Here is a 115,343-nt window from a genome sequence, read left to right as displayed (position 1 = left end):
AGGTCAGCAATAGGATCACCCTTGGCCTGGATATAGGCAGCGGTCCAGGGGTTACCCGTAGCGTCAACATAGAACAGGGCCCTGTCGTGGTCGGCATAGTGCCCGCCCAATCCGGCGGCTTTCAATTCTTCAACGCTGGCATCTTTAGTCAGCTTATAAACTATGGTTCCGACAATCTCCAGATGGGCAAGTTCTTCAGTACCAATGTCGTTAAGTAAAGCCCGGGTTTGCTCTGTAGGCATGGAATAGCGCTGGTTCAAATAACGCAGGGAAGCACCCAATTCCCCATCCGGCCCCCCATATTGGGTAATAATCCATTTGGCCAGGCGGGGGTTTTTGCCCGATACTTTGACAGGATACTGTAATTTCTTTTCATAAATCCACATACTGCTTCCTCCCTTCTACATTTCCCAGGGCCAGGGGGTTTCTACCCAGAGCCAGGTGTTTCCCCTGTTGCGGGAATGGCCATAGCTAAGGATGGGTCCACATAATTCATCGTATCTTTCTTTTAGTTCCTTCAGTTCTTTCGCTGCACGATTATAATCTTCCAAGGCCCTGGTATCATCAGGATGGGTATCCAGGTAAAGATTCAGCTCCAGTGCCACAAACTCCATCTCCTGGATTCTTCTTAAGAGGTCCATACACTCCTTCATCATATCAACTGCCATAGGAAGCACCTCCCCGCGGGAATACTAAAGAGCAGGGTTGAGGTCCTTCGCACGGACCGTACTCCCCTTGGGGCTGATACAGGTCAGGAAACAGGGTGCCCCTACTGAGGGCCTCGGCAGGACTATAGACTACATTGTAGTACTGCCAGGGTACATAGGCATGGGCCAACCTAAAGGGCGGCTGGGGATAAGGGGGTGGATAAGCATGGGGAGGATAGCTGGGATAGGTAGGTGGATAGGGCAAAGACATCTCAGGCGGAGAGGGTAAAACGGAGGAAGGATATTGGGGATATTGGGGATATTGGGGATATGGGGAATAAGTAGGCGGACAGGGTAAAGGTGTCTCCGGTGGTGCTGGTAAAACCGGCTCAGGTGGTGTGGGACAAGGCTTTTGAGGAGGACAGGGCATCGGTGCCTGGGGTGGGGGTGGATAAGGTTTGTAAGGAGCAGGGCACCCCTCTGTATTTTCTACCTTGCCACCATTCTTCTTGGATGGTTCAGGCGGCACAGGTATGACTTTAAAGGTAAAGTTTCGCAAAAAAATCCCTCCTTTGCGCATTTATATTGTATTCTATGCCCCGGTTATCTCAGGTGTACCTGCTATACAAGCCGTACATTTGTAAAAAAAGAGAAGCCCCGCAAGGAGCTTCCATGGATAATATTTAATATACTGTTTACAGTCCCCATAAAGACTAAGGCACCTGCCCCTGATGGAAAGGCGCCTCGCTTTTTGTTTTTATTACAATTATTTTTTTACCAATTTTAAACCAACAGGTATAAACTTATGAACCGTTTCTCCCTTTAATACTTTGGCAGCAGTTTCCACACCAAGGGAGCCGATTTGCGAAGGCTGCTGAGCGACAGTTGCAGCCAACTTCCCTTCATTGACAGCTTTGACCGCATCATCCGTAGCGTCAAAGCCTACAACAATAATACCGGTACGTTTGGCGCTTTCAATGGCTTTTAACGCTCCTAACGCCATTTCATCATTATGCGCAAAGACGGCGTTTATCTCCTTTTGCGCTTGTAAAATATTTTCCATTACAGCCAAACCCTTTTGACGGTCAAAATCAGCGACCTGTTTCGCCACTACTTTAATTTCAGGCTTGGAGCCAATGGCATCATTAAAGCCTTTTCCCCTGTCCCTGGCAGCGGAGGTTCCGGGGATACCTTCAAGTTCCACTACTTTTCCTTTACCACCCAGTTTTTCGATAATAAATTCTCCTGCCATCTTTCCTCCGGCCACGTTGTCAGAAGCAATATGAGCCTTTACCTCGCCGCCGTCTGCACCTCTGTCGAGGGTTATAACAGGAATCTTTTTATCATTGGCCACCTTAATGGCATTGGCCACCGCTTTACTATCAGTAGGATTGATTAAAATAAGTTTTACCCCTTTGGTCACCAAATCTTCCACGTTGGCCAGTTCCTTGGTAGAGTCGTTCTGGGAATCCAATACAATCAGTTCAACTCCAAGTTCCTTGGCTTTGGCTTCCGCCCCTTCCTTCAGGGTTACAAAAAAGGGATTGTTAAGGGTGGAGATAACCAAACCCATTTTTGTTTTTTCATCTTTTTTAGCAGGTTCAGGCTTGGTACTGCCGCAGCCTGCTACGATCCCCAGGACAAAAACTAAGAGCAACAGAACAGTTAATTTTTTCCTCATTACAACCTACCTCCTGTTTTTTGACATTTCTTACTATTTGTTAGAGTGTAAGCAGGATTCTCACCTCCCTGCATATAAATAAGGTTATTTTTTATGCTGTCTTACTTTTTCTGTCCAGTAAAACGGCTAAAAGAATGACAAGCCCTTTTGCTACCAGCTGATAGTTTGAAGAAACATTCAGCAAATTCAAACCGTTATTTAAAACACCAATAATTAATGCGCCAACAAAGGTTCCTGTCACACCACCTACACCGCCCGATAAACTTGTACCCCCCAAAACAGCTGCAGCAATAGCATCCATTTCCGCTTGCATCCCGGCATTGGGCGGGGCTGAATCAAGCCTGGAGGTGGAGATGATGGCGCTTAGTGCGGCAAGAAAACCACAAAGCATATAAGCGAATACTTTTGTCTTACCTACATCAATCCCTGAAAGCCTCGCTGCTTCCTCATTACTACCAACGGCATACAAATAACGGCCCAATTTATTGTGTTTCAACAGATAATAACCGGCTAAAAAAGTCAATACGGTTAATAATACGGGAACAGGCAATGGTCCAATAGTCCCCCAACCCAGCCAGCGGAAGCCGTCTCCCAGTCCGGTGATAGGACGGCTGTCGGTGTATATGTAAGTAGCCCCCCTTAACATCGTCATCATCGCCAGGGTTGCGATGAAAGGAGCAATCTTGCCCCGTGTTATCAAAAGACCATTGACCAGACCCGCAGCCACACCGGTTAATAATCCGGCCATAACGGCAAGCCCTACAGGCATCCCCTTAGTTAAAAGGCCCGCAGTAAACGCCCCGGCAAAAGCCAGAATGGAGCCAACGGAAAGATCGATCCCGCCTGTTATCGCTACTACTGTCATTCCTACGGCAATAATGGCATTGATGGAAGTTTGCCGCAAAACATTGGTTAAATTAGCTAGCGTTAAAAAACGATCCGTTAGAAGGGTTAAAATAATGGCAAGAAGTATAAGGCCCAACAGGGACCGTAACTTATAAAAATTTTGTTTGTTCAGCCAGTTTTTCATTTTCACCCTCCTAAAGCCTTGACCATTATTTTTTCCTGGGAGGCTTCTTTGCTGTCGAAGAAACCTGAGACTCTTCCTTGAGACATAACCATAATCCGGTCAGACACACCCAAAACTTCAGGCAGTTCGGAGGAGATAACCATAATGGCTACACCCCATTGTTTTAACTGGTTGATTAATTGATATATTTCTACTTTTGCGCCTACATCAATTCCCCGGGTCGGTTCATCAAGAATCAAAACTTTTGGCTTCGTCAGCATCCATTTGGCTAAAACCACCTTTTGCTGGTTTCCTCCGCTCAAATTCTTAATCGGCTGTTCCCGGTGGGGTGTTTTGATATTAAAACGGGAGATATAATCATCTACCTTGTTAACCTCCTCTTTCTTCTTAATACTTCCCCAAAAATACGATAGGGCATTTAAAGAGGCCAGGGTGATATTTTCCCGCACAGAAAGGCCGAGGATGAGGCCCTCCTCCTTGCGATTTTCCGGAACATAGGCTATTCCCTTGCCGATAGCAGTCCTGGGATTATTTATTTGCACTTCCTTACCTTCCAGCAAAATTTTGCCTTGTGTGATGGGTAGAAAACCGAAAATTGCTTTGGCCAACTCTGTTCTACCAGAACCGACAAGTCCTGCCACACCCAGAACTTCCCCTGCCCGTAAGGAAAAATTTATATCATAGAGTTTTTTTTCTATGGAAAGACCTTTGACTGCCAGGGTTTCACCCTGGGGCACCCCTTGGATCTTCGGATACTTCTCTTCTAAATTTCTTCCTACCATCATTTGGATAACTTCTTCGATATCGGTTTTGTCAACATCCCTGCTATCAATATACCTCCCATCCCTAAGGACCATTAAACGATCGCAAAACATAAAGACTTCTTCCAAGCGATGGGATATGTAGATTATTGATTTCCCTTCTGAGCGTAACCGCTTAATTGCCTTAAACAATCTGTTCGTTTCTTTTTCTGTTAGGGTGGCTGTGGGTTCATCCATAATAATGATTCGTGCCTTAAGAGATAGAGCTTTGGCTATTTCCACCATTTGCTGTTCAGCAATACCCAGGTCTCCTACCAGGGCCTGGGCCGAAATATTCAAATCCAGTTCAGCTAATATTTTGCCGGCTTCCTCTGCCATTTTCCGCCAATCGATCGTACCAAACTTATTCGTGAATTCCCTGCCTAAAAAAATGTTTTCAGCCACAGATAATTGGGGAATCAAATTTAACTCTTGGTGAATCGTAGCAATCCCCAAGTACTGAGCGTCTTTAGGTGAAGTGATCTTAACCTCTTGGTCCGAAATTTTTATCATCCCTTGATCGGCCTGGTAGACCCCGCTAAGGATTTTCATTAAGGATGATTTTCCGGCGCCATTCTCCCCGAGTAGAGCTAGCACTTCACCTTCCTGCAGTTCCAGCTCTACATCATCCAAGGCCTTCACCCCGGGAAACGATTTTGCTATTCCCTTCATTTGTAGTAGAGGTCTTGGCATATTTAAACCTCCCTAAAATTAACCCCCGACTTCAAGATGATGTTGGCGTATGATGTACACTCGCCTGTTCTGATAACGGCAATAGCCTTCTTGGTCAATTGTTTAAATTCTTCATGAGCTATCCTCGTAATCGGTTGACTTATTCTTTGGCGGACTTTATCTTCCAGTTCTGGACTTACCGCTGACATTTCCTGAGCAAGGACAACCTCTTCCACAACCAGTTCATCCAGGACGGCATCTAAAACAGTAAGGAAATCGGGCACACCTCTTATCAAGGCGATATCAATGCGTTCCACTTCTGCCGGTATGGGTAAACCGGCATCCGCAACAACAAGTAAATCCCCGTGCCCCATCCGGGCAATTGTATCCATAATCCGGTGATTTAAGATCCCCCTTCTTTTCACGCTGAACCCTCCTTGAACGGATATTTTTCTACTTCATCTAAAAGGGGTAAAGATGGTTGAGCCCCTTTTTTAGTTACAGTAAGGGCCCCAACTTTATTTGCGAATTTAACAGCTTTCGGCAGGGGTTTTCCTTGAGCCACAGCCACGGCCAAAGCCGCTGTAAAGGAATCTCCGGCCGCTGTTGTATCGATGGCCTTCACGGAATACCCTGGAATTAAGACATTTATATTGGGACTGCACAAAAAGGCCCCTTTATCTCCTAACGTTGTAACGACACATTTTGTCCCTTTCTCCAGAAGAATTCGGCTGGCTGTGTACACTTCCACCATATTTTGCACAGGCACCCCGCTTAAAATTGATAACTCCGTCTCATTAGGGGTCAGGACATCAACCTGATTTAAGAGACTTTCGGGTAACGCCTGGGCCGGAGCAGGATTTAAAATAACCAGCACCCCTGCTTCTTTGGCCAGTTCCACAGCCCGTTTAACGGCAGCTAATGGGGTTTCCAATTGCAGGAGTAGTACCTGTGCTGACCTGATGGTATTTTCATGCTCCTGCACAAAATCGGCGTTTACTAAAGAATTGGCTCCCGGTGAGACAACAATTTGATTTTCTCCCGACGGTGTTACTGTGATTAAGGCTACACCCGAAGACACGTTTTCACGCTTTACCGCACTTACGTCTACACCGTTTTTTAACAGGTTATCCAGTAATACCTGCCCAAAAGCGTCCGTTCCCACCTTGCCGATCAGGGCCACATCTCCTTTCAGCCTCGCCGCGGCTACAGCCTGATTGGCGCCTTTACCGCCCGGGATGTAATCCAGGTTTCCTCCCAATACTGTTTGCCCCGGGAGAGGGAAACTATCAATCTGAATGACCATGTCCATATTAAGACTGCCAATAACTGTAATTCTAGGTTTCATCTAACTCCCCCTAACTGCTCTCCCTGATAATCAATTGTGGAGAGAATACTTTCTGTTTTTCATCCAACTCTCTCCCCTGTAAACAGGTTAATAACATTTGGGCTGCCTGGGCTCCCATTTGATATGTCGGCTGGCTGATGGTTGTAAGCCTGGGAGCTACAACTGTAGACAAATAGATATTATCGAAGCCGACAACGGCCACCTGTTCAGGTATGGCTATGCCTTTTTCCCTTAACATTTCCATTACCCCGACGGCCATCAAGTCATTACTGGCGAAGACAGCAGTAAATTCAACTCCTTCCCTGAGGAGTTTTTCCATCGCCCGGTACCCGCCGGAACGTTTGTAGTCTCCCTCTCTGATCAGCTTATCTTTATACCTGATACCTGCTTCCTGTAAGGCTTTCTTAAATCCCTCCAGCCTTTGCCGGGCATTATAGGACTGCAGGGGTCCTGATATTAAAGCAATCTCCCGGTGCCCCTTCTCAATCAGATGTTTGGCGGCTAGATATCCTCCTTTGAGGTTATCCAGAAATACTCCCGGTGCGTCAGGGAGATTGTCAGGTTTGCGGTCTACCAGAATAAACGGCATTTTCCCCACATGTTCAGTTATATCCTCAGAATTCTTTAAGGCGCTTGCCGTAAAAATTATCCCGTCCACCTGCCTCTCCCTAAGAGCTTTGACATATCCCCTTTCCTTCTTACTGTCGTCATCGGTATTACATAAAAAAACGTTATAGCCTGCTTCTTTAGCTACATCTTCTACGCCCCGGGCAATCTCCGGAAAAAAGGGGTTGGATATATCGGGTAAGACCAGACCGATGGTATGAGTTTTTTTCGTAATAAGTCCTCGGGCAATAGCATTAGGACGGTAATTTAACTCTTTAACTGCCTTCCGTATTTTTGCCTTGGTCTCTTCGGTAATACCATCGGCCTTGTTATTTAATACCCTGGAAACAGTGGCTATTGAGACATCAGCAGCACGTGCGATATCTTTAATCGTTACGGTCATACTTCCCTACTCCTTTGTTAGTTAAACGTTTTACTAAAACGTTTAACTTAATTTTACCCTGAAGATTTACCAAAATCAAGAATTAAAGTAAGTAAATTCAGATTTTATTTAATCTTTTTATTCAAAAAAATAACCACGGTAAAACCCTGGTTAGATTGTGGCTTACCCCCACATTAACCGGGGGTAAAACGAGCAATCCCTCGACTTGTTCGGCTACTTTTTCTGCCAGCATGGAAGAAACCAGTTTAATGGAAAAGGTAAGGGAACTAAGATTAATATTGGGGTTAGTACCATGATTGTAGGTAAATTCTACGATTTTGAAACTGTCTAATTATTTACTTTTGTTCAATTAATCTGTAACTGTTACTTACCTCCTTGTGGATTCCGGTATATGCGTACGATTTCCAGTAATGTATTTTTGAGGGTATTTGCAAATTATTGTATAGCACCAAAAAAAGAGGCCCTTGCCTCTATAGTTTATAACCATATTTGGCAAGAGCCTCCTGAACCTCGGGTTTGTTAAGAAGCCCCTCCAGATTTTGTTTTAGAAGCTCCTTATCCTTAGAAGATAACTGGTCATATATTTGTTTGGCTTTTTCCACATCAGCAGGAGCCAGGGAGGCTTTATTCTTTAGTGAGGATATAAAATCTTTAGCTTGAGGCGAGTTTAGATTTTTTTCTACCGTTTTTAGCGATTGAGTAACTTCCTGTAAGAGAACCGTCTCCTTCGTCACCATTTTAGTGACTTTAGCGGTAGATAGGGCAAAAGCTGCTTGCAAAGTATGATTATCCAACTTTAAATAGGCCAAATCAAAGGGGAGCCCTTTGAGATTGAGGGTCATGGTATCTTTGTGAATTACCAGGATCTGGCCGGGATTTATTTTGTTCACAAAGTATAAAACCAAACGGGGAGGTAAGGGCATGGGCCCAATTTTAAACTGATCCAGCCGCAAGACAAAATTCTGTGTCCCCTCCTGGTAATAAGGCTTGAGGACAGCGGAAAGGCCGATTTTATAGGTATAAAGTTCTATGTTGGTTTTTACATCCAGTAAACCATTGGTTATTTTCAATCCTACACCTTTAATCATGTACTGAAATTTAGTATCATTTTTTATCAGGTTTTTAAAGATCCCCTCACATTCATTATCAGTCAGGGTGATATTCACCGGTTCTAAGGGATTGGCCTTAAACTTTGCCTGTAAATCATTTATTCTTTTCTGAATATTAGAAAACTTAAACTGGGTCTCCATGTTCAGTTCAGGATACCAGGATGAGGCGGCAACGGCAATCCCCAGGTAAGCTATGGAAAGGGTAACAAATACCAGGAGTATGATAATAGCACCTTTCATTAACCGCATGGGAAGCACCCCCTTATTATATGATATGTAGATAAGGTCGCTTTTGCCAGGGTAAAAGCTCTCCACGATTGGTTTATACCTTATTTAGTATTCTATCCTCGCCCCCTTTTTCCTTTTCTTATAAAGAAAAAAAACAAAACGCCGCAGCTTGCAGCGTTTCACAAACTTTTAGAGTATCTTACTTAAAAAAGCTCTGGTCCTTTCATTTTGGGGGTTACTAAAGATCCCCTCCGGCTTCCCTTCTTCGATAATACGTCCCTCATCCATAAAGAGAACCCGGTCTGCCACTTCACGGGCAAAACCCATTTCATGGGTGACCACCACCATGGTCATACCTTCTTTGGCCAAGTCCTTCATAACGGCAAGGACTTCTCCTACCAGTTCCGGGTCCAGGGCCGAAGTAGGTTCATCAAAAAGCATGATCAGGGGTTCCATGGCTAAAGCCCGGGCGATAGCTACCCGCTGCTGCTGGCCGCCGGAAAGCTGGGAGGGGCGGGAAGTAAGTTTATCCCCCAGTCCCACCTTTTCTAAAAGGGTTTTCCCTTTGGCCAGAGCCTCTTCTTTGGGAACTTTTTTCACGGTTACAGGTCCTTCAATAACATTTTCCAGGGCAGTCATGTGGGGAAAAAGACTAAACCTTTGAAACACCATGCCAATTTGACTCCGCATGCGTATGACATCACGGGGATTTTGGCCTAAACGCTCGCCGTTGATAATGATTTCTCCCGCTTCCGGTTTCTCCAGGTAATTGAGGGAGCGCAGCAAAGTACTCTTACCCGAACCGCTGGGGCCTATGATTACGACAACTTCACCAGGGGCCACCTCTAAACTGACATCCCTTAGAACTTGTAAGCTGCCAAAGCGTTTACTGAGATTTCTTACACTAATCATCCAAAAACCTCCCCAAGATGCCTTATTCCGATAAGGCCAACTTGTTCTCCACCTTATTGAACACTATGGTAAAGATAGTTGTTAAGGCGAGATAAAGGAGGGCAGCCGCAGCATAATTTTCCAGGGGCCTGAAATCGGCAGCTGCCCGTATCTGGGCATGACGCAAGATTTCAGTCATGGCAATCGCAGAAACCAGAGCTGTGTCTTTCGTAAGGGTAATAAACTCGTTTCCCATGGGCGGAATCAAGCGGCGATAAGTCTGGGGAATAATAATTCTGCGCATAGCCTGGGCATAAGTCATCCCTAGGGAAAGAGCAGCTTCCATTTGACCCTTATCAATGGAGAGAATGGCAGCACGTATGATTTCAGCGATGTAGGCACCGCCGCAGAGACTAAGCCCTATTACCGCCGATTCAAATTCTGTGAATTCAATTCCTACTGACGGTAAAGCATAATATATAAAAATGAGCTGTACCAAAAGGGGGATACCCCTAAAAATCCATGTATAAAAGCGGCCCGCCATATTTAAGAGGGGGTTTTTGGATATTTTGGCCAAAGCTATGGCCAGCCCGATAAATGTCCCAAAGAAAATGGCCAGGGCGGAAAGCTCTACAGTTGTAACAACTCCCTTTAAGAGGAGCGGCAGAATGTTAAAAATATAGTTTATTGAATCCACAACTCATCCCCCAACACAGAAAGACTGGCTTCCGCCTGAAAACCACGGCGGAAGCCTCATATTTGCAATATTAATTATTAACGGTATAAACCACGTGTTTATTATACTTAAATATCTTTGGTAATGTCAAATCCTAACCACTTTTCGGAAATCTTAGTCAGGGTGCCGTCTTTCTTCATATCAGCAATGGCTTTATTCAGAGCATCGAGAAGTTCCTTGTCTTCTTTCCGAACAGCAATACCGATCTTTTCATCACCCATGATGTCCCCAACCTGCTTGAAAGTACCGGGTTTTTTATCCAGGTAAGTCTTAACGGCAAAGGCATCAATGATGATAGCATCTATCCGTCCAATAGCCAAGTCATTAAAAGCCAGGGGGAATTCCTTGTAGAGTCTCATCTGGTCGTCTTTAAAGCCGTTATTCTTGGCATATTCGTAACCGGTGCTGCCGGACTGGGTACCTAACTTACCAGGTTTTACATCTCTAATGGTTTTGATGGTATTGTTACTTGCCTTCACAACCAGGGCCTGACCGGCCTTTCCGTAAGGACCGGCAAAATTCACTTCCGCCAGTCTCTTTTCTGTGATGTTCATTCCGGAAATAATCACGTCAAACTTTTTGGCTTTTAAGGAAGCAACCACCGTATCCCAGACAGTGGGCTGCCAAACAATCTCCACACCGATACGCTTGCTGATTTCTTTAGCCATGTCTATATCAAAACCAACCAGTTCGCCTTTTTCGTTTCTGAAACCCATAGGAGGATAAGCATCGTCTAAACCTGCCACAATCTTCCCTGCCTTTTTAACCCTTTCCAGGCTGTTTTCAGCAGCAGGTTGGGGTGCCGGAGCAGGCGCCGGCTGGGGTTGAGGCTTGGGCTCTTCTTTCTTCCCACAGCCCGTAAAAATAAGACTAAACCCGAGTAAAAGAATCAGTGTTACCAGAAGGGATTTCCTTAACATTTAGTTTATCTCCTCTCAAACTATTGTATTTTTCATGTCGCTATTTTAGCATGTTAAAGTATTAAATTCAATTCCTATTTATTAATAAATTAATAATTTAGCCGCAAATATTTTGACCCCTGGTGAGCATGCAAATTAACAATTCGTAAAACAATAAATAACAGGAGGTGGTGTCAATGCTCTATAAACGCGACCGTGCCTGGCGAACGAAGAGCAGTTTACGGGAGAAACTAGCTCTCTTAGCTATGGGGCGTCCAGTGGATGATGTCTTTGACCCTTTTGCCTCCGAGATAAAACAGATAAAAGAAGACTAGTTCCCTCTTTTTACCTAAGGCTCCAGCCTTAGGTTTTTTTGTAGTTGTATGGTGAAAAAATCACTGGTAGAAAATTACTATATCTTGCAATCGACAACCTATTAATGCTATAATGGGTTGTAGGTTTTAGATAAAGGAGGTATCGCCTATGGCAATGAACATACAGGAAGTGCTGACCCAATCATTGTCTATAGAAAGCAAATCCCGGTGGAACGACTGGCGCTGGCATATTAAAAACCGTATTACCAATGCTGAGGAACTGCAAAACTACATAGACCTGACACCGGAAGAAGTAAAGGGAATCTCCGCCTGCCTGACACAGTTCCGCATGGCCATCACCCCTTATTATGCCTCCTTAATGAACCCGGCAAATCCTAATTGTCCCATCAGAAAGCAGGCTATTCCTTCCGTGCAGGAGTTAGTTTCTTATAAATGTGACATGGATGACCCCCTTAATGAGGAAAGCGATTCACCTGTCCCCGGTTTAACCCATCGTTATCCGGACCGGGCCTTGCTCTTAGTCACAGACCAGTGCTCCATGTACTGCCGTCACTGCACACGCCGCCGTATGGCAGGACAAAAAGACAGGGCTCTTCCCCGTAAACAGGTAGAGATAGCCCTGGAATATATTAGGAAGACCCCGGTCATCCGGGACGTGATCATCTCCGGTGGTGATCCCCTTACACTGCCCGACTCGGAAATCGAATTCCTCTTAAAAGAACTCCGCGCTATTCCCCACGTGGAAATCATTCGCATCGGGACACGTACTCCCGTGGTCCTGCCCCAGCGCATCACCAGAGAGCTTTGCCAGATGATCCAAAAATACCACCCGGTGTGGATCAATACCCATTTCAATCATCCCAAAGAAATAACCCCGGAGTCCAAGGCTGCCTGTGAACGGATGGCTAACCACGGTATACCTGTGGGGAACCAGAGCGTTCTTTTAAAAGGGGTAAACGATTGTCCTCACATCATGAAAGAGTTAATGAGAAAACTTTTAACCATCCGTGTGCGCCCCTACTACATCTACCAGTGCGACCTGTCCCGCGGCATAGGACACTTTAGAACCTCGGTAGGTAAAGGGATTCAGATTATGGAGAGTTTACGGGGTCATACCTCCGGCCTGGCTGTTCCCCATTATGTCATCGATGCTCCGGGCGGAGGCGGCAAAATACCCGTCAATCCCCAGTACCTCATCTCCCAGTCGGACCGCCAGGTCATCCTTAGGAACTATGAAGGGAAGCTCTTTGTTTATGCAGAGCCTGATGAGAACAAAAGCAGTTGTTCCTGCCCTTCCTGTGCCGGAGAAAGGGTGGAGACTTATGGAGTAGCAGGTATGCTGGACTTCGAGTATGAAGTAATCCAGGAAAAACAATAGCCCTCCTATATAAAAAGGGAGAACCACGGTAATCACAGTGGTACTCCCTTTCTTTTTCACGGCAGCAAATTGGCTGTTTTCTATTGTATACTTTTGCTACGTTTATGCCGTTTTCACGATTCACGGTTCACGTATTCGATGGCTTGCACGGCCAGTCTATCACAGCGGTTATTATAGGGGTTATCCCCATGGCCTTTGACCTTCACCCACTCTATGTCATGGATTTTCGCAAGCTCCAGTAATTCCTGCCACAGGTCCTGGTTCTCCACGGCCTGCCGCTGGGAAGTTTTCCACCCGTTGGCCTGCCATTTGGCTAACCAGCCGTTTTTAAAAGCATTTACCAGATAAGCGCTGTCACTGTATAAACGAACCTTGCAGGGATATTTCAAAGCTTTGAGGGCCTGAATGGCCGCCATAAGTTCCATGCGGTTATTGGTCGTATGGGGATCTTTGCCTTGTAGCTCTTTCTCTTTACCCTCATAAATGAGTATGGCCCCCCATCCTCCCGGACCCGGATTACCCGAGCAGGCTCCATCGGTATAAATTTCTACGAAAGGTTTTTTCAGCACTTTTCATCCTTCCTTTTCACTTCCTCCTGACTTTACCATGTTTAGCCCCTGCAGGAAAAAGTGTATAATGGTCTTATCAAATAGGAGGTGAGACTTTGTTCTGGAGAACCCTATCAGCCATAACTATTTCCACTGTCCTCCTAACGACCCTGGCCTTCACAGGAACACCATCTAAAGAGGAGCCTCCTGATCTGGTGAGCATCCCTCCTGTGGGCGCTCTGGAAAAAGAGCCGGCCAAGCAGCCACCGCCGGAAGAAAATAAGAAGATTACCACCATTCCTATCCTCATGTATCATGTAATTGAAGATTATTCCGGCCCTTATGAACAGCTTTATACCGAACCTGCAGTTTTACGCCGGCAAATAGCCTATCTTAAAGAACAGGGGTATACGGCTGTTACAGTAGCTGAAGCCCTTAATCACTGGCAGAAGGGAACTCCTTTACCGGCCAAGCCAGTCATATTCACCTTTGATGACGGCTACCGCAGCATCTATACCGAAGCCTTCCCTATCCTCAAGGATTATAATTTCCGGGCCACCCTCTACTTACATACAGCCAAGATTAATACACCGGGTGGTTTGACCACAGAGATGATTAAAGAAATGTCCGGGTATGGACTGGAAATAGGTTCCCACAGCCTGACCCACCCGGATTTAACTAAAATAAGCCCCGCCAGGTTAAAGAAGGAAATCCAGCTTTCCAAAAAAGAGCTGGAAAAGATAACAGGTAAAAAGGTAACAACCTTCTGCTATCCCGCTGGGCGCCATAATGCCCGGGTAAGGGAAGAAGTGAGAAAAGCCGGTTACCTGGGAGCGGTAACCACCAGGTACGGGGCGGCCACCTTCCAAGAAAATCTTTATAATCTTAGCCGGATACGGATTAATAAGAGTGATGCGCTACAGGGCTTTATCAATAAAATGAATCGCTATTGACAATCTACGAGGTAAGCTTCCCCCAACCCGGTAGAACCTGTACCCAGGTTTTACCGGGTTTGAATTTTACGGGCTGCCCTTTCTCGTCTAAGAAGCGAATGTTTCTTTCCGGAGAAGGCTTCTCCCAAGACCCCTTCATCATTTTTCCGTCGATAAAATAACGGGCTTCTCCTTTGCCAATCAATTTTATTTCCGATTCTAACTCTTCTTTGACTACTTCCCTGGTTGGAGCCACCATGGCGATAAGGTTATCGGCAACAATGGTAGCCCCATCCTCCATCAGGTGGGGTTTGCCGTTTATTTTCCTCGTATAACGCTGGTTCTCATAGACCCAGGACGCCTGGTAGGTATATTTTCCCGAAGAATAATCGAAGGTAATTTCCGGTTTATGGGCAATGCCCTCCCAGGTACTGCCCACCGGCAGGGAAGGAGGAATGAGCTTATAGCCTTTGGCCTGGGCCCCGGCCAGCAGTTTTTCAGTACTGGAATACAGGTTATGGGGCATCTGCCGATTGTTATCACGCCAGAAGTATCCCCCGGCATTATATATTTCATCCAAATCTTTGACCCCAATCTTGGGAATGAGCGCCAAGGCATCAGCATTGCCCCCGGCGTGGGCAAAGGGGGCGTCGTAGCCCCGGGCCAGCTGGACAAAGTAGTAACGGGCACTGCGAATTGGCCCGATCTTCTCGGCAGGTTCCTGATAGAAGAGAGCCAGATACCTGGTGATGCCGCCTTCCGCCAAAATCTCATAGACAAGCTCGGCCTTGTCCAATCCACTCTGGGGACGGGCTTTATAATAATTATCCACCATGACACACAAAGTTCCGGGTAGCCGGGGCTTTTGTTGTGCCTGGGGCAGTGGCTGGGGTTCCTTCACTCCCACGGTAGGTGGTGGGGATTGAGGCAGTGGTGGCGCTTCATTCGTTTTACTGCAGCTGGTTAGTACGGCTGTGGCGATCAATAAGGTGGCCATCAACTTTTTCATCCGGTTACCCCCTAAAACAATTTACCTTTCTATATTAGCCGTGATAACCTTTTTATCCTCCTCCAGTGCACCCTTTTTCTGTCTTTTTCGTAGTATGAAACAAAGACATGAAAAGGAGGCGCTCTATGGACATCCAAGAATTAAACTGGCTGAGGTCAAACTCCCACAAATTAGACAAGGAATTACGCGGGGAAGTAGTGAATCTCTATCGCTCAGTATCTAAAATACCCTGTTTCTTGCAAAAAATTTACCAGTGGTATCAGAACAAATTCCGTAAAGTTCACGTTATCGTGAAATCGGCCCCCCTGCGCGGGGAAGAATCCCGAACACAGCTGGAATCCCTTCTTGCCAGACACAGTAAACGAATAGAGACACTGGAACTGATTGACGGCTATTCCGCCAGACTCTCTGTAAAAGCGATTAAAGAACTGGCCGGTAGTTCCCTGGTGTCTAAGATTTACCTGGACCGGGAAGTGCGGGCCCTCTTAGATGTGGCTGTCCCCACAGTAAAATCTAATCAACTGTGGAATCAAGGGTACACGGGAAAAGGGGTAACCATCGCCGTACTGGATACCGGAATATATCCACATCCTGATTTTCTCGAACCGGTAAACCGGATTATCGACTTTGTAGACCTGATAAATAATAAAAATACCAAACCTTATGACGATAATGGCCACGGTACCCACTGCGCAGGGGCCGCCGCCGGTAATGGATATGCCTCCTCGGGGAAGTACCGGGGCCCGGCCTTCCAGGCTAACCTTATCGGAATTAAAATTCTCAACAAGATAGGTTCGGGAAAGGCTTCCCAGGTGATTAAAGGCTTAGAATGGTGCCTTAACAACAAAGAAAAATATAATATTAAAATCGTTTCCCTCTCCCTGGGCTACAAAGCCACAGAATCGTACCGGGAAGACCCTGTGTGCCAGGCTGTGGGTAAACTGTGGCAGAGCGGTATCGTCGTTTGTGCCGCCGCCGGAAATGACGGCCCGGAAACAAAAACCATCAATTCCCCGGGAATCCACCAGGACATCATCACGGTAGGGGCCAGTGACGACCTCAATACTCCTCAATTATTTGATGATAAGGTAGCCGATTTCTCCAGCAGGGGTCCCACCATCGACGGGCTAACCAAACCGGATGTACTGGCTCCCGGAACAAACATTATCTCCGCAAAGGCCAAAGGATCCTTCCTGGATAAGACAAATAAAGATAAAAATGTAATAGATGACTGGTATATTAGCCTTTCAGGCACCTCTATGGCTACACCGGTTTGTGCCGGCATCATCGCCCAGCTTTTAGAAGCCCAGCCTTACTTAACACCAGAAGAGGTAAAACTAAGATTGAAAAGCAGCTGTTCTAGAGTCACTTCGGTTGATGCCAACACCCAGGGCGAGGGATTAGTCAATGCCGTTAAAGCCCTGGAACCGGAATCTGTCACAAAGGATCTGACGAGCTAAATAATGGGAAGAGAAAAACGCAGCTTGCGCTGCGTTTTTTTATGCTTAAACTAAGCTCAGCTATTCGTTTGGTTTTCTACGGGGCTGTCCCTTCTTCAGTTTGCCCGGTAGAAGTATTGTCCGTTGTCGTTCCTGCTTCACCGGTTGTAGTAGTGTTGTTCCCGTCGCCGGTAGTGTTTGTGCTGTCAGTAGGTGTGGTAGTACCTTCCGCTGGAGTGCCGTTATCAGTTTGGTTGTTCATACCGGTTGGGGTTGTCTCCTCTGTTTCTGTGTTTGTCCCCTCAGCAGGAGTGGTTGTTCCGTCACCGATACTGATATCACCTGTATTCTCGTCATAGTTTACTGGTTCACCTAAGGTCTGGGCAATGAATCTAAGGGGAACAAAGGTCCTGTTGTTCAGGGTCTGGGCGGGGACATCAAGGCTGATAATCTGACCGTTAACCGTTGTTTCACCGGTACCCAGATTCAAGACGATAACCTTGTCGCCACGGATGATGATAACTGTTTTGGCTTCCCCGTTCCATTCGACTTTGGCGCCCAGCCCGTTCATAATAGCTCTCACAGGGATAAGGGTACGCCCTTCCTTAATGACCGGAGGAACATCAAACTTCAGGTTCATGCCTCTCACTTTAATGCGCTCTTCCAATTTCTTAGCCTTTCCTTTGTTTTTGGTCTCATTCCTTGTAGGTTCGGTAGGAACGGCAGGAGTGCCGGTGCTATCCTCCTCACTAGATGATGTAGTCATAGTAGTGGTTGCAGTAGTAGTTGTAGTGACAGCAGCCTTGCTCTTTTCCTTCGGTCCCGCCCATTCCGGCTTACCTTTAGCCAGGGCGCTGGTGGTCATGAGCCCTAAAGACAATACAGCAATCATTAGACTTGTTGACAATTTTTTCATCTTTTCCCCTCGAAAGGGAGACACCTCCTTGACTATTTTTTCTTACGTAAGAATATTTCGCCAGGCAGTGTCTCTTTCTGGGGGTTAGTCCTGAATTTTTATTTAAATTTTTATACTTTCTCCGCAAACCTTTAAATTAAGGGGTATTTCTAACTGCTACCAGCATATGCATAGGGGCGTAGTAATCTTTTGAGACTAATTCTCTCTTCTTCTCCTGGTTAAAAGTCAAAAGGCGGTACGTCTCTACCAGGTAACCGTGCTGTCCCTTCTCAATGACTTTGCGCTGTTGCCCCTGTTGTAGATCTCCATCCACGAGAACTTCCTTAAAAGGAAGGGTTTTGATTACTTTTGTTTCCATCTCTACACTGGTGAAAGGCTTCTTTGCACCATAAAGACTGATGGTCAACTCCAGGCCCACCAGGCGGGTACGGATCAGCAAGAAACTTTCGGTATTGTTAATAAATTTTAAGTCTTTTAAACCATACACCACGGTAGCATCACGTCCCAGGGGAACGTAGGCTATCCTCACAGAGTGGTTATGCCGCTCTTTAATCTCTAAACCGGCTAAAAGAAGGGTGTTATAGAGGGTGCTGGAAACCTGGCATACACCCCCGCCGAGGCCGGGTTCAAACCTGCCACCCACAATAACTTTGGCCTCGCGGTAACCCCTTTCTTTAATGCGGGGCCCTACGACTTTGTTAAAAGAAACTTCCTGCCCCGGAGGAATTACCAGTGCGTCCAGCTGTTTGCTAGCCACTCTTACATTTTCGGTGCGGTCGGGGTTATTCACCAGGGTAGTGGTAAACTGGGACCAGAGGTTTACAGGCAGTCTTTCCTCAATATATTGGGACGTCACCTTGGGCACGATTTTTTTAAAGGGTAACTCATACACCTCCTGATAAAGTCCGGGATTGGCCAATTTTGTAATCAGCAAGGATAAATCAAGTTCCCTGCCTTCCTGTTCAGGCTTTACCTGAAACCAACCTTGCTCATCCAAGTAAAGTTTAGCATCCTGGGTCGGGATATTCACTTTCTCCGCCAGTTTGTGAAGCTGGTAGCTTAGATAAGCCGGGTCCATACAGCGTACAGTATCCTCAGGGGCTGTTTCCTCAACTTCCCTATCCCTCATGAGGGCTAATTCGGCCAAGGTGTAGTGATATTTAGTAAGCCCATCACTGAATACAATCTTTTTGGCAAAATTACTTCCTTCCCTTTCGGTGGCCAGGGCAATACTCCCCCCTGCCCCAATATTTTTTAGGATTGCCAACACATAAAGCATCACTAAAATGACAGCCACGATATTGTTTTTGGGCAAGCTCAGCAACTTTTTCAAAGGAATCAACAACCTTTCGCGCATGTCATATAGCAAAGACACCACTATACATACTATGGCAGAAGGTTATTTATGCCACTAATTCTTTACAGCAAAAAATAACCTACCGGTCTGGTAGGTTCATGGGAAGGTTCTAAATGTTTTTATCTCTCTAAACTTTTTAATATCTCTGCAGCTAACCCCTCAATATGGGATTTCACCAGGACGGCAGCCTTCTCAGGGTTCCTCTCTTCCAAAGCCTCTAAGATGCCCTGGTGCTGCGCCGCCATCTCAGGCAAACTTTTTCGGGAAAAGCGGGTAGAAACAAAAACAAGATTACCCATCCTGACGATGGACCAAAGTTTTTCCAGCATAGAATTATCTGCCGCCTTTACCAGGGCCAGGTGAAAAGCGGTATCGTGCTCTACATAGGCCGCATGTTCCCCTTCCTGGGCCAGGACAACCATTTTTTCCACCAGTTCCCGGAGTTCCCTGATTTGTTCTTCAGTCATGAGCCGCGCAGCTTCCTTTGCTGCATAGCTTTCTAATAACTCACGGCAGGCATAAGCATCTCTAAGCTCTTTCACCGATGTAGCCTTAACAAAAGCTCCCTGGAAGGGCTTGGTCTCTATTAAACCTATTTGTTCCAATTCTCTGATGGCTTCCCGCACGGGGGCCTGGCTCACCTGCAATTCTTTAGCCACTCTGGTTTCCACGATTCTCTCGCCAGGTTTCAACTGGCCAGTGACAATAGCGTCCAATAAAAACCTTTTAATATCCTGACGCAGAACCTTTCGTTCAATAGGATTTATATTGCCCTTTGAGAATATCTGCATAACTACACCTCAAATAAATCAATATAGTAATATAAAAATTATACCTCTTAACAAGGAAGTTAAGAAACAGGTTATTTATGCGAAAATGTACATATCCCTTTTCCAAATTGCAGGAATTTAAGGAAATGTCTATAATATAGATAATCGATTATATATAAAATATTACGGGAAAGGGGGTGTCTGCGTCAATTAGTTTCTTACCACTTTTGCTTCCTCCATAAACTAAATAAAAGAAAGGTGGCCGCCAAATGAACTGGACTCAAGTTTATGACCCTCTCAATAATATTTTTCTTTCCACTCTGGTAGCTCTTCTTCCCATTATTTATTTCTTTTGGGCCCTAGCTGTAAAGAAAATGAAGGGTTATATCGCCGGTTTGACAACAGTGGTTATGGCAGTACTGATCTCCATTTTCGCCTATGGAATGCCCGCCACCATGGCTGTAAATTCCACCATTTACGGCGCCCTGGTCGGGCTCTGGCCCATCGGCTGGATTGTCATCAATGCCGTTTTTTTATACAAACTCACGGTAAAAACTGGCCAATTTGCAATAATCAGCCAGTCCATCACCTCCTTAACTGATGACCGCCGCTTACAGGCACTCTTGATCGGTTTTTCTTTTAGCGGATTTATTGAAGGCGCAGCGGGTTTTGGCACCCCGGTGGCCATTTCTGCCGCCCTGCTGGTAGGCCTGGGCTTTAACCCCCTCTATGCCGCAGGTCTGTGTATGATTGCCAATACAGCCCCTGTTGCTTTTGGCGCTATCGGTATTCCCGTCATTACTGCAGCCAAGACTGCGGGTTTATAGCCGTTAGCCATCAGCCAGGCAGCGGGATTCCAATTAGGACTTCTGGCTTTAATCGTACCCTTCTGGGTTGTTCTGGCCATGTCAGGCCTGAAAGGTGTAAAAGAAACCCTTCCCGCCATTTTAGTTTCCGGAGGATCCTTTGGCCTCACCATGTGGGCTACAGCAAGCTTTATCGGCCCCGAACTGCCCGCCATTGCCGCTTCCCTGGTCTCCCTCTTGGCTCTGGCCCTCTTCCTCAAAGTATGGCACCCCTCCCATACTTTCCGTTTTGCCGATGAAGCGGCCGCCACCAGCGCAGGTACCTCTCCCAGATATACCAGCGGCCAGATCATCAAAGCCTGGTCTCCTTTCATCGTCCTCACTGGTTTCATTACCCTGTGGGGTATTCCTTCATTCAAAGCAATCTTAAAAACTACTAATATCGCCTTCGAGTGGCCCGGTTTGCACAATCTGGTCCTGAAGGCTGCTCCCATCGTTACCAAGCCCAGCCCCTACGGAGCTGTATATACCTTTGACTGGCTGGCCGCAGCAGGCAGCGGTATTCTTCTGGCTGCTCTCGTTACCATGTTCCTGGTGGGCATGAGTTTCAAAACCTGGATTGCCACCTATATCGAAAATCTCAAAGAATTGAAATTCCCCCTGATCACCATCGCCTGTGTATTGGGCTTTGCCTATATCGCCAATTACTCCGGCATGAGTGCCACACTGGGCTTAGGCGCAGCCAAATCCGGCAAGCTATTCCCCTTCTTTGCCCCCATTCTGGGCTGGCTGGGCGTATTCTTGACAGGGAGCGATACTTCTTCCTGTGCCCTCTTTGGTAACCTGCAAAAAATTTCGGCCACCCAGATTGGCGTAAACCCCGTTCTCACAGTGGCCGCCAATGCCACAGGTGGTGTGGCCGGCAAGATGATTTCTCCCCAATCCCTGGCTGTCGCCGCCGCTTCCACCGGTCTCGTCGGAAAAGAAGCCGACATTTTCCGCTATACGCTAAAACACAGTATCGGAATGGTGCTTCTCATCTCCCTTTTAACTTATCTCATGGCTTTTGTGATGTGAAGGTGAATAAAGGGGCTCCCCGAGTGAGGGGAGCCTTTTATAGTTTCTCCAAAACTGCTTTGACCTTACCTTCCATAGAAAGCTCCTTGTCCCTTCTCTCATCCAGGCGCAGAGAAGTGGAAACCCGCAGAGCCCCATTTTTAAAGGGAACCTCATGCATTTCCTGGACAAGACGTAAGATGTCGCTAACCTCTCCTTCTACGATGGTGCCCATAGGGGTTAACTGGTACTTGATCCTTTCGTTTTTTGCCAGGATTTCCAGGCATTGTGCCACATATTCACTGATGCTGGGGCTCCCCGTACCCAGAGGAACCACTACAATTTCCGCCACAGCCATTTTTCTTTCACTACCTCCTTGCTTTAACTTAACCTTTCCCGTATCCCCTATCTTTCCCCCAGAACGTACTGGGCAATATTCACGGAATGGTCCCCGATCCGCTCTAAGTTACTAAGAATATCCAGATAGATAGCCCCGGCGTTACCGTTACATACGCCTTCATTTAAACGGGTAATATGGGCCCGGCGAAACTCTTTTTCCATCTCGTCAATATAATCATCATTTTTTACTACTTTTTTCGCCAGCTCGAAATCATTTTTCTCCAGGCTCTCCAAAGCCCAAACGTAGGTCTCCTGGGTTTTGTCAATCATTTTCCGCATGTCAGCAATCGCCTCGATAGAAAACCTTATCCCATGGTCAATGCCGGCCTTGGTTAACTCTACGATGTTTTCTGTGTGGTCGCCCACCCGTTCAATATCATTAACAGCTTGAATATAAATATAGGCCTGATTTGACTCTTCCGTTGACATCTTTTTCTCAGAAATCTTCACAATGTATTCCGTAATTTTATTCTCCAGGTCGTCAATAATCTCCTCCAGCTGCAGGGACTGCTTGGCTTCATTTTCCAATCCTGTGAAGAAATAAGCTACAGCGTGGGAAAAGGATTCCTTAGCGAGCATACCCATGCGCAGTACCTCTCTCCCCGCCTGGGAAAGGGCAACAGAAGGGTTGCCCAGGAGACGTGGTTCCAGATATTTGGGACCGAACTCCAGGGTTTTATCTTCACCCGGGATTAACTTCGTCACAAAAGCCGCTAATAGGGAAACGAAAGGCAAGTGAATAATGGTGTTGCTTACATTAAAGACACCATGGGTTTGGGCAATCTGCATCTTAATGTTTAAGGTTTCCCAGGTTCCCTCAAAGCCCGGTATCAAGATATAAATATAGTCTGTAAACAAACGTACGATTTCCGGGAAAATTCCTACTAAAAAGAGAGGCAGGAAGATAATAGTACCAATAAGATTGAACATAAAATGGGTTAAAGCGGCACGCCGGGCAGTTACGGAAGTACCAATGGAGGCAAGGAGGGCGGTAATAGTCGTCCCTATATTATCCCCGAAAAGTATTGGCACAGCCTGGTGGTAAGTAACAGCTCCCTGATAGGCAAGCTCCTGAAGTATACCAATAGTAGCGCTGCTGCTCTGCACAATACCCGTAAAAACGGTACCCACCAAAACACCCAGTACAGGCATATTTTCAATATTCGTCATGGCGTTAATAAAAAAGGGTATATTTTTTAGAGGCTTTAAACCTTTACCCATAACTTCCATGCCATAAAAAAGGAGGGCAAAACCGAATAAGACTTGTCCAATTGTATTTAATCTTTTATTTTTGGAAAAAAACAAGAGAATAGTTCCCACTACCGCAATGGGTAAAGCATAGTCACCTAATTTAAAACCAATGAGATAAGCGGTGACAGTTGTCCCAATATTGGCCCCCATAATAATACCAATAGCCTGGCGTAAAGAGAGAAGCCCCGCGTTAACAAGACCCACTGTTAACACTGTCGTTCCCGAACTGCTCTGGATAAGGGCCGTTACCAGCGTACCGGTAAGTACACCCCGCAATGGTGTTTTTGTCCCCTTTTCCAAAAAGGCGCGCATCTTGTCCCCAGCTACCGACTGTAAGCCGTCGGACATGTATTTGATACCGAAAAGGAAGAAGGCCAGTCCACCTAAAGAAAGAAAGAGAATTTCCTGATAATTGAACTTCATGCTGTCAACTCCCCCAATTTTTTACATTATCTATATTATCCCCAAATATTTTACTTGATTTTGCCTTTCTTTAATATGTTTTTAATGATGTCTTAAACGAGTTTTAACACTATTTTAACAAACCGTATACATGATACATTCGATATTTTGTTTTTAAAAAAGGGAGCCCACCTCTAAGGGTGGGCTGCTCCGTTCTTTAGAACCTCCGGTTCCTGTTAACAGGAAGCTCAGCCAAAACCAGTACTGGGGAGTGGTGAACTGCCGGCTTGGGAATTGCTGTTCATTACGCCTAATGGTTTATAGATACGCTGTACTTCCCCAGTCCCGCATTTTGGGCACTTCACATTTTTCCGTTCACTGATGGAACAGGACACGCTGAATTGTTCCTGACACGCTTTACAAAAAAAATCGTAAACAGCCATGCTGATCACCTCCTTGCCTATACCCCCTATGGGTATAATCCCATAAATCATCTATTTCGTCAAGACATAGTTAAAATAAGGCATTCGACATGGCCTCTCACCTCTTGACCGCTTACGCATAACATAAAATATCTCAAATTTTATTCAGAAGAGGTGAAAATATGATGAGAGGCGGTATGTCCATAACCATTAATCTGACCCAACGGCGCTTGTATCTCTATCAGGGAGAAAGACTATATAACTCCTATCCCATAGCCATCGGCAAACCAAGCAATCCTTCCCCTGTGGGAAAATGGACTATTGTCAATAAAGTTATCCTGGACGGCAAACAGGTCTACGGTACACGCTGGCTGGGTCTTAGCAAGCCTAATTACGGTATTCACGGGACCAATAATCCTTCTTCTATAGGCAAAGCGGTATCCCTTGGCTGCATTCGTATGTATAATCACGATATCGAAGCCATCTTTCCGGTTGTCACTATTGGGACAGAAGTAGAAATTATTTCCGGAGCCCATGGCAGTGGTTATCCCTTACCTCCTTACAACCCCACAACTACGCCTGCATCCAACACTAACCAAGGAGGAGGCAGAACTTACACCGTTCAAAAAGGCAATACCCTGTGGGCAATCGCCAAAAAGCTGGGTATTTCCTTACAGGACCTGATAAAGGCAAATCCCGGTATTAATCCTGACATACTGTACCCCGGACAGGTAATCAATTTACCTTAGCCAATCTCTTATGGGAACGTATCCCGCTCCCCGTGACCTGTGACCCGTAGGAAGATATTTATTGCTATTTGTTTTTCCAGTGAAAAGAGGGCCGCCCTTAGCCCTCTTAAATAATCTTGTCTATTTTTACCACTACTCGGGAAAGAAAGAATTATTTCGGAAATCGGGAAGCGGGTATCGGAAAGCAAAGCAGGAAAACCGTATTTACGGCACTACAATTATTTTCGGCTCTCCTGCCAGGACTCTGCCGATGACACGGGCTTCAGTAACACCTGATTCATGAAGCGCCTTTAAAAGTTCCTCTGCCCGATCTGCAGCTACAGACAGCAAAAGTCCCCCTGAAGTGATGGGATCAGCCAGGATATTTTTTTCAATAGCTTCTATTTCTGGGAAAAACTCAACCTTATCCTCCATGTATTTAAGATTGGCCCAGTTGCCACCTGCAATATACCCTTTAAGGCCCAACTCCTTAGCACCCGGTAGGACCGGTACCGCATGAAGGTCAATCTCAATTTGTACCAGGCTTGCTTTAGCCATTTCCCAGGCATGCCCTAAAAGTCCAAAACCGGTAATATCTGTGCAAGCATTAATGCCCACCTTTTGACCGGTCAAGGCAGCTTTGTCATTGAGTTTAGTCATAACATCAATGGCCGCTTCCTCTACTTCCGGGGGCACAGGGGATTGCAAAATTAAATTTCCTTCCCGGTCTTTTTTCTTACGCAAAGCAGAAGTAATCAAACCAACACCTAAAGGCTTGGTGAGAATCAGAATATCGCCAGGCCGCGCACCGGCATTGGTCCAAATTTTAGTGGGATGGGCAACCCCCGTCACAGACAAACCATATTTAGGTTCTGCATCCTGGATGCTGTGACCTCCCAAAAGTACGGCACCTGCTTCTTTGATTTTTTCCGCCCCTCCCCGTAAAATTTCGGCTAAAACAGAAGCCGGTAAGGTATTCATGGGGAAAGCGATAATATTTAATGCTGTAATCGGAGTTCCCCCCATGGCATATATGTCACTTAAGGCATTAGCCGCCGCTATCTGTCCAAAGATATAAGGGTCATCCACCACAGGTGTAAAAAAGTCTACCGTCTGGATTAAGGCTGTCTCTTCGTTTATCTGGTAAACCCCCGCATCATCGGCTGTCTCCAGCCCTACCAGAAGGCGGGGGTCTTTTATTTCAGTTTGTGGCAAATGGCACAGGACCTGTGCCAGGTCACCAGGACCGATTTTTGCTGCTCAGCCGCCTTTGGTAGACAGCGCGGTAAGATAAACATTTTTAACCTCTTTTTCCATGTCAAACACCTCCTTAAGATACAATTTCATAAATACTCCTGATCACCACTTCGTCATCACCCGGTAAGAGGGTACGCATATCCAGGATATAGGTATCCCTCTCAATGTAACCAATGACAGGGACAGGCAGTTGACGAAGGGCTTTTTCTGCCTCTTCCAAGGTAATGGTTTTGAATTTTATCCCTATTCCCCAGGAAGGAATCGTTTGGCCGGGCAAACTGCCTCCACCCATTTGTGACTGGGTTGTTAAGGCCTGTACCTCTATTTTATCCTGGATAAATGTTAAGGATCGCATAATCTTTTCGACTTTTTCCCTTAATTCTTCCAAAGGTGCTGCCAGCATCCGGTAGGTAGGAATATTTCTTACGGCTTCTTCCGGTCTTAAATATTCCCTGAGGGTGGCCTCCAGGGCAGCCAGGGTAAATTTGTCAACCCGGAGGGCCCTGGTTAGTTGATTAGCCTTCATAGCATCGATATATTCTTTCTTGCCCACAATAATTCCGGCCTGGGGTCCTCCCAGGAGCTTGTCGCCACTAAAGGTCACAATGTCCACACCCTCGGCTACCACCTGCGGCACCGGAGGTTCACCGGTGAATCCCCATGCCGAAAGATCCAAAAGAGAACCGCTTCCCAGGTCTTCCATCAGGGGGATACCGTTAGCCCTGGCTAACTTTTGCAGTTCATGGCGGGACACTGACCTGGTAAAACCAATAATACGGTAATTACTGGTGTGGACCTTGAGGATCAGTCCTGTATTCTCGTTTAGCGCTTTTTGATAATCATAAAGATGGGTGCGATTGGTCGTACCTACTTCCACCAGGGTGGCTCCCCCCTGTTTGAGCACCTCCGGAATACGGAAAGACCCGCCTATTTCCACCAGTTCCCCACGGGAAACCACAACTTCCTTTCCTGTAGCTAAGGTATTCATGGCCAAAAGCACCGCCGCAGCATTATTATTTACAACCAGGGCACTCTCAGCACCTGTCAGGCGAATCAGGAGTTCTTCCACATGGGCATACCGGGTCCCCCTTTCACCTTTTCCCAGGTCATACTCCAAATTAGAATAACAGGAAGCAGCCAAGGCCACAGCTGTTTGCGCGTTCTTTGATAACACGGCCCTTCCTAAATTCGTATGCAGGATAATTCCCGTGGCATTAATGACACGCCTAAGGCGGGGCATGGCAAAAGAAATCAGGTAAGACTCTATTTCCTTTAGGAGAAAGGCCAATGAAGGCGGTTCTACTTCTCCTGCCTGCGCGATGATTCTCTGCCGCCATACCCCCAATACCTGGCCTGTTGCTTCCGCTACCAGGTCATGTCCATAAAAGGCACTGAGTTCCCGTCCTTTTTCTGAAACTAACACCGTATTCACAGCGGGCAACTGCCTGAGTAATTCATTTAAACGCGAGTTTGACATGCTTTCCTCCTAAATCTATCCAGAAGATAACATCTTTATTGTAATTTTTATTGTTCATAAACACAAGGATGCTATTTATCTTTCTTCACCCCCTACAAAAGAATAAAGCATAAGTTTGCCTCCATGGCAAGCTTATGCTTTAAACACCAATCAGTACATAGTAGGTATTTATTTATTAGCGATTTTCGCCAGGGTATCCTGCCACATTTCTACTACCTTAAAGGCTGGCTTAATCTTTACGATTTTACTCTGATGTTTTACTGTCTTCAGTTCTTTAGCTATATTCTCCTCTAAGTAGGCGGCATTGTTGCCACCATCCACAAAACAGAGCGGGGGAAAGAGAACACACCACCAGTTAGCCCCTGCCCCTTCTCCCATCACCAGCCTGACAGCTTCGTAACGTCCGGCGGGAAGGGTAAAATTGCCATAATATTTGGTGGGAAAACTAAACTGTCCATAGACAGCTTTTACATTATATGTACTACCTGCCTCACGCAGCACAACTTCAGCTTCATGTTCCAATTCCGGAAGGTTTTCTAAAAGAATCTCCCGGGACTCGGAGAGATTTTGAGAATAAGCAAATTTCTCCTGCATGGCCTTTACGATCTGATCTCTGACTTTATATTTAAGAATTTGGTCCTCCGGACTGTCACTGTTAGCCAGGATGTGCAGCCTGATTAAAGCCGGTACCTGTTCTTCAATGGTAAGAGAGCTGGTTAAACAAAAAAGCATTAATAATACCAGTATAAGAAAAGTGACACGCTGCCGCATCATTACCGCCTCCTTCAATCTCTACATTACCAGTATTAACGGGAAGAGGCGTTTTTAATCATCTTACAATTCAAAATATCAAAATTTGCTTCCCGCTACCCGCCCCCCGCTAACCGGTAATAATAGTACAAGGGGCCGAATTTACGGCCCCTTGATAATCGGTTCACGGTTAACGGTTCACGTATGTGGTTTAACCCATACCCGGCGGGCAGGGAATCTTGATGGTACGTCCGGCAAAGATCAGATTGGGATTGGTAATTTGCGGGTTAACAGCCAGGATCGCCTGAACGGTTACACCAAACCTTCTGGCAATACTCGTTAAAGTATCGCCCTTCTGAATTACATAATCAAATGTGGTTCCGGGAGGGCAGGGCGGGGCAGGCGGCGGAGGTGGTGTTACAGCCCCCTTAACAGCAGTAACTACCGTAATTTCTTCGGTTTCCGTTACTTTAGCGCAGATCTCCAGCACGGCAGTCTGACGCCAGTGGGTGGTAGGTGTGGCAGCGGCAGCTTCTACATTTACGAATTCGATGCGGCCCGTCACATCAACCATATCGCCTTTCTCAGCACCTTCCACATGAACAAATTCCGTAAATGGTTCATCGACGGAAAGCTCGCGGAGCTGGTCATCTACGGCCGAGACATAGTAAACCTGCTTGTGTAAAGTACCCTTCACGATTACTTTGTCTGGAATTGCTTCTCCCTGTAAATCCCTGAGGCGTGCATCTACTCTAGCCACTTTACGGGCGGGCATAGGTGTAATAATATCGGCCAGGATGTTTACCTGACGGCAGCCCTCACCGATTATCCTTTCCACCTTAATCCTGCGGGTTTCTACCTCGGCACCGGCTACTGCCGTTACAATATTGATGGTTACTCTATCAATAATCTTGGCACAAACCTCGAGGACGATTGTTTCTTTGACAAATTTCTCATGATTCCGTGTCACCAGTTCACTATCGATAAATTCAATTCTAATATCAGTTATCACAGTCTGCCCTTCTTTTGCCCCTTGGATGGGCACAAAGACATTAAAGGGCACATTGGCCGAAGTTTCTTTTACTTCACCGGAGGGTTCGATGACATAGAAGATTTGCTTGTGAATTGTACCTTTTACTACTACTTTATTAGGAATAACTTTCTTCTCAACATCTCTTATCTCTGCATCAATACTTTTAATTTTTTTCGTATTGGCGGGTAGTGGTATTAAGCTGTCACTTACCGTGAACTGCTCACACCCGGAGCCAATCACATTGTCAATAGTAATGGTACGGAAGGTGGGAGTAACGCCCTCGCCGGAAACATTGGTGACAACATCGATTTCTACCATTTCAATGACTTTCGCCTTAATCTTGAGGATGCAAGTTTGCTGGAAGACACGATGACAGCCCTGGTCTCCTGCCATATCGACAGCTTCCACATCACAGTATTCAACTTCCACGCTAACCCTTGCATCCATTCCGGGCCGCGCACCTTCGATATGGACAAATTCTGTAATTCTCTCGTCAGGAACCGTAAATTCTTGAACATCACCGGTAATGCATTCTACATAATAAATTTGCTTGTGGAGTGTTGCCTCAACAATTATCTTATCCTCGATAATCTTAAACTTTACATTTCTGATTTTGGTATCAACACTCTCAATTTTTTTGGCAAGGACGGGCAAGGTAATATTTCTTACTACATTAACCTGTCGCATGGCCTCGCCTACAACATTTTCCACCTTTAATTTCCTGGTGGTCACATTAAGAGCCATAGTCCACAAATCCTCCTTTCAGCCTTCATATAGATTCAGTTAAGTATATGCAACAGACGAAAATGTGTGCTTAAAATTACCTATACTTACTGTTAGTTTATGGTATGAATTGCGGCAGAGGATTGTGTCTGGACACTCAAAAAGGCCCAAGCAGGGATGCAGAAAAAAGACAGAAAAAAGGAGAGGCGGGTTGAGGTCCGGCTCTCTCTTGCTGGATACCGACTAATTTTTACTTATAAACATCTGTGTAAACATCTTACCATAAGGACCGCCTTCTCTGATTCCAATGCCCACATGGGTGTAGTTGGGGTTAAGGATGTTCTTCCGGTGTCCGGGGGAATTCATTAAAGACACATGGGCATTGTCCACCGTTTGGTTACCGGCTAAATTTTCTCCAGCATAACCGTACTTAACCCCGAAATTCTTCATCATGGTGAAGGGGTCGCCATATGTAGGAGAGTTGTGATCGAAATAATTCTTGTCAATCATGTCCTGGGATTTGAGACGGGCAATCCTCACCAGTTCGTTATCCATCTTAAGAGGTGCCACACCTGCCGCCGCTCTTTCTTTGTTGATCAGTTCCAGCATCTTAATTTCCTCGGCTGTAGCATTAATCTGTGCACCCGTGTTTTCCCCTGTACCAGGTTGTGTCGTATCACCGGGTTGAGAGGCACCTGTATCTCCCGTCCCTCCATTATCTGCAGGGTTCTGGGGTTCCTGGGATTGAGGGACGGAATTCCCGCGCGAGATATCATTTTTCAGGGCTTTATTGAGGTTTTCCGCCCAAACTTTGGCCAAACCGTCACCTGTGGAGTTGTTGCTTTCCCAGTCGGCTTCGGTAACGGTGATGAGAAGCCTCTCTTTAACGAGAACGACAGGTGAACCATTGATGCGGCCTGTTACCACCGGGGCTTTTACCAGGTCACTGCCCATATTGCGAATGCGCTCCAGTATAATCTTGGCGCGTTCTTGGGCCGTAAAGCCCTCATACATGGAACGGTAACGTAACACTACCTCACCGTTGATTAGCAGCTCATAAATTTCGGGATGCCCTTCCATAGCCTGCATGCCCACGGTATATGTAATGGTCTGGGCCTGTACTGGTGCAGTGGAAACTGTGGTACTTACACCTATGACAAATATACACAAAAGGAGCCAGGTAACCAGTCTTGAAGATAAACGCATATAAAACCTCCTTATCATAAAGTCTACTCCTTATTTTATACAAGACCGCCCCGGTCTGCAAACTTAAAATTTTTCCATCGTTGTCACTTTAGCATTTTTCTACAGGTACTTCTCGTATCATAGGCATCTTTAGGCCGCTTTTCGAGGTAATGGTAAAATAGAGCACCAAAGGAAATTTAAGTTTTATAAGAGAAAGAAAGCTGCTGATTTCTCAGCAGCTTCGAGCCTGTATTTTGATGTCTTCTTCACCCTGGTAAACGGTAAGCTGGACAGCATCTGTCAGTATGTCAGCATAACTAAAGGAAACGCGACGTTCTATCTGCTTTTCATCGAGGCGTACGACAAAAATATTCGGATAAGTGCTTTCAAGAACGCCGGTTTTTTCAATGACCTTTTTTCTGCCCCGGTTAGCCCTAAGTCTAATCTTGTTCCCCACAAAAGGTTCCAAATCCCGCTTTATATCCGCCAAAACTTTTTTCGCAGACAAAAAATCACCCTCTTTCTACTTCAACGTCTTTATTATAACATCTCTTGCAAGCCCTGTCAAATTAACCAAACATTATACTCGAGAGGGCCCTTTTCTGTCAATACATAAAAATCAAGCGGTAGAGAAGTTTTTAGGAAGTATCTCTTACTTATCTTTGTTAAGTTTATGTTAATTCTTATTTTCATCTTTTTAATGCCGATGGGGACATTCCCGTCCATTTTCCGACTTCCGACTTCCGATCTCCGACAAAAATCACTAGTAACTAGTAACTAATAACTAGTAACTTCTTAGATAAGCAGGTGTGTCCCCTTATACCGATGGGGACATTCCCGTCCATTTTCCGACTTCCGACTTCCGATCTCCGACAAAAATCACTAGTAACTAGTAACTAGTAACTTCTCAGATAAGCAGGTGTGTCCACTTTCCTTAATAAGGGGATTTGGGATACCCCAGGCGGAAGCATCCCCGGGTTTCGATCCCGCCTACACCATCCATCCCAGTTATGGTATTGCTGATGATGTCCTTGACGGTCAGCGTATCATAAATAGAACTATAGGCTAATTTCTCCACGATAAATACCGGATCAAAGGCATGAATCAATACGCGCAGGGGAGAACTGGCGAAGTTGGCCCCGGCCGCGATTAAGGCCTCATAATGGGACTGGCAGGCACCGGCGAAAATGATTAAGTCATCCCGGCCTGGATCAAAGGCCCTGGCCTTGCGTACAGCTTCCACAAAATAGGGGGAATTGCGGTAATTCTTTAACTCTTTAAAATCGCCGTTGTTTCTGATGAGACCGTCATGCCCGGTCATTACCAAAATATCCGGTGTATATTCTTTTAAATAGTCTACTACCACCTGGGGCTGTTTTTCTTCAGGGACATGAAAACCGTGGGCCGGGATGCCGAGCTGGGAATAGGTGGTCATACAAAGATCCAGGTAATCTTTATCCCCATCCAGATGAAGCACTGACCCAGGTATTTCGAAATACTCAGGGTCATCAGCTTTCGTAGGGTTTTTTACCGTCACTCCTCCCCGTAAAAAACTCCGGGATTTATCTACGACCCGCCGTTCAAAAATACGCCGCATACACTCACTGTTCTTTTTAATAAATTCCTGCCTGCTTTTACTTATATCAGAGGGGTTCTTCTTCTCCAGGTCAGCAACCGGGGCATCGGCATAAAGGCGAATATCCAGCCCCCGTAATAAAGCAGTGGATCCGTCCGGTCCTTCAATAATATCCATTACCTTAAAGAGTACATCGCTCCCATGGGAAATGCGACCCACGATATCTCCTACAGCAATCTTACTCATTTTTACAACTCCCTACAAAATATCTCTCTACTCATTCTATGTTTAACACAGGGCTGGTGTTATCCTAGACACACCCTCTGTCGACGAATCATATCATAAAATTACTTAAGAGAGGGGAAAGGAGAAGAGGTAATTGTGGATTGCTGTAATACCCGCTCATAATGAGGAAAACTCCATCGCGAGAGTCATGGAAAACCTTGTCAGAAGCAGCATAGATAAAATAGTCCTGGTTGCCAACGGCTGCTCCGATAATACCTGCGAACAGGCTATCCGTTCTTCTGTAGGGAAGCCTATAGAGATCCTTTCTTTCCCGGAACAATTAGGTATTGACGTACCCAGGGCAGCCGGAGCTGCCTATGCTCGTTCCTACCATCCTAAGGGTATAGTCTTCGTAGATGGTGATATGAAAGGTGAGATCAGTTATGTAGTAAGCGAACTCCTTATGGGTATTGAAAGAGGCCTTGACTTAGCCCTGACTAACTGTTATCCCTTTATTTATCTTCGTTCGTCCCTGGCCAATACTGTTTTAAAACACCGGGAACTGCTAAACCGCCGGCTCGGCTTATTTAACCAGCTTGGACTAGCCACTCCCAGTCATGGTCCCCACGCCGTCTCCGCCACATTTTTGCAGAGAGTCCCTGTAGAACTGCTGGCTATTCCTCCTTTGGCCCTGGCTTTTGCAGCCCAAAAATCCTTACGCATCGGTGTTGCCGCCGCCATCTCTCACAACCTTCTTGGCTCCAGTTACCGTAACACCGAACACGCCAAGTTGATCGCCGAAACCATCATTGGCGACTGCCAGCTGGCCCTCTCCTTTGTCGAAGGCCAACCCCTGGATACTATCCTTTCGCAAGAAAAATATAGCACTGGCTACCAGGCCTCCCGCCGCTTCGACTTGCTGCAAACCTTCCTTGATAATCTCTAAAAAAACATCCTGTACCGTCTTGAGTACAGGATGTTTTTTCATTTCTGTTTACCTGGCAAAAACATGGTTTCCGATTCTTTTAATAATGGGGCGGGACCAAATCCATTTGCTGGTAGCCTTGGCCGGGTTCCAGTAATAGAGGGCCCCTCCCGAAGGATCTGAACCGGCCAAGGCTTCCCGGGCGGCCCGCAAAGCCAATGAATCGGGCTTGAGATAAATCTGGCCGTCAGCTACCGCCGTAAAGGCCAGTGGTTCAAAAATTACTTCCTTAATGGTATTAGGGAAGTTTTTATTTTCAACCCGGTTAAGAATAACAGCCGCAACAGCTACCTGTCCTACATAAGGTTCTCCCCGGGCTTCACCGTATACCGCACGAGACAGCCAGTACAGGTCTTCCTCGGTAAAAGGCCGAGTGCTGCTACGGGACGCTGTGTATTGGCCGGGTATTCTTAACTGCTGCCCCGCTGCAATGTAATCACTCTTTAAACCGTTGGCACTCTTTAATTGTGTTACGCTGACACCAAACATTTCCGCTATCCTGGCTAAGGTATCACCTTTTTTTACCACATAGGTACCTGTTTCAATCTGCAGTTTCTGTCCAACTACAATGGTATTACTTTTAAGATTGTTATCCTTTTTGATACGCTCCACCGGAACTCCATACTTTTTACTGAGTATAAAGAGAGATTCCCCGGATCGCACTGTATGCGTAACCGCCGCCCATAGGGGTGTAACGACCGTCAATAGCATGGTGAAAACCAGTACAAACCCCACCACAAAACGGTTCTTATACATCGGCGTCCTCCTTTCCATCCGACAACTTGGTTATTGTATATGGTTTTAGGTTGTCGGATACTTCACATTATAGCGGAAAGGAGTCCCGGATTCTAGAAGAAATCACAGGCAGCAGCACCATATATATCTAGGGTAAGTTTTCCCTCTTCTTTTTAGAGGGTACTTTTTCTTTCCTCCCAGGCATTCGCAAGCACAGCAAACTCTTCCAGGGAAAGGGTTTCACCCCGCCTTTGACCATCGATTCCCGCCTCATCCAGCACTTGAAGCAGCACTTCTTTATGCAATCCCGGCTGGACAGAACCAAGAGCATTCAGCAGGGTCTTGCGCCGTTGGCCAAAAGCTGCTCTCACGATTTTAAATAAAAACTCCCGGTTCTTTACCTGCACGGCTGGCTCGGCTCTTTTCTTCAATAAAAGAACGGCAGAATCCACTTCCGGAGCGGGAGTAAACAGGTGCCGCGGCACTTTAAACAAGATACTGGATTCACAATAGTACTGGACAGACAGGGTAATAGCACCATAGTCCTTTGTTCCCGGAGAAGAGGTTAACCTTTCCGCAACTTCCCACTGCACCATTATAACCATTATCTCAAACTGGTATTCTTTTTCTAAAATATCCATGATAATCGGTGTAGTAATGTAATAAGGGAGATTGGCCACAATTTTGTAGGGATGGGTTAGTCCTTTTTCCCGGGTAAGCTGGTCCAGGTCTACTTTTAAAATATCCCCCTGTATGACTGTCACCTTTTCTTCCGGTAATATTTCCCGGAGGATAGGAATGAGAGCGGTATCAATTTCCACGGCCAACACCCTGGCTCCGGCCTCGGTTAAAATACTGGTTAGCGTACCCGCACCCGGCCCTATTTCCACCACACTGTCGCCAGGTGTTATTTCAGCCCCCCGGACAATCCTTTTAAGGAGATTCCTATCGAAAAGGAAATTTTGTCCAAACCCCTTCTTAAAATGAAACCCCCTTTTTTTCAAAAGCTCCATGACTTTACTTTTTGTAATTTCCGTCATATTTTACCTTCCTCCAGGGCCTTGAGGGCCTCGGCAAATTCCGACTTGGTTATGCCATATCCATTCAGACGGTTGAGAAACTGTTTAGCGTTGCAGCGTCCCACCCCCAAGTAAAACCCCAGCTTCTCCCGCCGTTGGCCGGCCTGTAAGTCGCCCACAAGCCCGGCCAGGTACAAATCTTCCATGGAAAAGTTCCTTTGGGTGCTTACTTCCGTAGCACGGGCCCGCTGTAAAGAATATAGTATCTCCTGGGGCTTGGCATACTCGACCCCCACTTTTCCCCGTTTCGTCCCGGATTTCTTCTGTTCCAGATAGGCATGCCGGCAGCCCGGTACGGCCTCATCGATGATTCTCCTAATCTTCTCGCCGGGAAAATCAGGATCGGTAAGAATAATGACACCACAGCGTTTCTGGGCCTCGGCAATTAAATCCAGCGTCTCTTTGGTAATCCCCAGACCGTTTGTAATAAGGACCTCAGCCTGGCAGGCCCGTTTAACGGCAGCCATATCATCTTTTCCCTCAACAACGATAACCTCTTTAAACAATTACTCCTCACCTTTTTTCGAGCTAACATATCCTTATACTATTATTTTCACGCACCTTTAGCAAGTCTTTCCTGCCTGTTCTCTTCTTATCTTCAAGCTCATAGCAAAAGGAAATGAGGCAGGGACATCATTAAGATGATGTCCCTGCTTGCATTGATTTATTCTAAAATATACACCTTTACGTTGCGGCGTCCCCAGCGTAAACAATCTTCTTTCGTGTCCATAAAAAGGTCAATAATATTCCCTTTAATCAAACCGCCGGTATCTTGGGCAATCCCATAGCCGTAGCCTTCGACCCACATTCTCGTCCCCAGAGGGATGACCCTGGGATCCACGGCTATTGTGCCGATACGGGGGTAAACACCTGTATAAGTATTGTTGCCGGTATGAGTATAGGCGGTAGCCTGTAAAGTCAGCACTTTCTTAGGATTCACCAGGCTGCGGGAGGCAATCATGATCGTGCCTTTAGTTCCCATGGTGATAATTTCCGGCTTTACTTCCTTCAATACCTCTGTTTCCACAACCTTACGATCTGTTTCCAGCCCATTTTCCGTATGTATAAGATATTTCTTGCGGACTAAGCCGTCTTCCCCTTTCTGCACTACTTTTATTTCGCCTTTCTTCAAGCTCGGGTCTAACTGGCGCTCTTTGGGAAAGGGGACAATTTCCTCCTGTTCATAAAAGGATTCTTCCACTCTTACCACCGCCAAATGAACGGGAAGTTTCTTTTTGGAGAATTCCCCCACCACTTTATCCATGGGGTTTAATTTTATGCCCGCCTTATTCATGATTTCGGGTATGCTTAAAGTATGGTGGGTAATTGTTATATAAAAAAACACACTAAAAAGTACTACAGCTATTATAGTAACTGTAATAGCCCCCCACTTGCGCAGGGGTCGTCGTATCTCTGTTTCCATATATATACCTCCGCTGGATAATACTAGTAGTATTATTGCCAGTGTTACTATTAATTTATTCAGAATAGACACAAATGATACTACATGTATCCGGGAGGCGGACCTTGTCCCTTTAAAAAAGAACCCCTCCACTCAGGAAGGGCTCTTCACTACTTGATTCTAAACACTCTTTTACCGTTTTCTTTCGTAGCTTCGGCTACTTTCTCCACGGGTATCCCTTTGACTTCGGCAATCATTTCCGCCACCTTGGCCACATAAAGAGGTTCATTCCGCCTCCCCCGGTATGGTACAGGCGCCAGGTAGGGGCAGTCCGTCTCGATCAGGAGATAATCCAGGGGCACCTCTTTAACCACCTCTTTGGGCTTCTGGGCATTATGGAAAGTTACAGGGCCGGCCAGGGAGATATAAAAGCCCAGTTTCATAACTTCCCGGGCCATGGGCCAGGACCCCGAATAACAGTGGAAGATCCCTCCCACTTCTTTAGCGCCTTCTTCCTTGACAATGTTCAGGATGTCCTGGTGGGCATCCCGGTCGTGGATAATAATGGGGAGTTTAAGTTCCTTGGCCAGGGCAATCTGCTTCCGGAACACCTCTTTCTGTACCTCGTGAGGGGAATGGTTCCAGTAATAATCTAAACCCATTTCTCCTAAGGCTACGATTTTGGGATGCTGGGCCATCCTCTTCAGTTCAGCCAGGGTACGGTCATCCCCATCCTTGGCATCATGAGGATGGAGCCCCACCGAACCGTAAATAAAATCATATTTCTCCACTAAGGCTAAGGTGCGTTTGGCAGAAGCCAGATTATAACCCACATTGACGATTAATTCCACCCCGCCGTCTTTCGCCCGTTGAATGACTTCTTCCCTGTCTTGTGCAAACTGTTTATCGTCTAAATGGGCATGAGTATCAAATAACATGAGAGCCTCCTAAGTAGACTTCAATTTCCGACATCCGATGTCCGCCTTCCGAAATCCGACTGAAAAAAAATGACTAGTAACTAGGAACTAATAACTAGTAACTGGAGTTATTTCACCTTGCTGCCGCTGGGCAGGTCCTTGGCAACGGTTAGGACTTCCAGGGTATCTTCATGGGAAGCTGCCAGGATCATCCCCTGGGAGACGATGCCCCGCAGTTTGGCCGGCTTCAGGTTAGCTACAATAATGACTTTTTTGCCTACCAGTTCCTCAGGAGCGTAATGCTTGGCAATACCGGACACGATGGTACGGGTTTCTTCCCCTAATTTAATCTCTAATTTTAGAAGTTTATCAGCCTTCTCTACTTTTTCCGCTGCCAGGACTTCGGCCACCCTTAAGTCTATTCTGGCGAAATCCTCGATGGAAATTTCCTCAACAGGAGCAGGCTGTGGGGCCGCTGCCGGTTTTTCTTCGGGCCCAGAATTTTTCACTTGTTCCATGTCATTACTCTCCTTTATCTCAATACGTGGGAAGAGGGCTTCACCCCTGGTTACTTTTAAGCCCGGTCTGGTCTTGCCCCAGACTAAATCAGTCCAGGCGGTGTTTTCTACAGAGTCTACTCCTAACTGAACCCAGACCTTCTCAGGCAGGGTAGGCATTACAGGAGTTACCATTACCGTTACAATACGGATGGTTTCTACCAGGTTATAGAGCACTGTCCCCAGACGCTCTTTCTTGGCGGGATCTTTGGCCAGAGCCCAGGGCATGGTCTCGTCAATGTATTTGTTGGCCCTGTTTACCGCCCGCCAGATACTGGCAAGGGCATTGGCAAAATCCATCTTATCCAGGTAAGCCGTTGTATCCTCAATGGCCTGCTTGACTGTCTGAATAAGCTCCTGATCATAATCCCCCTCCTGAAGAGGCGCGGGAATTACTCCTCCAAAATATTTTTCGATCATGGCCACGGTACGGGAAACCAGGTTGCCATAATCATTAGCCAGATCCGTGTTGGTTCTTTGAATAAGAGCATCCTCCGAGTAGTAACCATCAGCTCCCAGGGGAATTTCCCTTAAGAGGAAGTAGCGAATGGCATTGACGCCGTATTTATCGATTAAGACCAGGGGGTCAACCACATTGCCCTTGGATTTGGACATTTTCCCCGACTCCAAAAGGAGCCAGCCGTGGCCGAAAACCTGCTTGGGCAGGGGTAAACCGGCAGCCATGAGGATGGTAGGCCAGATTACGGTATGGAAGCGGACAATATCCTTACCTACCAGGTGGATATCGGCAGGCCAGTACTTATGGTACAGTTCTTTGTTGTCGCTGCCCCAGCCTAAAGCCGAGATATAGTTGGTCAGGGCATCAAACCATACATAGATAACATGTTTATCATTTATAGGTACCGGGATACCCCAGTTAAAGGTGGTGCGGGAAACACAGAGGTCTTCCAGGCCACTCTTAATAAAATTGATCATCTCATTGCGGCGGGAAGCAGGCTGGATGAAATTAGGGTTTTCTTCAATATGCTTTAACAGCCTGTCCTGGTATTTTGACATCCGGAAGAAATAACTTTCTTCCTTCACCAGCTCTACGGGACGCTGGCAGTCGGGACATACTCTTTCTTCCCCAACCTGGCGTTCCGTATAGAAAGCTTCACAGGGTGTACAGTACCATCCTTCATACTCGGAACGATAAATGTCTCCCTGGTCGTATATCTTTTGGAAAATCTTCTGGACCGCTTTTTTATGCCTTTCTTCTGTGGTCCTGATAAAGTCGTCATTAGAGATATGAAGCGCCCGCCAGAGGTGTTTAAAGCCTGCTACGATCTCATCTACATACTGGAGAGGCTCTTTACCCACACTCTTGGCTGTTCTCTCTATTTTCTGCCCATGTTCGTCAGAACCCGTTAAAAAATAAGTAGCATAGCCCTGCATCCGCTTATAGCGGGTCATGGCATCGGCCATCACCGTGGTTAAAGCATGGCCTATATGCAGCTTGGCGCTGGGATAATAAATAGGTGTGGTGATATAAAAGGTCTTCTTCTCCATTACCATAACCTCCTTGAAAAAAATGAAAAAACCTCCATCCTTCCAGGGACGAGAGGCTTAGCCTACCGTGGTACCACCCTGCTTCAGCTAAAAATTAGCCCTCAGCAAGTCACAACGACTTTGGCGTTATAACGTACGCCCCACGTCAGAAAGCCGGCTCCAGGCCCATCTTCAGTATTACTCCCTGTGGACTTCCACCCTGCTCCACTCGCTGTAAGGAAGTATAACACCTACTCTTCCCTTCATCCCGTTTCTCTTTATTAATTTACATTTCCTAGTAGAGGAAAGACTATACCAAACAGTATATGAATCTGAGGGTTCATTGTCAAGTGCTGCCTTTTTTATGTTTTTTATGCGACACCTGCCAGACATAAATAGAACATAACATGATACTTCCGCTCATCCCCCATAAATTTGGAAACCCTATGCTTTCTAATATTATGAAAAAAATGTAAATTACGTATTGACTTATAATGGAATAATTGTTATCATTTAGTCGTAATTATTTGTCGAATCTTGGGAGAGAAAGGAGTTGTATGTATGAAATCCACGGGTATTGTCAGAAAAGTGGACGAGCTCGGTAGAGTTGTTATACCTATTGAATTAAGAAGAACTCTAGGTATAGACGAAAAAGATGCTCTGGAAATTTATGTAGACCAGGAGAAAATCATCCTCAAGAAATATGAGCCCGCCTGTGTTTTCTGCGGCAGTGCTGATGATGTCCAGAATTTCCGCGGTAAATTGGTGTGCAAGGAATGTGCACAGGCCATGGCAGCTAACGCTTAAATCTCAGGTGTAAGGCGCAGTCACAAACTGCGCCTTTTATTTTAGTCCTCTACCATTACTCGCTGGTACAACTCCCGTTTCGGAATTCCGGAAAGACGTGCTGCTTCTTTTACCGCCTCTTTCTTACTCATTCCTTTATTAACCAGTTCTCTGAAACAGGCCTCTGCTTCCTCAAAGGAAAGCTCCTTAGCCTCCCTTGCTTGATTTCCTTCGACAATCAGAGTTATTTCTCCCTTAAGGGGCTTATCTTCCAATCCCGCTAATACCTGGCTGATGGTTCCCCGCTGATACTCCTCAAATACCTTTGTCAATTCCCGGGCCACACAGCACCGCCTGTCCCCCCAGCTTTCCTGAATAATTATTAGCGTATCCCGCAGGCGGCGGGGGCTTTCATAAAAGACCATGGTACGAGTCTCCTGCCCCAAACTATCTAAAAGCCTTTTTTTCTCTTTCTTTTCCCGGGGGAAAAATCCACAGAACACAAACCCTGTCGTATCTAAGCCCGAAGCTACCAGCCCTGTAAGCACCGCTGAAGGACCGGGGATAACAGTTAAAGGTATCTCTTTACCTATGCATTCTCTGATTAATTGCGCCCCGGGATCAGAAATGCCGGGCATGCCGGCATCGGAAACCAGGGCAACGTTCTTGCCCTCTAAGAGCTCCTGGATAAGCACGGGGCCCTTCACCAGTTTATTATGTTCAAAATAACTGGTGACGGGCTTTTTGATGCCGTAGTGATTTAAAAGTTTAATTGTCTGGCGGGTATCTTCTGCCGCGATTAAATCCACATTTTTCAGGGTTTCCATGGCACGCAGCGTTATATCGCCTAAATTGCCAATGGGAGTACCGACAATAAAAAGTGTACCACAGGTACTACGCTCCACCCTTCCCCTCCTCCTTACCATACCATCTTAAAATTTCCGGTTTATATTTGCCCGGAGCCTCATAAATAATCAAGGGGGGTAACACTTTTAATTCAGGAGGAGCGCTTTTCCGGGCTTCCAGTAACACATGCTGGGCGCACTTTCCCAGATAGGGATGAATAAGCCGCATCCTGCGGGGCTCCAGCTGGTACCGGCGCAAGAGACCGATAATGTCTATGAGCCTGTCGGAGCGGTGGATAAGAGCAAAACGCCCCTGGTAGTTTAAAAGCTTACTGGCACTGGCTATACAATCTTCCAAAGAGCAGGAAATCTCATGACGGGAAAGGGCTTTGGTTTCTGCGGGACTGGGACGTCCTTCCGCCACAGACCAATAGGGAGGGTTGGCCGTCACCAGGGTATATTGACCGCCCCCAATTATCTTATGAATATTGCGGAGATCTCCCTCCAGTATCTCGATAATCCCTTCCAGCATATTCAGTTTTACAGAACGGAGGGCCATTTCCGCCATATGGGCCTGAAGTTCCACCCCAATAAGCTTCAACTTCTTGGCCCTGGTACTAAGAATCAAGGGAATGATACCTGTACCTGTGCCCAGGTCCACAACCCGGTCCCCTTCTTTAACCGTGGCAAAATGGGATAGCAGCACAGAATCCAGGGTAAAACGGAAGCCCTTGGCTTTTTGAATAATGCGTAAACCCTGGATCAAGAGGTCATCCAGGGTTTCATCGGGATAAATAATTACCTCATCCATAGACACTCCTAGATCTTACGTAAGAATCCCATACAGAAGAGACAATCACCCTTGCGGGCCTGACCAAAATGGAGATGGCAGATATGAAAACCTTCATGATAAAGTCTGGCCAGGTTATCATAACCTTCCCCCTGTATCTTTTTGGCATTTGCTTCTACCTGAGCCGTATGCTCATCACTGAAGCTGCAGAGTTCTCGCCGCAGCCGTTCATTTTCTTCTTCCAGGGCATAGGCATGCATCTTTAAGGTGGTTATTTCATTGAGCAGGTTCTGCAACTGCTGCTCCAGTTCAATGAGCCGTTCGGTAATCTTCATTGCTATTACCTCCTGAAAATGAGGTCACTCGGCTTTTAATTTATTCTCTAATAAATCATAATTCTCGTATTCATCTCCGGGAATGACCTCGGGCAGGACTGGGACATTGCCCTCCTTGCCGCATTTTTTACCGCATTCATACCCGTCACTTTCGAATTTTAGACAGCACATCAAACGACCGCAAATACCCGAGATTTTGGTGGGGTTAAGGGATAAGTTCTGGTCCTTAGCCATGCGAATAGAAACAGGTTCAAAATCTCCCAGGAAAGAGGCACAGCATAAAACGCGGCCGCAGGAACCAATCCCCCCTAACATTTTGGCCTCATCGCGAACCCCAATCTGCCGCAGCTCAATACGGGTTCGGAAGATGGCAGCCAGGTCCTTGACCAGTTCCCTAAAATCCACCCGTCCTTCGGCCGTAAAGTAAAAAATAACTTTACTCCCGTCAAAGGTGTATTCTACATCCACCAGCTTCATTGGCAGCTGGTGCTCTTTGATTTTACTGTTACATATCTGGATGGCTTCTTTTTCTTTTTTATTGTTAACTTCCATTTGCACCCGATCTTCCGGTGTAGCCAGGCGGATAACTTTTTTTAAAGGCAGGACCACCTGGTCCTCAGGAACATCACGTATGCCTATGACAGACTTACCAAATTCCAGTCCCCGTGCTGTTTCTACTACTACATCGGCACCAACGGGAACCTGGAACTCACCGGGATCAAAATAATATATTTTTCCAGCTGATTTGAAGCGTATACCAACTACTCTAACCAATAGAGTCAATCCGCCTTTCTTCACGTTCTATATTTTTTAATTTTATCAATAACATTTCCAGAACCAAACGTAAATTTACGTTATGTTTCAAATAGAGAGGAACCTTATTCATTTCTTCTAAAATAGCTAAACAAATTTGCGGGTTATCCTCTTTTTCCACGAACTCATCAGTCCCCCATAAAAGCTCTTCTTTACCCGTGGTGCAGCGGACCAGTTTGTCCCGGTACATGTTGGCAATGAGCTCTAAGGTTACCTTCAACAGTTCCCGGTCTTTTTCCAGGGATTCAGCCCAGGCAAAAATCTCCCGGTATCCGGCCCTTTTCAGATCACCAATTAAATGGCTGATGTTTAATAACAACTGCTGGTAGTCTATTCTTTCCATTAGTTTAAGGGTTTTCCCCACGGAACCCTGGCCCAGGCTTAAGGGAATTTTTGCAGCCACTCCTTGTTCGGCCAAAATTTCGCTGATAACCCCTTGGTCTAAAGGGCTGAACTGAATATGCAGGCACCTGGAACGAATGGTATCGGGTAAATTTTGCACATCCTGGGCCAGCAAAATAAAAATGGTTCTTTCCGGCGGTTCCTCCAGCACTTTTAAAAGGCTGTTAGCGGCTTCTATCGTCAATAGCTGGGCATCATGAACAATGATGACCTTAAACCTGCCTTCGTAACATTTGAGATAAACCTCACTTTGTAAATTACGGATCTGAGAAATTTTTAGCGAGGTACCGTCCGGGGAAACCTCCCGGATATCCGGATGATTACCGGAATTAGCTTTGCGGCAGTTGCTGCAGACTTCGCAAGGTTCTCCCTCCAGGGGATTTTCACAGGTGAGAGCCCTGGCAAAGATACGGGCTGTTTTGGCTTTGCCTATCCCCTCCGGTCCATAAAACAAATAGGCATGGGAAATGCGTCCCGAAGTAAGCGCGGCTTTTAACTGGGCAACTGCTCTTTCTTGTCCTTTGATTTCCTTAAAACCCATGCTCTAACTCCGTTTCTAAGAATATAAATCCACTAAAAGACCACGAATATGGTCCATTTTTTCCAGTATTTTCAGGGAGTCCTTCTGCTCCGCCAAAACCAGACGGGATAACTCCTCTAATTCCCCATTTATCATCTCGATTCTCTGGTAGACTTTAGGACGTCCCTGCCTGGTCCAGCCCGTTTCCTCTTTTAAGTCATAGACCCTGCCAAGGGTATTATAAAGAAATTTTTTCAAAGTTTCTTTATAGAGCTTCATGTCATAAACGGAAAAATTCTTGGCCAGGCGCTGCCCTGCCTCGTCCAATTTCTTGAGGATTTCATCGAGAGCGAGCTGCCAGTCAGGGCCGCTGTAGTGGTTTAATAAATCGGGAAATTCAGGACTGTGAAGTCCTCTGGTTTCCCTCCTCCCTGCAATGTGGGGCGAAGCTATAAGGTTTTTGGGCTTTTGCTCATTTCTAATCCGCATCTTATTACACCTTAAGATACTTCTCTACATCAAGCACAAAAATGGTAGCTCCACCGTGAGGGACTTCCACGCTATATGGCACATAGGCTTCTCCAGGCCCGGATAAAGGGGCAATAGGTGTCATAATCTTTGGGCGGGAACGGCAAACGCTCTTAATGATGGCCAGCACATTCTCAACCTTCTCTTCTTCAATGCCCATAAACAAGGTTGTATTTCCTTCTTTGAGGAACCCTCCGGTGCTGGCCAGTTTGGTGGCACGGTAACCTTGCTCTATGAGCTGATCCAGCAGGAGAGAGGCATCTTTATCGCTAACCACAGCAATAACCAGTTTCATCTTATTCCCTTCCTTTTTTCCTCCCGTGACCCCTCTTCCCGGACCACCGGGATCTTATAATCGGCCGTCAATCCCTGCACGGGGAATTTATTTTTAATCACCCATTCCAAGTAATTCAACAAGTCTTTACCAATAACCTGTCCGGGCCAAATAAGCGGAATACCGGGCGGATACACCGCAAGGGGAACTCCGGCAATTCTCCCTAAAGCTTCCCTCAAGGGCAGGTCTTCTTTAGGCGCCCAGTAAACCTGACGTGGCGTTAATTGTAATTCTATTTCTCCCTCTAATATTTTCCCGGGATGCTCCCAGGGAGTCAAGGCCTGGGTTTTACCATACCTATGGGCCATCTCTTTTAGGGCTGTTACAACCTTTCCGGTATCTTGCGGCTCATGGCCGATGGTAAGCAAAAAGAGAACATAGTAATAACTGGACAGTTCCACCACAATGCCGTAATCTTCCTGCAAGATCCGGGCCAATTCCCAGCCTGTCAGGCCTAACTCTCTCGAAGACAGGAGGATTTTGGTGGGATCATGATACCAGGCCGGATTTACTTCCTCGTCAATTAAGCGAAAGCCTGACAGTTTTCGTAAGCTGGCGCGCAACTCCAATGCCATTTCCCAGGTTCTCTTGACAAGGGCTCTTCCTTCCTGGGACATCTGAGCCTGTACACTATCCAGGGAAGCCATCAATAAATAGGAAGGACTGGAGGTTTGCAGCACATTTAAAGCGGCCGCCACCCCGGCAGCCAGTTTACTGTTGTTCACGTGAAGCATGCTGGCCTGGGTAAGGGCTCCCAGGGTTTTGTGGGTACTCTGGATAACCACATCCGCCTTGGCCCTTTGGGCGGAAAGGGGTAAATCATCCTGAAAATATAAATGGGCTCCGTGAGCTTCATCAACGATGGAAAGCACCTCTTTTTTCCGGAGAAAATCTAGCAATTCATAAATATTGCATCCAAAGCCCTCATACGTAGGCTGAACACTAACAAAAGCTTCTATATCGGGATATTCCGCTAAAAGATGGGCTATGCTTTCATATTCCATCCCTAAAGGGATTCCCCATTCTACATTGATGACCACCGGGGCCACGAGAGGCACGGAGCCGCTCAAAACAAGACCATTTGCCACGGAAATATGGGCGTTTCTCGGCACAATAACCCTCTTCCCTGGAGTGAGGGTCAGAAGGGCAGCCTGAAGACCGACTGTGGAGCCGTTAACTAAAAAAAAGGTCTGTTCAGAGGCGAAAAGTTTAGCCGCCAGTTCCTGAGCAGCTTTAATGCATCCGGTAGGATTTTTTAAATTATCCAGGCCGGGCAGCTCTGTTAAATCCATTTTACAAATGTCTTTGGCTAATTCTTTAAAGCCGGTATAAATACCCTTTCCTTGCCGGTGGCCGGGTGTATGAAAACCTGTATAGGATTGCTCTATATGTTTTTTTATTTTTTCTAATAACGGTGCAATCTTCAAAAAATCTCAACCCGTTAAATCAAAATTATTACTATTAATCAATTTTATCATAAGTTCCTATAATCTTCTAGGAACAAACATTAATCATAATCCTGCTCCAGGGAAAACTAGAGACAGAGAAAGGAGCAATGCTAAGATGACATCGAAAAAGAATGATCCTGTAGTAAATGCAGCTGCTCTCTCCAAAAAGTATAAGTGTGATGTAAAGAAAATTATTCAATCCTGGAAAAAAGAAAAAAATGATCTTGAAATCTCTCAGGCCTTAGGTATCGATATGCTAAAAATTTTACAAATCAGGCAGGAAATATCCTATCTCCATGAAAAAGAGAGACACCGACATTTAAAGAAGAGTCGCACAGGAAACTTCACCATCACGCATAAAACCTGGTAGGAAACTACCAGGTTTTATTTTTAAAGAGTATGTGCCGCAATTTGGCAATGGTAAGCATATATTCATCATGCTTCTCCGGTTTAATATTGATCAACTCTTTTTCACATTCTTCACAAATAAAGATTCCTTTAAGAAAAAAACCGCTCTTAATACCTTCTTTTGGTACCTGGTTACAAAGATAGCAAACTGGCAGCACCTTATGTCCGGCGGGCACAGGGTTTTGTTGTCTTATCTTCTCTGCATTTTCCACGTTTTGATTCATATCGCTGCCCCCAAAAAATTACGTCTTTATCTATACATATTCTTAGCCACTTGTCTTGGTTCTAATCATAACCCTGTCTGCCTAAAGGTAAATTTTAGGTGTACCACATTGCGCTGTTTGGACACCTGTATCTAATGTTTCTCTGGTGGACCTGGTGGCGGATTGGGTTACTTGAAAAGGTGAATCCCGGCAATGGCCTTTAAAGGCAAGGCAGTCTGAGTATAAAAAAAAAAGAGACTCGAATAAAAATCGACTCTCTTTTAAATAATCCTGGCAACGACATACTCTCCCAGGCCTCGTGGCCAAGTACCATCTGCGCTGAAGGGCTTAACTGCCGTGTTCGGGATGGGAACGGGTGTGACCCCTTCGCTATTGTCACCAGGAAAACTTCGTTTTCAGTTATTAGTTACTAGTTATTAGTTATTTTATCTTTAATACATTAATTCTCTCAAAACTACACAGAGGTTTTGCACACCGATTTCACCAGCAACTATTAACCAGTAACCAGCAACTCACCGCCTACGGCGGTGTAGGTCAAGCCCTCGGCCTATTAGTACCAGTCAGCTCAATACATTACTGTACTTACACACCTGGCCTATCTACCTGATCTTCTCTCAGGGGCCTTACCCCGGCACTCAACCCAACACTTGACCTTGGTTTGTCCAGGTTCTTCTCTCTTTGATATTAACCTTTCTTTCCACTTTCAAGTATCAGGTTGAGTGCCGGGTGGGAAATCTCATCTTGAGGGGGGCTTCGCGCTTAGATGCTTTCAGCGCTTATCCCTTCCAGACATAGCTACCCAGCGGTGCCTCTGGCGAGACAACTGGTACACCAGCGGTCTGTCCAACCCGGTCCTCTCGTACTAGGGTCAGCTCCTCTCAAATTTCCTACGCCTGCGATGGATAGGGACCGAACTGTCTCACGACGTTCTGAACCCAGCTCACGTACCGCTTTAATGGGCGAACAGCCCAACCCTTGGAACCTACTACAGCTCCAGGATGCGATGAGCCGACATCGAGGTGCCAAACCTCCCCGTCGATGTGGACTCTTGGGGGAGATAAGCCTGTTATCCCCAGGGTAGCTTTTATCCGTTGAGCGATGGCCCTTCCATGCGGAACCACCGGATCACTAAGCCCGACTTTCGTCCCTGCTCGACTTGTTTGTCTCGCAGTCAAGCTCCCTTCTGCCTTTACACTCTTCGCGCGATTTCCGTCCGCGCTGAGGGAACCTTGGGGCGCCTCCGTTACTCTTTGGGAGGCGACCGCCCCAGTCAAACTGCCCACCTGACACTGTCCCCAACCCCGCTCAGGGGCCCAGGTTAGAACTTCAGTACTTCAAGAGTGGTATCCCAAGGTCGACTCCACCAATCCTGGCGAACTGGCTTCCCCGTCTCCCACCTATCCTGTACATGACGTACCAAAATCCAATATCAGGCTACAGTAAAGCTCCATGGGGTCTTTCTGTCCTATCGCAGGTAACCCGCATCTTCACGGGTATTACAATTTCACCGAGTCCCTCGTTGAGACAGTGCCCAGATCGTTACGCCTTTCGTGCGGGTCGGAACTTACCCGACAAGGAATTTCGCTACCTTAGGACCGTTATAGTTACGGCCGCCGTTTACTGGGGCTTCAGTTCAAAGCTTCGCACTTATCGCACTAACCTCTCCCCTTAACCTTCCAGCACCGGGCAGGCGTCAGCACTTATACGTCAAATTTCTTTTTCGCAAGCACCTGTGTTTTTGTTAAACAGTCGCCTGGGCCTCTTCTCTGCGACCCGGCACTCAACCCAATGCTTGACTTTGGTCTATCCAGGTTGTTTCTCTTTGGATTTTAACCTCTTCTTCCCATTTTCAAACACTAGGTTGAGTGCCGGGCACTCCTTCTCCCGAAGTTACGGAGTCATTTTGCCGAGTTCCTTAACGAGGGTTCTCTCGCGCGCCTTAGGTTTCTCACCCCACCTACCTGTGTCGGTTTGCGGTACGGGCACCTTAGATTCTCGCCAGCAGCTTTTCTCGACAGTGTGAAATCAGTCGCTTCGGTACTAAATTTCCCTCCCCGTCACTGCTCAGGCTTCCCGTAAGACGGATTTGCCTATCTTACACCCTTACAGCTTGGACGCACTCTTCCAGCCGTGCGCTCGACTTATCCTCCTGTGTCACTGCTTCACTCAAACGAACCTACGGTGGTATCGGAATTTCAACCGATTTCCCATCATCTACGCCTTTCGGCCTCGACTTAGGTCCCGACTTACCCTGGGCGGACGAGCCTTCCCCAGGAATCCTTAGGTTTTCGGCGGACAAGATTCTCACTTGTCTTTTCGTTTACTCATACTGGCATTCTCTCTTGTATTCCCTCCACAATACCTCCCAGTACTGCTTCTACGAGAATACAATGCTCCCCTACCATGTCCTAAGACATCCAAAGCTTCGGTGGTGAACTTGAGCCCCGGTACATTTTCGGCGCAGAACCCCTGGACCAGTGAGCTATTACGCACTCTTTAAATGGTGGCTGCTTCTAAGCCAACATCCTGGTTGTCTCTGCGATTCCACATCCTTTTCCACTTAGTTCACACTCAGGGACCTTAGCTGTTGGTCTGGGCTGTTTCCCTCTCGACTATGAATCTTAGCACCCACAGTCTGACTCCCAAGTAACGATTTATGGCATTCGGAGTTTGAGAAGGTTCGGTAACCGGTGAAGGCCCCTAGCCTATTCAGTGCTCTACCTCCATAAATCTCTCCCTTGAGGCTAGCCCTAAAGCTATTTCGGGGAGAACCAGCTATCTCCGAGTTCGATTGGCATTTCACCCCTACCCACACCTCATCCACCGCCTTTTCAACGACGGTTGGTTCGGGCCTCCACGTAATTTTACTTACGCTTCACCCTGGACATGGGTAGATCACCCGGTTTCGGGTCTGCGACAACAAACTATCTCGCCCTTTTCAGACTCGCTTTCGCTTCGGCTCCAGCTTCTCACTTTAACCTCGCTTGCTGCCGCAACTCGCCAGTTCATTCTACAAAAGGCACACCATCACCCGGCACTCAACTCTATTTACCAAGAGTCATACTTCGCTTTAGTCTTTCTTTTAACCATCGCTTTGCTTGACTCGATTCTTTTAGAGTCGTTTCTCTATCACGTGCATCTTGTTCTGATTTGTATGCCTCGTAATAGATGAGTTCCCATTTATGTCCACGTGTTGATTGGTTCATACCCTTATTGTGGTATTCTAATCTTTTTCTTAGGTTTGAGCTGAATCCAATGTAGGTTTCATCTCGCTCATTTTTGATTAGTACACGTAGTACATTCTCTCACTCCTGATAAGCAGAGTTGAGTGCCGGGCTCTGATTGCTTGTAAGCATACGGTTTCAGGTTCTTTTTCACTCCCCTCCCGGGGTTCTTTTCACCTTTCCCTCACGGTACTATGCGCTATCGGTCGCTAAGGAGTATTTAGCCTTACGAGATGGTCCTCGCTGATTCCCGCGAAATTTCACGTGCTTCGCGGTACTCGGGATCCTTCCCACATGTTCTGTCTTTCGCCTACAGGATTGTTACCTTCTCTGATGGGCCTTTCCAGACCGCTTCGGCTAGACTCCCCATGCTTTGCGGAAGTCCCACGACCCCCGGCACTCAACTCAATGCCAACTTCGGTTCCAGACTGGAAATGTTTTTTATGCTGTTTCTTTGTCCAGTCTCACCAGTTTTTGTTTGCACTCAGTTGAGTGCCGGGTTTAGGCTCTTCCCTTTTCGCTCGCCGCTACTCGGGGAATCGATGTTTCTTTCTTCTCCTCCAGGTACTTAGATGTTTCAGTTCCCTGGGTTGTCCTCGTACACTTATTTATTCGGTGTACGATAGCCGGATATTACTCCGGCCGGGTTGCCCCATTCGGGTATCTACGGGTCTACGCCTGCTTGCGGCTCACCGTAGCTTTTCGCAGCTTACCACGCCCTTCTTCGTCTCTTAGCGCCCAGGCATCCACCGTATGCCCTTAGTAGCTTGACCTACTTCTTTTTGCTCTCTAGTATTCCTCTTCGGTCACGACTTCCGCTTTCCGATTTCCGCCTTCCAATGTTTAGTCGGCTGTCGGATGTCGGTAGTCGAATCCTCAGTTTCCTACCTGAGATTTTTGTTCTCGGTGTCTTTACTGCTTTCTCCTCTGTGTAGTTTTCAAAGAACGGCACACACCAGCTTTGCTGGTGAGTTATTAGTTACTAGTTATTAGTTCCAAGTTTCCCTTTCGGGTCCCTTTGCACTAGTAACTAGGAACTGGTAACTAACGGGAACTGCGCCCTTAGGGCGCTTGGTCCCTGAAAACTAAACAGTTGAGTCTTGCGTCATCGACCTAGGATGCTCTCGTCATCCACGTGCCGTTCCCTCTCCTTCCGGATGTCGGATGTCGGCTTTCGGATGTCGTTTTGAGATGCTCCTTAGAAAGGAGGTGATCCAGCCGCACCTTCCGATACGGCTACCTTGTTACGACTTCACCCCAATCATCGGCCCCACCTTCGACGACTTGCTCCCGGCACTCAACTGGATAAATCTCTTTCGAAGGTTGTTGCTTTGCCCTTTTATGGCTTCTCCTTCTACGCTTTTTATCCAATTGAGTGCCGGGTTGCTCCATCGGCTTCGGGTGTTGCAGACTTTCGTGGTGTGACGGGCGGTGTGTACAAGGCCCGGGAACGTATTCACCGCGGCGTGCTGATCCGCGATTACTAGCGATTCCGACTTCATGCAGGCGAGTTGCAGCCTGCAATCCGAACTGAGACCTGCTTTTTGGGATTGGCTCCGCCTCACGGCTTCGCTACCCTTTGTACAGGCCATTGTAGCACGTGTGTAGCCCAGGTCATAAAGGGCATGATGATTTGACGTCATCCCCACCTTCCTCCGGTTTGTCACCGGCAGTCTCTCTAGAGTGCCCACCTTTAAGTGCTGGCAACTAAAGATAAGGGTTGCGCTCGTTGCGGGACTTAACCCAACATCTCACGACACGAGCTGACGACAACCATGCACCACCTGTCTCCCTGTCTGTCCGAAGACAGAACATCTAATCTCTTAGACTATCAGGGGATGTCAAGACCTGGTAAGGTTCTTCGCGTTGCGTCGAATTAAACCACATGCTCCACCGCTTGTGCGGGCCCCCGTCAATTCCTTTGAGTTTCAACCTTGCGGCCGTACTCCCCAGGCGGGGTACTTATTGTGTTAACTCCGGCACAGAAGGGGTCGATACCTCCTACACCTAGTACCCATCGTTTACGGCGTGGACTACCAGGGTATCTAATCCTGTTTGCTCCCCACGCTTTCGCGCCTCAGCGTCAGTTACAGTCCAGGCAGCCGCCTTCGCCACTGGTGTTCCTCCTAATATCTACGCATTTCACCGCTACACTAGGAATTCCACTGCCCTCTCCTGCACTCAAGTTATCCAGTATCAGATGCACCCTCCAGGTTAAGCCCGGATATTTCACATCTGACTTAATTAACCGCCTACGCGCCCTTTACGCCCAGTGATTCCGGACAACGCTTGCCACCTACGTATTACCGCGGCTGCTGGCACGTAGTTAGCCGTGGCTTCCTCCTATGGTACCGTCACTTTCTTCTTCCCATAAGACAGGGCTTTACAACCCGAAGGCCTTCTTCACCCACGCGGCGTTGCTCCGTCAGGCTTTCGCCCATTGCGGAAGATTCCCCACTGCTGCCTCCCGTAGGAGTCTGGGCCGTGTCTCAGTCCCAGTGTGGCCGTCCACCCTCTCAGGCCGGCTACTGATCGTCGCCTTGGTGAGCCTTTACCTCACCAACTAGCTAATCAGCCGCGGACTCATCTGTGACCGGATTTCTCCTTTCTTCATCTAAGCATGCGCTCCAACGAAGCTGTCCGGTATTAGCACCATTTTCACGGTGTTATCCCAGGGTCACAGGCAGATTATCCACGTGTTACTCACCCGTCCGCCACTATCCGGCTCTCAACTAAAAGTTGAGTGCCGGACCGTTCGACTTGCATGTGTTAGGCACGCCGCCAGCGTTCGTCCTGAGCCAGGATCAAACTCTCCAATAAAAGTTATTAGTTACCGGTTACTAGTCATTAGTAACCAGGCACTTACTCTTTGGCGTTTGATTAGCTCTTGAATCACTAATTACTTCATTTGAATTGAACAAGACGCTCGCTCTCAACTGTTCAGTTTTCAAGGACCTCCGCGGACAACGTCCGCGAGTTGTTTTGGTTATTAGTTACTAGTTATTAGTTATTAGTTATTAGTTATTAGTTCCTAGTGTTTAGCTGACCTCTCTGGTCATCTCTTTTCACCAGTGACTAGTAACTGTGAACTAGCAACTTATTTTCCGCTCTTGCGAGCGGAATCTCATTCTATCATGTCCAGTCGACTTTTGTCAACCGTCCACTTTTTGGTAACCCCAGTTGTCAGTTGTTGGTTGTTAGATTCAGCTGGTTTTTGTGGTCTCCCACTACCAACTAAATCCTGGTCGCTTTAACAAGTTTTTCACGTTGTCACAGCGACTTTTATATAGTATCACAGGCTTAAACCCATTGTCAATGTTATGTTTTGGTAAATGAATTAACTCAAGAGGCCGGGGAATTCCCCGGCCTCTTGTTATGCTTTTTTCTTGCGCTCGATCACGATGGCACAGTCAGGGCACACGATAGAACACATACCGCATCCTGTACATTCTTCTGCATTTCTAGGCTGTACTGCCGGTGTACCATAAACACCAAGGGCATCTGACCACTCAAGAGTTTTTACGGGGCACTTCTGCATGCAGAGCCCACAGCCCTTACACAGGCCGGTAAAAATGGTGAACAGGGCTTTGTTTGTATCTACCTGCAGCATTTTATAGGCACTGGTAGTCATCTTATCTCCTCCTTACCACTTACAGTAATCCTTTAACCAGTTCGGCTCCTCTTTCCAAGGCCTTAAAGTTCATTTCTCTTAATTTAGGATCTTGTTCAAATTTGTACCCTAATTTCTTTTCAATGGCCTTTTTGGCTTGATCCATTTCGATAACGTTTGTAGCGCCAATGGCAGCACCCATGATGATCACGTTAAAGACCCGAGGATGCAGTTCTTTTTTGGCTACTTCCAAAGCGGGAATAGCCAGAACCTTCTTGGCATTAGTAGGTAAATCATTCTCTATGCCTTCGATGGAAGCATCGTACACAAAAACAGTATTTTCGTTAACATATTGCTTGGTGCGGCGTACGGCCCGGTCGGAAAGGGCAATGACCAGGTCGGCGTGCACAAATTTGGGGGAGCCGACTTTTTCATCGGAGATCTGGCAGAATGCTACGGATACGCCACCGCGCTGCTCTACCCCGAAGTTTGGGATGTAGAGGGCTTCACGCCCTGCGTCATTGGCAGCTTCTACAATAATTCCTGCTACGGACTGAACACCTTGGCCACCTTCACCGGCCAGCGCTAGTTTAACGGTTTTAGCCATTTACTATTCCTCCTTTTTCGCAGGAACTTTCAATTCGCCCACTTTAAAGTACTTGGGCATAGTTTCTTCAATGAAAGCCCATGTTTCTTTGGCATTAGTACTCCAGTTGGTAGGACAACCGGAAAGTGCTTCTACGAAAGAAAATCCATTGCCATCGATCTGATTCTGCAGTGCCTTTTTGATATAACCCTTGAGCTGGCGCAGGTTGGCTACGGTACCGCGGGCTACATAAGCCCCTTCCCTGGTAATAGCGGCTACCATTTCGGGCCCCTGGGTAGGATAACCTGTCTCTTCAGGATCACGACCATAAGGGCTTGTTTCCGTTTTCATTTCAGGTAAGGTGGTAGGCGCCATTTGTCCGCCGGTCATACCATAGTTACAGTTGTTGACCAGGATAGCTGTAACCTTTTCGTTCCTGGCAGCAGCGTTTACTAAGTGCTGAGAACCGATGGCATAGCCGCCGCCGTCACCCATGTAAGCAATACAAATTCTGTCGGGACGTGCCCGCTTTACACCGGTTACCACCGGAGTAGTTCTGCCATGGTGGGTTTGTACAGTATCACAGTTAAAGAAGTCCCAGGCTAAGAGGGAGCAGCCTATATCACAACCAAAAACCACTCTATCCTGAATTCCTAATTCATCGATCGCTTCACCCAATGCTTTTAAAACTAAACCGTGGCCGCAGCCAGGGCAAAACTTATGCGGTTTTGTTTCGGCGCGCCAAGATTTTGGCATATTAGGTACCATACTCATAAGAAAACCCCCTTCCTCAAATTACATTCCCTTTTTAACGTAGTCAACTATCTCTTCGGCAGTAATACCTTGGCCGGGTTTGAAATAACCTTCCATAGGTGTGGTAGAACCATAGATAGCATCCTTAACTAGTTTTTGTAACTGTCCTTGAGCAGATTCAACAACAATCAGCTTTTTAGCACTGTCGGCGGCTGCCTTCAGCTCTTTCGCGGCAAAAGGACGCAGAGTTACGGGACGGAAGTGCCCTGCCTTAATGCCTTGACTGCGCAAAAGTTTAACAGCCGCTTGAGCAGCCCGTGTAACCACACCATGGGCTACAATAAGTACATCAGCATCATCGGTATTAAATTCTTGGTATTCTACAATTTCAGGAGCAACTTTTTCATATTCGGCTACCAGTTCTTTAACTACTTCGTAAAGTTCTTCTTCGGTATTGTATGTGTTTCTCAGGTGGTTGGGGTCACGGTCCGTACCGGGCATTCCCTCAGAGCCTAAGAAAGGATAGGTTTTAACCATTTCAATACCTTTAATGGCGGGATCATAGATATAGAGAGATTCTCTCATTTTAGCCTGATATCCGTCACCCAGTACGAAAGTGGGGAAACGATACTTCCAGGCAGTGTTGAAGGCTTTAATAGTGTAATCATAGAGTTCCTGGTGAGAACCGGTGGAATAGACGATACGCAAACCTTCACCGTTACCGCCGTAACAGGTCATAGTCACTTCCTGCTGGGAATAAATAACGGTAGCGGTGGATGGCCCCCCACGCTGCTGTACCACGAGCACAGTGGGAATTCTCATCATTTCTGCCATGGACATGGATTCCTGCATCAGGGTGTTTCCAGGACCGGCTGTAGCGGTAAAGGCTCTCTTGCCGGACAGTACACCACCTACTGTAGTAAATCCTGCGGAGATTTCATCTTCGGTCTGCAAGAACTTTCTTCCGTATTTAGGAGCTAAACGTGTCCAATAATGCATTACCTCGTTTTGTGGGGTAATGGGGTAGCCATACATAATATCAGCCTCTGCTGCCAGAGCTGCCCAAGCTACTACCTCATTTCCAGTCATAAACACTCTCTTTTCACCTTGAACAGGCTTGTCTGCCATAAAAAGAAACACCTCCTGGTATTTTTATCTATTGGATAGGCAAAAGCCTATATCACCAAAAACTGCGGTTCATGTAACGAACCAAGGGGAAAACAGGATTTCCCATAATGTCTTTAACACCAATGAGAGGAACGAACCTGGCTTCCACGGTTGTCCAAATGACCGGCAGCCCCAGCACTCGGGCCGCTTCCGTTACAACCTTTGCTCCCTCCTGGATAATTTCGACATCTGTATCATCTCCAAGATGAGAATTATTAATTACTCCATCCACATGTCCCAGGGTTTTCACATATTCCACAATGTTCTCCACATCCCCGGTAATAGGACGGGCTATGTTAGTAACAACGTAGATCTTCAGTCCGCTTTCTCTTGCATCCTCTACAAGCCTGATTTTTTTTGCCCCTTCAACACCGTAGCCAATGTCCAGGATAACGTCACCCGGTCTTTTTAAAGCCCAGCGCATTTCCGGCTTCAGCAGGGTCCCCGCTTCACCCAATCCCATGGTTTTGCTCGTTTCCCAGGCGATCACTTCTAAACCTTTCTCCTCCAGCTTCTTTTTGATGGGCCGCAAAGTGTAGAAAGGTTCCACCAAATCCAGGTCAACCAGGGTCACGGGTTTCCTCCCTTCATTGAGCAGGGATAAAGCACGGTTCAGGGCTACTTCACTTTTACCGCTGGCGTATTCGCCAATAAAGGCCTCTGCTATTTTACTGGTGATGCTTAACACCCCCTTCAAATAAACACCACATCTTCCAAAAAAACACAGGACTATTGGAAATATTATCCCGCAAGCAGAGGGTAATTATTTTGATGAGGACCTCTTTTGCACATAAAAAAAGGGATGCCAATTTCCAGCAACCCGAGAGAAGCTGAGAAGCATTCTTATTTATTATGTACAGAATAAAGTATATTTAATTTTCCCATTTACGTCAAGGACTAACTGTCTTTTTGTATTAGTAAAAAATTGTATACATAAATACATCATGCCTGTAGAGAAAACTCAAATAAAGAGATAACTTAGAAAAGCGAACAGTAAAAGGCCCGGAATTCCCAAAATACCGATACCAATTACACTGACAGGATTGATAGGCAAATGAATGCCTATGTAACTGCCTATAAAATTAATGACAATAAGCGCCACAAGGGCTATTGCGCAATTCACAAAAAGCCGGCTTAACACCTTTAAAGGCCCTACAACCAGGCGTATTATAAAAAACAACATGACGAGCAACAAAAGAGTCGCTAATATGACGCCCACTTCCATCGAAAACCCTCCTTTTTTTCCTTCTAACCTATTTTATTGTCCACCTCTTTTTTTTAGAACCATGATTTAGGGCGGCTTAAATGAACAAAGCGCGCCGGTTATACCAGCCCGCTTTGCTGTGCCTGATAAGTTTTTTCATCTATTACATTTTCTTTCCGTGCTAATTTTAAAAGATAAATATATTTCTTTTCCGCGGCTTCCATAGCATAGATAGCGTGATCCACCAGATCAGGGTCATCTACCTCTTCAAAATAGGCTTTAGCCTGCATCCATTCACGGTGAGCCTTATCCACCAGGGTCACCAGAGACATTTCCCGCGAGTCTTCCTCCGGTGTGTTTCCCTTTAAGATAAGCTCGTCATTAACATACCGCATCATTTGCTGCCAGATATTTTCTACCCGTTTCAGGCCTTTTGTAATCTCTCCCATCCGTCTCGCCCCTTGGTCTTTTTACCAATAGTATTGCCAATTGGGAATAAAGCGAAACAAAGAAAACTTGGCTTACGGCAAGACGAAGGCGCGGGCGGAAGCCTTAGTTACACTTGCACCTCTTCTATCAACCCATTTCCCGGCGGCCAAGGAGGGAGCGGGAGAGAGTAGCCGTATCCGCATATTCCAAATCTCCGCCCACCGGTAAACCATGGGCAATGCGCGTGACTTTTATCCCTAAGGGTTTCAAGAGTTTAGCAATGTAAAGGGCCGTGGTCTCCCCCTCCACATCGGGATTGGTGGCTAAGATTACTTCCGTAACCTCGCCTTGCGCCAAACGCTGCAGCAGTTCTTTAATACGCAGTTCGTCAGGTCCTTTCCCTTCCATGGGAGAGATAGACCCCTGTAAAACATGATACTGGCCTTTATATTCCCGGGTTTTCTCAATGGCAATCACATCCTGGGCATCTTCCACCACACAAATTACCGAGGGGTCCCGGTTTTCATCGCCACAAATCCTGCAGGGAGATATGTCCGTGAGATTACAGCAAATTGGGCAAGTAACAATATTGTTTTTTACTTCCAACAGGGCTTGCGCAAAATCTTCCACTTGCTCCCGGGACAGACTCAGGATATGAAAAGCTAAACGCTGGGCTGATTTTGGTCCGATGCCCGGCAGACGGGCGAAGAGTTCAATGAGCCTGGTTAAAGAACTGGCGTAGTAATACATATTTAGAACATTCCCGGGATTTTCATTCCACCGGTAATTTTGCTCATTTCCTGGGAAACCATATCCTGCGATTTACGCAGAGCTTCATTAAAGGCCGCCATCAACAAGTCCTGAACCATCTCTACCTCTTCCGGCTGTAAGATTTCAGGGTCAATCGTAATTTCTTTTACCTCCTGCTTGCCATTCATAACTATTTTGACAGCTCCGCCGCCTGCGCTGGTTTCCACCGTCTTTTCTCCTAATTCCTCCTGGAGCTTGGCCATATCGGCCTGCATTTTTTGCACCTGTTTCATCATTTTCTGCATGTTTCCCATTCCGCCAAAACCCATGATGAGATACCTCCTAATCTATTAATTTTTAATGATGACTATATCAGAGCCGAAAATATTCCTTGCCTTTTCTACGGGATCGTCTGAGGAACCCTGGCCCGGCTCTTCCTCCAGCAAACAGACCAGATTAAAGCGCTGGCCCAGTATTTTTTCTAAGGCCCCCTCCACAATTTTTTTATTCTCCATCTGTTCTACTTTTTCCTTATGAAAAGAATACCCGTCTTTGAAGACAATTGTCAAATCCTGGCCCCGGACTTCCAGAGGTACACTCACCATAAGAAAAGCATGGACGGTTTTCTTCAAATTCTTTACTGTCTCCATAACCTGGGGCCATTTTTCTCTAACCTGGGCCAGGGTGACCCCGTTTTGCACCGAAGAAGAAGGCTTCTCTATTTTATTTTCTGCAGGGGTGGTCACCTTAGCGGGCTCCTCACTTTTCTTTGCAACAACAGGCTCTACATTTTTCTTTTCGCTAACGGCAAGAACAGCCTGATCCCTTTTTTCTCCCTGTAAAATAAGACCGATTAAAGCAGTTTCTAATAGGATGCGGGTATTGGCTCTCCACCTGCTTTCGCTTTCCAGCCTGGCTAAAACACCGATGGCCTGGGATAACCAGGCTAGACCTAAACTTTGTCCTTGTCTGGTCAGAACTTCCTTTTCTTCCCCGGTTACTGCCACCAGCTGAGAATCAGCACCGCAGACCTGGAGTAAGACCATGTTGCGAAGGTGTTCCAACAAATCTTTGATGATTTGTCCCGGTTCAATACCTTCCCGTAAAAGGGTGTTCACTTCCGTCAATAGCTTAACCGCGTCTTTTTCTACAAAGGCCTCTGTAAGGTTAAAAAGAGCCTGGCTTTTTACCATACCTAGGACAAGCTGCGCAGTTTCCAAAGAAATGGTGTCCCCACCAAAGGACATACACTGATCCAGGATGCTGATGGCATCACGCAAACCGCCCTCAGCCTTCTTGACAATAATAGGAAGCACACCTTCTTCCACCGTAACATTTGATGCATCCAAAATCTCTTTCAGGCGCAGCTCCATATCTCGCGGTGCTATCTTATGGAAATCATAACGCTGGCAGCGGGATAAGATAGTAAGGGGAATTTTTTGGGGTTCTGTGGTGGCCAGGATAAAAATGACGTGAGGCGGCGGTTCTTCCAGTGTTTTCAAGAGGGCATTGAAAGCTTCGGTAGTGAGCATATGCACTTCATCTATAATATAAACCTTGAATTTCCCCTGGCTGGGGGCAAAATTTACCCGTTCTTTAATGTCTCTGATCTCTTCGATGCCGCGGTTAGAGGCTGCGTCAATCTCCAAGACATCCAGGGAACGACTGCTGTTTATGTCATCACAGTTTGCACAGCGATTACAAGGCTGCCCGTCTTGTAAAGCAAGGCAGTTAACAGCCTTGGCCAGTATTTTTGCCGTGCTGGTTTTCCCTGTGCCCCGGGGGCCGCTGAAGAGATAAGCATGGCCGATTCTTCCCTTGCTGACAGCGTTTTGTAAGGTCCGGCTGATATGATTTTGTCCCACAAGACTGGCAAAGTCCTGGGGCCGCCACTCCCGGTAAAGGGCCCGGTAACTCAACGAGGCCGCCTCCTTTCTTGCTATATCTAAAAAATTGTACCTACCTTGCTTCATAAGAAATGCGTGCAAAAGCGAATGGTCTATTGCACGCATTATTTGTTCTCAGTATACACAAAAAGCAACTTGCTAAGCAAGCTGCTTTTAAAATTACTGACCGTGCACCTGTTGTCGAATATAACCTTCCAAGCGTTACTCTAGTAGTTGGCTCGAACCAGGCCGCCCTGCGGCACACGAAAGGTTTTGCTTACCGCTGCTTCCTTCCGGACCTGACGGGGTTCACAAATTTCCGTTGCGCAGGACCCGGTTTTCATCACTACTTGCTAAAGCCAGACCTCACAAGATTATTCCTCAAAACAGGAATTCAACCCCGCTATAGCGGATTGCGGGTACAGGGCGCCGCTACCTCCCCGTCTAGCACGGTCAAAATTTAGTTGCTAGTTGTTAGTTACAAAAAAGACACATAAAACGGGGACGGGCCCCGTTCTTTTACTTTACTGGCGGAGAGAGAGGGATTCGAACCCTCGGTAGAGTTGCCCCTACACACGCTTTCCAGGCGTGCACCTTCAACCACTCGGTCATCTCTCCGTGGTCTACTAGATGATAATACTGTAAATCGACTGGCCTTGTCAAGCAATATCCTGTGGTAAATTAAGCAAAACTTTAATCTTGTGGTTCGTAAAGCAGCCCCACAACAAGAGGGGAGACTTTTTGTCTCCCCCTGTAAAGCAACCATCCCTACAGTTTTGTAAAACCAAGACAAATTTGCATGGGAACTAGTGAATACCCTGAAAACAAATTTCCCTTTGGACAACTGAGTTAGGGTTACACCACAAGTCTGAAATTGATCCATCCTAGACCTACCAAATCACCTAAAGAACAAAGAAACTAAAGGAACCTAAAGAAAAAACACTATCCACGGACCGGTTAAGTCAACTGCAATTCTGAGGAACTTGCAAGGCCTTTAAAACCGAGATCACTGTAGGGATGGTGCTTATTTATATTATAGCAATTTCTTTATAAAACCGCAAGAATAAAAAGCTTGCCAGGCAAAAGAAATATTTTTATGCATCAAAGGATCTCATAACTGCTGACCAGGACAGGCATCGTTAAATTTCCCAGCACCCTCTCTAAAAGGACTCCCTCCCTTTCCGGGTAGTGGTTTCCGTAACTGGCCCGGATAGCTGCCGTAATAAATTGTACCCCCCTGTCCAGGGCAATGGGCAAACTGTCGCCCTGCAGAATGCTCCCCACGATGACGCTGGTAAAAGCATCCCCGGTGCCTGGATAATGAGCAGGTATATAGACACAGCTAACTTTCCAGAAACAGCCGTCTTCCCGGTTATAAGCAATGACGCTGGTATTTTTACTCAAATTAGATTCGGGCACACTGGTAATGATGGTGATGCGAGGACCCATGTCCGATAAACGCACTAACCAGCTTTTGATTTCTTTTTCCGGGATACTCAAATCATATTGTTCTCCCAGGAGATAGGCAGCCTCGGTAAAGTTGGGCGTAATGATATCAGCCTTTTTCACTAAATTACGCATATTCTCCACCATTTCCCGGTCCATGGTGTCGTATAGCCGGCCGTTGTCACCCATCACCGGGTCAATGACCACCAAAGGATTATTGCCGGAAAACTTGTCGATGAAGCGGGAGATGATCTCTATCTGCCTGGGTGAACCGAGAAAGCCGCTGTAGATACAGTCAAATTCAATGCCCAGCTTATGCCAGTGGTCAATAAAATCCTCCATATGTTCAGTGAGGTCTACAAAGCTGTACCCTTCAAACTCGGTATGGGTAGATAATACTGCCGTGGGAAGGGAGCAGACCTGTACCCCCATAGTGGACAAGATCGGTATAATGACAGCCAGTGATGACCTGCCAAAGCCTGAGAGGTCGTGAATGGCGGCAACCCTGCTAACCGGCCTTTTCATTTTGTAAACACCCTTTCCTTCTTAGAATCATCATACTATATCAAAAATGTGAGCTGTACTATTCCTTCCACACCAATCTTAAAATACGGTTTGGACATGCACTGATACACAGCCCGCATCCCGTGCATCTATTTGTATCGGTTATCATAACATTTTGTTCTTTTTTAATAGCGTTATATATACAGGAGCTACTACACATATTACAACTATTATTATTACATTTTACGGGAGCTTGTATTACATATGGCTCTACCTTGATCTCTTCAAAAGACTTCAGGGAAGATAAAGCCATGCCTCTGACTTGTTCGAAATTTGCATAGCCCCGGGCTGTCATCCATTGTTCCAAATCTTCCAGTATTTTGTTTATATATGCAAATCCATTTAGCATAATAGATGTACATAACTGGACAGAGCTGGCGCCTAACATCATATATTCAATGACATGATGATAGTTACCGATACCCCCAATACCACACACGGGGATATTCACAGCCTGCGAAACAGTGGCCACCGCTGCTAGACCGATAGGCCGAATAGGTGAACCGGAATAACCCCCGTAAGTAGGTAGAAGTGCTTTTCCCCTTTCAATATCAACACCAATAATTGAACGAACGGTATCAATAGCACTAATAGCAGAAGCACCTGCCTTTTCCGCCGCCTTTGCCAATTTGGCCATATTGGTTACATTGGGTGACAATTTCACCATTACGGGAATATTCACTCTCTTTGTGGCACTACTCGTTAACTCATAGAGTTTGGCAGGGTCCGCTGCCAGTACCTCAAGCCCCTCGCCGTTGGGAGACGACATGCCCAATTCAATGGCATCAGCCCCAAACTTTTCTACTCTCCTGGCAATATAGGCCATTTCCGAGGGAGTATGGGCTAATATGCTGGCGATGACTGTAGCCCCGTACTCTTTGGCATAAGCTATTTCCTCTTCCCATTCTTCTAAAGTGAATTCGCTGTACAGTTCTATATTCTGCATCCCGTCCTGTTGTTTCACTAAACGAGGACGGACATTAGGCCTTATCTCATTGACAATTGTTTTTGTCACAACGGCTCCCGCCCCTGCTTCCATAGCCCTTCTCATCATTTCTCCACTGGCAGTCAGGGGACCGGCTGCAATAATAATAGGATTTCTTAGTTTCAATCCCATAAAGCACACAGATAAATCCATGAAATGCCCCCCTTTTAATTGAAAATCTCCCGAACCCGTTCTTCGCATCCACACGATTTTCTTACCATGAGTTTGGGCTGTATGAAAATATTCTGCTGAAAATCATCTTCTTCCAGATTATTTTCAATGCAATCAAATAGAAGCCGGGCGGCAATCAAACCCATCTTATAGACAGGCTGTGAGATGGTAGTGAGTTTAGGCTCAATAAGGGATGATATTTTAATGTCGTCAAAACCGACGATGGCTACATCCTCCGGTATCCTTAACCCTTCCGATTTGATGGCATCAATAGCGCCTATGGCCATTAAATCATTAGCGGCAAAAATAGCCTGGGGAGGCTCAGGTAATTTTAAAAGCTTCTTAACTCCCAAATAGCCGCCTTCAATTTCATTATCACCCTCCACAATATATCTTTCATCCAGTGATATATTTGCTTCCTGTAAAGCCTTTTTATATCCCTGCAGTTTTTCCCTGCTTGCCAATTGGGATTTAGGACCGCTGATGTGGGCTATAGCTGTATAACCTATTTCTATTAAATGCTGGGTGGCCAAATATCCTCCTAGAATATAGTCAGTAAATACCCTGTTGGCCTCAATATTCCCCTCGTTCTTACCAATCATGACAAAGGGGATTTGTTTTTCTTTTATTTGATCGAAGTCTACCTTGCGTAATAAACTTGAGGTCAAGATTAAGCCGTCTACCCGTTTCTCGATTAACATTTCCAGATAATCTCTTTCTTTGTGTTCTTTTTCTTCCGTATTACACAAAAGAACATTATAACCTTTTTGATGGGCTACATCTTCCACGCCTTTAGCGACTTGAGGATACAGGGGATTTAATATGTTAGGTATGAGCAAGGCAATAGTACTGGTCTTTTTTAAGGCTAAACTCCTGGCAAGACCGTTGGGAGTATAACGAAGTTCCTTAATGGTCTCCAGTACCTGTTCCATGGTTCTGGGAGAAACTGTATCGGGATGGTTTAATACTCTGGATACCGTAGCCACTGAAACTCCCGCTTTCTTGGCAACCTGCCGGATATTCACCATTTTTGTTTCACCCCCTGTACACAAAGCCCTGATATCTCTTATTATAGCACTGTTTTTGGATTGAACAGATAGAAAAACCACCTGGTAGTGCAGGTGGCTTTTCTCTATAAAAGAAACTGTCGTCTTTTACTTCTTGATAAGAAAGTCGATATGTTCGCAAACTCCATGCAAAGTAACTTCACTTTTAGCGGGCTGTGTACTGGCTACAATTCTGCCATTTTTTATCACATACAGGCATTCGCTCATTAACCTGATAGCATCCATTTCGTCACTGGCGTTTAATACGATCATATCAGCCGGCTTTCCTGCTTCAATCCCGTATTTCTCCTGAATATTCAGGGTTTTGGCGGAATTGTCCGTAATCATGTCATACAACTGGTAAATCTGATCATAACCGCTTAAATGAGCCATATGGAGCAGTAAATTGGCGGCCTGGAGCATACTGCCCTTCCCTAAGGGATACCAGGGGTCCATAATGGAGTCATGGCCAATACTAACATTTACCCCTCTTGCCGACATTTCGTCTACCCTGGTATGGCCCCTGCGCCGGGGATAACCGTCAGTGCGGTTTTGCAACACTGAATTGTCGAAAGGATTCGTAATCATATTCATTTCGGCACGTTTTAAAATGCCAATGAGTTTAAAAGCATAATCGTTATTAAAGTTGTGCATGGATGTAGTATGACTGGCTGTCACTAAGCCTTGCATCTCATTGATAATGGTATACTTAGCCATTACCTCGATAAAGCGTGACTGGTCATCCCCCGTCTCGTCACAGTGCACATCGATTAACCGGTCATATTTTTTGGCTAATTCAAAAACATATTCAATGCTTTTCACGCCATCTTCACGGGTTAATTCATTGTGGGGAATGCCACCCACCACATCTGCTCCCATTTTGAGAGCCTCTTCCATTAATTTGTCACCATTTTTATAGGCATAGACACCGTCCTGAGGGAAAGCTACAACCTGCAGATCGGCTATTTCCTTAACCTCTTCCTTTACTTCCAGAAGGGCTTCCACTGTTATAAGCCTTGGATCACAAACGTCAGCGTGAGTTCTGATTTTCAGAGTACCGTTGGCTACTTCCCATTTTATCGCTTCGATGGCGTTTTTCTTAATGATTTCCTTGGTCAGTCCGGGCTTTCTTTCCCCCCAAATCTGGATACCCTCCAGCAAAGTTCCGGACATATTGTAGCGAGGGTCTCCCACACTTAAGACTGCGTCCAGGTGAAGATGGGGGTCGATAAAAGGTGGGGTAACCAACTTTCCGCCAACATCAATTTCTTTAGTCCCTTGGGCCTCTATTTTAGTTTCAACGGCAGCTATCTTTCCCTCCCTAATGCCGATATCCACCGGGTCTTTCTGTTTTCTTAGCTTAGCGTTTCTGATAATTAAATCCATGAGCACATGCCTCCTTATGTAAATGGTGTAACTATGCTTACTGTTTTATGCTCTGCAATTTTTTGCCATAGATAACGCTGTCCGCTATGACATGGATTACTGCCGCAGTAATAATGGAATTGAGAGGGGCTATACTTAAAATGCCGGTCTCCGGCGAAATTTTGGAAACAATAATAGCAACTGCCCAGGCTATCATGGCAGCCCAATTAACCTCTTTAAATTGATGCTCTTTAGGAGAAGCATATTCACCTTTGGAGCGCAGATAAAAGTCACCGATAATAATACCCCCGATGGGTGGCAGGGAAACGCTCAAGAAAGTCAGCCACCCCACGAAGTTGTTGTATAAAAATACGGAGAAGACTGTGCCGATAATTCCCGCAGCCAATGTCAGGTACTTTCTTTTGAGTCCTGTAATATTGGCCAAACCTAAGCCTGAGGCATAAAGAGCATTGTCATTGGTGGTCCAGATATTTAAAGCTAACAGGGCTATGCCTCCCCCCAGTAAGCCCTGGATAGCTAACACTTCTGCGATATCTGCTTGCCCAGTGGCGATAGCCCCAATTGCACCGAAAACAAACATCAAGCTGTTGCCAAAAGTAAACCCGATGATAGTAGCGGTTACCCCTATTGATTTAGTCTTGGCGAAGCGTACAAAGTCAGGAGTTAAAGTGGCTCCGCTAATAAAGGATCCTACAGCTAAAGCCACTCCTACTGCCACAGTTAAAGCTTGCGTGGGCTCCACCTGTAATAAAGCCGACATACCGCCACTGTCCCCAATGGCCTTGCCTACAGACATGAACCCTAAAAGAAGAATGGCAGGGACAGCAATAATACTGATCCACTCGATGGCTTTAAAGCCAATAACTACCGTGGCCGTCATAAGAAAACCGCCAATTATGATTAAAGGAATAATAGGGATACCAATAAACTTATTAATGGGGTAGGCAAACATGGCCACACCTACACCGAACCAGCCGATCTGGGTAAAGGCCAGCATAAAGGAAGGTAACTTAGAACCTACGCGACCAAAGGCATATCTGGCTAAGATGTGGGTGGAAAGATTGGTCTTGGCCGCTGCATATCCTAAAAATGCCCCATAGATACCCAAAATAAGGTTACCAAAGAGGATGACCAAGATTAAATCCGGCCACAAATGAAAACCTTTTCCTAACGTTCCTCCCGTCCACATGCTGGCAGCGAAAAAGGTAAAACCCAACATTACCGTGGACATGGAGATGAGTCCCCTTCGTGCACTCTCCGGCACCGGTTCTAGAGCATAATCGTCATGAGTCGTTACTTGCGGTTCCTGCATGATTTACTCCTCCTTTTTTCTGTAACCGGTTTCAATTTTAAATATAGCTGTTTTCCCGAATATGCCAATGTAATCTGAGATTTTATGTATGTAACCGGTTACATTTTGTTGTAGATATAAGTTTCGCTAATTTTTTATAAAATCCTCCCAGTTCAATATTTTATTTTATAAAAAATTTATTGTAAAAAGAAAGGTTCTAGATGACAAATCTAGAACCTTTGAATAAACATAGCCAAAAACGCCCAAAATCCATTAAAGGGGGGAAAAATGCTTGGGTAAGAAAAATTTGCGCCAATACTTTTTTACTTACCTTTTTCTTTTTATTGGTTCATTCTTAGCCGCAGTCGCATTAGAGATATTTCTAGTTCCTAATAACGTAATTGACGGTGGTATAGTTGGTATTTCTATTATACTAAGCCACTTATTAAGACTTCCCCTCGGGCTTTTTATCTTTATTTTAAATCTTCCTTTCCTATTTGTGGGATATAAACAAATAGGAAAAACTTTTGCAATTTCTACTTTATTTGCGATTTCTTCGTTATCATTTTGGGTAACTATATTTCACCCAGTTCCCACAATAACACAAGATATTCTTTTAGCCTCAATATTCGGCGGCATCATTCTGGGAATAGGTGTAGGTTTAATAATTAGATACGGAGGTTCTTTGGACGGTACTGAGATTATAGCGATAATTATTGATAGAAAATCGGGCTTCTCAGTTGGTGAAATTGTAATGTTTACCAATGTTTTTATTTTGGGAAGTGCAGGTTTAGTTTTTGGCTGGGATAAAGCGATGTATTCCCTAATAGCGTATTTTATCGCCTTTAAGGTTATTGATGTAACCATTGAAGGATTGAATGAATCCAAATCCGTAATAATTGTAACCGATAAAGCAGAGGAAATATCCGATGCTTTATTATCTCGATTAGGTAGAGGATTAACAGTGCTTGAGGGTAAAGGGGGTTACTCCAAGCATATGAAAAGCGTCCTCTATTGTGTTATTACTCGGTTAGAAATTGCAAAGCTAAAAACAATAATAGATGATGTAGACCCAAATGCTTTCGTTACGATTAGCGAAGTCCACGAAGTAATGGGTGGTAATTTCCGCAAACGGGCTATTCATTAATCATACTGGATACACTTACTAAAGATAGGAATTTCTGGTGTTCTTATAAAACCGCTGATACTATTTTCTTATCTTCAACTAAAACATGCCGGTCAATCCAATGAATTATGAAATCCAATATTTCCATTATTGTTTGGTCTTGTTGCTCATCAATTTTATTGAGATCGGTTTTGCCAAATCTAGGATCAATAAAAATAATGAATATTTTTATCTCTTTTTTTAAAACTTTATCATTTTTAATTATACTGTGTTTGTTAATATTTATTATACTCTTATATCCTCTTATAAATGTTTGTACGTATAAATTTCCATACAAACAAAAATGGAGTGATCTAACTAAACTGGACACGCAGAACGGTGCTTTTCTCCTCTTTTCTTAGAATTACTCATTATTTCATAAAAAGGTATTCTTTGTATTTTCACTTTTGCTTTGCCGGGGTAATAAGCATAATATTCTGAATGAATCTTAGATAATTATCCATGTATTTCCATTCATAGGGCCGACAGAGACCTATCCCAGCTTTTTACTAGTTTTTCTTTGTGTAAGCTAGGCCGCCAGAGATTTTTTGTAATGCCTTTCAAACTCTATGGGAGACATATATCCCAAGGCACTGTGCAGTCGTTTTGCATTGTAGAATGTCTCAATATAGTCTATGATCATTAGCTTAGCCTCATCCCGTGTTGGGAAACGACGGCCATGGATAAGTTCTTTTTTTAGTGTGGCAAAGAAGGATTCCATACAAGCGTTGTCATAACAATCACCTTTGGCGCTCATGCTTTGCCGTATACCATGGGCAACAAGCTTATCCTGATAGGCATAGGCTGCATATTGGGATCCCCTGTCGGAGTGAAAGATAAGTCCTTTGTTAGGTTTTTCCTTAATAATTGCCTGTTCAATGGCATCAATGGTTAGCTGTTTTGTCATACGACTGTCTAGTGCCCAGCCGATAACCTTTTTGTGAAAGAGGTCTTCTACGGCTGCTAAATATAGCCAGCCTTCGTCTGTCGGAATATATGTAATATCACCAACCCATTTCTGGTTAGGCCTTTCAGCTTTAAAGTCTTTCTCTAAAAGGTTAGGTGCTACGGGGTAGACATGGTTTGAGTTGGTAGTAGCCTTGTATTTTCTTTTCAGGCGGCTGATTAACCCGTTTTCTTTCATCAGCCGTGCTAAACGCCGGTTACTACATTTTATCCCTTTTCTTTTAAGCACTTTCTTTATTCTTCGATGACCATAGGTCTGAAGTGGGTGGCATAACTGTGTTCTATCTTTTCATCCTTTGATTTGCTGAACCGCAGCTTTCTATCCTTTTGCTTGCCCCATTGATGGTAGCAAGTCCATGAGGGCTTCAGATGGTTTTTCGCGGCATAGGCCCGCATTTCCTTCATAATTCCCGATAATACTCGGAGATTGGCTTGGCACACCCTTTCAAGAAAATCCACCTTGCCGAAACGCCAATCCTCATAATCTTTTTTCGACAATACACCAATGTCCATTAAGACGTCAACTGGTGCGACATAGCCCTTCTTCTTTATATTCTGATACATGGCGTTATGTATCAGACCCGTAATGTTTTGCTTATCCATAGGCATCACCTTATCATCAATCAAATTTCAAAATGCGTTCAATACCATTTTATATGATTTTCCACTTATCTCAAACAGCTTATCATCCATTGGGGGTATTAGGGGCGTAAAGCCCCTAACAAGCGAATTTGGGAGACCAAATTCAGTGCTTACTGCAACACAAGACAGCGGTCTTGTGTTGTCATGAAAGTTACGATTGGTTTCAGATACCACCAGCCGAAAAGAAAGAGCAGGAGGTCATCGTTCATACTCGCGGCGCTTTTGGTTTCTGCTTCGTGCTTCGATTTCTTTTTCCCGCGCGGCAAACTCCACCCCGGCAAAATGTTCCGCGTCGAGGATGTATTCTTCGTTGCTGTACGCTTCCCGCACCATCGCTTCCGCTTTTTCTGAGTTTTCTGCTTCGATCTCGACGGTCATGCCAAGGGTTTCTTTGATTTCCACCTGATAGGTTTTCATAAAAGCAAAGCCTCCTTTCTTGATTTTTGGACAAAAGAAAAAGGCACTGATTCTTTCAGCACCTTTAACACATTATTTTGAAGCTTATTTTTTACTTATGTTGCTGCGCTATCTTTTCCGTGTTCTGTCTCTTTGATAATATCATCCAGATATTTGTCCAAATCCTCCGGTGTGCAGCCCTCGCGGCCGGCCAGGCGGTCCTGCTCCACAGCCAGCAGTTCCTCCCGTAGCTTCAGCTTTTCGTATTCTTTTTTGAATTCCTTATCTTTCATTAAAAGCTCCTTCACTTCGGAATGTTTTACGCCTGCTTTGCTCACTTTTACCCCTCCTTTGCTTCCTCCTAATTCAAAGTAAAAGTCAGTAAAAGTATCTATTTTTGAAAGCTCTGTATGTCCGACCATGTAATCATCTCTTTAAATCCAGTAATATTTTCTTTAATTCTAAAGATTTTCAGCCAAATTTTAAATATAAATAGTTTTATCATTTCTTTAAATATATCACGTTATTCTCTATTTGCACATGCCATTATTATTTCATCTATATAGTTCTCCGCAATCATGGAAGACAATTTTTAGAAAATTATGAATGGAAAAGTCCGGATTGCTATAGCAAGCGACAGTGCCTACCATAAAGCAGTCGGATTGCAATTTCCCGGCCCGGATTTGATCTGCTCGCCTGATGGCATGTCTTACATCTTCAAGGGTAATCTGCTTTAGTATCCTTTCAAGATTAGCTTTTTCTTTAATGTCCGCCTCCCGGTTCAATCCATAGATTCTGCGTACATCGGCAACATAAGCGTCATTTGAAGCAACCGGCCTGTTGAAATCCTCCTTATGAAGAATAAACCACAAGTCTATGTTTGCATTGCTGTATGCGTGATAAACATTTTTCCCGTTTTCTCTCCGGCTTTTTCGCTGAAGTTGTTCACAGATATTTATGTTTTGACGAAACTCCGTGTCCTTAAAATCATAATCAAACAGAGCGGCATTATCATACTCTGTATAGTTTTTCTTCAGCCTTTCGGGCAGACCGTATGTCGTATTGAAAGTAACAACACGTTCCGGGAATTTTTTCAACAGAAAAGCCACTCGCTTTAAATACATTTCTTCCTGTTACCCTTCACAAACGCAAAAGTAGGTTTTACGATATATCATACTTCCTCCTTTGCTTCTTTGGTGAAAAGCTTGGAAAAGTCAATATACGGAAGTGTACCGTATTTCCCTTTAAAATAATTTAACAGATAGTTCTGGTCATTTCTAACATCTGTGGAACCGAAATCAGCCAGCGAATAAATAGTGCTCTCAAAAGTGTCCTTATCCTTTTCGACAAATTTGATTTGATCGCGCCGGAATATCTTGTTGCTCAGATAAATCGGGTTATGCGTAGTAAAGATAAGCTGCGCCCCTTGTTTATTTGCCGATTGATCGTTGAAAAGAGCAATAATGCCTTTAATCAATTCAGGATGGATTGCCGCATCAAATTCGTCCAGTACGAATACGCCTCCCTTCGTGAACAAGGTTTCAAAGGGAATGGCAAAATCCAACAGCTTCAAAGTCCCTCTCGATTCCATCAATTCTGCGGGAACCATTACGTCCCGATTGCCGGACTTGTATATGGAAACAAGCTGCATGTCGGCAGAATGCTCATCCTCCGATTTTTTTGATTTGAACAGGATTCGCTGAGGGCCAAAATCCGCGTTTTTTACAAAGCCGTCAAGCGTTTTGTTCCACGCCAGAAAATCTTTATCCGGCATGTCGGTCGCAGATAATGTCAGGTTCGTTTTCTTAAGGGTAAAATCACTTACTACAATCAGCTTGTTTTTGAAAAAATCAATTACTTTATCGGCAATTTCGCTGCTGACAACCGTTTTGAACGCATGTGTCAAAAACAGTTCGGCCGGGTCAAGGTTTTTATTGATTTTGTTTTCAAATTCTGCCAGCAACTTTTCGTTATACTGTATAAGGGAAAGCACCTTCTTATCCCGTTTGATAGCAACCCGTTGCAGGTCCCGCTCAAAAATCTGTATCATTCCCTTGTTGCTGTTTATCCATAGCTGTTCCGATGTAATCTGACGTTTTTCCTTGTCAAACAGCTTGGTCATGACTTCAAAGGAATATAGAAGATGAGAGCCTTCGTTTGTAAACTCTGCTTCAAATAACATGGGGTTTTGCTCCGGACTGTGGGCAAAGGGGTATAATTCAAGATTATTCAAATCCGGAGACGAAGCCTCAAGAGAACCTTGTAAGACGATCTCCCGCATCAGTGCCAGGGACATAATAATATTGGATTTTCCGCTGGCGTTTGCACCATATATGACAACGGAGGGAAGGATACGCAGTCCATTTTCGCGGATGAGATTTTCATCCAAAGTCCGCTGTGCTCCTGCTCCCATATTCAGTTGGGTCTTGCCCTTGAAGGAGCGGAAATTTTGGAATACATATTTTATCAGCATATAACATCCTCCTTAAAATTTGCTATAATTCCGTAATTCATTACCTATATTATGGCCAATTTCCACATATAATACAATTCGATTGAGAAAAAACCGCAAACTATTTATCTTGAGGATGCTTGTCTGCGTAAATTGCTAAAGGTCATCGTATAGGACATTGTTGCCATTATTTTATTTTTCTCCCGCTATCACCTTAATTTCAGCGATAACATTCCGTAAATAAAACTTGCAGCTTATTCGCGTTCTCGCGGCTGCCGTATCTTTAAGGTGATTTTCAGATAGCCGTTATAATCCTTTCCGCGTTCGGGTGGCTCATCGGACACGGCGTAGGCGGGCGTGAGGATGGTTTGAATGGCCTTTGCCGCCAGCCGTCCGGCCGTGTCGTTGTCCAGATGCAAAGCAATTTCCTTGATTTGGGGGAAGTCTTTTAAGTATTGCATGAGTGCGGCAGGCGGGGTGCTTTCCTCAATAATCTTTTTCGGCATATAAATTCCCGCAAGGGACAGGCAGAAATCCTGCCGCCAGTCCCTACCGGACAGCAATTCCAAAGTGCCGTATGACAATAAATCAATGGCGCTTTCAAATAGGTGCAGTTTACTACATTCGTTCCTGGCCGGGATAGAGAAGGAGAAGTGTTTGTCGCTTCCGTTGACTTCCCCCATAAACCGTTTGCCAAACGTTCCACGGAGAGTAGCGTATTTGGGAACGCCATGCCGGTCAAAGCCGATAAAGACGGCGTTGTGATAATCGCGGCTTTCATATAGCCGTTTGGTCCGGATGCAGTAGTCTATAATCTCCCGGTGAATGCCGCGCCCCATGAGGTAGGCAATCACGCGGTCGTTGTTTTCGTTTTTCTCCGGTTATAGCAGTTTTTTGTGCTCAGCGGGTTTCTGTTGCCTTGGCGAAACAGGCGGCATGACAGCCGCCTGTCCGTCTATCTGAAGCACCGCTTCCGGGAGCGTCATGCCCCTCACCTTGATGAGATAGTCCAGGGCAGAGCGCCCGCCGATGTTGCGCGACCACCAGCACCATTTCCCGGTTGCTGATTTTCAGGCTGTCATGGGTGCGGGTGGTATAGACGTTGCCGGAGAAACGCACCAGCTCCTGGGGTTCATAATATTGCAAATAGGTCAGCAGGTCCATTTGCTTTGCGCGCTCAATCTGCTCCGGTGTTACATAGGGCATGTTTTTTCACCTCATCTTTCATAGCCCACGGCTTTCTTTTCAGGAATGTCCATATTCTCATCCGGTTCACTGTCGAACACCTCATTTTCATGTTTATACATATTGAGCAAAATGTTCAGCTCCGCCAGCTGCGCAGATTTGGTCTGCAGCTCCTGCTCCTTTTCAAAAGGGATTGGATGAGCATTTTCACCCACTCGGCAAAATACCGGTTTTTTATCTTTGCCGATAGGCGGTACAGTCCGTGCTCCACATTGGGGTTGATGAGCCTGATTTCAGAGATAAATTCGTCAAAGGGCGTCGGATTTCTCAGGTGAGCCGGAATGTACCGGTTTTTTTCTTCCACATAGGTTTCCACGGCTTTGATGATGTCGTCGCACCCTGCATAGGCATTGGTGATGATGGACATGGTGTTTTCCAATCCCTCGATTTCCTCCCGCGCGGCTGTGGCGCTTTTTATGGTCAGGTAGAAAAATGGGGCGGGGGTCAGGCACACCGACATCACTGCCGCCAGTTCGGCACTGTTAAACAGCATAAGCCCTGCCAGAAATCCGCCTGCTACTGACGCACCTGTCATGGCAAAGTATTTCTTCTGCGTGCATCCGGTCTGCCGGAACAAGGTTTGAAACCGGATGGCGATCCGCTCGGTAATTTTCAGCTTTGTCCCCGTCAGGTACAGGCGGCGCTTTTTCAGCGGGTTTTGCTCCGCTGCAAAAGGGTTCAGTCCCAACAGGAGGAACAGGGCAAGGCTGATGAGCATAAACACAACGATAAGAGATATTTGAATGCTCATTTCTAACCTCCTTCCGGCCTGTACCCACTGCCTGCAAAACGGCGGATTTCTGTCAGTTCAACGCCATTAACCAGCAGCCGCTCGGCAAGGGCGGGGGAGATGTTTCCCACACGCCGGTGGCTTCCCACGACCTTTGCAATCCTTCCGGCCTCATCCCTTTCATAATGGTCAACCTCATATTTGAAAAGGGTATTGCCTGCAACTTCGCCGTCTTTTACCCCGGTGGCTTCAAAGATTTCCATGTACTTGCGGGATTTGTCGGGGAGCTGCATTTTGAAAAGCATGATGGGGAAGGCTTCCACAATATTTTTCAGGAGCCTTTCCTCCGACAGGGAAGTCCCTGCTTCCAGGCACATGGTCAGGATTCTGTCATAAGCGGATCTGGCGCTGTTGGCGTGCAGCGTGCTGACGATGGTGTGCCCCGTCCGCCCGGCTTCCTGCACCGTCAATGCCTCCTTGCCGCGCATTTCGGCAGGGACAAGGACGGTGGGATGCAGCCGCAGGGAGAGCTTCAACAAATCCAGCATGGTGACGGGATTGGGTTCTTCCTTTGTGAGCAGGTGAATCACGTCGTTGACCATTACGCCGTTTTCGTCGAACTGTGCCAGGGATAATTCACGGGTGTCCTCAATGGTGACTATTCGCTTGTCCTGGGATACGCAGCTTAAAATGTATCCCATATCGGAGGTTTTTCCGCTGCCGGTGGCTCCGGCAATGGCCACCGATACGCCGTTGTTGACGCAGAGGGTGAGAAAGTCCAGTTCCTCCGCCGTGGCCGTGTTCCATCCGATGAGGTTTTCTCTTGTGATGTAGGAGGGCTTCTGCTTTCTGACCGAAGCGATGGCCCCGGCATCAGGGTCAACACAGGGTTCAATGGCTCCCGACATGCGGATACCCCGCGCAATAAAGCTGTCTCCGATGGGCTTGGAGCCGTCCAGGATGACATTTCCGAACCGACTCATTTTTTTTGCGATGTTGGCGCAAGCCTCCGGGCTGCCGAAGGTGTTTGACAGCCGCACCTTTTTGTCCCTGTACAGCACCCAGATGCCGTTATAGCCGTTGACGTTGATTTCCTCCACGTCACTGTCCTGGAGATAGGGGGATAAAAGTCCCAAGCCGGCCATATCGTCGTAGACCATATCCACCAGCTCAGAGATGTTCTGGATGCCCTTTGCCACCATCCGTTCACTGTTCAGGTAGCGCATGATGAGGTCTTTAAGCTTTCCCTCGGCTTCCTCCGAATACAGCACTTGAGCCAGTTCCGCGGAGTGGTTTTTGGCGATGATCCGTTGCAGCTTATCCAGTATTTCGCCGTAGTCCTGGGCTTCCAGGTTGCTTTCCCCACTTTCGGAGCGCCGCTTGTTGGCCCGGTAAATCAGCTCATTAACAGAAAACCTGTCGTTCACTATGCTTCACCTCCGCAGATCCCCTTTGCTATTTGCTCCAACACCTTGCCGTAGCGCCTGTAGGTTCTGTCCCGGAAGAAATAGATGGGTGTCCCGGCGTTTTCCAGCTCGCCCGCCCGTTTTATATAGGGCAACTCATAGGCAAAGGGAAGTCCCGTCATGCTCCGATAGGTCTTGTCGTCAAACTCGCCGTTGGGGAGCTGCAGGATATGAATCTGCTTCTCCGAAATATGCAGCTCCCGCACAAAATCCGAAACGCCCTCATGCCACATTTGCGCCGCTATGGACGGCTTATGCAGGGTATATATCCTTTCAGCCAGCCACAGTCCCACACTGGATACCGGATTGGTCACCTCCGCGGCTCCGTCCACGATGAGAATGTCGAAAACAAAAGCTGCGGCATTCATCATCCGTTCCGCTTCCCGGAGGGTCACGGCATCGCAGAGAAGCCCGGTATAATGGGTGGGTACGGACAGGAAAAACAAGTTTTTGCTTTCCGTATATTCCGTAAATTTTTCTCCAATGTTGGGATTATCCTCATTTATGGCGTGAAACAGGCCCTTTTGGGGAGGAACGCTCTGGCCGAAAAAGACTTGCAGGTCCCCATGGGTCAGGTTGGAGGATATGAGGCCCACCAGGCGATCGCGTGTAGACAGGGCACAGGCCAGATTCACCGCAAAGGTGGTTTTCCCGCTGTTGCTTCCGCCCCATACAGCAATGATTTTACTGCTCACGGCTCACACCCCTTTTCTCAAAAATCAGGTGCAGCTTGCCGGTGTATTCGGCTTCAATGAGCTTTTCTGCCTGTGCTTCGGTGACAACCAGGGTGACGGCCTTGGGGATAGGATCACCGGAGGATGGCTGGCCGCCCGCCTGCTGCTTCCGGACTTCGGCGGTGCTTTGTGTGCGGGAATTCTCTACGCTGTAAACCTCCAGTCCTTTCAGTTCCGGATAGAGGATAACCTGTGGTGTGGCGCTTTGATTGTCGGATGTCTTATTCAAAAACACAGCCACCGTCACAATATCGCCGCTTTGCAGATGGGAGGAAAGCCCCGCTGCGATGCTCAAAACGCTCACGGTGACAAGGCGCTTATTCTCCGCTGCGATGCGGTCCAGCTTTTCATTGGCAAGATATTCACCGAGCTTTTTGGGAAAAAAATAATCCCCCTTGGAAATGTCCGTCTGTGCGATTTTCCCGACAATCTGGGTCCTGTCGTTGATGACACCTTCCGGCAGGCCGGGTTTTCCGATTTCCACCTTGGCAAGATGCTTATCCTCTATCCTGGTTCCTGCAGGGATGTCCTCCGCTGCCCGCAGCACCATGACGGTTGCGTCCTTATTCTCGTAAAACCCTGGCAGAAGCACAAAGGAAACAACTGCTGCAGCAATGATGCAGAGGGCGCTTAGAAATATACGGTTTTTCAGTATCTTCAAACTGTTCTATGCCTCCTTCCGTTGTGATGAATAAAAAAAGCGCGACCAAGGTCGCGCGCTCTTTGGTTCCTATAACTCATATTTAATACCATGCACACCTAAGTATTCTTTTGGGCGCATCTCACCGCCACAAACCTCACAACTAAACCTTGGTGGAACTGAAATATCTCCGTCATCCATCATATCGCAGTAATCCACCACTTCCTTCGGAATGTCTTCTTCTATGTTACACTGCAAACAAACAAATTTGATGGTTGCCTTGCCGCCTACTTTAGGCGGCTTTTTCTTTGCGTGTTTCTTTCTTTTTCTGCTTACTGGGCTCATCTATTCCTGCCAACTCCTTTAGTCTTTTTTTAGCAAAGTCATCTACGGCATCAACAACTTTCAATATCCCTGATTTTAGACACACTTTCCCCTTGTATTCCATTATCTCTTTACATCTCATACATTCTAACGGGTCTTTTCCTGTGAATTCTTCTATTTTATTTCTCCAGCCTATCCGTTGCTTTCCTCTTTGGCCGTTTTTCCTTCTTTTCTGCCTTCCCAGGTATGCTTCCATTAATTTGTCAGCCAATCTTTTACTCCTTCTGGAGTAAATTCCATAATACCGGATTGTTTTAAATTGCTCATCCGGTATATGCCTTATTATCCGTGATATGAATTCTTCTACGGTGATGGTTTCTTGTTTTTCTTTTTGCTCTGTTTTATCAAAGTATTTAAAGGTTACATTTTCCCCGTCATAGTCTACAATTCTGCTTAACGCCATGGCAGGTCTTCTCATGTACCGCCCTATATATCCTACTTGGGCTTCTACTGACCCTTGTCCTTTTTTATTGGGCGGACCATAGATTACAAATCCTTCAGGGTTATCATCCCATATCTTTTGAAACAACTTCTTATATCGTTTAACTTCTTGTTCCGGCAGTTTTTTCTTCAACATCTCCATTACTGCCGCCTGCCACCTTTTCCTCAGCATTACATATGGGATAAAGTCTTTAACAACCCATTTCCCCGCTCCGTCAAAACCACCTTCAGTTACTAGGATATGTACATGGGGATTGAAGTTCATTCTTGCTCCAAAGGTATGTATTCCTACCATGGCGCCGGATTTGACTTTTCCTCTTTTCTTCAGCCATTCTAATAGTATTTTTACTGCCAGGTCCATTAGATCTTTCAAGAGTTCTCTATGACGGGTAAATATTTCCCACAAACGTTCGTCCACTGTAAACATGATGTGGCGATGAGGAACCGGATACATTCTTTTACTGGTTTCTCGACTCCATTCTTGGGTGTATCCGGTTGCGCACGATGTACAAAAACGTCCCTTACACGTGTGAGGAACTATTTTCATTTCTCCACATACCGGACATGCGAACAGAGTAAATCCTGCTTCTTTTTGTCCACATCGATTAAATTTATTGATTTCCTTTATCACAACAGGACGTATTCTGTCTTCGTATTTATTAACAAACTTTTCCCAATGCTTGTTCTCATCAAAAAATATCTCTCTTAAGATATTATCCTGGCCCATATGTTCTCACCTTTCTAACAACTACTTCCTGCTTTCGTTAAAAAATGAAAAAACCCTTGCTTAGCAAGGGCTGAGAACCACAAAAATTTTTATACTTTCCTATACGTTGAAAAAACCCTTGCTTAGCAAGGGCTGAGAACCACAAAAATTTTTATACTTTCCTATACGTTGAAAAAACCCTTGCTTAGCAAGGGCTGAGAACCACAAAAATTTTTATACTTTCCTATACGTTGAAAAAAACCGCATAAACTCAGTGTTCATGCGGGTTTGCACGGTCTGTATGGCGGAGAGAGTGGGATTCGAACCCACGGTAGGGGTCAGCCTACACACGATTTCGAGTCGTGCGCCTTAAACCAACTCGGCCATCTCTCCACGTCAGTTACTAGTTACTAGTTCTTAGTTCCTAGTGCAACTAGATTATTCTGTTTTTGTACCTACCAGCTATATGTCATTATATTCCACTAGCAACTAACTACGGCGGTTTTTGAAAAATTCCTGGAGCAATTCGGCACATTCTTCAGCCAGGACACCGCCGGTGATTTTTACTTCGTGATTAAAACCGGGAAACTGGAGGATGTTTAAAAGGCTACCCGCCGCACCGGCTTTGGGGTCATCAGCCCCATAGACTACACGGTGAATGCGGCTTAAGAGCATGGCCCCGGCACACATGGGACAGGGCTCCAGGGTCACATAAAGAGTTGCGCCTGTGAGGCGCCAGCCTTTTTTGTTTTTTCCTGCCTCACGCAGGGCCACAATTTCCGCATGGGCCGTTGGGTCGTCTTCGGTCTCTCTAAGATTATGTCCCCGTCCGATGATCTCCCCATCCAGGACCACAACAGCGCCGATGGGCACTTCGCCTTTCTCTAAAGCCTTTTTGGCTTCAGTTAAGGCTTCACGCATAAAAAATTCGTGATTCATTAAATCACCTATAAAAAAATGCCGCATCCGGCGGCTTTCGCTTCCCGATACCAGCTTCCCGCAAACCGCTAACAGTAGTCGGAAATCGAGGTCGGTAAACGGAAGTCGGTTTTAGGGTGGTGCGCCCGGGAGGACTCGAACCTCCGGCAGACGCGGATTAGGAATCCGCCGCTCTATCCACCTGAGCTACGGGCGCATGTCCTTTAGTTACTAGTTACTAGTTACTGATAACAAATTAATTTGATAAAAAATGGTCACTTACTAGTGACTAAAACTAGTAACTAGCAACCGACCATTTAAGTTTACATTAAGTGGCGTGCCCGGCAGGATTCGAACCTGCGACCCTTTGATTCGTAGTCAAATACTCTATCCAGCTGAGCTACGGGCACATGTTTAATTGAAGTGGCGGAGAGAGAGGGATTCGAACCCTCGATACGGGTTTTAGCCCGTATAATCGCTTAGCAGGCGACCGCCTTCGACCTACTCGGCCATCTCTCCACGACTCTTAATATTATACACGCAGATAGTAGGAAAAGTCAAATTCAATTGTTGGTAATTTTCATTATGGCGGAGGGGGTGGGATTCGAACCCACGGAACCCGTAAGGATTCAACGGTTTTCAAGACCGCCTCCTTAAACCACTCGGACACCCCTCCTTAAATGGTGAAGAAAAATCCTTCACCACCATAAATGAGCAGATACTACTATAACATTTACTTACATGTGTGTCAACATGATACTTTTTTCTTAAGGGGCGTTATTCTCTCTAGTCCACCCATATAAGGACGCAGTACTTTGGGAATCACCACACTGCCGTCTTCTTCCTGATAATTCTCCAGAATAGCCGAAGTGGTACGTCCAATGGCCAGGCCTGATCCGTTCAGGGTGTGGACAAATTCGGGTTTGCCGCCCCTGCCGGCAGGACGGAAACGGATGTTAGCCCGGCGAGCCTGGAAGTCCTCAAAGTTACTGCAGGATGAGATTTCCCGGTACGTATTGAAACTGGGCAGCCATACCTCCAGGTCATAAGTCTTGGCCGAAGAGAATCCCATATCACCGCTGCTCAAACACATTACACGATAAGGCAGTTCCAAAAGTTGCAGGACTCTTTCCGCGTTATTGGTCAATTTCTCAAGTTCTTCGTAAGAAGTACTGGGGTGACTGAACTTCACCAGTTCCACCTTATTGAACTGGTGCTGACGGATTAATCCCCGGGTATCCCGGCCGTGGGCTCCTGCCTCGGCCCGGAAGCAGGGACTGTAAGCCACGTGATAAATGGGCAGCATTTCTTCAGGAAGAATTTCGTCCCGGTAGATATTGGTCACCGGAACTTCTGCTGTGGGAATTAAGAAATAATCAAGATTCTCCAGGTGGAACATATCCTGTTCAAATTTAGGAAGCTGACCGGTACCGATCATGCTGTCCCGGTTAACCATGAAGGGAGGAATCAGCTCCACATAACCATGCTCAGTGATATGCAAATCCAGCATAAAGTTAATAAGAGCCCTTTCCAGGCGGGCACCCAGCCCTTTGTAAAAGGTAAACCTGGCGCCGGTTACCTTAGCCGCCCGTTCAAAGTCAAGAATATCAAGCTGCTCACCAATATCCCAGTGAGGTTTGGCGTCAAAATTAAACTGCCTGGGCGCGCCCCACTTTCTTTCTTCCCGGTTAGCACTGTCATCTGGACCGGTAGGTACAGTAGCATGAGGTATATTGGGAATGGTTAAAATGATTGAATTTAGTTTTTCCTCAATGAGCCGTACTTCCTCATCCAAATCTTTGATTTTTTGGGAAACCTCCCGCATCTCCAGTACTAGCTCCTCTGCCGGCTGTCCTGTTTTCTTTAAGCGCCCGATCTCCTCCGAAACTACATTGCGCTTGTTCTTTAGCTGTTCCGTGATAACCAGTTTTTGACGTCTTTCCTCATCGATCTTCAGAAACTCATCCACAACGTTCGTACTGCTGTTACGCCGGTTCAAGGCTTCTTTGACTACCTCCGGATTATTGCGAACAAACTTGATATCCAACATCTTCCAGGTTCCTCCTTCTGGTTGGGGAGGCCTTACAACGCTACATAACTGGCCTCTATAATACCATCTAAATTTTTTATCTTCTCCATGACCTCTGCATTGATTTGCTGGTCAATGGGTAGAATCATCATGGCATGACCGCCGATTTCTTTTCTGTCTACCTGCATGCTGGCGATATTGATATCATAATCCCCCAGGATCATACCTACTTGTCCTATCATTTTGGGCTTGTCGGTATGCTTGATGATTAGGAGATGGCCCGTAGGCTGGATATCCAGGGAGAAATCATCAATGCGCAGGATACGCAGCTCGTTTTTCTTAAAGACGGTACCGGCAATGGAGCGCTGCCAGGTTCCGTTTCCTTTAATTGTAACACAAATTTGGTTGGTATAGTCCTCTGTTTGTGTACTTTTTATTTCTCTTACTTTGATACCCCGCTGCTTGGCTACCAGCGGCGCATTGACATAGTTAACGGCTTCATGGAGAAAAGGTCTTAACAAGCCTTTGAGGAAGGTATTAGTCAGAGAACTGAGATCCAGGGCAGCGATATCTCCCAGGTATTTGATCTCAATGTCATCCACGGGTCCACGGGCCAGGTGGCCTGCCAGTTTACCCAGTTTTTCCGTAAGCTCCATATAAGGACGTACCACGCCCAGCAGTTCAGGCTTGATAAAAGGAATATTTACGGCGTTTTGCACAGGCTCCCCGTTTAGGACACGAATAATTTCTTTTACCACATCAATGGCCACGTTAACCTGGGCCTCTTCGGTGGATGCTCCCAGGTGGGGTGTAGCCACCACTTCCGGTAAGGTAAAGAGGGGACTCTGGGTTTGAGGTTCTTTTTCATAAACGTCTAAGGCGGCGCCGGCCACTTTTTTGTTGACAATGGCGTCATAGAGGGCATTCTCATCGATGATGCCGCCGCGGGCTACGTTTAAGATTCTTACACCATCTTTCATCATCGCAAATTGGGGACCGCTGATCATATACTTTGTTTCCTTAGTCAAAGGCATGTGCACAGTAATAAAGTCGCTTTCCTTGAGAACCGTTTCCAGATTCATCAGCTCTACCCCGGCCCTTTTGGCAATTTCCTGGGGCACATAAGGATCATAGGCCAGGACATTCATACCAAAGGCCTTGCACCGCTTGGCCACTTCCGAACCTATTTTTCCTAAGCCAATAATACCCATGGTTTTATTACGTAGTTCCACACCCATGTACTTTGAACGGTTCCACTGACCCTGCCTTAGTGACTGGTCGGCCTGGGGAATATGACGGGCCAGGGCCAGCATCATACCCATAGTATGTTCAGCAGCGGCGATGGTGTTACCATCGGGCGTATTCACTACAACTACGCCTAATAAAGTGGCGGCTTCCACATCTATATTATCTACACCCACACCGGCTCTGCCCACAACCTTAAGCTGGGCTGCGTGCTCTAAAACACGTCTGGTAATTTTGGTCTCACTTCTTACTACGATCCCATGATACTCCGGTACCAGTTCGCAAAGCTGGTCTTCAGTAAGCTTCAGTCTAACATCTACCTGTACACCAGGAGCTTCATTTAACAGGGCTACACCTTTTTCAGAAATAGGGTCACAGACTAAAACTTTCATCCTCTTTATTCTCCCTTCACAAGTAAGTTTAGTACGGCAGCGACGCCCCGTCCTAAGACAATATCCATGCCCAGTTCTTTTAGGGTCATTTCCAGGGCGGCAATGGTCACGATAATATCATTGACATGAACATAACCCAAATGGCCAATCCGGAAAATCTCCGTCTCCAGCTTGCCCTGCCCTGCGGCAATGATGATGTTATGTTTTTCCCGCATGAGTTTGGAGATCTTTTTGACGTCGATGTTGCCGGGTTTCTTGATGGCAGTGACAGCACCGGAAGCGGCCTCATCGCCGGCTAAAGGTTCCAGACCTAATTCTTTGATGGCGGCTCTCACCAGGGTTTTATATTTTTCATGCCTTGCCCAAATACTGGGTAACCCTTCTTCCTCCATCATTTTCAGGGATTCCTGAAGGGCTACGATTAAATTGGTTGCAGGAGTATAGGGAGTATTGAACTTTTCCGTATAGGCTTTCTTAGCCGCCCGTAAATCAAAGTAAAATCTGGGTGTAGTAACTTTTTCACATATTGCCCAAGCTCTAGGACTCACACTGATAAAAGCTAATCCCGGCGGGATCATGAAAGCTTTTTGGGAGCCTGTAGCCACCACATCCAATTTCCACTCGTCAATTTTCAGGGGCGACACAGCCATGCCGCTGACGGAATCAACAATAAAAAGGGCGGGATGGTCGCCTACGGCCTCCCTTAGGGCCTTGATGTCGTTAACCACGCCCGTGGAGGTTTCATTATGGGTAACAAAGACCGCTTTAATCTGGTGTTCTTTGTCTGCGTCGATTCGTGCCTTTAAAGCTTGCGGGTTATGGGGTTCACCCCAGGGGCCGGCAATTATTTCCACATCGGCACCGTAGCGTTTGTTGAGTTTTACCCAGCGTTCGCCGAAGTTACCGTTTTCCATCACTAAAACCTTGTCACCGGCATTGACAAAGTTGCACACGGCTGCTTCCATAGCACCGGTGCCGGATGAGGTAAGGATCAACACATCATTTTCCGTTTCAAAGATGTTTTTGAGCCTGGCCGTGACGTCTTTCATAATCTCGGCAAATTGGGGGGACCTGTGCCCGATGGCCGGAATGCTTAAAGCCCGGAGAATCCTGGGGGGAACTGGTGTAGGTCCTGGAATCATCAGATACTGTTTTTCACGCATTTTTTTACTCCTCCATTTTCTTTTATGATTTTTTTAAGAGTCACGACTGTCCGCTTTCCGATTACCGATTTCCGACTAAATAAAACTTGCTTAAATCGGAAGTCGGATATTCGGATGTCGGATGTCGTAAAAAAATGAAACTCCCGCCCTTGGCTAGTTTCCCAGCCAGGGACGAGAGTTATTCCCGCGTTGCCACCCTTGTTGGCCAAAAATATGGCCCACCTCAATTCTCATGCATAACGGACATGACCGTAAAACTCCTCGCTTTAGGCTCCTGGGCGGAATTCTGACTGTCTCCTGTTGGTTTGCACCTCCCACCAACTCTCTGTAAAAGATAACAGCATACTTTTCCCAATCATCGCTTTTTCCTTATTCTGTTTTTCTCTGAGGTCATGATAGCCGTTTTCCGATTTCCGACTTTCGAATTTTTACTTTTTCAGGATATGGATTGTCATCTATTAGTACAAATATTTGACATCCCGCAAATTCTGCTGCAATGTCAGATGTTTCTTTTGTCGGATGTCGGATAAGCGGACGTCGGAAGTCATAGAAATAAGAAAACTCCCGTTCCCTGCCGGTTTCCCGGTCAGGGACGAGAGTTTAAATCCCGTGTTGCCACCCTAATTGGTCATGAACATGACCCACTCATTCCATGCATAACGGGCATGACCGTCAGGTTCTTCACCTGATGCTCCAGGGTGGAATTCACCAGTATCCTTGTTGGTTTGCACCTTCCACCAACTCTCTGTAAAAGGAAAACCGCTTACTTTTCCCTGTCATTGCCGACTCCGTATCTTATTGAATGTTATTATACGATAGGGTTTATTTAAAATCAAGTATTATATAATGATTATTTTCCGTTTTTTTACCCTCAGATAGAATGCGCATCTTTCACCATTTGTATAAAGTACTGGTGTACCCTGGTTTCATACGTCAGCTCAGGATAGAAAGAACAGGCCAGGAAATTTCCCTGGCGGGCCATGACAATTTTATCATCATAGATGCAGAGAATACCTACATTAGGTTTAACCCGTGTGATATAGGGAGCCCTGATAAACACAGCCCGTACCGGTTTAGCCCCTAGTGCAGGAATAAAAAGGTCCGCCTTAAAACTTTCTTTACCGTATCCATAGTCTTTTCTTTTTACAGTAATATCCATCAATCCCATGGTTGGTTGGCTGCTCTCTTCCACTTCTTTAGCCAGAAGACTTATCCCGTCACACGTTCCAAAAATAGGCATACCTTTTTCTGCTCTCTCTAAAACCTTATCAAGGATTTTAAAGTCTACCCTGAGTATACCCTCGGTCGTTCTTTTTATCCCTGAGACAATAAGCCCCTGAACTTCATCCATATCCTCCGGTTTTCTAATTTCCATTGCCTCACAATCGCACTTACGAAGTGCCTCTATATGTTCCTCTATATGTTCTCTAAAGGCTCCCTGGAGATTTAATATCCCAACCTTCATGCTGCCCCCCCGTTGCTTCCGTCCTCTTACAGCACTCCACGTCCTGGAGAATGTGAGTCTTATGACATCATTTGCATAATCGCGTCTAATAAGCCAATAATATTTGAATCACAATTAATTGATAATAATTATCACTTAATTGTTTAGCAGCTTCTTACTTTATTCTTGGATAAGATAACTATTGATGGAGTAACCATTTTAGTTCTCCTGTACATATATCAATTAAGTGGCAAAATAGGAGAAAAAACAGGGAGACCCTCCCTGTTTACTTTAATCATATGCCCTATTTTAAGTCTCTACAAATTTCGTAGGTATCCCGGGCGATCATGAGTTCTTCGTTGGTGGGAATAACAAATACTCTGGTTTTGGCATCATCAGCGGAAACATCAGCTTCTATGCCTCTGGTGTAATTCTTATCAAGGTCAAGTTTAACCCCCAGGTAATCCAGACCCTCACAAATCTTGACCCTCATCAAAGCAGAGTTTTCGCCCAGTCCAGCCGTAAAAACAATGGCATCAACACCGTTTAGAACCGCAGCATATGAACCAATATATTTTTTCACCATGTAGGCAAAACGCTCCAGGGCTAATTGAGCTCTTTCATGACCCTGGTCAGCAGCGTTCTCGATATCCCTGAAGTCACTGCTTACACCGGATAATCCCAGAACTCCGCAGCGCTTGTTCAGGAAGTTGCTGGTTTCTTCTGTGGTCCATTTTTCTTTCTCCATGAGGAAGGAAACAATGGCGGGGTCCAGGTCACCGGAACGGGTACCCATCATTAGACCCTCCAGAGGTGTAAAGCCCATACTGGTATCAATAGATTTACCACGGTCTACAGCGGCAATACTGGCTCCATTACCCAAGTGGCAGGTGATAATTTTCACTTCTTCAATAGGGCGCTTCAGCATGGCCGCAGCACGCTGGGAAACATATTTATGAGAGGTGCCGTGAAAACCGTACTTACGAATTTTATATTTTTGATAATATTCATAGGGAATCCCGTAAAGATAAGCTTGAGGAGGCATAGTCTGGTGAAAAGCCGTATCGAATACACCAGCCTGGGGTACATTTGGCATGAGGTTCTGGCAAGCTTCAATGCCCATGATATTCGGCGGGTTGTGTAAGGGGGCCAGTTCAATATTTCTTCTCAAAGCATCTATAACGGCATCAGTAATCAAAACCGAACCGGAAAAATCCTCACCGCCGTGTACCACACGGTGTCCCACGGCAGAGATTTCATCTAAGGATTTAAGAACACCATGCTTATTACTGACGAGAGCTTGCAGTACCAGCTCAATGGCCTTTTGGTGATTGGGTATCTCTGTTTCGATAACATATTTTTCAGATCCCGGCCTGTGGGTGAGAACAGCTCCGGGCAAGCCGATTCTCTCCACCAGACCTTTGGCTAGGACGTGTTCATTCTCCATATCAAAGAGCTGATATTTCAGGGAAGAACTCCCACAGTTTAAAACTAGTACTTTCAATTTTCTTTTCCCCCTTAGTAGTGAATTCACATGACTTAAGTAAGAATTATTCTCACTTTTCCCTCACTTTATCTTATACCATGTAAAAGAAAATGACAATAAACTTGTCCTTATTTTTCCCTAAGGTATTTTTTCATGCTATTCTTCGTCTTTTCCGGCAATTCTAGCCAGGGCCACTACTTTATCATTTTCCCCTAAGCGCATAATCTTGACACCCTGGGTTGCCCTGCCCATGGTGGAAATCTCATCTACGGAGACCCGAATCATAATGCCGTCCAGGGTAATCAGCATAATTTCATCACCCTCTGAGGAGATCATAATGCCCGCTACCTGTCCGTTACGGGAAGTAACTTTAATACCAATTATACCTTTCCCACCGCGGGACTGGATACGAAACTCGGTGAGAGGAGTTTTCTTACCAAAACCTTGCTCCGTAATCACAAGGAGCTCTCCGCCATCTCTAAAGGTTTCCATGCCAACAACCACATCGCCGCTTTCCAGGGTAATCCCCTTGACACCACGAGCCGTCCGTCCCATACTGCGCACATCATCTTCAGCAAAACGAATCACCATGCCCTGGCGGGTTGAGAGGATGATTTCATCCCGGCCGTTGGTCAGTTTAACACCGATCAATTCGTCATTTTCATCCAAAGTAAGGGCAATAATCCCATCTTTCCTGGAAGAGTCATATTCCGTAAGGCTTGTCTTCTTCACGATCCCTTGCCGGGTCGCAGTAACCAGGTACTGCCCCTCTGAAAAGTCACGGACAGGGATGACTGCGGTAATTTTCTCATCCCCGGAAATAAACAAAAGGTTAACGATGGCCGTGCCTTTTGCCTGGCGGCTGGCTTCCGGAATTTCATAAACTTTTAGACGGTATACCTTACCCTTATTGGTGAAGAACAGCAGGTAATGGTGGGTAGTGGTAATAAATAAATGTTCCACAAAATCTTCTTCCTTGGTCGTGATGGCTGAAATGCCCCTGCCCCCCCGTTTCTGATTACGGTAGACGGTAATAGGCTGTCGTTTAATGTAACCACCATGGGTGATAGCAATAACTACATCCTCTTCGGCAATGAGGTCTTCTACCTCCAGGTTTTCTTCATGGGCACTGATCTGGGTGCGGCGCTCATCTCCATATTTGTCACGAATTACTGTAATTTCTTCTTTAATTACTTTCAGTACCATTTTCTCGTCAGCCAAGATGCTTCTTAAATAAGCAATTTTTTTGATTAGCTCCCGGTATTCTTCCTCCAGTTTTTCCCTTTCTAAACCGGAGAGTTTCCCCAGACGCATATCCACAATGGCCTGGGCTTGCTTTTCCGAGAGGCCAAAACGCTCCATCAAATTAATTTTGGCCTTTTGCTCATCGCGGGATTGGCGAATAATACGAACTACTTCATCAATATGGTCTAAGGCTATTTTTAAACCTTCGACGATATGCAGGCGTTCTTCTGCTTTCCTTAAATCATAACGGGTCCGGCGGACAATAACATCCTTTTGGTGCTCCAGGTAATAGAAAAGCATCTCTTTAAGATTGAGTACCCGGGGTTCCCCGTCCACCAAAGCCAGCATAATCACGCCAAAATTGTCTTCCAGTTGGGTTTGTTTATACAGCTGATTGAGAATAATCTGGGGGTTTACATCACGCCGCAGCTCGATGACAATGCGCATACCTGTACGGTCCGATTCATCCCTAAGATCGGTGATCCCGTCAATCTTCTTATCCCTGACCAGTTCTGCAATTTTTTCGATCAGGCGGGCCTTGTTCACCAGATAGGGTAGTTCTGTGATCAGGATGCGCATTTTGCCGTTATTCATTTTTTCAATGCGGGACACACCACGTACTTTAATGGAACCTCTCCCGGTCTCGTAGGCTTGTTTAATGCCGTCCCGGCCCATGATAATTCCCCCTGTGGGAAAATCAGGGCCTTTTACCGTACTCATTAACTCTTTGGGAGTAATATCAGGTTTATCAATGAGGGCCACCACACCGTTAATCACCTCTACCAAGTTGTGGGGAGGTATATTGGTAGCCATACCTACAGCAATTCCGGAAGACCCGTTGACCAACAGGTTAGGAAAACGGGAGGGAAGGACAGCAGGTTCCTCTAAGGAATCATCATAGTTGGGAACAAAATTTACTGTCTCCTTTTCAATATCCCTTAAAAGTTCCATGGCAATTTTGGCCATACGCACTTCTGTGTAACGCATGGCTGCCGCCGAATCACCGTCGATTGAACCAAAGTTGCCGTGACCGTCAATTAAAGGATAGCGGGTAGAAAAATCCTGGGCTAAACGGACCATAGCATCATAAACTGCAGTATCACCGTGGGGATGATAACGTCCAAGCACGTCCCCCACGACACGGGCTGATTTTTTATGGGGCTTGTCATGGGACATGCCTGATTCATGCATGGCGTAAAGAATACGCCTGTGCACCGGTTTCAGTCCATCCCGCACATCAGGCAGCGCACGTCCTATAATAACACTCATGGCATAGTCAATATACGATTTTTTCATTTCTTCTTCCAGTCTAATCGGTACAATTTTGCCATCAGTGTATACTTCCATTTTTTCACCTACTTTTTCATTAAAATTTTAGAATACAAAACTAAAGAATAAAACCCTTAGTAAATAGTGAGACTAGCTTTGCTTAAGCTAGTCATTTTTAATTTACTAATCTCTCATTATACCATTTCACCTAATATTAGACATTTCCAATTGTAGTATAGCTTTTTTAGTAAACAATGTAAACATTATGCGGAATAAGAAATAATCCCCCTTGTTGTTAAAGGGGGTCATTTATTGTAAAAAACTGTTGATTAAGTCATTGAGTTTTTCAAAGTGAAAAGGTTTTTCCAGGATTCCCTGGGCGCCTACTCTTTCCGCCACCTCTGGTAAACTTTCATGGGCAGAAAACAAAATTAAAGGAATATTCCTAGTTTCGGGATTGGCTTTCAACAGATTAGCCACCCTCTCGCCGTTCATTTCCGGCATGCGCATATCTAAAATGATTAAATCTACATTCTCCCCGTTAATAGACTTTAAAGCCTCCAGGGGAGAAGAGAAAGTAAGGGGTGTATGCCCTTCTAATTCTAAGAATAAACTGACAGAGAGCAAGATTCCCTTTTCATCATCAATTACGGCGATACGCACAACGACCATCCTCCCGGAGGTTAAGGGTGAGTAAAAATTCTCCCATTGATGTATTTTACCTGAGATAGACAAGCCTGACAATAAGTGTAAATTAACTAAAACTGTAATTATCTATATGATTTTGTCGATTTTTATAATGACTGGTAGAATTAAAGACCCGGCTTTTTTTAAAGCCTGGGTCTTTTCACTTACCATACCTAAATATCCAAATTTCTTACACTCTTGGCGTGAGTCATGATGAAGTCCTTCCTGGGTTCTACTTTGTCACCCATGAGAATGGTGAAAATCTCATCAGCGGCCATGGCATCCTCCAGACTAACCTGTAAAATCGTTCTCTTTTCCGGGTTCATAGTGGTTTCCCACAGCTGTTCCGGATTCATTTCACCAAGACCCTTGTAGCGTTGGATTGTATAATTATTTTTTCCGATTTTACTTGTGGTTTTTTCCAATTCTTTATCACTGTAGAGATAAATTTCTTCTTTTCCTTTTTTGACTTTGTAAAGAGGAGGCTGGGCTATATAAACATATCCCGACTCCACCATAGGCCGCATATAACGGTAGAAGAAGGTAAGAAGCAGAGTGCGGATATGGGAACCGTCCACATCAGCATCTGTCATGATAATAATTTTATGGTAACGTGCCTTATCTAAATCAAAGTCTTCACCTACACCCGTTCCCAGGGCAGTAATCATGGACCTGATTTCTTCATTGGCCAGGATTTTGTCCAGACGTGCTTTTTCTACGTTAATAATCTTACCCCGTAAAGGGAGAATTGCTTGAAAGCGCCTATCCCTTCCCTGTTTGGCCGAACCACCGGCAGAGTCACCCTCTACTAGATAGAGTTCTGACATGGAAGGGTCTCTGGTAGAACAATCGGCCAGTTTCCCGGGCAGGGCCGTATTTTCTAGAGCACTCTTCCTTCTTGTTAATTCCCGGGCTTTGCGGGCTGCTTCTCTTGCCCTGGCGGCATTAATGGCTTTTTCTATTATTTTACGTCCTACGGAAGGGTTTTCTTCCAGGAAAGTGGATAAACCTTCATTGACGATTCCTTCTGTAATTCCTCTGACTTCACTGTTGCCAAGTTTTGTCTTGGTCTGTCCTTCAAACTGGGGTTCTCTTATTTTTACGGAAATGATGGCTGTCAATCCTTCCCGGATATCCTCTCCGGTAAGATTGGCGTTGCCGTCCTTGAGAAGATTATATTTACGGGCATAATCATTCATTACCCGGGTCAGGGCCGATTTGAAACCGGATTCATGGGTACCGCCTTCGGTGGTGTGAATATTGTTGGCAAAAGAATAAATGTTTTCCACGTAACCGTCATTATATTGTAAAGCTACTTCTACCTCTGTCCCTTCCTTTTCACTGGCAAAATAAATAGGTTTGGGATGGAGGACGTCCTTATTCTTATTCAGGTATTTAACAAAATCAACGATCCCCCCATCATGCTGGAAGAAAAGTTTTTCATTGATTCTTTCATCTTTTAAAATAATCTTTATGCCTTTGTTTAAAAAGGAGAGTTCTCGCAGGCGGTGGGTTAAAATATCCAAATCGAACTCTGTCTCCTCAAAAATGGTAGGATCAGGTAAAAAACTAATGGATGTACCTGTACCTTCTGTTGTACCAATTACTTTTAATTCAGTGATAGGCTTACCCCGTTCATAACGCTGGTGGTGTATTTTCCCATCTCTTTTTACCTTTACTTCTAACCACTGAGAAAGAGCATTAACGACGGAAGCACCTACACCGTGCAAACCACCGGAGACTTTATAGCCTTCACCACCAAATTTACCACCGGCATGTAAAACGGTAAGCACGACTTCCAAGGCAGATTTATCCATTTGAGGATGTCTTTCCACGGGGATACCTCTCCCGTTATCCGTAACGGTAACACTGTTATCTTTATGGATAGTAACCTCAATCTTATCACAATAACCGGCTAAGGCTTCGTCAATACTGTTATCAACAATTTCATAAACCAGGTGATGCAGACCACGGGAGCTTGTACTGCCAATATACATACCAGGGCGTTTTCTGACCGCTTCTAGACCTTCCAAAACTTGAATCTGACTTGCAGTATATTCATTACTCAAATCACTCACCTCTTTATGTCAGACTTCCTAAAAGTTAATTATAACAAATTATTGTATATCCTCACAAGAAATTACATTAATTTAGAAGTAAACAAAGAAAACTTGGCTTGCACCAAGTTTTTATTGCTCCTCTAATCCGTCTTCTAAATCCATTATATTTAAAGCTCTCTTTTGTAAAGTTATGGAAGAAATAGGAGAGTAATATACCTTTTCTTTGGTAATGATAAAACTTTTAATTTTATCCTCTGTACCAACCATGGAGATTAGTCCTTCATCCCTGGCAATTTCCAGAAACTCCTTGGTGGCTGGACTGTCTTTTATCGAATCGAGATCAAAAATTCCTACAACGTCTCTTAAGAGAACAGAAGTATCCCCGCCCAAATGTAGAAACATTCACTTTCCTCCTCTGCATTTTATTAACGTACCCTGCCGGATCAGAAATTTTTGTATGGTTATCCTGTCATTTTCCAATGCTATGTCTTCAGTGGTGGTAATAAAACACTGTATTTTTTTTTCTTTAATGATATTAAGTAAAAATCCTCTTCTCTCCTGGTCTAATTCAGAAAGTACGTCATCCAGGAGGAGGACAGGAAATTCACCGGATTCTGCTTTAAAAAATTCCAGTTCCGAGAGTTTTAAGGCTAAAACAGCTGTTCTATGCTGTCCCTGGGAACCATATACTTTTAAATCATTGCCATTTAATGAGATTAATAAATCATCACGATGGGGTCCCCATAAAGATATTCCTTTTTTTATTTCTTCCCCCCGGTACTTTTCCAATTCCTCCAGTAAAACCTTTTTTAAATCATGGTTTAATTTGAGTTCCTTCTGCCTGGAAAAAAGATAGCGAATTTCCAGGTTTTCCTGGCCATTTGTGAGTTTTCGCTGCATCAAACGGGTTAAGGGCGACAATTTCTCCAAGACATTAATTCTTTTTAAAATAATACTTTCACTGAGTTCTAGAAATTGTTCATTCCATATTTCCAGTTCATCAAAGCCTTTACCACGTTCACGAATTTTTTTTAATAAATAATTTCTCTGGTTCAAAACCCTGTTATACTGTTGTAATTTGAGAAAATAGCCCGGGCTTACCTGGGAGATATCATTGTCTAAAATTTTTCTTCTTTCCAGGGGAGAACCTTTAATAATATTAAGATCTTCCGGCGCAAATAAAACAGCAGTTAAATTTCCTAAAAGCTCTGAAGTCTTATAAATTTTTAGGCCGTTCACTTTTATTTCCTTGCTGTTTTGTTCACCGATTTTATAAAGAACCTCCAAGGTCACATATCCCTGTTTATTTCTAATCTTTCCCTGAATAGAAAAGGCCTGATGATTCCAGCGAATTAACTGGAGATCACGGGCAGGACGATAGGTCTTACCCGTGGCCAGGTAATATATGGCTTCCAATAAATTTGTTTTACCCTGGGCATTGGGACCGGAAAGAATATTTAACTGGGCCGAGAAATCCTCGTTTAATGTTTCATAGTTGCGATAATTAGTAAGACCCAATCTCTCTAAATACAAGGGGCTGCCCCTCCTACTATGACCTGACAGGCAAAATCAAATAAAGGAAATTATCACTGTCGGCAGGTCTCACAATTCCCGGACTTAAGGGACCTGTAAACTCAATGGTAACCATTTCCGCCTCTACGTTTTTTAAGACGTCGATGAGATAACGGGCGTTAAAGGAAATATTAACAGGTTCTCCTTCCTGTTCCACGGCGATTTGTTCATAACCCTGTCCCAGCTCAGACCTTGAAGAAACTACTATCGTCATTTCATCAATCTTAATATTTATGGTATTGCTGTTATCGTTTTGCATAGAAAACAAAGAGATTCTTTCTAGGGATTCCTGCAGCAGTTTTGTCTTGCAGCGTATTTTGGACTTAAACTGGGTAGGTATAACCTGGCGGTAGTTAGGAAACTGTCCCTCCAAAAGCCTGCACATTAAACGAATATTGGCAGACATAAAAGATACCTGGTTTTTCGTTACGGAAATAAAACACGGTTCATCTTCATCTACAATAAGACGGGCCAGTTCAGACATGATTTTTCTAGGAACGATAAAACTGAAATTATCCCCCGAACTGCTTTGAGGAATACCTTCCCTTAAAGCCAAACGATGGGTATCGGTGGCTATCATTCTTAACTTATTCTCATTTACTTCACATAATATTCCTGTAAACAAAGGACGGGCTTCATCATTACCCGCCGCAAAGACAGTCTGCCTGATCATTTGGCGTAAGAGTGAAGCCTGGACGGATATTTCGTAGTTTCCTTTGATGTTAGGCAGGACGGGAAAATCATCGGGGGGTAAGGTTTTTAAAGTAAGTTCGGAGTTTTCATATTTGATTGTAATTTCGTGATTGGTGTTCAACTCCAGGGTAATAGTACAGTTGGGCAGTCTCCTTACTATTTCCGAAAAATGACGGGCCGGTACAACAATAGCTCCTTCATAAATGATATCAGCCGGAACATAACACTGGATGCCCATTTCCAAATCAGTGGCCGTAAAATACAGTAAGTTTCCCTGGGCTTCTATTTTAATACCTATAAGAATAGGCAGGGTATTTTTTGTACTTACTGCTTTTTGGACGGCCTGAACACCAAACAAAAGATTTTCTTTTGTGGCTGTTATTTTCATAAAAACCTCCATCTCGCGCCGCCGGTGCGGGCGACACAAATAGTAATGAAAACAGGTGCACACCCACCCTGATTACAGTACAATCTGTCTGAGGAGAAGGCACACTACAAAGCACGGTGAGGCGAGTTGCAGACTGCCTCTTGGCTTAAATCAGTATAAAAACCAGTGTAAGGATCGCCTTACAAGCACAAATAAGTGGTGCCATGAGGCCGCACGCTAATCATTGTTTTAACTCAGCGTTAAATGTGCGGCGATCCAGTCACTGTCTTCTCCCTCACAATTTCATTGCAAGGAGGGAGAATTCTGAGAATCGTTTATCCCATCTGTTGTGGCGTCGATGTACACAAGACATTTCTCGTCGCTACGCTCATCACAACGCAGGGTATCGTTCCGAGTTACAAAAAAAAGCGTTTTTCTACCTTTAACAAATCCATTCTGGCGTTTAAGCAGTGGCTGATTGACAACAACTGCTTTGACGTTTGCATGGAGAGCACCGGGAAGTATTATGTTCCCATATACAATTTGCTGGAGGACAGCATCCGGGTTACCGTCGCCAACCCCAAGTGGGTTGCTGCTGTTAAGGGCAACAAGGATGATGTCAAGGATTCCAAGTGGATCGGCGATCTTTTTCGCCTCGGTCTGGTTCCCGGTAGCTTTATCCCGTCCAAGAACATCCGCATTTTGCGGGAGTATACGCGATACCGCTTCAAGCTCGTTTCCTGTAAATCCAGCGAAAAGAACCGCTTTCAGAACGCTTTCACCGTTTGCAATGTCGCCCTTGATGCTGTCGTTTCCGACATGTTTGGCAAATCTGCCTCTTCCATCACGGACTACCTTGTAAACTCGGATTCTTTCGATCCAAAACATTGCGTTTCCTTGCTGCAACGCTCCTTGAAGAAGAAAGCCGACGAGGTCATCGAATCTATTGAGGGTTTTCAAATGTCTGCGGAACAGAAGACACGCATCCGTTTCGTCCGCAAACACTTGGATTTCGTGGAGCAGCTCATTGCCGACCTCGACCAAACCATCGCCCGGTTGGCTGCACCCTTGGAAAGCGCCATTGCCCTACTGTGTACCATTCCCGGAGTTGACCGTAACATAGCCATTACGATCCTCTCCGAAATTGGTACGGATATGTCTCAGTTCTCATCCTCGAAACGCTTATGCTGCTGGGGGGGACTAACGCCCGGCAACAATCAATCCGCAGGCAAAAAGAAGTCCGTTCGCATTACGAGGGCCGGGGTTTATCTCAAGCCCACGCTCGTGCAAGCAGCCCATGCCGCTGTAAAATCGAATTCTTCCGCTTACTACCGTATCAAATATGAGCGGATATCCAAGCGCCGAGGGAAGAAACGAGCCATAATCGCCATTGCCAGAATGATACTTACAGCCACTTATCATATGCTCCAATCAGGTGAAGTCTTCAATCCTTGTGACCTCTACCATGTTGATATGCCGGTGGAGCTTCGCAATAAGCAAAAGGAGAAAGCTTTGAGGCAAGCTGCTAAACTCTTGGTTGCCCATGGTATCGTAAACCCCGAACATATCACGCTGCCTGCTTAATCTTTCTGCGCTCTGCTTCCGTTAGGGCTTGTTTGCTATACCCTTTTTTAAGCTCAGGGGTCTTCGACGCTTGTCGAGAATGTTTTCACGCTACTGCCTCCCCCAGCATATAATAATAATTTCTTTAAATCGTAGTAATAGTAGTAAGGGATGTGGATATGTGGAAAGCCTTGAAAGAGCCGTTTTATTATTGAGTTTTTAAGTCTGAATAAAATGTGGACAAGTTAACTTGCCTGTCCACAATGCATCAAATAAAAAAGGATTATAAGATTTATCCACATGTTGATAACATTTTATCAGTCAAAATATCCACATACTAACCATTTTGGATTTTTTCAATAATACTTTTGATGGTCGCTTCCAGTTGAGGGTCTTTTTTAATATCGGCGGATATTTTCTCATGGGCATGGATGACGGTGGTATGATCGCGCCCACCGAATTCTTCACCTATTTTAGGTAAAGACATATCCGTGAGTTCCCTGCAAAGGTACATGGCCACCTGTCTGGGGAAGGCCACGTTTCTTGTTCGTTTCTTGGCTTTAAATTCATCCAGCCTTAAACCAAAATACTCAGAAACTTTATTCTGGATGAGGCTGGCAGTAATTAATTTAGGACGGGAATCAGTAATAATGTCTTTCAAAGCATCCATGCAGAGTTCCATGGTAATATCACGATTGCTTAAGGAAGAATAAGCGATAACCCGGATTAGAGCTCCTTCTAATTCACGGATGTTAGAATGTATTTTATTGGCTATGTAGACCATGACTTCATTAGGTACATCAAGATTTTCTATTTCTGATTTTTTACGCAAGATAGCAATCCTGGTTTCTAAATCAGGGGGTTGAATATCAGTAATTAAGCCCCATTCGAAGCGGGATCTGAGCCTGTCCTCCAAAGTGGGAATATCTTTGGGTGGACGGTCACTGGAAATAATGATTTGTTTATTGGCCTCATGCAGGGCATTAAAAGTATGGAAAAACTCTTCCTGGGTTCTCTCTTTACCGGCTAAAAACTGAATATCATCGACTAGCAATACATCGATATTCCTATACTTATTACGAAAATCCACCGTTTTATCGTCACGGATAGCGTTAATAAGTTCATTGGTAAATTTTTCTGAAGATACATACATGACTCGGGCATTTTTATGGTGTTCCAGGGCGTAATGGCCAATAGCATGCATTAAGTGGGTTTTCCCCAGTCCTACACCCCCATAAATAAACAAGGGATTATAAGCTTTGGCGATGGCTTCGGCTACGGCCAAGGAGGCAGCATGGGCGAACCTGTTGCTGTTACCCACGACAAAGGTATCAAAAGTATATTTTGGATTAAGTGTCATACCGCTGAAATCATCAAGCTGAAAAGAAGATTTCATGGCTGGACGGTTTTTTTCCAATTTTCCTCTTATTTCATGTTCCTGGCCGGGAATAACAAAATGTAATTTAACATCTCTTTTTAGTACATTCTCCGCCTTGTTTTTGATAAGGGAATAATAGCGGTTTTCCAGCCAGTCTTTGGCAAACTCGTTAGGAACACCTATTATTAAATGGTTGTCCTCTAGAGAGATTAAATGAGTTGATTTCAGCCAAGTTTCAAAACTAGGTCTGGACAATTCATTTTCTAACTGGGATAAAATTGCTTGCCATATTTCTGTGTTTTGGTTTTTCAACATTAAGAATCCTCTCCACTTCGCCAACCATTATAATTTGAAAGCTATAATTGCACTTATGCCTGCGGTGCAAAAAAAAGAATCCAGCCTAACTGGGTTCTGTCGTTTTTTATGTACTATAAATTAAAATTTCAATAAATAACAAGTTATACACAGTTTTATCCACAAGGTGTGGATAGTTTGTTAAGAATCTTCCTTTCATTAACAACATCATACCAAAATTACGTAAAGTTATCAACAAGCAAATCGGCGTATTAACAGATTGAAAGTATATTTATCCACAACCTGGGATATTTGTGCTTTTTTAATAAATTATATTTTAATAAATTTTATCCACATTAAGCTTTATCCACAAGCTTTTTTATATCCACAAATAGAACAAAAGCACGTATGTGAATAAGTTATATCCATATAAACCACTATCATTTTCTTGACATCTCTTAAGTACTGCTTTATAATTTTTGTGTATCTTTGCGTAGCTTTCGAGTATTTCAAGGGGAGGTGTTGATAGTGAAAAGGACTTATCAGCCCAAGAACCGTAAACATAAAAGAGTTCATGGTTTCTTATCAAGAATGAGAAGTCAAGGTGGTAGAAACGTTTTAAAGCGGAGACGTTTGAAAGGAAGAAAAAGATTGTCAGCATAAGGCCGCATCATGTGGCCTTTTATGAAAAATAGGTTAACGGTTAAAGCTTGGCACCAAGCCAAGTTTTCTTTATTAAAGTAGTTTTTTATACCTTCTTTATACTATGACTAAAAATGGGTATAATCCTCATAGGTGATAGAATTACCTGAGTTCAATAGGGGGATGCAATTGCTGCCTCGTAGATTTCGCCTCAAGAAAAAGGGAGATTTTAAAAAGACCTATTATCAGGGAAAGTCTTTGGCTAACAGCTATCTTGTACTTTATTCCTTTAAACGCCCGGAAAATAAAGAGTCGCGCCTGGGTTTTTCCGTTTCCAAAAAAGTTGGAAAAGCCGTGGAGAGAAATAAAATAAAAAGAAGGCTGAGAGAGGCGGCTAAGCTTCATCTCCATGAGCTAAAGGTACCATTCGATATTATTTTTATTGCACGTCCTAAAATAAAAGGAATTTCTTTTAGCGATGTTGAAAAAAATATGGTAGCTCTTTTACAAAGAGCCCATTTATTAAAAAAGGATGAATAAGGATGAAAGAAATCTTGTTAATGATTATTAGTTTTTATCAACGGTTTCTTTCGCCCCTTAAAGGACCAAGCTGCCGTTTTTACCCTACCTGTTCTCAATATGCCCTGGAGGCCGTGAGTCGATATGGACCATGGAAGGGCAGCTGGCTTGCCCTGAAACGTATTTTTAAGTGTCATCCTTTTCATCCGGGAGGCTATGATCCAGTAAAGTAAGGTAAGGAGGTGAACCTGTTTACAAAGAATTCTTTGTAACAGGAAAAATTTTGTGGCAAGCTTTAGTTGATGGTATCGCTGCAATGCTCAGTTTTTTTTATGGTATAACGAAAACCTTGGGTATTCCCAGTTATGGACTGGCTATTATCTTTTTGACACTGGTCATTAAAATCGTCTTATATCCCCTTAGTTATAAACAAATGCATTCTATGAAAAAAATGCAGGATATTCAACCTAAGGTAAAAGAACTGCAGGAAAAATATAAGAAAAACCCTGAAAAAGCCAACCAGGCCATTATGGAGCTTTACAAAGAAAATAAGGTTAACCCTATGTCTGGTTGTCTTCCTTTGCTGGTGCAAATGCCTATTTTAATTGCCCTGTTCCAGGCTTTGAGGGATTTTGTTTATGTAGATCCAGCCGCCGCTAAGTTTTTGTGGGTACCCCATTTAAAAGACCCGGATCCTTATTATATCATTCCGGTCCTGGTGGCCTTGACAACTTATCTCCAGTCCAAAGTCACTACACCCGCAAGTGGCGATAATCCTGCCGCCGAACAAACACAAAAGATGATGCTTTACTTCATGCCGCTCTTTATCGGTTATATCAGTTTGAATTTCCCGGCTGGGTTGGGTATATACTGGACTTTCTTCAGTATTTTTGGGGCCTTACAGCAGTTGTACATTAATCGTCAACCGGCAATGCAAAAGGGGGAAGTTGGTGGTAAATGAGAATTTTGGAGAAAACCGGCCGTACTGTCGAGGAAGCCGTTAGTCAGGCTTTAGCAGAATTAAAACTCAAGAAAGATGAAGTAGAAATAGAAATCTTAGAAGAGCCTAACAAAGGGATATTTGGTCTTTTTGGCAGCAAAAATGCCCGTGTCAGGGTCACCGAAAAACCAGATCCCATTAAAGCAGTGAAAAAGTTCTATGAAAAAGTAACAGCCCAAATGGGAGTCAAATCGGAAATTCTCGTGCGCGAGGAAGAAGATTTTATCAAAATGACTTTAATCGGAAATAATCTGGGTATTCTCATCGGGCGCAGGGGAGAAACCCTTGATGCCTTACAATACCTGGGAAACCTGGTTGCCAATAAGCATAACCTTGTTGAGCGGAAAAAGATTATCCTCGATGCTGAAGGTTACCGCAAACGAAGAGAAGACACGCTTGTTAAACTGGCGGCAAGGCTGGCTGAAAGAGTAAAAAGAACGGGTTATCGCGTGGTCTTAGAACCCATGAATCCGCAAGAACGCAGGATTATTCATACAGCGCTGCAAAATGATAAGAGAGTGCAAACCTATAGTGAGGGAGAAGAACCATTCCGTAAGGTGGTTATCGCATTACGTAAATAAAGGTAAGCATGGTTTCACATCAGCCTGGTAACAGCAAAACCAGGCTGGTTTTTTTATAATAGGACAGTAAGATATATTATGAGGGAATTGATTGGACAATACTAGAAATTAAGGTATAGTGGTGTGTAAAGAGGTGACCAAAGTTGATTAACGATACCATTGCTGCCATTACAACAGCCATGGGGGCTGCCAGTGTTGGTATTATCAGAATTTCAGGCAGTGAAGCAAGCGAAATTGCCGACAAAGTCTTTAGAAGTAAAAAAGGAAGAAGTTTAAAAGAAAAGAAAACCTATACGATTACTTATGGACATGTCGTCGATGAAGAAGGTAAGGTTGTGGATGAAGCCCTGGCCCTGGTGATGTGGGGACCCCATAGTTTCACGGGAGAAAACGTAGTGGAGTTACAATGCCACGGCGGTATGGTTATCTTACGAAAAGTGCTTGAATTGGTAATAAGAGCAGGAGCCAGGCTGGCTGAACCCGGTGAGTTTTCTAAAAGGGCATTTTTGAACGGTCGTCTTGACCTCTCCCAGGCTGAAGCCATTATGGACATGATCAACGCCATGACGGAGGAAGGGGCTCAGGCGGCTGTTAGTAATCTGCAGGGGGGCCTTTCTAACATCATTAAAGAATACCGTAAACAGATCTTAGAAATAATGGCTTATTTAGAGGCTGATATCGATTTTCCCGAGGAAGATTTCACGCGGTTAACCCCTGGAGAATTAGGCTTGCGTATTTCTCAAATTGCTGATGGCATTCATGATCTCCTACAAACTTTTCGCAGTGGACGTATCTTGCGCGAGGGTTTAAAAACAGTGCTAATCGGTAAGCCCAATGTGGGAAAATCCAGCCTGTTAAATGCTCTCTTGAAAGTAAAAAGGGCCATTGTCACGGATATTCCGGGAACTACCCGGGATGTGATCGAGGAATATTACAATCTAGGCGGGATACCCCTGGTTCTGATGGATACAGCCGGAATCCGGGAAACTGAGGATATAGTAGAAAAAATAGGTATGGAGAAAACCAGGGAAGCCGTAGAAGAAGCTGATCTTATACTCTATGTCTTAGATATTGTCCATGGTATTACAGAAGATGATGAAGCTTTTATTCGGCGGTATCCTAATGATAAAATCATAATTTTGGCCAATAAAATTGACCTATTAAAAGAAGAGTTCAGTGAAGAGAAAATCAGAGAAAGGGTAGCCCCCTACAGGGTACACTTTGTTTCGGCCAAAGAGGAAATTGGTTTAAAAGAGTTGGAAGAAGAAATTAAAGGTGTTTTCTTCGAAAATGGTTTTAACTTATCGGATAAAATTCTTTTAAATAATGTAAGACATAAAGAAGCTTTAGAAAGAGCTAAAAGAGCTTTGGAGAGTGCACACCGGGGCGTAGAAGATAATCTCCCTTCTGATTTTATTTCTATCGACTTACGTAGTTCATGGGAGCATCTAGGGGAAATAACAGGGGAAACACTGGAAGAGGATATTATCGATCAAATCTTTTCTCAATTTTGTCTAGGAAAATAGGTTACTTGGTAGTTGATAGTTGATAGTGAATGACGCTTTCCGTTTCCCGCTTCCCCACACCGAATTAATGTGTTATTACTATCGGAGTCGGATGTCGGAAGTCGGCAGTCGGAATTCGGTTCACGAGGTCCAGATAATGTTTTCATCAAGATGGAGGTCTAAGAAGTATGACTTACGAGGCTGGAAGTTATGATTGTATTGTGGTGGGTGCGGGTCATGCCGGTTGTGAGGCTGCCCTGGCCGCCGCCCGCATGGGCTGTAAGACCTTGCTTGTTACCCTAAACATGGACAATATCGCCCTTATGCCCTGTAATCCTTCCATAGGCGGACCTGCCAAAGGGCATCTGGTCAGGGAAATTGATGCCCTGGGGGGAGAAATGGGAAGAAATATTGATGATACTTATATTCAAATTAGAATGTTAAATACTGGAAAAGGACCGGCTGTCCATGCTCTGAGGGCCCAGGCTGATAAATACGCCTATCAAAGGAGAATGATTTATATTTTACAGGGGCAGGACAATTTGAATGTAAAGCAGTTATTGGTGGAGAGGATACTGGTTAGTGACGATAAAAGGGTAGAAGGGATTGAGACGAGTACCGGTGCCATTTTCCGGTCCCCTGCGGTCATTCTTTGCACCGGCACTTACCTGCGGGGAAAAATTATTGTAGGAGAAGTGAGTTACTGGGGAGGACCCAATAATCAGCATGCCGCCATGAATCTTTCCCATAATCTCCGGGAATTAGGTATAGAATTAGGCCGCTTCAAAACGGGTACTCCAGCCCGGGTTGACAGGCGGAGCATCGATTTTAACCAGATGCTTATTCAACCGGGTGATGAAAAGGAACATTACTTTTCCTTCTTGACGGAAAGAGGCACAGGTTATAACATTCCCTGCTACCTGGCTTATACCAATGAAAATACCCATACTGTGATCAGAAGTAACCTGCACAGGTCACCCCTCTTCAGCGGAGTGATTGAGGGGACAGGACCACGCTACTGTCCTTCTATCGAAGACAAAGTGGTGAGATTTGCCGATAAGGAACGGCATCAACTGTTTTTAGAACCTGAAGGTATGGGTACCTATGAAATATATGTACAGGGTATGTCCTCAAGTTTGCCGGAAGAAGTGCAAATGCAATTCTTGAGAACGATTAAAGGTATGGAAAATATGGAAATGATGCGGACAGGCTATGCCATTGAGTATGATTATGTAGTTCCTACCCAGCTGGGATTGTCCCTGGAGATGAAGCACATCAGCGGGCTTTTTTGTGCCGGTCAAATAAACGGTACCTCCGGTTATGAAGAAGCCGCGGCTCAGGGACTGATGGCCGGTATTAACGCTGCCCTTAAGGTAAAAGGAAGACCTCCATTAATTTTGAAACGTTCTGATGCCTATATAGGTGTTCTCATTGACGACTTGGTGACAAAAGGGACCAATGAGCCCTATAGAATGATGACATCCCGGGCCGAATACCGCCTGATCCTGCGGCAGGATAATGCGGACCTGCGTTTGACGGAGAAAGGATGGGAGGTAGGACTGGTAACGGCGGAGCGCTATGCCAGGTTTAAACAAAAAAAAGAACAGCTGGAAGCAGAAATGAAACGTTTAAAGGAAACCATTGTTACGCCCAGTTACCAGGAATTAGCCAAATTACTGGAGGAAAGGAACAGTTCGCCCCTAAGGCAAGGGATTTATCTTTATGATTTATTAAAGAGGACGGAAATTACTTACCAGGATTTAATCAACGTTGGCCTGGCTGCTGAACTGCCCGAAGATATCAAAGAACAGATTGATATTCAAATTAAATATGAAGGATATATTGCCAAGCAAATGTCCCAGGTCGAGCGTTTCGAAAAACTGGAAAACCGTGTAATACCGACTGACTTAGATTATTATGGGATTCAGGGTTTATCCAATGAGGCCAAACAAAAACTTGCCAGTATCAGGCCAACTTCCGTAGGCCAGGCCTCACGCATATCGGGCGTATCTCCTGCCGATGTTTCTGTTCTTTTGATTTATCTGGAGCAGCGCAGACGACAAGGGGGGATTGATGCGTGAAAAAAGATTTTTTAAAAGAACTTCTAGAGAAAAGTGAAATTTACCCCACAGCAGAACAACTGGAGAAATTTGCGGTTTTCCAGGAGGAATTACGAGAGTGGAACCAAAAGTTCAACCTCACCGCCATCGAAGAAGAAGAGGAGATCATCATCAAACACTTTTATGATTCCTTGTTAGGGATGAAGATTACCGGATGGCAATCCCGAAGCAGGCTTCTTGATTTGGGTACGGGAGCAGGATTTCCCGGCATACCACTGAAGATTATTAACCCAGATTTGCAAGTTACCCTTGTAGATTCTTTGCAAAAACGCATTGGTTTTTTAGATCATCTTATACAAAAATTACAGCTTACGGGAACACAGGCTGTTCATGGCCGCGCAGAGGAAATGGGGCAAAACAAGGAATACAGGGAAAAGTTTGATTATGTGGTTTCCAGGGCAGTGGCTAAATTATCTGTTCTGAGCGAATACTGTCTGCCCTTTGTGAAACCAGGTGGTAAATTTCTTGCCTATAAAGGTCCGGAGGGACTTGAGGAATATAATGGAGCAAAAAAGGCCATTCAAGAATTAGGCGGTAATCTTTATGAGATGAAGGATTTTGTTTTACCAAAGCAGGAAAGTAAAAGGCTCATTATCGTTATCCAAAAGACTGCACCTACCCCTGGCCGGTTTCCCAGACGGCCGGGAATACCGGCGAAAAAACCTCTCGAATAAATAAGGCTCATAACTGTACTGACTAGAATTTTTCCAGGCGTCCTGATCCCGGAGGAGGATACCTTTTTAAAAAGATTTGAAAAGATACTTTTAATATTATGGAAAAAAAAGTAAATACCAGCAGGAGATTTAACAAATAAGCCGAATATCATAGATATAGGAGGAAAGGGGGTAGTTCTTGTGGTGAGAGAATCTCTTACAAAACTTCTCGGAATTAATAGTAATCATATAGAAGAAAAGAATGATCAGGTGCGGGAGATCAGTATTTCCAATATAAAGGCCAATCCCTTTCAACCCCGCAAAATTTTTGATCCAGTCCAGTTGGAAGATCTGGCCAAGTCCATTAAGGAATACGGTGTGATTCAGCCCATTATTGTCCGGCGTGTGGACAACCATTATGAATTGGTGGCCGGAGAAAGACGTCTGCGCGCTTCACAAAGTATCGGCAAAAAAACCATTCCCGCTATTATCCGGAACTTAAGCGACCGGGAAATTGCCGAAATGGCTTTAATTGAGAATCTCCAAAGAGAAGACCTCAACTTTTTTGAAGAAGCCGAAGGTTATCACCGGTTAATACAGGATTTTGGTCTCACTCAGGAAGAAATAGCTAAAAGAGTGGGCAAGAGCCAGTCCACTATTGCCAACAAATTGAGATTATTGAAGCTTCCTGAGATGGTAAGAAATAATATCTCTACAGAAGTGATTACTGAAAGGCATGCCCGGGCCTTGCTGAAACTCCCTGATGCCGCTACACAGCTGGCAGCCTTAAAAGAAATATATGAGAAAGAACTGAATGTAAGGGAAACCGATGCTTTAGTGGAAAAAATTCTTGAGGATAAGAATATAGCCAACACAAACACGGAAAGAGGACAAAAAATCGTTCGTATTTTTAAGGATATGCGGATTTATCTCAACACTATACGTACGGCAGTCACCACCATCCAAGAAGCGGGTCTTGCCGCCAAAATGACCGAAAAAAACCATGAAGACTACATTGAAGTGGTTATTCAAATTCCTAAAATAAAAAATTAAAGGAACCGCAGGGTAAATGTTTCACGTGAAACATTTACCCTCTTTCTTTTGTATTATTTTATAAAAAAAACAAACATATGTTCCCGTGTTATTTCATGCTATATTTACTAAAAAAAGAACCGGTAAGATAATAACCTTTAAGAGGGGGTTGCTCCCAACTGGAGTTAAATACGTCCCTTTAAAGAGATAGTAATATTTGGTATAAAAAAGCTGTTTACTCATTTGCAAAAATAAATAAAACTAAGAAGGAAGACAAAAAGATATGTGGAAATATGAATTGTAATAGAAAACAAGAGGTGACGAAATGGGTAAGGTTCTTGTTATTGCCAATCAAAAAGGTGGTGTGGCTAAAACGACTACAGCCATCAACCTTGGTGCTTGCCTGGCTTCCTTAGGTAAAAAAGTACTTATCATCGATGTTGACCCTCAGGGTAATGCCACTAGTGGACTGGGTATCAACAAGACCAGCACGGGCCGTTGTATTTACGATTGTCTTATTAATGGCATGCCAATGAAGAACATCATTCTCTCAACTCAAGTAGATAATCTTTTTGTCGCACCGGCTACCATACAGCTGGCAGGCGCTGAAGTGGAGCTGGTTTCCGCCATCTCCAGGGAAATGAAACTGAAAAAAGCTATTGCCCCTATCAAAGATGATTATGAATATATTATCATTGACTGTCCCCCCTCTCTGGGTTTATTGACCCTTAATGCCATGACAGCGGCTGACAGTGTGCTTATTCCCATTCAGTGTGAGTATTATGCTCTGGAAGGTTTAAGCCAGTTAATGAATACCATCATTTTGGTAAAAAAACACCTAAATCCAGAATTGAAAATTGAGGGAACAGTTTTAACCATGTTTGACGCCCGTACAAATTTGTCCATACAGGTGGTAGATGAGGTTAAAGCCCGCCCGGAACTAAAAATGTTTAGTTCCATTATCCCGCGAAATGTACGTCTCAGTGAGGCGCCCAGCCACGGCATGCCTATTATTCTTTATGATCCCAAGTCCAAAGGAGCTGAACAGTACCAAGAGCTTGCGAAAGAGGTGATCGAACGTGAATAAAAAAGGTTTAGGAAAAGGACTTTCAGCCCTTATACCCAGTTCACCTGAATTGGTATCTTCTGATGAACCTGTAATGGAGATTGAAATACATAAGATCAGGCCTAACTCTTTTCAACCACGAAGAAGATTTGATGAAGAAAAATTAAATGAACTGGCGGAGTCCATTAAGGAACACGGTGTAGTACAGCCTGTGGTAGTGAGGCCTGTGGGTCCAGGAAAATACGAACTGGTAGTAGGGGAAAGAAGATTAAGGGCTTGCCAGCGTTTAGGTCTGGAGAAGATACCTGCTGTAGTTAAGGAATTCAGCGATGGACAGATGATGGAAATAGCCCTGGTGGAAAATATACAGAGGCAAGATCTTAATCCTGTGGAAGAAGCGGTGGCTTATAAACGCCTCATGGAAGAATTCAAACTTACCCAAGAGCAAGTTTCACAGAAGATCTCCAAAAGCAGGTCTTTTATTGCTAATATGGTAAGACTCCTTAATCTGCCCGATCCTATTTTGGACAAATTATCTGCGGGACAGTTGACGGTGGGACATGCTCGTCCCTTGCTGGCTCTTAACGGCGAGGAACTGCAAATAGCCATTGCCCAGGAAGTATGTGATAAAAATCTGTCCGTACGGGAAACAGAGAGTCTGGTCAGGCGGGCCGTTGAAGAGGAAAACAAAAAGGCAAAAGAAGAAAAAACCGAGAAAGAAAACAAGCTTTCCCCTATTATGCTGGATATTGAGGCCAAATTAAGGAGTCTTTTTGGGACAAAAGTTAAAATTAAGGACCAGGGTGAAAGAGGAAAAATAGAAATTGATTACTATAGTACCGATGATCTCGAAAGAATTGTAGCCCTGGTACTGCAAGGAGAAAATATTTAAGGAAAAAATTTAAACAAACAAGAGAGAATGTTTCACGTGAAACACTCATTCTAATATTATATAAGGATGAATATAAAGAAAAAATTAAAAAACACAGAATATGAAAAAGAAGGAAACATATGTTTCACGTGGAACAATGAAATTGTAAGAATGTTTCACAAATTACTAATAGTACTAGAAGGCACTAGCACTTTAGTATAATTGACAATATTTTATAAAATGAGATAAAATTATAGCGTTATAGTAATCTTTTTGCCCTTGCAAAAGGGCTAATTAGTTGATTGTAAATGTGAAGACTATCACATATTTTCCTAATGTTATAATTGATTCAGTAAGGAGGAATGTACAATGAGTTGTCAATGCCAGTGCAATGCAGGTAACGAACCAGAAATTTACACCTTCATTGACCAGATTGTTGAAAGGTACAAAGGTCAGGCGGGGTCGTTGATTCCTGTATTGCACCAAACCCAGCAGGCCCTGGGTTATCTACCCGAAAATGTTCAGGCCTACATTGCGGAAAAGTTGGGTATCCCTCTTAGTGAAGTTTATGGTGTAGTAAGTTTTTATACCCTTTTCTCCACAGTGCCCAAAGGCAAGTACAAAATCAGCGTTTGCCTGGGTACGGCCTGTTATGTAAAAGGCGCAGGTGATATCCTGGCGGAATTTGAAAAACAGTTAAAAATTAAAGTGGGCGAAACCACAGAAGATGGAATGTTTACTTTGGAAGCATGCCGGTGTCTGGGTGCCTGTGGTTTGGCACCTGTGTTGACCGTTAATGATAATGTTCATGGTCGACTGACTGTTCAGGACGTAGCTGATATAGTAAAAAAATATGTTGAGAGTAAGTGAAAGGGGGACGGCTGAATGCGGTCTTTGGAGGAATTAAAAGCCATTAAGGAAAAGGCGGAAAAGACGATTTCAGTTCGTGAAAATACGGGAGCATCTACAATTACCGTTGCTATGGGGACCTGTGGTATCTCCAACGGTGCCCGGGAGGTTCTCACTGCGGTGATCGAGGAACTTAACACCCGTGGTCTTGCTAATATCCATGTGACTCAGACTGGATGCCCTGGACTCTGCCATAAAGAGCCTATCGTAACTGTCACGGTCCCCGGGAAAAACCCCTATATGTACGGGAAGGTAACCCCGGAGAATGTGAAAAAAATTATCGTGCAGCATATTGTCAATAACCAGCCGGTTACCGAGTGGTTAGTGAATCTGGAAGAATAGGCCGGTCAGGCGTAGGATAAGGAGGAGTTTTCATGGAATTTTATCGTTCCCACGTACTGGTTTGTGCCGGTACTGGGTGTACTTCTTCGGACAGTCAGCTTGTAAGAAGGGAACTTCTTAAACAATTAGCAGAAAAAGGCTTAGATAAAGAAATCAAGGTTGTAGAAACAGGCTGTTTCGGCTTTTGTAATTTGGGTCCCATTATGGTGGTTTATCCTGAGGGAACTTTTTACTGCCAGGTCAAAACCCAGGATGTTAATGAAATCGTTGAAGAACATTTTATAAAAGGGCGTCCTGTACAGCGGCTTTTATACCATGAACCTGACAAGGAAACCAGGACCCTTGAATTCGATAATATTGAGTTCTTCAGACATCAGAAAAGGGTGGCCCTGGCCAACTGCGGCCATATTAACCCTGAGGTTATCGAGGAGTATATTGCCCGTGACGGCTATTTTGCCCTGGCCAAGGTACTTCATGAGATGACCCCGCAAGAAGTCATTGACGTTATTAAAAAATCAGGCCTGAGAGGCCGGGGAGGCGGCGGTTTCCCCACCGGTGTTAAGTGGGAATTTGCCAGCAAATCCCAAGGGGACCAGAAATATGTAGTCTGCAATGCTGACGAAGGGGATCCCGGTGCTTTTATGGACAGGAGTGTGCTGGAGGGTGACCCCCATGCTGTTCTGGAGGCTATGGCCATTGCCGGTTATGCCATCGGTGCCAACCAGGGATACATTTATGTGCGGGCGGAATATCCAATTGCCGTAGAACGGCTGCAGACTGCCATCAAACAAGCCCGTGAACTGGGTCTTTTAGGAAAGAATATCTTTAGTAAAGGCTTTGACTTTGATATTGATATTCGTTTAGGCGCCGGGGCTTTTGTCTGCGGTGAAGAGACAGCTCTCTTAACCTCTATTGAAGGACGGAGAGGCGAACCCAGGCCAAGACCACCTTTCCCTGCTGTGGCCGGTCTTTGGGGTAAACCAACCATTATTAATAACGTAGAAACTTTTGCTAACGTACCGCCAATTATACGCAACGGCTGGGAATGGTTTGCTTCCATGGGTACGGAGAAGAGCAAAGGCACCAAAGTATTTGCCCTTGCCGGAAAAATCAATAACACGGGACTTATTGAAGTTCCTATGGGTACCACACTAAGAACTATTATTTATGATATCGGCGGCGGAATACCTAAGGGCAAGAAGTTTAAGGCAGCCCAAACAGGAGGCCCTTCCGGCGGCTGCATCCCTGCCGAGCTTCTTGATATTGAAATAGACTATGATAACCTGACGGCTATTGGTTCCATGATGGGTTCAGGCGGGCTCATTGTCATGGACGAAGACAACTGTATGGTAGACATTGCCCGCTTCTTCCTGGAATTTACCCAGGATGAATCCTGCGGCAAGTGTCCTCCCTGTCGTATCGGAACCAAACGCATGCTGGAAATCCTCACCAAGATAACTGAAGGTAAGGGAACCCCTGAAGACTTAACAAACCTGGAGACTTTAGCCAAGACCATTAAGAATGCTTCCTTGTGCGGTCTGGGACAGACTGCTCCTAACCCGGTATTAAGCACTCTGCGCTATTTCCGTCACGAATACGAAGCCCATATCTACGACAAGAAGTGTCCCGCCGGGGTTTGTCAAGCCCTCTTAACTTATAAGATTCTGGCCGAAAAATGCCGTGGTTGCGGTCTGTGTGCGCGGAACTGTCCCACCAACGCGATAAGTGGTAAGGTTAAAGAGCCTTATGTTATTGATGTGGAAAAGTGTATTAAGTGTGGTGCCTGCTTAGAAAAATGTAAATTTGCGGCCGTTATCAAAGAGTAGAGGCCCATACCAAATAGAGTCGAGGAGTGTGACTATTTATGGAAATGGTAACCTTAACAATCGACGGCCAAGTAGTGCGGGTTCCTGCAGGTACCACAGTGCTTGAAGCCGCACAACAAGCCGGGATAGATATACCTACTCTATGTTATTTGAAAGAAATCAATAAAATCGGTGCTTGCCGTGTCTGCCTGGTTGAGATTAAGGGGGCCAGGGGCTTACAGGCATCCTGTGTTTATCCCGTGGCTGAAGGAATGGAAGTAAAAACCAATACACCGTCCATCAGAGAAGCCAGAAAGGCTGTGGTAGAGTTAATTCTCTCCAATCATCCCATGGAATGTTTAACCTGTAACAGGAGCACCAATTGTGAACTCCAGGCCCTGGCCAAGAAGCTGGGTATTAAGGATATTCGTTTTACAGGTGCCAACACCGCTTTTGAACCTGACCTCTCCTCACCATCTATTGAAAGAATTCCAGACAAGTGTATCCTTTGCCGTCGCTGTGTCGCTGTTTGTAATCAGGTACAGGGTGTGGGGGTATTGGGTTTAACGGAGAGAGGTTTTGAAAGCCTGGTGGCGCCGCCTTTCCACAGAACCCTCAATGAAGTCAACTGTACTTTCTGCGGGCAGTGTATTAATGTATGTCCCGTTGGCGCACTGCGGGAAAAAGACCATACCCAGAGAGTATGGGAAGCCCTCAATGACCCGGATAAGCATGTTATTGTGCAAACGGCTCCTGCTGTCAGGGTGGCTCTCGGAGAGGAATTTGGTTATCCTGTAGGAACTTCCGTAACCAAAAAGATGGTGGCAGCTTTGAGACGTTTGGGCTTTGACAAGGTTTTTGACACCGATTTTACTGCTGATCTGACCATCCTGGAAGAGGGCAGTGAGTTATTGGAGCGCGTCAAGGAAGGCGGCAAGCTGCCTCTGATTACCTCCTGCAGCCCCGGCTGGGTTAAGTATTGTGAACACCATTACCCGGAATTCCTGGCTAATCTTTCTACAGCTAAGTCGCCCCAGCAGATGTTCGGGGCCCTGGCCAAAACCTACTATGCTGAAAAGGCAGACATCGACCCTACCAAGATCTTCTCTGTTTCCGTCATGCCCTGTACAGCGAAAAAGTTTGAATGCGGTCGTCCGGAACTGCAGGACAGCGGTTTCCCTGATGTAGATGCAGTGCTTACTACCCGTGAATTGGCAGATATGATTAAGGAGGCAGGCATTGACTTTAGGTCTTTACCTGAAGAAGAGTATGATTTGCCTATGGGCATAACCACCGGTGCAGGTCTAATTTTCGGTGCTACCGGCGGCGTCATGGAAGCAGCCTTAAGAACCGTCTATGAGCTTGTCACCGGAAAAACTTTGGAAAAAGTCGACTTTGTAGCTGTACGGGGGATAGAGGGGATTAAAGAAGCCAGTATCGAGATTCCTCCTTTAGGTACAGTGAAAGTTGCCGTAGCCCATGGTTTAAATAACGCCCGTAAACTATTAGAAAAATTAAAAGACGGGGAAGCGGACTACCACTTTATTGAAATCATGGCCTGTCCCGGCGGTTGTGTGGGCGGTGGCGGGCAGCCTATCGTGAGTGGTCCTGAGCGGATGAAACTCGGCGAGGATTATCGTGTTTTACGGGCTCGTGCCATTTACCAGGAAGACAGGGAGATGCCCTTGAGAAAATCCCATGATAACCCTGCTGTGAAGGCTCTCTATGAAGAGTACCTGGGTAAACCACTGAGCCACAAATCTCACCATCTCCTCCATACACATTATACAAAAAGACCAAAGTATGTGGCGCTTGTGGCTCAAGAAGAGTGCTATAGTGAAAAAGAAGCTGCCTGTTCAGAGGAAAAGGAATAAAATTAGAAACAAGAGAACAGCAAGGGATTCCCTTGCTGTTCGTTTATTTTTATTATCCAACCAAGAAGTGGGCTAAAATAGATTTTCTAAAGCCCGCCCGGGAGTCTGTTCACGGCAATGGTTCGTAAGTTATAATAAAGTGAAATATATATTGAGGAGATAGGGGTAAAGATGACAGGTACTATCGTAAATGCTGCAGCTATCATTGCAGGAGCGGTCGTAGGGTTGTTTCTACGCACGGGAATACAAGAGCGGTACAAGGACATTATTATGCAAGGACTGGGCTTATCCGTTCTTTTGATAGGAATGAAGATGGCCTTTAAAACTAATAACGAGCTGCTTGTCATTCTTAGCCTGGTTATAGGGGCTATCATTGGTGAGTGGCTGGATATAGACCGTTTCCTGGAGGCCTTAGGGCAAAGACTCCAGGCCATGATTGGCTCCCGGGAAGGCGAATTTGTACGGGGGTTTGTTTCGGCCAGCCTGATTTACTGTGTAGGGGCTATGGCCATTATGGGGCCCATTGAGAGCGGG

The 115,343-nt window shown here is 45.3% G+C and carries 108 protein-coding genes, 6 tRNA genes, 3 rRNA genes, 1 other RNA gene, 3 pseudogenes and 2 other annotated features (2 of these 123 running past the window's edge); of the genes and pseudogenes, 27 read left to right on the top strand and 94 right to left on the bottom strand.

Annotated elements, in window-relative coordinates; translation table 11 throughout:
* The 13 genes from BR63_RS14070 to BR63_RS14010 form a co-directional block, all read right to left on the bottom strand.
* A protein-coding gene (locus BR63_RS14070) for a manganese catalase family protein (protein WP_034423203.1) crosses the window boundary here: on the bottom strand, positions 1-386 show its 5' portion. The gene continues 187 nt to the left of window position 1, outside the view; only the first 386 of its 573 coding nucleotides appear in the window; it begins with the start codon at positions 384-386; its stop codon lies off the left edge, out of view.
* A 15-nt stretch (positions 387-401) separates the two neighbouring features.
* On the bottom strand, positions 402-668 hold the full coding sequence (locus tag BR63_RS14065) for a spore coat protein CotJB (RefSeq protein ID WP_051965900.1): 267 nt from the start codon (positions 666-668) through the stop codon (positions 402-404).
* Positions 658-1,206 (bottom strand): spore coat associated protein CotJA, encoded by a 549-nt coding sequence (locus BR63_RS19595; protein WP_051965898.1) that lies wholly within the window; start codon positions 1,204-1,206, stop codon positions 658-660. The genes BR63_RS14065 and BR63_RS19595 overlap by 11 nt, the downstream gene beginning before the upstream one ends.
* A 207-nt stretch (positions 1,207-1,413) precedes the next feature.
* Complete coding sequence (gene rbsB / locus BR63_RS14055) at positions 1,414-2,328, bottom strand: ribose ABC transporter substrate-binding protein RbsB (protein ID WP_034423201.1); 915 nt, start codon at positions 2,326-2,328, stop codon at positions 1,414-1,416.
* Positions 2,329-2,419: 91 nt separating this feature from the next.
* The gene (locus tag BR63_RS14050) at positions 2,420-3,358 is read right to left on the bottom strand and encodes an ABC transporter permease (RefSeq protein WP_034423197.1); all 939 of its coding nucleotides are present in this window, start codon (positions 3,356-3,358) and stop codon (positions 2,420-2,422) included.
* Between the two features lie 2 nt (positions 3,359-3,360).
* A complete protein-coding gene (locus tag BR63_RS14045; protein WP_034423193.1) occupies positions 3,361-4,851 on the bottom strand; it encodes a sugar ABC transporter ATP-binding protein in 1,491 nt (496 codons plus the stop codon).
* 2 nt (positions 4,852-4,853) lie between these two features.
* Entirely contained in the window at positions 4,854-5,255 is a 402-nt protein-coding gene (gene rbsD, locus BR63_RS14040; protein ID WP_034423191.1) for a D-ribose pyranase, read from the bottom strand.
* Positions 5,252-6,178: a ribokinase gene (gene rbsK, locus BR63_RS14035; protein ID WP_034423189.1), complete on the bottom strand. Its 927-nt coding sequence runs from the start codon at positions 6,176-6,178 to the stop codon at positions 5,252-5,254. Before rbsK ends, rbsD begins: the two co-directional genes overlap by 4 nt.
* A 10-nt stretch (positions 6,179-6,188) precedes the next feature.
* Positions 6,189-7,187, bottom strand: coding sequence for a LacI family DNA-binding transcriptional regulator (locus BR63_RS14030; RefSeq protein ID WP_034423188.1), 999 nt, complete (start codon positions 7,185-7,187; stop codon positions 6,189-6,191).
* 470 nt (positions 7,188-7,657) lie between these two features.
* Entirely contained in the window at positions 7,658-8,545 is an 888-nt protein-coding gene (locus BR63_RS14025) for a hypothetical protein (protein WP_034423186.1), read from the bottom strand.
* A gap of 168 nt (positions 8,546-8,713) precedes the next feature.
* Entirely contained in the window at positions 8,714-9,436 is a 723-nt protein-coding gene (locus tag BR63_RS14020; RefSeq protein WP_034423181.1) for an amino acid ABC transporter ATP-binding protein, read from the bottom strand.
* A 22-nt stretch (positions 9,437-9,458) separates the two neighbouring features.
* Entirely contained in the window at positions 9,459-10,112 is a 654-nt protein-coding gene (locus BR63_RS14015) for an amino acid ABC transporter permease (protein WP_034423179.1), read from the bottom strand.
* A gap of 107 nt (positions 10,113-10,219) precedes the next feature.
* The gene (locus BR63_RS14010) at positions 10,220-11,071 is read right to left on the bottom strand and encodes a transporter substrate-binding domain-containing protein (protein WP_034423177.1); all 852 of its coding nucleotides are present in this window, start codon (positions 11,069-11,071) and stop codon (positions 10,220-10,222) included.
* 176 nt (positions 11,072-11,247) lie between these two features.
* On the opposite strand from BR63_RS14010, the gene BR63_RS14005 reads away from it, so the two are divergent.
* Together BR63_RS14005 and kamA are read left to right on the top strand one after the other, a co-directional pair.
* Positions 11,248-11,385 carry a hypothetical protein gene (locus BR63_RS14005; protein ID WP_153802108.1) on the top strand — a complete coding sequence of 46 codons (138 nt, stop codon included), beginning with the start codon at positions 11,248-11,250 and terminating at the stop codon, positions 11,383-11,385.
* 154 nt (positions 11,386-11,539) lie between these two features.
* Positions 11,540-12,763 (top strand): lysine 2,3-aminomutase, encoded by a 1,224-nt coding sequence (gene kamA / locus BR63_RS14000; protein WP_153802110.1) that lies wholly within the window; start codon positions 11,540-11,542, stop codon positions 12,761-12,763.
* A gap of 113 nt (positions 12,764-12,876) precedes the next feature.
* Here the strand turns inward: kamA and rnhA are convergent, their stop codons facing one another.
* Entirely contained in the window at positions 12,877-13,329 is a 453-nt protein-coding gene (gene rnhA, locus BR63_RS13995) for a ribonuclease HI (RefSeq protein ID WP_034423236.1), read from the bottom strand.
* A 98-nt stretch (positions 13,330-13,427) separates the two neighbouring features.
* Between rnhA and BR63_RS13990 the strand changes: the two genes are divergently transcribed.
* Entirely contained in the window at positions 13,428-14,264 is an 837-nt protein-coding gene (locus BR63_RS13990; protein ID WP_051965896.1) for a polysaccharide deacetylase family protein, read from the top strand.
* 4 nt (positions 14,265-14,268) lie between these two features.
* On the opposite strand, the gene BR63_RS13985 is transcribed toward BR63_RS13990, so the two are convergent.
* A complete protein-coding gene (locus BR63_RS13985) occupies positions 14,269-15,252 on the bottom strand; it encodes a DUF3048 domain-containing protein (RefSeq protein ID WP_051965894.1) in 984 nt (327 codons plus the stop codon).
* Between the two features lie 125 nt (positions 15,253-15,377).
* Between BR63_RS13985 and BR63_RS13980 the strand changes: the two genes are divergently transcribed.
* Positions 15,378-16,712: a S8 family peptidase gene (locus tag BR63_RS13980; RefSeq protein WP_034423173.1), complete on the top strand. Its 1,335-nt coding sequence runs from the start codon at positions 15,378-15,380 to the stop codon at positions 16,710-16,712.
* Between the two features lie 76 nt (positions 16,713-16,788).
* Here the strand turns inward: BR63_RS13980 and BR63_RS13975 are convergent, their stop codons facing one another.
* The 3 genes from BR63_RS13975 to BR63_RS13965 all read right to left on the bottom strand — a co-directional run bounded on the left by BR63_RS13975 (position 16,789) and on the right by BR63_RS13965 (position 19,755).
* Positions 16,789-17,607: a copper amine oxidase N-terminal domain-containing protein gene (locus BR63_RS13975; RefSeq protein WP_051965893.1), complete on the bottom strand. Its 819-nt coding sequence runs from the start codon at positions 17,605-17,607 to the stop codon at positions 16,789-16,791.
* 136 nt (positions 17,608-17,743) lie between these two features.
* Positions 17,744-18,940 carry a VanW family protein gene (locus BR63_RS13970; RefSeq protein WP_051965892.1) on the bottom strand — a complete coding sequence of 399 codons (1,197 nt, stop codon included), beginning with the start codon at positions 18,938-18,940 and terminating at the stop codon, positions 17,744-17,746.
* Positions 18,941-19,083: 143 nt separating this feature from the next.
* Complete coding sequence (locus BR63_RS13965; RefSeq protein WP_051965891.1) at positions 19,084-19,755, bottom strand: GntR family transcriptional regulator; 672 nt, start codon at positions 19,753-19,755, stop codon at positions 19,084-19,086.
* A 248-nt stretch (positions 19,756-20,003) separates the two neighbouring features.
* On the opposite strand from BR63_RS13965, the pseudogene BR63_RS13960 reads away from it, so the two are divergent.
* A pseudogene (locus tag BR63_RS13960) lies at positions 20,004-21,617 on the top strand (L-lactate permease).
* 37 nt (positions 21,618-21,654) lie between these two features.
* Here the strand turns inward: BR63_RS13960 and BR63_RS13955 are convergent.
* The 3 genes from BR63_RS13955 to BR63_RS13945 all read right to left on the bottom strand — a co-directional run bounded on the left by BR63_RS13955 (position 21,655) and on the right by BR63_RS13945 (position 24,091).
* Complete coding sequence (locus tag BR63_RS13955; protein ID WP_034423171.1) at positions 21,655-21,954, bottom strand: MTH1187 family thiamine-binding protein; 300 nt, start codon at positions 21,952-21,954, stop codon at positions 21,655-21,657.
* Positions 21,955-22,001: 47 nt separating this feature from the next.
* Complete coding sequence (locus tag BR63_RS13950; protein WP_034423164.1) at positions 22,002-23,669, bottom strand: Na/Pi cotransporter family protein; 1,668 nt, start codon at positions 23,667-23,669, stop codon at positions 22,002-22,004.
* A 227-nt stretch (positions 23,670-23,896) separates the two neighbouring features.
* Positions 23,897-24,091, bottom strand: a complete 195-nt coding sequence (locus tag BR63_RS13945; RefSeq protein WP_034423162.1) for an FmdB family zinc ribbon protein — start codon at positions 24,089-24,091, stop codon at positions 23,897-23,899.
* 161 nt (positions 24,092-24,252) lie between these two features.
* On the opposite strand from BR63_RS13945, the gene BR63_RS13940 reads away from it, so the two are divergent.
* Positions 24,253-24,819: a L,D-transpeptidase family protein gene (locus BR63_RS13940; RefSeq protein ID WP_034423159.1), complete on the top strand. Its 567-nt coding sequence runs from the start codon at positions 24,253-24,255 to the stop codon at positions 24,817-24,819.
* 204 nt (positions 24,820-25,023) lie between these two features.
* On the opposite strand, the gene selD is transcribed toward BR63_RS13940, so the two are convergent.
* The 7 genes from selD to yabG form a co-directional block, all read right to left on the bottom strand.
* Positions 25,024-26,115, bottom strand: a complete 1,092-nt coding sequence (selD, locus tag BR63_RS13935; protein ID WP_081908196.1) for a selenide, water dikinase SelD — start codon at positions 26,113-26,115, stop codon at positions 25,024-25,026.
* A gap of 13 nt (positions 26,116-26,128) precedes the next feature.
* Positions 26,129-27,532: an L-seryl-tRNA(Sec) selenium transferase gene (gene selA / locus BR63_RS13930; RefSeq protein ID WP_034423155.1), complete on the bottom strand. Its 1,404-nt coding sequence runs from the start codon at positions 27,530-27,532 to the stop codon at positions 26,129-26,131.
* A 168-nt stretch (positions 27,533-27,700) separates the two neighbouring features.
* Positions 27,701-28,306, bottom strand: a complete 606-nt coding sequence (spoIIR, locus tag BR63_RS13925; RefSeq protein WP_034423153.1) for a stage II sporulation protein R — start codon at positions 28,304-28,306, stop codon at positions 27,701-27,703.
* A 187-nt stretch (positions 28,307-28,493) separates the two neighbouring features.
* Positions 28,494-30,059, bottom strand: a complete 1,566-nt coding sequence (locus BR63_RS13920) for a DUF3794 and LysM peptidoglycan-binding domain-containing protein (RefSeq protein WP_034423152.1) — start codon at positions 30,057-30,059, stop codon at positions 28,494-28,496.
* Between the two features lie 222 nt (positions 30,060-30,281).
* Positions 30,282-31,244, bottom strand: a complete 963-nt coding sequence (locus BR63_RS13915) for a CAP domain-containing protein (RefSeq protein ID WP_051965886.1) — start codon at positions 31,242-31,244, stop codon at positions 30,282-30,284.
* A gap of 211 nt (positions 31,245-31,455) precedes the next feature.
* Positions 31,456-31,731: a Veg family protein gene (locus BR63_RS13910; RefSeq protein ID WP_034423151.1), complete on the bottom strand. Its 276-nt coding sequence runs from the start codon at positions 31,729-31,731 to the stop codon at positions 31,456-31,458.
* 426 nt (positions 31,732-32,157) lie between these two features.
* Positions 32,158-33,045, bottom strand: coding sequence for a sporulation peptidase YabG (yabG, locus tag BR63_RS13905; protein WP_034423150.1), 888 nt, complete (start codon positions 33,043-33,045; stop codon positions 32,158-32,160).
* A gap of 133 nt (positions 33,046-33,178) precedes the next feature.
* Between yabG and BR63_RS13900 the strand changes: the two genes are divergently transcribed.
* Entirely contained in the window at positions 33,179-33,970 is a 792-nt protein-coding gene (locus BR63_RS13900; RefSeq protein ID WP_034423148.1) for a glycosyltransferase family A protein, read from the top strand.
* Positions 33,971-34,018: 48 nt separating this feature from the next.
* Here BR63_RS13900 and BR63_RS13895 read toward each other — a convergent pair whose 3' ends face one another.
* The 6 genes from BR63_RS13895 to metG form a co-directional block, all read right to left on the bottom strand.
* A complete protein-coding gene (locus BR63_RS13895; protein ID WP_034423147.1) occupies positions 34,019-34,765 on the bottom strand; it encodes a cell wall hydrolase in 747 nt (248 codons plus the stop codon).
* 152 nt (positions 34,766-34,917) lie between these two features.
* Positions 34,918-35,784, bottom strand: coding sequence for a 16S rRNA (adenine(1518)-N(6)/adenine(1519)-N(6))-dimethyltransferase RsmA (rsmA, locus tag BR63_RS13890; protein WP_034423145.1), 867 nt, complete (start codon positions 35,782-35,784; stop codon positions 34,918-34,920).
* Complete coding sequence (gene rnmV / locus BR63_RS13885) at positions 35,781-36,329, bottom strand: ribonuclease M5 (protein ID WP_034423142.1); 549 nt, start codon at positions 36,327-36,329, stop codon at positions 35,781-35,783. The genes rsmA and rnmV overlap by 4 nt, the downstream gene beginning before the upstream one ends.
* A 158-nt stretch (positions 36,330-36,487) precedes the next feature.
* Positions 36,488-37,246 carry a 3D domain-containing protein gene (locus tag BR63_RS13880; protein ID WP_051965884.1) on the bottom strand — a complete coding sequence of 253 codons (759 nt, stop codon included), beginning with the start codon at positions 37,244-37,246 and terminating at the stop codon, positions 36,488-36,490.
* Positions 37,247-37,395: 149 nt separating this feature from the next.
* Positions 37,396-38,163, bottom strand: coding sequence for a TatD family hydrolase (locus BR63_RS13875; protein WP_034423140.1), 768 nt, complete (start codon positions 38,161-38,163; stop codon positions 37,396-37,398).
* 107 nt (positions 38,164-38,270) lie between these two features.
* The gene (gene metG, locus BR63_RS13870) at positions 38,271-40,208 is read right to left on the bottom strand and encodes a methionine--tRNA ligase (protein WP_034423138.1); all 1,938 of its coding nucleotides are present in this window, start codon (positions 40,206-40,208) and stop codon (positions 38,271-38,273) included.
* Between the two features lie 540 nt (positions 40,209-40,748).
* Between metG and BR63_RS13865 the strand changes: the two genes are divergently transcribed.
* The gene (locus BR63_RS13865; RefSeq protein ID WP_034423136.1) at positions 40,749-40,994 is read left to right on the top strand and encodes an AbrB/MazE/SpoVT family DNA-binding domain-containing protein; all 246 of its coding nucleotides are present in this window, start codon (positions 40,749-40,751) and stop codon (positions 40,992-40,994) included.
* A 41-nt stretch (positions 40,995-41,035) separates the two neighbouring features.
* Here BR63_RS13865 and rsmI read toward each other — a convergent pair whose 3' ends face one another.
* The 8 genes from rsmI to BR63_RS13825 are packed head-to-tail and all read right to left on the bottom strand — an operon-like array spanning position 41,036 to position 46,967.
* A complete protein-coding gene (gene rsmI / locus BR63_RS13860) occupies positions 41,036-41,878 on the bottom strand; it encodes a 16S rRNA (cytidine(1402)-2'-O)-methyltransferase (protein WP_034423135.1) in 843 nt (280 codons plus the stop codon).
* On the bottom strand, positions 41,868-42,629 hold the full coding sequence (locus BR63_RS13855; protein ID WP_034423133.1) for a tRNA1(Val) (adenine(37)-N6)-methyltransferase: 762 nt from the start codon (positions 42,627-42,629) through the stop codon (positions 41,868-41,870). The genes rsmI and BR63_RS13855 overlap by 11 nt, the downstream gene beginning before the upstream one ends.
* Before the next feature lie 8 nt (positions 42,630-42,637).
* Positions 42,638-42,943 carry an initiation-control protein YabA gene (locus BR63_RS13850; protein ID WP_034423131.1) on the bottom strand — a complete coding sequence of 102 codons (306 nt, stop codon included), beginning with the start codon at positions 42,941-42,943 and terminating at the stop codon, positions 42,638-42,640.
* Positions 42,944-42,967: 24 nt separating this feature from the next.
* A complete protein-coding gene (locus tag BR63_RS13845; RefSeq protein WP_051965880.1) occupies positions 42,968-43,717 on the bottom strand; it encodes a PSP1 domain-containing protein in 750 nt (249 codons plus the stop codon).
* Positions 43,710-44,699, bottom strand: coding sequence for a DNA polymerase III subunit delta' (holB, locus tag BR63_RS13840; protein WP_051965879.1), 990 nt, complete (start codon positions 44,697-44,699; stop codon positions 43,710-43,712). Before holB ends, BR63_RS13845 begins: the two co-directional genes overlap by 8 nt.
* Positions 44,700-44,714: 15 nt before the next feature.
* Positions 44,715-45,167: a YaaR family protein gene (locus BR63_RS13835; protein ID WP_051965877.1), complete on the bottom strand. Its 453-nt coding sequence runs from the start codon at positions 45,165-45,167 to the stop codon at positions 44,715-44,717.
* Between the two features lie 4 nt (positions 45,168-45,171).
* Positions 45,172-45,501 (bottom strand): cyclic-di-AMP receptor, encoded by a 330-nt coding sequence (locus tag BR63_RS13830; protein ID WP_034423129.1) that lies wholly within the window; start codon positions 45,499-45,501, stop codon positions 45,172-45,174.
* Positions 45,498-46,967, bottom strand: coding sequence for an aminotransferase class I/II-fold pyridoxal phosphate-dependent enzyme (locus BR63_RS13825; RefSeq protein ID WP_051965874.1), 1,470 nt, complete (start codon positions 46,965-46,967; stop codon positions 45,498-45,500). The genes BR63_RS13830 and BR63_RS13825 overlap by 4 nt, the downstream gene beginning before the upstream one ends.
* Before the next feature lie 136 nt (positions 46,968-47,103).
* Here BR63_RS13825 and BR63_RS13820 point away from each other — a divergent pair, with 136 nt between their 5' ends.
* A complete protein-coding gene (locus tag BR63_RS13820; RefSeq protein ID WP_051965872.1) occupies positions 47,104-47,358 on the top strand; it encodes a hypothetical protein in 255 nt (84 codons plus the stop codon).
* A gap of 4 nt (positions 47,359-47,362) precedes the next feature.
* Here the strand turns inward: BR63_RS13820 and BR63_RS13815 are convergent, their stop codons facing one another.
* The 21 genes from BR63_RS13815 to codB form a co-directional block, all read right to left on the bottom strand.
* Positions 47,363-47,620, bottom strand: a complete 258-nt coding sequence (locus tag BR63_RS13815; protein WP_051965870.1) for a sigma factor G inhibitor Gin — start codon at positions 47,618-47,620, stop codon at positions 47,363-47,365.
* A gap of 268 nt (positions 47,621-47,888) precedes the next feature.
* A 5S ribosomal RNA gene (gene rrf, locus BR63_RS13810) occupies positions 47,889-48,003 on the bottom strand.
* 147 nt (positions 48,004-48,150) lie between these two features.
* Positions 48,151-51,617: ribosomal RNA gene (locus BR63_RS13805) — 23S ribosomal RNA — on the bottom strand.
* A 429-nt stretch (positions 51,618-52,046) separates the two neighbouring features.
* Positions 52,047-53,664, bottom strand: a 16S ribosomal RNA gene (locus BR63_RS13800).
* The 16S, 23S and 5S rRNA genes sit together here, the layout of an rRNA operon.
* Before the next feature lie 553 nt (positions 53,665-54,217).
* Positions 54,218-54,475, bottom strand: coding sequence for a 4Fe-4S dicluster domain-containing protein (locus BR63_RS13795; RefSeq protein ID WP_034425355.1), 258 nt, complete (start codon positions 54,473-54,475; stop codon positions 54,218-54,220).
* A gap of 19 nt (positions 54,476-54,494) precedes the next feature.
* On the bottom strand, positions 54,495-55,061 hold the full coding sequence (locus tag BR63_RS13790) for a 2-oxoacid:acceptor oxidoreductase family protein (protein WP_034425353.1): 567 nt from the start codon (positions 55,059-55,061) through the stop codon (positions 54,495-54,497).
* Between the two features lie 3 nt (positions 55,062-55,064).
* Positions 55,065-55,814: a thiamine pyrophosphate-dependent enzyme gene (locus tag BR63_RS13785; RefSeq protein WP_034425351.1), complete on the bottom strand. Its 750-nt coding sequence runs from the start codon at positions 55,812-55,814 to the stop codon at positions 55,065-55,067.
* Between the two features lie 21 nt (positions 55,815-55,835).
* Positions 55,836-56,921, bottom strand: coding sequence for a transketolase C-terminal domain-containing protein (locus tag BR63_RS13780; RefSeq protein WP_034425349.1), 1,086 nt, complete (start codon positions 56,919-56,921; stop codon positions 55,836-55,838).
* 52 nt (positions 56,922-56,973) lie between these two features.
* A complete protein-coding gene (locus BR63_RS13775; protein WP_153802183.1) occupies positions 56,974-57,648 on the bottom strand; it encodes a hypothetical protein in 675 nt (224 codons plus the stop codon).
* A 273-nt stretch (positions 57,649-57,921) separates the two neighbouring features.
* Positions 57,922-58,185, bottom strand: coding sequence for a pro-sigmaK processing inhibitor BofA family protein (locus BR63_RS13770; protein WP_034425347.1), 264 nt, complete (start codon positions 58,183-58,185; stop codon positions 57,922-57,924).
* 98 nt (positions 58,186-58,283) lie between these two features.
* Complete coding sequence (locus BR63_RS13765) at positions 58,284-58,613, bottom strand: YaaL family protein (protein ID WP_051966215.1); 330 nt, start codon at positions 58,611-58,613, stop codon at positions 58,284-58,286.
* Positions 58,614-58,740: 127 nt separating this feature from the next.
* Entirely contained in the window at positions 58,741-59,343 is a 603-nt protein-coding gene (gene recR / locus BR63_RS13760; RefSeq protein WP_034425346.1) for a recombination mediator RecR, read from the bottom strand.
* 2 nt (positions 59,344-59,345) lie between these two features.
* The gene (locus BR63_RS13755) at positions 59,346-59,672 is read right to left on the bottom strand and encodes a YbaB/EbfC family nucleoid-associated protein (protein WP_153802182.1); all 327 of its coding nucleotides are present in this window, start codon (positions 59,670-59,672) and stop codon (positions 59,346-59,348) included.
* A gap of 21 nt (positions 59,673-59,693) precedes the next feature.
* Complete coding sequence (gene dnaX, locus BR63_RS13750; protein WP_034425343.1) at positions 59,694-61,262, bottom strand: DNA polymerase III subunit gamma/tau; 1,569 nt, start codon at positions 61,260-61,262, stop codon at positions 59,694-59,696.
* Between the two features lie 154 nt (positions 61,263-61,416).
* Positions 61,417-61,682: signal recognition particle sRNA large type (gene ffs / locus BR63_RS13745), an RNA gene on the bottom strand.
* A 75-nt stretch (positions 61,683-61,757) separates the two neighbouring features.
* Positions 61,758-61,847: transfer RNA gene (locus BR63_RS13740), tRNA-Ser, on the bottom strand.
* A gap of 483 nt (positions 61,848-62,330) precedes the next feature.
* On the bottom strand, positions 62,331-63,200 hold the full coding sequence (locus BR63_RS13735; RefSeq protein WP_034425341.1) for a pyridoxamine kinase: 870 nt from the start codon (positions 63,198-63,200) through the stop codon (positions 62,331-62,333).
* A gap of 58 nt (positions 63,201-63,258) precedes the next feature.
* On the bottom strand, positions 63,259-64,377 hold the full coding sequence (locus BR63_RS13730; protein ID WP_034425339.1) for a 4Fe-4S binding protein: 1,119 nt from the start codon (positions 64,375-64,377) through the stop codon (positions 63,259-63,261).
* Positions 64,378-64,391: 14 nt separating this feature from the next.
* On the bottom strand, positions 64,392-65,423 hold the full coding sequence (locus tag BR63_RS13725; protein ID WP_034425337.1) for a LacI family DNA-binding transcriptional regulator: 1,032 nt from the start codon (positions 65,421-65,423) through the stop codon (positions 64,392-64,394).
* Between the two features lie 126 nt (positions 65,424-65,549).
* The gene (locus BR63_RS13720) at positions 65,550-66,827 is read right to left on the bottom strand and encodes a cytosine deaminase (RefSeq protein ID WP_034425336.1); all 1,278 of its coding nucleotides are present in this window, start codon (positions 66,825-66,827) and stop codon (positions 65,550-65,552) included.
* A gap of 37 nt (positions 66,828-66,864) precedes the next feature.
* On the bottom strand, positions 66,865-68,139 hold the full coding sequence (gene codB / locus BR63_RS13715) for a cytosine permease (RefSeq protein WP_034425335.1): 1,275 nt from the start codon (positions 68,137-68,139) through the stop codon (positions 66,865-66,867).
* Between the two features lie 271 nt (positions 68,140-68,410).
* On the opposite strand from codB, the gene BR63_RS13710 reads away from it, so the two are divergent.
* Entirely contained in the window at positions 68,411-69,265 is an 855-nt protein-coding gene (locus BR63_RS13710) for a YitT family protein (protein WP_034425334.1), read from the top strand.
* A 547-nt stretch (positions 69,266-69,812) separates the two neighbouring features.
* On the opposite strand, the pseudogene BR63_RS13705 reads toward BR63_RS13710, so the two are convergent.
* The 30 genes and pseudogenes from BR63_RS13705 to dnaN form a co-directional block, all read right to left on the bottom strand.
* Positions 69,813-70,508: pseudogene (locus BR63_RS13705) on the bottom strand (IS3 family transposase); the annotation flags it as partial.
* Positions 70,484-70,852: a hypothetical protein gene (locus tag BR63_RS13700; protein ID WP_034425871.1), complete on the bottom strand. Its 369-nt coding sequence runs from the start codon at positions 70,850-70,852 to the stop codon at positions 70,484-70,486. The pseudogene BR63_RS13705 and the gene BR63_RS13700, both read right to left, overlap by 25 nt.
* A gap of 237 nt (positions 70,853-71,089) precedes the next feature.
* Positions 71,090-71,308 (bottom strand): DpnD/PcfM family protein, encoded by a 219-nt coding sequence (locus tag BR63_RS13695; RefSeq protein ID WP_034425875.1) that lies wholly within the window; start codon positions 71,306-71,308, stop codon positions 71,090-71,092.
* A 95-nt stretch (positions 71,309-71,403) separates the two neighbouring features.
* Positions 71,404-71,625, bottom strand: coding sequence for a hypothetical protein (locus tag BR63_RS13690; RefSeq protein WP_081908342.1), 222 nt, complete (start codon positions 71,623-71,625; stop codon positions 71,404-71,406).
* A gap of 216 nt (positions 71,626-71,841) precedes the next feature.
* On the bottom strand, positions 71,842-72,411 hold the full coding sequence (locus BR63_RS13685; RefSeq protein WP_243269993.1) for an RloB domain-containing protein: 570 nt from the start codon (positions 72,409-72,411) through the stop codon (positions 71,842-71,844).
* 47 nt (positions 72,412-72,458) lie between these two features.
* Positions 72,459-73,760: an AAA family ATPase gene (locus tag BR63_RS13680; protein ID WP_034425876.1), complete on the bottom strand. Its 1,302-nt coding sequence runs from the start codon at positions 73,758-73,760 to the stop codon at positions 72,459-72,461.
* A gap of 233 nt (positions 73,761-73,993) precedes the next feature.
* Positions 73,994-74,945 (bottom strand): annotated as a pseudogene (locus BR63_RS13675) (DUF3991 domain-containing protein).
* 115 nt (positions 74,946-75,060) lie between these two features.
* The gene (locus BR63_RS13670; RefSeq protein WP_243269992.1) at positions 75,061-75,735 is read right to left on the bottom strand and encodes a hypothetical protein; all 675 of its coding nucleotides are present in this window, start codon (positions 75,733-75,735) and stop codon (positions 75,061-75,063) included.
* A 2-nt stretch (positions 75,736-75,737) separates the two neighbouring features.
* The gene (locus tag BR63_RS13665) at positions 75,738-77,141 is read right to left on the bottom strand and encodes an ATPase, T2SS/T4P/T4SS family (protein ID WP_034425880.1); all 1,404 of its coding nucleotides are present in this window, start codon (positions 77,139-77,141) and stop codon (positions 75,738-75,740) included.
* On the bottom strand, positions 77,141-77,875 hold the full coding sequence (locus tag BR63_RS13660) for a CpaE/TadZ family protein (RefSeq protein ID WP_034425883.1): 735 nt from the start codon (positions 77,873-77,875) through the stop codon (positions 77,141-77,143). The genes BR63_RS13665 and BR63_RS13660 overlap by 1 nt, the downstream gene beginning before the upstream one ends.
* The gene (cpaB, locus tag BR63_RS13655; protein WP_034425884.1) at positions 77,865-78,575 is read right to left on the bottom strand and encodes a Flp pilus assembly protein CpaB; all 711 of its coding nucleotides are present in this window, start codon (positions 78,573-78,575) and stop codon (positions 77,865-77,867) included. The genes BR63_RS13660 and cpaB overlap by 11 nt, the downstream gene beginning before the upstream one ends.
* A 69-nt stretch (positions 78,576-78,644) precedes the next feature.
* Positions 78,645-78,899 carry a hypothetical protein gene (locus tag BR63_RS13650; RefSeq protein WP_243269976.1) on the bottom strand — a complete coding sequence of 85 codons (255 nt, stop codon included), beginning with the start codon at positions 78,897-78,899 and terminating at the stop codon, positions 78,645-78,647.
* Positions 78,847-80,106, bottom strand: a complete 1,260-nt coding sequence (locus BR63_RS13645) for an IS91 family transposase (RefSeq protein WP_187142658.1) — start codon at positions 80,104-80,106, stop codon at positions 78,847-78,849. Before BR63_RS13645 ends, BR63_RS13650 begins: the two co-directional genes overlap by 53 nt.
* 281 nt (positions 80,107-80,387) lie before the next feature.
* Positions 80,388-80,478, bottom strand: a tRNA-Ser gene (locus BR63_RS13640).
* Between the two features lie 96 nt (positions 80,479-80,574).
* Positions 80,575-81,024 (bottom strand): tRNA adenosine(34) deaminase TadA, encoded by a 450-nt coding sequence (gene tadA, locus BR63_RS13635; RefSeq protein ID WP_034425396.1) that lies wholly within the window; start codon positions 81,022-81,024, stop codon positions 80,575-80,577.
* A gap of 117 nt (positions 81,025-81,141) precedes the next feature.
* Positions 81,142-81,220, bottom strand: a tRNA-Arg gene (locus BR63_RS13630).
* A gap of 116 nt (positions 81,221-81,336) precedes the next feature.
* Positions 81,337-81,413 (bottom strand) — tRNA-Arg (locus tag BR63_RS13625).
* A gap of 14 nt (positions 81,414-81,427) precedes the next feature.
* Positions 81,428-81,522: transfer RNA gene (locus BR63_RS13620), tRNA-Ser, on the bottom strand.
* A 67-nt stretch (positions 81,523-81,589) separates the two neighbouring features.
* Positions 81,590-81,679: transfer RNA gene (locus BR63_RS13615), tRNA-Ser, on the bottom strand.
* 72 nt (positions 81,680-81,751) lie between these two features.
* Positions 81,752-83,053 (bottom strand): serine--tRNA ligase, encoded by a 1,302-nt coding sequence (gene serS / locus BR63_RS13610; RefSeq protein ID WP_034425393.1) that lies wholly within the window; start codon positions 83,051-83,053, stop codon positions 81,752-81,754.
* Positions 83,054-83,085: 32 nt separating this feature from the next.
* Positions 83,086-84,669 carry a phosphoglycerate dehydrogenase gene (serA, locus tag BR63_RS13605; protein ID WP_034425389.1) on the bottom strand — a complete coding sequence of 528 codons (1,584 nt, stop codon included), beginning with the start codon at positions 84,667-84,669 and terminating at the stop codon, positions 83,086-83,088.
* Between the two features lie 5 nt (positions 84,670-84,674).
* Positions 84,675-85,832 (bottom strand): pyridoxal-phosphate-dependent aminotransferase family protein, encoded by a 1,158-nt coding sequence (locus tag BR63_RS13600; protein ID WP_034425386.1) that lies wholly within the window; start codon positions 85,830-85,832, stop codon positions 84,675-84,677.
* Between the two features lie 164 nt (positions 85,833-85,996).
* Positions 85,997-86,200, bottom strand: a binding site (T-box leader).
* 217 nt (positions 86,201-86,417) lie between these two features.
* Positions 86,418-86,621 (bottom strand) — a binding site (T-box leader).
* 82 nt (positions 86,622-86,703) lie between these two features.
* Positions 86,704-87,297, bottom strand: coding sequence for a pyridoxal 5'-phosphate synthase glutaminase subunit PdxT (gene pdxT, locus BR63_RS13595; RefSeq protein WP_034425381.1), 594 nt, complete (start codon positions 87,295-87,297; stop codon positions 86,704-86,706).
* Positions 87,298-87,580: 283 nt separating this feature from the next.
* Complete coding sequence (locus tag BR63_RS13590) at positions 87,581-88,780, bottom strand: acetate/propionate family kinase (RefSeq protein WP_034425379.1); 1,200 nt, start codon at positions 88,778-88,780, stop codon at positions 87,581-87,583.
* A 138-nt stretch (positions 88,781-88,918) separates the two neighbouring features.
* Positions 88,919-91,354, bottom strand: a complete 2,436-nt coding sequence (gene gyrA, locus BR63_RS13585; RefSeq protein ID WP_034425378.1) for a DNA gyrase subunit A — start codon at positions 91,352-91,354, stop codon at positions 88,919-88,921.
* 231 nt (positions 91,355-91,585) lie between these two features.
* Entirely contained in the window at positions 91,586-91,939 is a 354-nt protein-coding gene (locus BR63_RS13580; protein ID WP_051966218.1) for a response regulator, read from the bottom strand.
* Between the two features lie 197 nt (positions 91,940-92,136).
* Positions 92,137-94,032, bottom strand: coding sequence for a DNA topoisomerase (ATP-hydrolyzing) subunit B (gene gyrB / locus BR63_RS13575; RefSeq protein ID WP_338055986.1), 1,896 nt, complete (start codon positions 94,030-94,032; stop codon positions 92,137-92,139).
* Positions 94,033-94,152: 120 nt separating this feature from the next.
* The gene (gene remB, locus BR63_RS13570; RefSeq protein WP_034425375.1) at positions 94,153-94,425 is read right to left on the bottom strand and encodes an extracellular matrix regulator RemB; all 273 of its coding nucleotides are present in this window, start codon (positions 94,423-94,425) and stop codon (positions 94,153-94,155) included.
* Complete coding sequence (gene recF, locus BR63_RS13565; protein ID WP_034425374.1) at positions 94,426-95,556, bottom strand: DNA replication/repair protein RecF; 1,131 nt, start codon at positions 95,554-95,556, stop codon at positions 94,426-94,428.
* 16 nt (positions 95,557-95,572) lie between these two features.
* Positions 95,573-96,676: a DNA polymerase III subunit beta gene (gene dnaN / locus BR63_RS13560; protein ID WP_034425370.1), complete on the bottom strand. Its 1,104-nt coding sequence runs from the start codon at positions 96,674-96,676 to the stop codon at positions 95,573-95,575.
* 303 nt (positions 96,677-96,979) lie between these two features.
* Between dnaN and BR63_RS13555 the strand changes: the two genes are divergently transcribed.
* Entirely contained in the window at positions 96,980-98,239 is a 1,260-nt protein-coding gene (locus BR63_RS13555) for an IS110 family RNA-guided transposase (protein ID WP_187142874.1), read from the top strand.
* 316 nt (positions 98,240-98,555) lie between these two features.
* On the opposite strand, the gene dnaA is transcribed toward BR63_RS13555, so the two are convergent.
* The gene (gene dnaA / locus BR63_RS13550) at positions 98,556-99,911 is read right to left on the bottom strand and encodes a chromosomal replication initiator protein DnaA (RefSeq protein ID WP_034424117.1); all 1,356 of its coding nucleotides are present in this window, start codon (positions 99,909-99,911) and stop codon (positions 98,556-98,558) included.
* Positions 99,912-100,418: 507 nt separating this feature from the next.
* Between dnaA and rpmH the strand changes: the two genes are divergently transcribed.
* The 16 genes from rpmH to BR63_RS13470 form a co-directional block, all read left to right on the top strand.
* Positions 100,419-100,553, top strand: coding sequence for a 50S ribosomal protein L34 (gene rpmH / locus BR63_RS13545; RefSeq protein WP_081908244.1), 135 nt, complete (start codon positions 100,419-100,421; stop codon positions 100,551-100,553).
* A gap of 168 nt (positions 100,554-100,721) precedes the next feature.
* A complete protein-coding gene (gene rnpA, locus BR63_RS13540) occupies positions 100,722-101,072 on the top strand; it encodes a ribonuclease P protein component (protein WP_243269991.1) in 351 nt (116 codons plus the stop codon).
* A gap of 2 nt (positions 101,073-101,074) precedes the next feature.
* A complete protein-coding gene (gene yidD / locus BR63_RS13535) occupies positions 101,075-101,284 on the top strand; it encodes a membrane protein insertion efficiency factor YidD (protein ID WP_034424115.1) in 210 nt (69 codons plus the stop codon).
* Positions 101,285-101,334: 50 nt separating this feature from the next.
* A complete protein-coding gene (locus tag BR63_RS13530; RefSeq protein ID WP_034424111.1) occupies positions 101,335-102,012 on the top strand; it encodes a YidC/Oxa1 family membrane protein insertase in 678 nt (225 codons plus the stop codon).
* Positions 102,009-102,632, top strand: coding sequence for an RNA-binding cell elongation regulator Jag/EloR (jag, locus tag BR63_RS13525; RefSeq protein ID WP_034424109.1), 624 nt, complete (start codon positions 102,009-102,011; stop codon positions 102,630-102,632). The genes BR63_RS13530 and jag overlap by 4 nt, the downstream gene beginning before the upstream one ends.
* A 143-nt stretch (positions 102,633-102,775) precedes the next feature.
* The gene (mnmE, locus tag BR63_RS13520) at positions 102,776-104,158 is read left to right on the top strand and encodes a tRNA uridine-5-carboxymethylaminomethyl(34) synthesis GTPase MnmE (protein ID WP_034424107.1); all 1,383 of its coding nucleotides are present in this window, start codon (positions 102,776-102,778) and stop codon (positions 104,156-104,158) included.
* Between the two features lie 167 nt (positions 104,159-104,325).
* Positions 104,326-106,218 carry a tRNA uridine-5-carboxymethylaminomethyl(34) synthesis enzyme MnmG gene (gene mnmG / locus BR63_RS13515; RefSeq protein WP_034424106.1) on the top strand — a complete coding sequence of 631 codons (1,893 nt, stop codon included), beginning with the start codon at positions 104,326-104,328 and terminating at the stop codon, positions 106,216-106,218.
* Complete coding sequence (gene rsmG, locus BR63_RS13510; protein ID WP_034424104.1) at positions 106,215-106,931, top strand: 16S rRNA (guanine(527)-N(7))-methyltransferase RsmG; 717 nt, start codon at positions 106,215-106,217, stop codon at positions 106,929-106,931. Before mnmG ends, rsmG begins: the two co-directional genes overlap by 4 nt.
* 183 nt (positions 106,932-107,114) lie before the next feature.
* Entirely contained in the window at positions 107,115-107,963 is an 849-nt protein-coding gene (gene noc / locus BR63_RS13505; RefSeq protein WP_243269990.1) for a nucleoid occlusion protein, read from the top strand.
* A 304-nt stretch (positions 107,964-108,267) separates the two neighbouring features.
* The gene (locus tag BR63_RS13500; RefSeq protein WP_034424103.1) at positions 108,268-109,029 is read left to right on the top strand and encodes a ParA family protein; all 762 of its coding nucleotides are present in this window, start codon (positions 108,268-108,270) and stop codon (positions 109,027-109,029) included.
* Positions 109,022-109,900 (top strand): ParB/RepB/Spo0J family partition protein, encoded by an 879-nt coding sequence (locus BR63_RS13495; protein ID WP_034424101.1) that lies wholly within the window; start codon positions 109,022-109,024, stop codon positions 109,898-109,900. The genes BR63_RS13500 and BR63_RS13495 overlap by 8 nt, the downstream gene beginning before the upstream one ends.
* Positions 109,901-110,248: 348 nt before the next feature.
* Positions 110,249-110,749 (top strand): NADH-quinone oxidoreductase subunit NuoE, encoded by a 501-nt coding sequence (nuoE, locus tag BR63_RS13490; RefSeq protein WP_034424099.1) that lies wholly within the window; start codon positions 110,249-110,251, stop codon positions 110,747-110,749.
* Positions 110,750-110,764: 15 nt separating this feature from the next.
* Entirely contained in the window at positions 110,765-111,130 is a 366-nt protein-coding gene (locus BR63_RS13485; RefSeq protein WP_034424097.1) for a (2Fe-2S) ferredoxin domain-containing protein, read from the top strand.
* Between the two features lie 32 nt (positions 111,131-111,162).
* Entirely contained in the window at positions 111,163-112,956 is a 1,794-nt protein-coding gene (gene nuoF, locus BR63_RS13480) for an NADH-quinone oxidoreductase subunit NuoF (RefSeq protein WP_034424094.1), read from the top strand.
* A 38-nt stretch (positions 112,957-112,994) separates the two neighbouring features.
* Positions 112,995-114,809, top strand: a complete 1,815-nt coding sequence (locus BR63_RS13475) for an NADH-dependent [FeFe] hydrogenase, group A6 (protein ID WP_051966040.1) — start codon at positions 112,995-112,997, stop codon at positions 114,807-114,809.
* A 171-nt stretch (positions 114,810-114,980) separates the two neighbouring features.
* Positions 114,981-115,343, top strand: the 5' portion of a protein-coding gene (locus BR63_RS13470) for a DUF554 domain-containing protein (RefSeq protein WP_034424092.1). The gene runs 336 nt beyond the window's last position; the window shows 363 of its 699 coding nt (coding positions 1-363); its start codon is at positions 114,981-114,983; its stop codon lies off the right edge, out of view.

Origin of the sequence: Thermanaerosceptrum fracticalcis (assembly GCF_000746025.2) — a bacterium.
GTDB classification, from domain to species: Bacteria; Bacillota; Peptococcia; order DRI-13; family DRI-13; genus Thermanaerosceptrum; species Thermanaerosceptrum fracticalcis.
The sequence above is the reverse complement of the archived record's forward strand: the minus strand, read 5'-3'. Positions and strand labels throughout refer to the sequence as shown.

Bases quoted from the DNA above. Each gene is read 5' to 3' on its own strand.
- BR63_RS14065 (WP_051965900.1), bottom strand. From the start codon at position 668: ATGGCAGTTGATATGATGAAGGAGTGTATGGACCTCTTAAGAAGAATC.
- rbsB (WP_034423201.1), bottom strand. From the start codon at position 2,328: ATGAGGAAAAAATTAACTGTTCTGTTGCTCTTAGTTTTTGTCCTGGGG.
- BR63_RS14050 (WP_034423197.1), bottom strand. From the start codon at position 3,358: ATGAAAAACTGGCTGAACAAACAAAATTTTTATAAGTTACGGTCCCTG.
- BR63_RS14045 (WP_034423193.1), bottom strand. From the start codon at position 4,851: ATGCCAAGACCTCTACTACAAATGAAGGGAATAGCAAAATCGTTTCCC.
- rbsK (WP_034423189.1), bottom strand. From the start codon at position 6,178: ATGAAACCTAGAATTACAGTTATTGGCAGTCTTAATATGGACATGGTC.
- BR63_RS14030 (WP_034423188.1), bottom strand. From the start codon at position 7,187: ATGACCGTAACGATTAAAGATATCGCACGTGCTGCTGATGTCTCAATA.
- BR63_RS14025 (WP_034423186.1), bottom strand. From the start codon at position 8,545: ATGCGGTTAATGAAAGGTGCTATTATCATACTCCTGGTATTTGTTACC.
- BR63_RS14020 (WP_034423181.1), bottom strand. From the start codon at position 9,436: ATGATTAGTGTAAGAAATCTCAGTAAACGCTTTGGCAGCTTACAAGTT.
- BR63_RS14010 (WP_034423177.1), bottom strand. From the start codon at position 11,071: ATGTTAAGGAAATCCCTTCTGGTAACACTGATTCTTTTACTCGGGTTT.
- BR63_RS14005 (WP_153802108.1), top strand. From the start codon at position 11,248: ATGCTCTATAAACGCGACCGTGCCTGGCGAACGAAGAGCAGTTTACGG.
- kamA (WP_153802110.1), top strand. From the start codon at position 11,540: ATGAACATACAGGAAGTGCTGACCCAATCATTGTCTATAGAAAGCAAA.
- BR63_RS13985 (WP_051965894.1), bottom strand. From the start codon at position 15,252: ATGAAAAAGTTGATGGCCACCTTATTGATCGCCACAGCCGTACTAACC.
- BR63_RS13980 (WP_034423173.1), top strand. From the start codon at position 15,378: ATGGACATCCAAGAATTAAACTGGCTGAGGTCAAACTCCCACAAATTA.
- BR63_RS13975 (WP_051965893.1), bottom strand. From the start codon at position 17,607: ATGAAAAAATTGTCAACAAGTCTAATGATTGCTGTATTGTCTTTAGGG.
- BR63_RS13965 (WP_051965891.1), bottom strand. From the start codon at position 19,755: ATGCAGATATTCTCAAAGGGCAATATAAATCCTATTGAACGAAAGGTT.
- BR63_RS13955 (WP_034423171.1), bottom strand. From the start codon at position 21,954: ATGGCTGTGGCGGAAATTGTAGTGGTTCCTCTGGGTACGGGGAGCCCC.
- BR63_RS13950 (WP_034423164.1), bottom strand. From the start codon at position 23,669: ATGAAGTTCAATTATCAGGAAATTCTCTTTCTTTCTTTAGGTGGACTG.
- BR63_RS13945 (WP_034423162.1), bottom strand. From the start codon at position 24,091: ATGGCTGTTTACGATTTTTTTTGTAAAGCGTGTCAGGAACAATTCAGC.
- BR63_RS13940 (WP_034423159.1), top strand. From the start codon at position 24,253: ATGATGAGAGGCGGTATGTCCATAACCATTAATCTGACCCAACGGCGC.
- selA (WP_034423155.1), bottom strand. From the start codon at position 27,532: ATGTCAAACTCGCGTTTAAATGAATTACTCAGGCAGTTGCCCGCTGTG.
- spoIIR (WP_034423153.1), bottom strand. From the start codon at position 28,306: ATGATGCGGCAGCGTGTCACTTTTCTTATACTGGTATTATTAATGCTT.
- BR63_RS13920 (WP_034423152.1), bottom strand. From the start codon at position 30,059: ATGGCTCTTAATGTGACCACCAGGAAATTAAAGGTGGAAAATGTTGTA.
- BR63_RS13915 (WP_051965886.1), bottom strand. From the start codon at position 31,244: ATGCGTTTATCTTCAAGACTGGTTACCTGGCTCCTTTTGTGTATATTT.
- yabG (WP_034423150.1), bottom strand. From the start codon at position 33,045: ATGAGTAAGATTGCTGTAGGAGATATCGTGGGTCGCATTTCCCATGGG.
- BR63_RS13895 (WP_034423147.1), bottom strand. From the start codon at position 34,765: ATGTATAAGAACCGTTTTGTGGTGGGGTTTGTACTGGTTTTCACCATG.
- rsmA (WP_034423145.1), bottom strand. From the start codon at position 35,784: ATGACGGAAATTACAAAAAGTAAAGTCATGGAGCTTTTGAAAAAAAGG.
- BR63_RS13880 (WP_051965884.1), bottom strand. From the start codon at position 37,246: ATGGAAACAGAGATACGACGACCCCTGCGCAAGTGGGGGGCTATTACA.
- BR63_RS13875 (WP_034423140.1), bottom strand. From the start codon at position 38,163: ATGTTATTTGATACTCATGCCCATTTAGACGATAAACAGTTTGCACAA.
- metG (WP_034423138.1), bottom strand. From the start codon at position 40,208: ATGGAGAAGAAGACCTTTTATATCACCACACCTATTTATTATCCCAGC.
- BR63_RS13865 (WP_034423136.1), top strand. From the start codon at position 40,749: ATGAAATCCACGGGTATTGTCAGAAAAGTGGACGAGCTCGGTAGAGTT.
- BR63_RS13855 (WP_034423133.1), bottom strand. From the start codon at position 42,629: ATGGATGAGGTAATTATTTATCCCGATGAAACCCTGGATGACCTCTTG.
- BR63_RS13850 (WP_034423131.1), bottom strand. From the start codon at position 42,943: ATGAAGATTACCGAACGGCTCATTGAACTGGAGCAGCAGTTGCAGAAC.
- holB (WP_051965879.1), bottom strand. From the start codon at position 44,699: ATGGGTTTTAAGGAAATCAAAGGACAAGAAAGAGCAGTTGCCCAGTTA.
- BR63_RS13835 (WP_051965877.1), bottom strand. From the start codon at position 45,167: ATGCGGATTAGAAATGAGCAAAAGCCCAAAAACCTTATAGCTTCGCCC.
- BR63_RS13830 (WP_034423129.1), bottom strand. From the start codon at position 45,501: ATGAAACTGGTTATTGCTGTGGTTAGCGATAAAGATGCCTCTCTCCTG.
- BR63_RS13820 (WP_051965872.1), top strand. From the start codon at position 47,104: ATGACATCGAAAAAGAATGATCCTGTAGTAAATGCAGCTGCTCTCTCC.
- BR63_RS13815 (WP_051965870.1), bottom strand. From the start codon at position 47,620: ATGAATCAAAACGTGGAAAATGCAGAGAAGATAAGACAACAAAACCCT.
- BR63_RS13795 (WP_034425355.1), bottom strand. From the start codon at position 54,475: ATGACTACCAGTGCCTATAAAATGCTGCAGGTAGATACAAACAAAGCC.
- BR63_RS13790 (WP_034425353.1), bottom strand. From the start codon at position 55,061: ATGGCTAAAACCGTTAAACTAGCGCTGGCCGGTGAAGGTGGCCAAGGT.
- BR63_RS13785 (WP_034425351.1), bottom strand. From the start codon at position 55,814: ATGAGTATGGTACCTAATATGCCAAAATCTTGGCGCGCCGAAACAAAA.
- BR63_RS13780 (WP_034425349.1), bottom strand. From the start codon at position 56,921: ATGGCAGACAAGCCTGTTCAAGGTGAAAAGAGAGTGTTTATGACTGGA.
- BR63_RS13770 (WP_034425347.1), bottom strand. From the start codon at position 58,185: ATGGAAGTGGGCGTCATATTAGCGACTCTTTTGTTGCTCGTCATGTTG.
- BR63_RS13765 (WP_051966215.1), bottom strand. From the start codon at position 58,613: ATGGGAGAGATTACAAAAGGCCTGAAACGGGTAGAAAATATCTGGCAG.
- recR (WP_034425346.1), bottom strand. From the start codon at position 59,343: ATGTATTACTACGCCAGTTCTTTAACCAGGCTCATTGAACTCTTCGCC.
- BR63_RS13755 (WP_153802182.1), bottom strand. From the start codon at position 59,672: ATGGGTTTTGGCGGAATGGGAAACATGCAGAAAATGATGAAACAGGTG.
- BR63_RS13735 (WP_034425341.1), bottom strand. From the start codon at position 63,200: ATGAAAAGGCCGGTTAGCAGGGTTGCCGCCATTCACGACCTCTCAGGC.
- BR63_RS13730 (WP_034425339.1), bottom strand. From the start codon at position 64,377: ATGGATTTATCTGTGTGCTTTATGGGATTGAAACTAAGAAATCCTATT.
- BR63_RS13725 (WP_034425337.1), bottom strand. From the start codon at position 65,423: ATGGTGAATATCCGGCAGGTTGCCAAGAAAGCGGGAGTTTCAGTGGCT.
- BR63_RS13720 (WP_034425336.1), bottom strand. From the start codon at position 66,827: ATGGATTTAATTATCAGAAACGCTAAGCTAAGAAAACAGAAAGACCCG.
- codB (WP_034425335.1), bottom strand. From the start codon at position 68,139: ATGCAGGAACCGCAAGTAACGACTCATGACGATTATGCTCTAGAACCG.
- BR63_RS13700 (WP_034425871.1), bottom strand. From the start codon at position 70,852: ATGGATAAGCAAAACATTACGGGTCTGATACATAACGCCATGTATCAG.
- BR63_RS13695 (WP_034425875.1), bottom strand. From the start codon at position 71,308: ATGAAAACCTATCAGGTGGAAATCAAAGAAACCCTTGGCATGACCGTC.
- BR63_RS13685 (WP_243269993.1), bottom strand. From the start codon at position 72,411: ATGTATTTAAAGCGAGTGGCTTTTCTGTTGAAAAAATTCCCGGAACGT.
- BR63_RS13680 (WP_034425876.1), bottom strand. From the start codon at position 73,760: ATGCTGATAAAATATGTATTCCAAAATTTCCGCTCCTTCAAGGGCAAG.
- BR63_RS13670 (WP_243269992.1), bottom strand. From the start codon at position 75,735: ATGAGCATTCAAATATCTCTTATCGTTGTGTTTATGCTCATCAGCCTT.
- BR63_RS13650 (WP_243269976.1), bottom strand. From the start codon at position 78,899: ATGAGCCCAGTAAGCAGAAAAAGAAAGAAACACGCAAAGAAAAAGCCG.
- BR63_RS13645 (WP_187142658.1), bottom strand. From the start codon at position 80,106: ATGGGCCAGGATAATATCTTAAGAGAGATATTTTTTGATGAGAACAAG.
- tadA (WP_034425396.1), bottom strand. From the start codon at position 81,024: ATGAATCACGAATTTTTTATGCGTGAAGCCTTAACTGAAGCCAAAAAG.
- serS (WP_034425393.1), bottom strand. From the start codon at position 83,053: ATGTTGGATATCAAGTTTGTTCGCAATAATCCGGAGGTAGTCAAAGAA.
- serA (WP_034425389.1), bottom strand. From the start codon at position 84,669: ATGAAAGTTTTAGTCTGTGACCCTATTTCTGAAAAAGGTGTAGCCCTG.
- BR63_RS13600 (WP_034425386.1), bottom strand. From the start codon at position 85,832: ATGCGTGAAAAACAGTATCTGATGATTCCAGGACCTACACCAGTTCCC.
- pdxT (WP_034425381.1), bottom strand. From the start codon at position 87,297: ATGAAGGTTGGGATATTAAATCTCCAGGGAGCCTTTAGAGAACATATA.
- gyrA (WP_034425378.1), bottom strand. From the start codon at position 91,354: ATGGAAGTATACACTGATGGCAAAATTGTACCGATTAGACTGGAAGAA.
- remB (WP_034425375.1), bottom strand. From the start codon at position 94,425: ATGTTTCTACATTTGGGCGGGGATACTTCTGTTCTCTTAAGAGACGTT.
- dnaN (WP_034425370.1), bottom strand. From the start codon at position 96,676: ATGAAAATAACAGCCACAAAAGAAAATCTTTTGTTTGGTGTTCAGGCC.
- dnaA (WP_034424117.1), bottom strand. From the start codon at position 99,911: ATGTTGAAAAACCAAAACACAGAAATATGGCAAGCAATTTTATCCCAG.
- yidD (WP_034424115.1), top strand. From the start codon at position 101,075: ATGAAAGAAATCTTGTTAATGATTATTAGTTTTTATCAACGGTTTCTT.
- jag (WP_034424109.1), top strand. From the start codon at position 102,009: ATGAGAATTTTGGAGAAAACCGGCCGTACTGTCGAGGAAGCCGTTAGT.
- mnmG (WP_034424106.1), top strand. From the start codon at position 104,326: ATGACTTACGAGGCTGGAAGTTATGATTGTATTGTGGTGGGTGCGGGT.
- BR63_RS13500 (WP_034424103.1), top strand. From the start codon at position 108,268: ATGGGTAAGGTTCTTGTTATTGCCAATCAAAAAGGTGGTGTGGCTAAA.
- nuoE (WP_034424099.1), top strand. From the start codon at position 110,249: ATGAGTTGTCAATGCCAGTGCAATGCAGGTAACGAACCAGAAATTTAC.
- BR63_RS13485 (WP_034424097.1), top strand. From the start codon at position 110,765: ATGCGGTCTTTGGAGGAATTAAAAGCCATTAAGGAAAAGGCGGAAAAG.
- nuoF (WP_034424094.1), top strand. From the start codon at position 111,163: ATGGAATTTTATCGTTCCCACGTACTGGTTTGTGCCGGTACTGGGTGT.
- BR63_RS13475 (WP_051966040.1), top strand. From the start codon at position 112,995: ATGGAAATGGTAACCTTAACAATCGACGGCCAAGTAGTGCGGGTTCCT.